The following is a 115,343-nucleotide window of genomic DNA, read 5'->3' as shown; positions in this document are numbered from 1 at the left end:
CGGAAGTACGACGGCAGGTTGCGCGCGCCGATGTGCTCGGTGAGCCCGATCGACGACACCGCGTCGAAACCCGTTTCGGTGACGTCGCGGTAGTCGAGATGCCGCACCTCGGCGCGGTCCGCGAGGCCCTTGGTCACGATGTCCTTTTGCGCCCACTGCGCCTGTTCGCGCGAAAGGGTGACACCGAGCGCTTCGACGCCGTAGTGCTCGACGGCGTGCTCCACCATGCCGCCCCAGCCGCAGCCGACGTCCAGCAGCCGCATCCCCGGTTTGAGGTCGAGTTTCCGGCACACCAGGTCGAATTTGTGCGCCTGAGCCTCTTCCAGCGAGGAGTCGGCGGACGGATACGCGGCGCAGGTGTAGGCCATCGACGGGCCCAGCACCAGTTCGTAGAACCGGTTCGAGACGTCGTAGTGGTTCGAGATCGCGTTGCTGTCGCGCGCTTTCGAGTGCCGCAGCCCGTCGAAGACGCGTTTGGCACGGCTCGGCAGTTCCTCGGCGGGCGGGGCGACGCGGCGCAGGTGCCTTGGCCCGAGTTCGCGCAGCAGCCACAACCGGTCCGCGGCGCTGAGCTGATCGACCTGTGCCACGAGGGCGCGCAGCGCCGTGTAGAGGTCACCGTCCACTTCGAGCGCGCCTGCCACGTAAGCCCGCGCGAGACCGAGGTCACCCGGGGAGGACATCAGGTAGGTCAACGCCAGCGGCGAGCGCACCTGGATCGACACAGGCGCGTCCGCGGGCCCGCTCGTGCTGCCGTCATAGGCGGTGATGGACACTTCGGTGCTCGGGCCGAGCAACCGCTCGAAGATCTTGCCGACGGTCGTCGTCTCAGCCATGGTCGTCTCTCTTCTTCGGGCCCGGGTCACCGCCGCCGCACGCATTTCGCGTACAGGTCGAGCAAGCGGCCGTCGGGGTCGTAAGCCGTCTTCAGTTTCCGGTAAGCGTCGCCGTTGTACAGCCGCCAGAACTCGTCTTCGGTATAGAAACTGTCGGAATACAGCGACTTCCGCCCGCCGAGTCGCGTCACTTCGGCCTCGATCAGCCGATTGTGCGTATCAGGTTCCTCGCCAGGGTCCAGTGGGACCGCGGACCAGAACCCGAAATTGACGTACAGCGTTTCGGGGTCCAGTTCGTACAGCGGCGAGTTCACGCCACCCGGCCGCTGTTTCAGCGGGCAGATCCACACCGGGCTGATCGGGATCTCGCGGCGGAAGAAGTCCAGGAACTCCGCGGCACGCGACAGCGGCACCTCGATGTCCTGGACGATCGTCTCTTCGGGCGGGAGCCCGCGCAGCTTGAGGAGCTTCGCGGCGATCCCGAACCGGCGGTCGAGCGCCACCGCCTTCCAGTAGACCGAAGACCGCAGCAGTCGCCTGCCCAGCAGCAGCCGGGGGAGCCGGTGCTGCACGCCGAACGCCCGTGAGCACCAGAACCAGTCCGTGTCCCAGCGCCACAGGTAGTCCCGGACGCTCAGATGGTCCGTCTCGCGGGAGCGGATCGACTTGTAGTAGATGTCGAGCCAGGTGTAGTCGCTGGTCGCGGGCGCCGTGGTGGTGAACGTGCCCAGTGTCAGGTACTGCTCGCCCGGTCCGAAGACCGTTCCGTCCACGAAGTCGGCCGACCCGTTACGGCAGGCTTCACCGAGTGCCGCGAAGTACTCCTCCGTGTCCTCGTATCGCACGTGGTCGAGCCGCACGTACGGTTTGACCGGCTCCAGTTCGATCTTCAGCCGCAGCGCGTAGCCGAGCGTCCCGTACGAGTTCGGGAAGCCGTGGAACAGTTCGCTGTGCTCGTTGTCCGCGTTCGCGACGACGATCCGCCCGTCGCCGGTGAGCAACTCCATCTCCAGCACCGACTCGTGCACGAGACCGTTGCGGAACGAGGACGACTCGATACCGAGGCCGGTGACCGCGCCGCCGAGCGTGATCGTCTTGAGCTGCGGTACGACCAGCGGCATCAACCCGTGGGGCAGGGTCGCGTCCACGAGCTGCTCGTAGGTGACCATGCCTTCGACTTCGGCCGTGCGTGCCAGCGGGTCGACGTCGAGGACATGCGTGAAGCCCGAGACGTCCAGCCCCGGCGTACTGGTCGCCGTCCGAGCCCGGAACAGGTTCGACGTCCGTTTCGCCAGCCGGATCGTTCCGTGGAGATCCGCGAGCTGTGCCCGCAGCGTTTCGGCGCGCGCGTTGTGTTCGGCGAACCGGACCAGCCGCGCCGTCGCTCGGGTACCGCTGTCGTCGCTAGTCATTCCTGATCGCCATCAGTTCATCGTGCCCCACGGAACCGCCTGGCGCAGCCCTTATTCCTACCGGAGTCCGGGCAGCGGGACGGCGTTCGCCATGGCGGTGAAGCCCTTGTCGCCGGGATGGAGGTGATCGCCGGAGTCGTACTCGGGTTTCATCCGCTGCGGGTCGGCGGGGTCGCGGATCGCCGCGTCGAAGTCGATGTAGGAGTCGAAGAGCCTGCTGGTCCGGATGAACCGGTTGACCGCCTGCCGGGTCTCCTCAAGCTGGGGCGTGTACGAACGCCAGCCCTTCCACGGCGTGATCGTCGCGCCAAGCACTCGCAGACCGCGGTCGTGCGCCCTCGTCGCGATCTGTTTCAGCGCCGAGATGATCTTGTTCGGATCAGCCTGGTGCGGGGTCTGCTGGATGTCGTTGATGCCCTCGAACACGATCGCCGTCCGCACCCCGGACTGGTTCAGGACGTCCCTGTCGAGCCTGGCCAGCGCGTTGACCCCGTAGGTGCCGCCGTCGAGCAGCAGCCGGTTCCCGCTGATCCCGGCGTTGAGCACGCCGAGCCGCGTGCTGATCTTGTCGGCGAGCTGATCGGGCCAGCGCAGGTTCGCGCCCCAGGTCGAGTTCGCCCCGTCGGTGATCGAGTCGCCGATCGCCACGACACTGCCCCGCAAGCCCGGGCCCCGGACGTCCACTCCGGACACGTAATGCCAGACCGCGGTCTTCTCCGGGAACGCGGCGGCCGACTCGTCGGCGGATTTGTCGCCGTTCCGGGTGAAGTAGGAGTTCTGCGTCGCGAGCGGGTGGTAGGTGACCGGGCCCGACGGCGTCGGGGTGTACGTGGTGACCAGGAGGTCGCCGTCCCTCGGCACGGCCAGCGCCGCGCCGTCGCTGACGATGTCGGCGCCCGGTGGCACGGTGACCTCGCGATCTCCGCCGAAGGTCAGCGTGCGCATCGTGCCGGGCACGGCCTGCGGGGTGTCCGGGCCGGCGGCGACCGCGACGGTCACCCGGCCGAACAGCACCGGAGTCCGGCCGAAGGCGTTGGACAGCCGGACGCGCACCTCGTGCCCGCCCGCGCTGGTGTGCACGATGTTGCGGATGGAGAAGTTCGGGTAACCGTTGTCGGTCCCGGCGACCCCCGCCGCGGGCGCCGCCGCCCAGGTGCCGACCCAGCCGCTGGTGGCGGTGCTCTCCACCGGTGTCGGCGGAGACGCCGCGGCGACCCCCGGAACCACGCCCAGCAACAGGATTCCCGCGACGGCGAGCTGCTTCACGCGCATATCGGTTTCGCCTCCACCCAGTCGGCTCCATCCATCGTGAGTGAATCACCGACAACCGGTCAACGACCTGGACAGGACAGGTTTCTGTCGGAGGGGGCGGTTAGCCTGAACGCCATGACACCTGCCGCTCTCCGGAAGATCTGCCTCGGCTTCCCCGGTGCCCGCGAGGAGTTCCCGTTCGACGAGGCCAACAGTGTGTTCAAGGTCGCGGGCAAGATCTTCGCGCTCGGCCCGCTCAAGGCGAAGCCGCTCCGGATCAGCCTCAAATGCGAGCCCGATCTGGCGGTCCGGCTGCGCGCCGAACATCCGGCGATCATCCCCGGCTACCACCTGAACAAGCAGCACTGGAACACCGTCGAGCTGGACGGTTCGCTGACCGACGGTTTCGTCCGGGAGCTCGTCGAGGACTCGTACGACCTCGTCGTCGCGGGCCTGCCGAAACGAGAACAGGAGAAACTGAACTGGGTCGCGCTCAGCCGGGAGTGAACGGCCCGGGTTTCATCCGGATTTCATCCGACCATGCTCGTCCGGCCTCCTACCGTGGGCGGAGACGGTTGCCGCCCGCCGCACGATGACTCGCTCATCGGGACTTCCTAGGCTGATGCCGTGCTGAGGATCTTGCGGGACCGGTTCCGGGCACGGGTGCAGGCGAGCCTCACCCGTGCCGGGCTGACCCTGCCGTGGTGGGGGGCGCTGTGCGCCAGTGCGGTGAGCTTCGTGTTCACGGCGGTCGCGCTGGTGCAGCGAGACGCGTTGCTGCCGCCCGAGCCGATCGCGCTGGTGGGCCTGATCGTGATCGCGCCGTCGGTGATCTGGACGATCACGAACTGGATCATGCCGTGGGTGCGGATGACGGCGCTGATCATCGCCGCCTCGGTGCTGCTCATCGAGCCGGTGCTCCCGGATTTCGCGCCGTTGCTGCTGCTGGTCGCGGCCACCGAAGCGGGCAGTGTCCTGCGGACGACGTGGGGGATCGCCCTTGTCACCGTCGCGAGCGAGGCGGTACTGGTCGTGGCCGGGATCTGGGGCGGGCTGATCGGCGGGCCGGTGTACATGGTCGCGATCCTGCTCGGCCTCAGCGGCGGGCTCATGGTCCGCTGGTACACCAGGGTGCTCGACGCCGAACGCGGCAACCGGGACGCCTCCCGTGACAAGGCCCTGCTCGCCGAACGCCAGCGGATCGCGCGTGAGGTGCACGACGTCGTCGGCCATTCGCTCAGCATCACGCTGCTGCATCTGACCGGGGCCCGGCACGCGTTGCAGCAGGACCGCGACGTCGACGAGGCGATCGAAGCGCTCACCGAGGCCGAGCAGGTGGGGCGTGCCGCGATGGCCGACATCCGCCGCACGGTCGGCCTGCTCGCCGACTCCCCGTCGGGCAGCGCCCCGCTGCCGGGCGTGGAGGACATCGCGACGCTGGTGGAACGCACCCGCAGTGCCGGACTCGCGGTGCGCTATACACAGGAAGGCGACCTCGGCCGAGTAGGCGCCTCGGAAGGATTGGGCCTCTACCGGATCGTGCAGGAATCACTGGTCAATGTCGTCAAACACGCCCCCGGGGCGACCGCGGAGGTCCGGCTGAACGCCGGCCGGTCCGGCGTGAAGCTCATCGTCAGCAACACCCTCCCCTCGAATGTCCGGCGCTCGGCCGAGGACGGTTCGGGACTGGCGGGGATGGCCGTCCGCGCGGCCCAGCTCGGCGCCGATCTCAGTGCCGGGCCCAGCGGCAGGCAGTGGATCGTGCAGGTCACCGTGCCGGGAGCCCAACCGTGACCGCCGCCGAGATCCACGTGCTGCTGGTCGACGACCAGGAGCTGGTCCGGTCCGGGCTGCGGCGCATCCTGCGGCGCCGCGACGGCTTCGTCATCGCGGGGGAATGCGGCGACGGTTCGGAAGTGCCAGGGGCGCTGGCCGCGCACGAGGTCGACGTCATCGTGATGGACCTGCGGATGAAGAACGTCGGCGGCGTCGAGGCGACCAGCAGGCTGCGGCGGTCCGGCGGCCATCCGCCGGTGCTCGCGCTGACCACGTTCGACGACGACAACCTCCTTGCCGACGCACTGCGGGCGGGCGCCGCCGGTTACGTCCTCAAGGATTCCCCGGCCGAAGACCTGATCCGGGCGGTGCGGGCGGTCGCCGCGGGTGACGCGTGGCTCGACCCCGGAGTCACCGGCCGGGTGCTCGCCGCGTACCGGCAGGCCGCCGGGAACGGCAGCGGTGGCCGGTCACCGGAACTGCTGACACCGAGGGAGCAGGACGTGCTCCGGGCGATCGGCCGCGGGCTGACCAACGCGGAGATCGCCGCGGCACTCGTCATCTCGGAGGTGACCGTGAAAAGCCATATCGGCCGGATCTTCACCAAACTCCAGCTGCGTGACCGGGCGGCGGCGATCGTGTACGCGTTCGACCACGGGATCGTGGTGCCGGGCTGATGCGCAACGATGGGGGGATCATGCCGGACTCGCGACTTCGCTTCGAACTACTCGGCCCGTTGCGGGCCTGGCACGGGGAGACCCGGCTGGACCTGGGGCCGGTCCGGCAGCAGGCCGTGCTGGCCGCGCTGCTGCTGCGCCCGGACGTGACCGTCAGCCACTACGAACTCACCGACGGGCTCTGGGAAAAGCCGCCGGAGTCCAATGTGCTGCCGGTGTACGTCCGGCGGCTGCGGCAATGCCTGGACACCTCCGGGCAGAAGCCGAGGGACTCGGTGATCGTGTCCGATCGCGGCGGTTACCGGTTCGCCAGCGGCGGGGTGCGCCTCGACGTGGTGCGGTTGGAGGAGATCGCCGTCGTGGCGGCCGCCGCCGAGGAGGCGGGTGACCTCGTGACCGCGGTGGACACCTTCGCCGACGCGCTCCGGCTGTTCCACGGCGAGCCGCTGACGGGGCTGCCGGGCGCGTTCGTCCAGGGCGAGCGGCGACGGCTGGAGGAACGCAGGCTTCTGCTGCTGCGCCGGAAACTGCGGGCCCAGCTGAAACTCGGGCGGTTCGACGAGGTGATCGGCGAGCTGTCGGCGCTGGTGTCGGCCGATCCGCCGAGCGAGCCGCTGGCCGCGTTGCTGATGCGGGCGCTCTACGGCGGCGGGCGGCAGGCGGAGGCACTGGAGGTGTTCACCGACGTCCGCGAGCGGCTGATCGAGCAGCTCGGCGTCGAGCCGGGTGAGGAACTGCGGCAAGTGCAGGAAGCGGTGCTGCGCGGGGACGAGACGCTGCTCGGTGTCACGCCGCGCCGCGAGCCGTCCCGCCGGATCCGCAACGAACTGCCCGCCACCAACGGCGAACTCGTCGGCAGGGACCGGGAACTCGCGCTGCTCGTCGAGGACGGCGATCCGGAGTCGGTCTCGGTCGACGCCGTCGACGGCGTTCCCGGCGCGGGGAAGACCACACTCGCGGTGCGCGCGGCACACCGGCTTCGCGAGTCCTATCCGGACGGTGCCTTGTTCGTGGATCTCCACGGCTACACCGAAGGCCGTGAGCCGGTGAAGCCGGAGCGCGCGCTGCGGCGGCTGCTGCGCGCGGTCGGTGTCGAAGACGGCGCCATGCCGGACGATCTCGACGAACTGGCCGCGTCGTGGCGGGCGGCGACCTCGCAGCTGAGGTTGCTGCTGGTGCTCGACAACGCCGAATCCGCCGGGCAGGTGCGGCCGCTGCTGCCGTCCGGTCCGGGCAGTCGCGTGCTGGTGACCAGCCGACGCCGTCTGTCCGGTTTGGACGCCGATCGACGGGTTTCCCTTGGCGCACTGGGCCTTGAAGCGGCGGAAAAGCTGCTCGGCCGGATCGTGGGGGCGCCGAGGGCCGAGGGCGAACGGTTCGCCGTGCGCGCGCTCGCCGGACTGTGCGGGCGGCTGCCGCTCGCGCTGCGGATCGCGGGCGCGCGGTTGCAGAACCGTCCGATGTGGACGTTCAAGGATCTGGTGGACCGGATGTCGGACGACGAGCGCAGGCTCGGCGAGCTGACCGCCGAGGACCGCAGCGTCGAAGTGGCACTGCGCCTGTCCTACGAGCAGCTCCGGCCTGCCGAACAGAACGCGTTCACGATGCTCGGCCTGTCACCGACTCCCGAATTCGACCGGCTTTCGGTCGCCGCCCTGCTGGGCTCCTCGCCCGCCGAAGCCGAGCGGCAGCTGGAAAGCCTGGTCGACGCGAGCCTCGTGCAGGAACCGGCGAGTGGTCGTTACCGGCTGCACGACCTGGTGGCGGTCTACGCGCGGCATCTCGCCGGCGAGATGCCCGAAGACGTTGCCGACGCGGCGCGGAAACGGGTGTACGGCCTGTACCTCAGCGCCTCTCGCCGGGCGAGCGAATGGGGTGTCGCGCGGTTCCCGCTGGAATCCGGGGGAGCGTTCACCGGGCAACGGGACGCTTCCGCCTGGCTCGACGCCGTCGGCGACCTGCCGGAGGTGGTGACCCAGGCCGCCGAAGCCGGACTCGACGGCCTCGCTTGCTCGATCGCCGAAGGGCTGGTCGACTATCTCGCGCGCCAGCAGCGGTACCACGAATGCCGGACGGCGTTGCAGATCGCGCTGCCACTGGCGCAACAGGCCGAAGACGAACGTCTCGTCTCGTCGCTGCGGTTCTGCCTCGGCTACGCCTATGCCGCGCAGGGGCAGCTGGACCGGGCGCGCGGCTGCTTCGACGACGCGCTGCGGGCGGGCCAGGCCTCGGGCGACCGCGGGGTGGAGGCTCGGGCGCTGGGCGGGCTCGCCATGGCGGATCTGATCGACGGCAGGCACGATCTCGCCATCCCCGGCACGCGGCGGGTGATGATCCTCGCCGACGAGGTGGGGGACCGCTGGCTGGCCGAACGGTCGCTGTCCGCGCTCGGCTACCTCGCGTACCTGCGAGGCGAGCACGAGGAAGCACTCGGCCACCTCGGCCGTGCCCGTGAACTGAGTGAGGAGATCGGCAGTCCGGGGATGCTGGCCAGGGTGCTGTGCCACTGCGGCACCGTCCGGCTGGAGACCGGCAGGTTCGCCGAAGCGGCGCTGGACCTCCGGCGCTCCGTCGAACTCGCCGAGGAGACCACGGACGGCCTGCTGACCGCGACCGCCCTCGCCCGCCTGGGTGCCGCGGAACTGGAACTGGGGAACCTCGACGCGGCGTTCGAACTCCAGCGGCGGGCGCTGACCGCGGTCACCGAGGAGACCATCGCCGGGATGGAGTCCGAGATCCGCAACCGGCTCGGCCGCACCCATCTCGCCGCGGGCGATCCCGTGGCGGCGAGGGAGCATTTCGAGTGGGTGCTCACCACCATCGGATCCGACGGCGATTCCCTGCAACGTTCCCTCGCGCTGGAAGGTCTGGACCTCACCAGACAGTCGGTACGCCGGCGTTGATGATCGTGAAGCGGTGCCCCGTCATGCTCGTCCGCCAGCGCGCGAAGTAGGCGTCGGCGGCGTCGGTCAGATGCACCCCGGCGCGGACCTCGTGCACCACGCAGGCCCAGTCGGCGGCGTCGCACAGCACCAGTTCCCGCGGTGCCCCGCGTTTCCGGAGCACGGACGAACAAAGGGCACCGCGCTTGCCGACGTTGCCGTCGTCGAGGCAGCGGCGGAGGTCCTCGACGGCCTGGGCGGCGGTTTCGAACAACGTCCACCGGTACTTCGGCGACGGGCGGCCGTCGGCCCACGGCATGAAGAACGCCGCCCAGCTCCAGCCGGGTCCGACGACCTCGTCCCGCTCCCCGGGACTCGGCGCGTCTTCCCGGGGCAGCACCATGTTGTACGGGGTCCGGCTCGCCGGGCTCATGCACGTCTCCTCGTGGACCACCGGCCCGCGAACGCGGATCCGTGCCCGGAACCGTAGGGCGGAGCCATGAAATCCCGATGAAACGCTTGCGGCACGGCGGTCGTGAGTGTTTTGGGTCGCCCGGGTATGTGACCAGCGTCGCTCGCCTATACCCATGGGGGGTATGTAAGGTGATGGTGAGAGCGGCGCCCGAGTCCGCTCCGCGATCGCGGGTGGCACCCGCACTAAGGACGCGCACGATGAACACGCACGACGCCCACGGCATGCACGACCACGAACCCGCCGGGCTCGCGTCGACGAAAGGCGGCTACACCCTCGCGCCCACCACGACGATGCTCGTTCCGGGAATGACCCGCCCGTTCACCTTCCGCGTCCTCGGCCCCGATGGGGCGCCGGTGACGGCCTACGACGTCGAACACGAGAAGCGCATGCACCTCATCGTCGTTCGCCGCGACACCGTGGGCTTCCAGCACATCCACCCGGAACTGGGCGAGGACGGCACGTGGACCGTGCCGCTGACCGTTGGTGAGGCGGGGGTCTACCGCGCCTTCGCCGACTTCAAGCCCAGTGGTGGAGTCGCGACGACCTTGGGTGTCGACCTCTTCGCCGCCGGGGACTTCCGTCCCGTCGAGTACACGCCCTCGCGGGTCGCGGAGGTCGACGGATACCGGGTCGAACTCGACGGCGAACTCACGCCGGGCAAGCCGTCGAAGGTGACGCTCACCGTCACCGAAAACGGCCGTGAAGTCACCGATTTGCAGCCTTACCTGGGTGCTTACGGGCATTTGGTCGCCTTGCGCGGCGGCGACCTCGCGTACCTGCACGTCCACCCGGACGGCGAACCCGGTGACGGCCACACCGCGGCCGGGCCTGCGGTCACGTTCTTCGCGGGAGTCCCGACCGGCGGCACTTACCGGCTCTTCCTCGACTTCCAGCACGGGGACAAGGTCCGCACCGCCGAGTTCACCGTCGCCGCTTGACGTCCTGGCCGGTCCTCCTCCACTATGAACACGTGTTCATGAACACGTGTTCATAACGGAGGAGGTTCTGGGATGTCCGGCATCGTCAACACCGCTCAGGCGGAAGCGTGGAACGGCTACGAGGGACGGCACTGGGCCGAGCACGACGAGCGCTACGACGCGGTGAACAGCGGGTTCAACGAGTTCCTGTTCGACGCGGCCGGGATCGGCGAGCGTGACCGGGTGCTCGACGTCGGCTGCGGCAACGGGCAGGTCACCCGGCTCGCCGCCGTCCGTGCCCCGCTCGGCGGGGCGACCGGGATCGATCTGTCCGCGCCGATGCTCGCCACGGCGCGGATCCGCGCGGAGGCCGAAGGTGTCGCGAACGTCGTGTTCGACCAGGGTGACGTCCAGGTCTTCCCGTTCGGTGAAGACGTTTTCGACGTCGCGCTCAGCCGGTTCGCGGTGATGTTCTTCGCCGATCCGGTCGCCGCCTTCACCAACGTGCGCCGCGCGCTGCGACCCGGCGGCAGGCTCGCGTTCCTGTGCATGACCGAACTCGCCGGAACCGATCTGGGTGCCGTTTTCGGCGCGCTGGCACCGTTTCTGCCGACCCCGACCGGCGAAGACGGCACCGGCCCGACGTCCTTCGCCGATCCGGCGCGGGTCCGCTCGGTGCTGAGTGACGCCGGATTCCTCGACGTCGTCTGCACGCGTGTCGAGGCCGATCAGATCTGGGGGAGCGACGTGCCCGACGCGGCCGGTTTCATGGCCGGTTGGGGACCGGTCAAGTATCACCTCGACCAGGCCGGAGCCGAAGCGGCGGCCGGTGCGCGGGAAGCTCTTTCGGCCGCGCTCAGGCCTTTCGACGGACCGGGCGGTGTCCGGCTGCGCGGCGCGGCGTGGCTGGTCACGGCTTCCGCACACGGCTGAGCTCCGATGTCACCGAGGAAAGCGGCGGCCCTGCGTCACACCGAAGACGGCCGGAGCCTGCGCGAGCATCTGATCGCCACGGCCGCGGACCTGATTTCCGCCAGCGGCACCGCGGAACTCACGGTCCGCGCCATCGCGCGTGCGGCCGGGGTCGCCGACGGCGTGCTGTACAACCATTTCTCCGACAAGGAAGAGTTGCTGGCCAACGCGTTGGCCGAACACGTGCGGAGGGTCGAAGCCGGGCTCGACGAGCTGCCCGCGCCCGGTTCGGGTACGGTCGAAGCCAATCTCCGGGCCCAGCTGTCCTACGGTTTGGCTTTGCACAAGGAGATCCTGCCCGCGTTCGCCGGGCTGCTCGCCCGCCCCGCCGTACTCGCGCGGTACGGAGAACTGGGCGAGGGCACCGAGACCTGGCGGGATCGCCTCGCGGAATACCTGTGCGCGGAAAAGGAACTCGGCAGGCTGGCCGGCGATGCCCAAGCGGCGGCGGCGATGCTGGTCGGGGTCTGCCACGAAACTGTGCTCGCCGGCCTGCTCCCGCACGGGCCGAAAGTGACCACGTCGCCGGGTACGGAAGCAGTGGTCACGACAGTGCTGGAAGGTATCGCGGCCCGATGATCCCCGTCACGGGTTGATCCCTGCCCGTTTTGGGTAACCCGATTGTGCGACTTCAGCAGGGAGGCCGCGTGCAACGGGAGGGGTGGCTCCATGATCAGCGTCGCGGAGCATCCGGTGCCGGGGACCTGGGTGCTCGACCTGCGGGCCACCACGCCTCGGGCCTTGCCCGACATGCGAGCCTGGGTCGTCAGATGCCTTCCCGATCTCGGCGAAGGGCATCGTGACGACGTCCTGCTGGCGGCGACCGAACTCGTCGCCAACGCCTACGTGCACGGAGGTGGCGCACGCCACATCCAGCTGTGGCGCGGCGTGACACCGTGCGCCGTCCGCATCGAGGTCGCGGACGTCAGCGTCGAACAACCCCGGGCGCGTTGTTCGCAGATCGAGGATCCCCGCGGGCGAGGGCTGCTCGTCGTCGACGGGGTCGCGGTGCAATGGGGCGTCCGGCGTGAGCCGGTCCGCGGCGGAAAGATCGTCTGGGCACATATCCGCTGCGACGGCGGCTGCCCGGAAGCGCTTCCACGCGTGCGCGGGAAGCGCTCCCGGAGCTGACTCAGGCCGCGCGGCGTGCGGTGAGCAGGCCGAGAGTGGAGATGGCGGCGAAGCCGAACAACAGCCACCTCGCCGACGTGAGCACCGAAGGGCCGCCGAGGTTGACCAGCAGGCCGGCGACCGCCGCGCCGAACGCGGTCGACATCGTCAGGATCGTGGCGATCCCGGCGGCGGCCTTCCCGCCTTCGCCGTCCGGTGCGGAGGTCATCGCCGCGACGGACAGATGGGGCATCGCGATGCCGATTCCCATGCCACCGAAGAAGAGTACCGGCAGCCACGCGAGAACGAGGGGCAGCGACGGCTGTTCTGTCTGCAGCAGACCCAGCACGGCGAACCCGGCGGCGAGACAGGCCGGTCCGGCGAGCACGAGCCGCCGAGTCTCACGAGCCGAAGCGCTGACGAGCTGGCTCACCGACCAGCCCAAGGACAGCGCGGCGGCGAAGAATCCCGCGGCCGCGGGCGGAAGTCCGCCCAGTCGCTGGCCGAAGAGCGGCAAGAACGTCTCCACCGAGACGCCGGACGCCAGCACCATGATGGTCAGGTAGATCCACCGCAGCCGCGAACCCGGCCGGTACACCGAACCGGGCAGCACGCTCGCCACCGCGCGCTTCTCCGTCGCCAGGAACGCGGCCACGAGAACGAGACCCAGCGCGATGAAGGCCGCCATCGCGAGTGTGCCGGAAAGGATCCCGGCCATGCTCACCGCTCCGGTCGCGCCGACGATCAAGGACAGCGACACGACCGGAACCGGCGGCGCCTGCGCCGGACGTCCACCGCGGGGGAGCGCCCGCGGCACGAAGACCGCCAGCGCGGCCGCCACCACGGCAAGTACCACGAACGCGGACCGCCACGAGCCGAACTGTGCCGAGAACCCGCCGAGCGCCGGGCCCGCGAAGTTGCCGACCCCGAACATCGCGGAGATCAGGGCGCTTCCCCTGCTCCACAGCCGGGGCGGCAGCGCCGAATGGATCAGGGCGAAACCCAGTCCGGTCAGCAGGCCGGCGCCGAGCCCCTGTATCCCGCGGCCGACGAGGAGGACCGGCATCGACGGGCTCACCGCGCACAACACCGAGCCCGCGGCGAAGACGCCGAAGCCGATCAAATAGGAACCCTTGCCGCCGAAGCGGAAAAGGGCTTGACCCACCGACATGGTCGCGACGACCTGGGCGACCAAGAACGCTGTCATGGTCCAGGCGTACAACGACCGTCCGCCGATGTCCTGGATCGCCGTCGGCAGCAGGCTCGCCGCCACATAAATGGTGATCGCGCCGACGAGCACACCACCCGCCAGTACCACCGAAGTGCTCGTGTGCCGGCCCAGTTCCCGCCAGGATCCGACGTCTTGCCCGATGCTCACGCGTTTCTCCTCGTTGTCGAAAGGATTGCGCTTCGCATCCTGTCGGCGCGGGGAGCCCCGGTAATCGGACAAATCGGACGTGAATCACGTCACATTTTCGTGCGGCCCTCGATGGCGGCACGGGCCGCCTCGACCGACTTCCGGACGACGACTTCCGTGGAATAGCCCTGTTTCGTGAAGACTCCGTCGAGGTAGAACGTGCCGTAGCCGTGTGCCTGGGTGAACAACTGCTCCATCAGTTCCAGCCCGTCCTGTGGCCGATCGGCGACGGTGAGGCAGAGCATGACGAACTGGTCGGTCAAGCGGCGGGTCTGCTCGTGCAGGTCTGCGTGCTCCGGGCCTTGCAACCCGTCGGCGTAGATGACGTTCATCCCGGCCCGGCGTTCGATCAGGTACTCCGTGTACGCGCCGGCGGCCGCGGCGAGCGCGGCGACGGGCTCGCTCTCGGCCTCGACAGCGTCGTGCACCCTGTCGGCCAGCTGGCAGGCGACGCTCGTCGCGATCGCGGCCATCAGGCTTTCCTTGGTCGGGAAATGCCGGTACGGCGCGCCGGGGCTGACCTTCGCGCGCCTGGCGACCTCGGCGACGGAGAACGCGCCCAGTCCCTGTTCGGCGATCAAGTCGAGCGAGACCCGCACGAGTTCGGCGCGGAGGTCGCCGTGATGGTACTTGCCGCCCATGTCGTGGATCACACCGTCCCGGTCGCGGAATATGTAAGAGCCCTCTTACGCTCGTTGTAAGTGACCTCTTACATGGTCTCACTGTTTCTCGGAGGGTTTCATGACGACGACCACGCACGCCATCGCCGCGCCGTCCCCGGGCGCCGCACTGTCGCCGACGACCATCGAGCGTCGCGACCTGCGTCCGGACGACGTGCTGATCGACATCGCGTACGCGGGGATCTGCCACAGCGACATCCACCAGGTGAAGGAGGACTGGGGCAGCGCGATCTTCCCGATGGTGCCCGGCCACGAGATCGCCGGCGTCGTCGCCGCGGTCGGCTCCGGCGTCACGAAGTACCAGGTCGGAGACCGCGTCGGGGTCGGCTGCATGGTCGACTCCTGTGGCGAGTGCGAGTACTGCCTCGCGGGCACCGAGCAGTTCTGCCTCAAGGGCAACATCCAAACCTACAACGGAGTCGGCTTCGACGGCGAGAACACCTACGGCGGTTACAGCCGCCAGATCGTCGTGAAGGACGGCTTCGTCTGCCGGATCCCGGAAGGCATCAGCCTCGATGTCGCCGCCCCGCTGCTGTGCGCGGGCATCACCACCTACTCCCCGCTGAACCGCTGGGGTGCCGGACCGGGCAAGAAGGTCGCCGTCGTCGGCCTCGGCGGACTCGGCCACATGGCGGTCAAGATCGCGGTCGCCATGGGCGCCGACGTCACCGTGCTCAGCCAGAGCCTGAAGAAGCAGGAAGACGGCCTGAAGCTGGGTGCGAAGGACTACTTCGCGACCGGTGACGCGTCGACGTTCCAGACGCTGCGCGGCCGCTTCGACCTGATCCTCAACACCGTTTCGGCGACGCTGCCCGTCGACTCCTACCTTGGCATGCTGCGGGTCGGCGGAGCCATGGTCAACGTCGGCGCGCCCGGCGAACCGTTGTCCTACAACGCCTTCTCGCTGCTCGGCGGCAACAAGGTGCTCGCTGGTTCGATGATCGGCGGCATCGCCGAGACCCAGGAGATGCTCGACTTCTGCGCCGAGCACGGCATCGGCGCCGAGATCGAGACGATCTCGGCCGACCAGGTGAACGTGGCCTACGACCGGGTCGAGAACAGCGACGTCCGCTACCGGTTCGTCATCGACGCGGCGACCATCGGCGCCTGACTTTTCTGTCCGTGAGTGATTTGGGTCGAGGATTCAGAACGCTCACCGGTCCGTGAGGGCCTCCTTCCCTACTCTGAAGGTACTGAAGGAGGCCCTCACTACCCACCGGCCTGATCCCTGGTGACGCTGGGGCGACCACCTTTCGTCATCTCACATCAGCAGCAGGGGCACCGTGTTCATCGCGGTGTGCGCGGCGATCGGTGCCCACAGGTTGCGGTAGCGCGACCACAGGTAGCCGGTGAACAGGCCGAAGAACCCTTGGAAGGCCACGATCGCGCCCAGCGTCAGCGGCAGTGATCCCTGCCCGTGTGTCGGCAGGTGCAGCCACGCGAACAGCAGCGACGTCAGCAGGATTCCCGGCCACCGCCCGAAAAGCGCCTCCAGTCGGGTTTGCAGCATGCCGCGGAAGAAGACCTCTTCGAGCACGTTCGCGGTGAAGAAGGTCAGCGTCGCGACCACCGCCAGGTACACCGGATCCGGGTAGTCCTCCGCGGTCGGCAGTGGCGGTGCGAACGGGCCGAGGACGTAGAGCCAGCCGAACACGAGTACCGCGGGAATCGGCGCGAGCCATTGCCACGTCTGCCGGGAGCGCCACGTGAGCCGGAACGGATCCGGTTTCCCTTGCGGGCGCAGGGTTCGCAGGAGAATCAGCGGCAGCACCAGGAACACGAGCGGCTTGGCGAGTCCCCAGACGTCGCGGACGAGCGTCTGCTGTCCCGCCATCGACACGAGGAACAACGCCAGCGGCCACACAAAGGCGATGAGCGCCAAGGCACCTGCTTGACGGCGCAAGGCGCGGCGGTCGTCCACCTTGGCGGGCGACGATGGCGCGCGGAGCGGGATCGCGCGGACCAGCAGGATTCCTGCCAGCGCGGGAATCACCGCGCCCCAAAGGGAAAGCCGCTTGTCCGAGTCCGCGGACGGCTGGATCGTGCCGTTCCCGGTCGCCAGCAACAGCGCGGGTGCCGCGAGGAAGACCACGAGTCCGCCGATGAGGGCGATTCTGGCGACTTCCGGGCGTGCACCGGTTTTTTCCATCACCGGGCAAGGATCTTCGAAGCGGGCGCGACCGCGCGTCATCACTTCGTAGGATTTCAGCCGACCGCGATGACCTTTTCCAGGCTGCGCAGGCACAAGCTGAGCGCTTCGTGCTTCGGTGTCTTCCCATCCTGCACCGCTTCCCACCCCGTGTAGAGCAGGGCCCACAGCAGTTGCAGCAGCCATTCCTTCGACATCGCCGGGTCGATCGTGCCCTCGGCGTGCCCGCGTTCGATCAGCCTCAGCAGCGACCGGTCGTCCTCGCTCTCGTCCTGCCATTCGGGGCGGGTCACCAGATCCGGCATGGTGAAGAGCAACTGGAAGACGTCGCCGAACTCGAAGTACTCCTGGCACAACCTCGCCAGCGCGGCCGGGGCCGGGCCTTCGTCGAGCCGTGCCCGCCGCGTGCCTTGGGAGACCTTGTCGAGGGCGTCGTGGCTGATGGCGTCGATGAGGTCGGAGCGTTCCGCGAAATACCGGTGCACCGTGGTGCGCCCGACGTTCGCGGCCGCCGCGATGTCGGCCAGCGTGGCGCTCGGTTGCTTCGTCAGTTTCTCGATGGCCGCGTCCAGGATCGCGCGCCGGGTCCTCGCCCGGACACCCGTCTCGGTGACCACACCCTCACTCATGGCCGGTACCGTACCTCGCTCGCCAATATGGAACTCGCTTGACGATTTTAGAACACGCGTGTTCCATTGGGAACCATGGATACTCCACGATTGAAAGTGCTGTGGTCGTTCGCGCGGCCGCACAAGGGGGCACTCGCGATCGGCCTGGTACTCGCCCTGCTCGGCTCCGCGACCGGTCTCGCGACGCCCATGGTCACGAAATGGGTGCTCGACTCGCTGGGCTCGTCGGCGTCGCTGGCCGGGCCTGTGCTGGCGCTGCTCGGCCTGATGCTGGTCGGCTCGGTGATCTGGCTGACGCAGTGGATCCTGCTCGGCACGGTCGGCGAGCGGGTGGTGCTGCAGGCCAGGGAATCGATGGTGCGGCGGTTCTTCCGCGCGACGATCCCGGCGATCACGAAACGGCCGACGGGGGAACTGGTCACCCGCGTCACCTCGGACACCGTGCTGCTGCGCGAGGCGGCGTCGTCCAGCGTGATCGGGCTGATCAACGGCGTCGTGATGCTCATCGGCACCCTGGTGCTGATGAGCGTGCTCGACCCGGTGCTGCTCGCGACGACGGTGGCCGCCGTGCTCGTGGTGATCGCGCTGTTCGCGTGGCTCATGCCCGCCATCGCGAAGGAACAGGAGAAGGCGCAGGACCGGGTGGGCCGTCTCGGCGGCGTTCTCGAGGGCGCGCTGCGGGCGATCCGCACCGTGAAGGCCAGCCGTGCCGAAGACCGGCAGTCCGAGCGGGTCCTGGTCGACGCCGAAGCCGCCACCGTGCACGGCATCCGCGCGGTGCGGCGGGAGGCCGTCGCCTGGGTGGTGGCGTGGACCGGCATCCAGGGCGCGATCCTGGTGATCCTCGGCTTCGGCGCCTGGCGCGTCGGCGCGGGTCTGCTCGAAGTGTCGAGCCTCATCGCGTTCCTGCTGTACGCCTTCGCGTTGATGGAGCCGATCACCGAACTGAGCCAGAACATGACCACGTTGCAGGCGGGCATCGCGGCGGCGGGGCGCATCCGGGAGATGGACGCGCTGGAGATCGAAGAGGACACGCCGGCCAAGGCGCCGGAGACCGCGGACGGGCAGGACGGCCCGGTACTGGAACTGCGCGGGGTGACCGTGAGCTACGGCGGCGATCCGGCACTGCGGGACGTGTCGCTGAAGATCCCGAGGCGCGGGCACACCGCGATCGTCGGGCCGTCCGGTGCAGGCAAGACCACGATGCTGTCGCTGATCATGCGGTTCGTGCGGCCGCAGTCGGGTTCAGTGCTGCTGGACGGGCGTGAGTACGCGGACCTGCCGTACGCGGACGTGCGGGCACGGCTGGCCTACGTCGAGCAGGAGACGCCGATCGTGCCGGGGACGATCAGGGAGAACGTGCTCTTCACCCATCCGGACGCGACCGAGGAGGAGGTGCGGCGGGCGCTCGGCGAAGTCCGGCTGAGCGACAAGATCGCCGCACTCGACGACGGCCTCGACACCCCGCTTTCGTCGACGTCGGTGTCCGGTGGGGAACGTCAGCGGATCGCGCTGGCCAGGGCGATCCTGCGCACGCCGGACGTGGTGCTGCTGGACGAGGCGACCGCGCAGGTCGACGGCCGGACCGAGAGTGCGATCCACGACTGCATCCGACGGCTGGCGCGCGAAGGGGCTGTGGTCACCGTGGCGCACCGGCTGTCCACGGTGATCGACGCGGACACCATCGTGGTGATGGAGGATGGCCGCGTGCGGGCGAGTGGCAGCCACGAACAGTTGCTCGCCACCGACACGCTGTATCGCGAGCTGGTGGAGGCGCTGCGGATCGCGGGGGAGGGCGCGCCGGTCCCCGGCTGATCCGCTCAGGCGGAGACGGCGCGGACTCCCGGCGGCATCTCGCGGTTGATCTCGTCGAGCCGGGTGGCGACGGTCCGGCAGGGTTCGCAGTCCGCCAGATGGGCGGCGATCAGATCCGCCCGGCGGCCCGGCACGCCGCCGCGGAGCCACGCGCCCATCCGGCGCCGCGCTTCCCGGCAGCACGGCGTGCCCGCATCGGGGACCTGCGCCTGGAGGAAGGCTTGGCGTAGTCCTTCGCGGGCTCGCAACGCCAGGACGGAGGCACCGTTGGGCGACACGCCCAGCAGCGGGGCCACGACCTTCGGCGAGTCTCCTTCGGCCTCGGTCCGCCACAGCACGGTCCGCCAGCGGCCGGGGAGCGCGCAATAGGCGCGCCACACCAGCCGGGCGTTCGAGCGGCGGATGAGCAGTTCCTCCGCGCCCACGGCCCCGGCGGCCTGTTCGACCGCCGGGGTCGTGCCGTACAACTCGACCCGTTTGTGGTGATGGCTCCACTTGGCCGCGAGATTCCGGATGGTGACCGCGAGATAGGGGCGGAGGTTCTCCCGCGGGCCGCCGCCCGCGCGAATGACGCTCAGGACACGCACGAAGGCCTCGGCGACGAGGTCGTCCCGTTCGGCGGGCTCGGCGACCCAGCCCGCCGCGATCCGGCGGAGCGGCTCGGCGTGCCGCCGGAACAACGCCTCACCGGCGGCGATGTCGCCGGCACGGAAGGCGTCGAGCAGCGTGGCGTCCACTGCGTCCTGCCCGGCGTCGTCCCTCATCACGGCCACCGTAGCCCCGGACCCGGGCTGATCGCGACGACCACGATGTCATCGATCCAGGCCCGTAGTGCCCGGGATGTGGGAGCCGGAATGAAAGGCGGCCCGCCGATGTCGGATCCGTCATGGCCATCCCTTTCGACGACCCGGCCTGGGAGTCGCTGACCGGGCCGCACGCCCACTTCGCCGAAGGCTTCGGCCAGGTCCTGCGCTACCAGGTCGACGTCGCCCCGTTCTTCGCCCTGCCACCCGAACCGGACGAGGGCGTGTGGGCCGACGTCGCCGCGTTGGCGGGTCCGGGGGAGACGGTCACCGTCCACAACGCACTGCCCGTCCCGGACGGCTGGGAAATCCTCGGCAGGATCGCCGGGGTTCGGCTGGTCGACGTCGCGCTCGAAGCCGCCGAAGACCCCGAAGCCGTCCTGCTGGGGCCGGACGACGTCCCGGAGATGCTGGACCTCGTCGAGCGGACCAAACCCGGGCCGTTCCGGAAACGGACCATCGAATTGGGGACATACCTGGGAATCCGGCGTGGCGGCGAACTGATCGCGATGGCGGGGGAGCGGCTGCACCCACCCGGCTGGACCGAGATCAGCGCCGTCTGCACCGACCCGGCGTATCGCGGCCAAGGACTGGCGACCCGGCTCGTCCGCGCGGTCGCGGCCGGGATCCGGGGCCGCGGCGAGCGCCCGATGATGCACGCGGCGGCGACGAACACCCCGGCCATCCGCCTGTACCGGTCGATCGGCTTCGAAGTCGTACCGCGGCCGGACTTCGTTTCCGTCCGGGTGCCCGGCTCCTTGTGAAGACACGCTAACGAGGGATTTCAGAAACTCGCGATGGACTGAACAGCACAGGCGGACCAGACTTCGCGCCATGAAGGCATTGGTCAAAGCCGACCGAGCACCCGGGCTGGAACTCACCGACGTGCCGGACCCCGCCGTCGGCCCCGGCGACGTCGCCGTCCGCGTGCTGCGCGCCGGGATCTGCGGTACCGATCTGCACATCGACTCCTGGGACGACTGGGCGGCGCGCACCATCGCCGCGCCGCTGGTCATCGGGCACGAGTTCGTCGGTGAGGTGGTCGAGATCGGCCGGTCGGTGACGACGGTCAAGGTGGGTGACCTGGTCAGCGGCGAGGGCCACCTGGTCTGCGGAAGCTGCCGCAACTGCAAGGCAGGCCGACGCCACCTGTGCGCCAGGACCAAGGGCCTCGGCGTGCACACCGACGGCGCCTTCGCGCAGTACGCCGTCCTGCCCGAGCAGAACGCCTGGGTGCACCGCACCAAGGTCGACCTCGACATCGCCGCGATCTTCGACCCGCTCGGCAACGCCGTGCACACCGCGCTGTCCTTCCCGGTCATCGGCGAGGACGTGCTGGTCACCGGCGCCGGCCCGATCGGCATCATGGCCGCCGCCATCGCGCGCCACGCGGGCGCGCGCAACGTCGTCGTCACCGACGTCAGCGAGCACCGCCTGGAACTGGCCCGCAAGGTCGGCGTCGACCTCGCGCTGGACGTCTCCACCTCCACCATCGCCGACGCGCAGGAGCGGCTCGGCATGGCCGAGGGCTTCGACGTCGGCATGGAGATGAGCGGGCGGCCCGAGGCGCTGCGCGACATGATCGCGAACATGTCCCACGGCGGCCGCGTCGCGCTGCTCGGCCTGCCCGCCTCCGACGTGTCGGTCGACATCGCCGCCGTCGTGCTGAAGATGATCCAGATCAAGGGGATCTACGGGCGCGAGATGTTCGAGACGTGGTACTCGATGTCCGTGCTGCTGCAGGCGGGGCTGGACATCTCGCCGGTGGTCACCCACCGGTTCGGCTACACCGAGTACGAGAAGGCGTTCGCGACGGCCAGGGAAGGCCGCTGCGGCAAGGTCATTCTGGATTGGACGGAGAACTGATGTACGGCGCGATGCGCGACGACCTCAAGGCCGGGCTCGCCGAGATCCGGGAAGCCGGGCTGTACAAGGGCGAGCGGGTGATCCAGGGGCCGCAACGGGCTTCGGTCAGTGTCGCCGGCGGCGACGTCCTCAACTTCTGCGCCAACAACTACCTCGGCCTCGCCGACCACCCCAAGCTGGTCAAGGCCGCGCAAGAGGCGCTGGACCGCTGGGGCTTCGGCATGGCGTCGGTGCGGTTCATCTGCGGGACGCAGCAGCCGCACAAGGAACTCGAGGCGAAGCTTTCGGAGTTCCTCGGCACCGAGGACACGATCCTCTACAGCTCCTGTTTCGACGCCAACGCCGGGCTCTTCGAGACGTTGCTGACCGATCAGGACGTCATCATCTCCGACGAGCTCAACCACGCGTCGATCATCGACGGCGTCCGGCTTTGCAAGGCGAAGCGGATGCGCTACCGCAACCGCGACGTCGCGGATCTGGAAGCCCGGCTGAAGGAGGCGTCCGGCGCGCGGTACCGGATGATCGCCACCGACGGCGTGTTCTCGATGGACGGCTACCTCGCGCCGCTCGACGAGATCTGCGAGCTGGCCGAGCGCTACGACGCCCTGGTGATGGTGGACGACTCGCACGCCGTCGGCTTCACCGGTCCGACCGGACGCGGCACGCCCGAGCTGTTCGGCGTCCAGGACAAGGTCGACGTGCTGACCGGCACCCTCGGCAAGGCACTCGGCGGCGCGAGCGGCGGCTACACCTCGGGTCGCGCGGAGATCGTCGAGATGCTGCGGCAGCGTTCGCGCCCGTACCTGTTCTCGAACTCGCTCGCGCCGTCGATCACCGCGGCCGCGCTCGCCACGCTGGAGCTGCTGGACGAGTCGAGTGAACTGCTGGGCAAGCTGCGCGCCAACACCGAGCTGTTCCGGCGCCGGATGACCGAGGCCGGTTTCGACCTGCTCCCCGGCGAGCACCCCATCATCCCGGTGATGATCGGCGACGCCGCCAAGGCCGGGAAGATGGCGGATCTGCTGCTCGACCAGGGCATCTACGTGATCGGGTTCTCGTACCCGGTGGTCCCGCACGGCAAAGCCCGGATCCGGACGCAGATGTCGGCGGCGCATTCGACCGAAGACGTCAACCGTGCCGTCGACGCGTTCGTGACAGCAAGGTCCATGATGGACGAATGATCGATCCGCGACGGCTGCGGGTACTGCGCGCCCTCGCCGACCACGGCACCGTGACGGCGGCGGGCCAGGCGCTGCACCTGACGCCGTCCGCGGTCTCCCAGCAGCTGGCCGCCCTCGAAGCCGAGTGCGGCCAGCAGCTGCTTCGCCGCCGAGGCCGCCGGGTTTCGCTGACGCCCGCCGGCGAACTGATGGTGGTGCACGCCAACGCCGTCGCCGCCGAACTGGAACGGGCGCGGGCCACGCTGGCCGCGCTCGATTCCGGTGTCCAGGGCATGGTGCGGCTGGCGAGTTTCGCCTCCGCGATCACGATGGTCGTCGCGCCGGCGATCGCCGCGTTGCGTGCCGGTTCGCCAGGGGTCTCCATCCAGGTGCAGGACGTCGAGGGGCACGCGAGCATCCCGCTGCTGCTCGACGGCGAGATCGACCTGGCGATCACCGAGGAGTACCGGCTCTCGCCACGAACGGATGAAAGCAGGCTCACCCGGTTCCCGTTGTACGTGGAGCCGTTCGACGCCGTGCTGGCCACCGCGCACCGGCTCGCCGAAGCGTCCGAAGTGGACATCGACGAACTCGCCGACGACGACTGGATCGCGCCGAAGCCCGGCAACCCCTGCCGCGACGTGCTGATGATCGCGTGCGCCAATCCGGAGATCCGGCACGTGTCCGACGATTTCCACGCGATCACCACCCTGGTCGCCGCGGGCGAGGGGGTGGCTTTGGTGCCGCGCAACGCTTTCACCGCTGTTCCCGGCGCGGTCGCCGTCCCGTTGCGCGGCGAGCCGCCACTGCGCCGCGTGTTCGCCGCGGTCCGGCGGGGAAGCGCGGACCACCCGCTGCTCAAGACCGCGCTCTCCGCGCTGCTGGACGCGGCGCCCGGTCATGCGAATGCGGACCGGACGAGCCGCACTTAAGATCCTCCTCACCTGCCGTCGAAGGAAAGACAGGGTGCGGATGCTCCAGATCGATGCCCTCACCTGGATCGTCACGATCGGGCTGGTGCTCGGGCTCCTGGCACTCGACCTCGTCCTCGCGGCGGTGCGGCCGCACAAGGTCGGCTTCGGTGAGGCGGTGGCCTGGTCGGTCGGCTACATCCTGGTCGCGGTGGCGTTCGGCGTCTGGCTGACACTCGCGCACGGCGGCGACTTCGGGCAGCAGTACTTCGCGGGTTACATCGTCGAGAAAAGCCTGTCGGTCGACAACCTGTTCGTCTTCGTGATCATCATGACGACCTTCGCGGTACCCGAGGAACACCAGCACAAGGTGCTCACGTTCGGCATCGTCGTCGCGCTGATCATGCGCGCGATCTTCATCGCGCTCGGCGCCACGCTGCTTTCGTTGTTCTCCTTCATGTTCCTGCTGTTCGGACTGCTGCTGATCTACACCGGCATCCAGCTCTTCCGGCATCGCGACGAGGATCCGGACGTCGAGAACAACGTGGTGGTGCGGACCGCGCGCCGCCTGCTGCCGCTGTCCAATGAATACGACGGCGGCAAGCTGTTCACCCGCGTCGAGGGGAAGCGGGTGGGCACGCCGCTCGTGGTGGTGCTGCTCGCGATCGGCGGGATCGACCTGCTGTTCGCGCTCGACTCGATCCCCGCGGTCTTCGGGGTCACCGACGAGCCGTATCTGGTCTTCGCGGCCAACGCCTTCGCCCTGCTGGGCCTGCGTGCGCTGTACTTCCTGGTCAAGGGCCTGCTCGATCGGCTGGTGTACCTGTCCGCCGGGCTCGCGATCATCCTCGGGTTCATCGGGATCAAGCTGATCCTGCACTGGGCCCATGTGGACATCGACGCGAGCGTCCCGGAGATCTCGACGCCCGTGAGCCTCGCGGTGATCATCGGCATCCTCGTCGTGGTGACGGTGGCGAGCCTGCTCAAGACCCGCAAGGATCCGTCCGCCAAGGCACATCCGGGCTCGCTGCGCGGCTCCCGCCCCGAAGAGGACTAGCGCCAGCCGTCCGTGAGGAGGTCGAAGATCCGCTCGACGTCCTTCCGTGGATCCCGCCTGCCCCGGGTGAGCGCCGGAATGTCCAGCACGAATCGCGCGAGCGCGTGGCAGGCGATGTCGTCGGAGTCCATGCCGGCGTCCTCGGCGATGGCGGCGCCGAGGGCCTTGGCGTGCCGGGTCCATATGCGCTCGCCGTACTCCTGCAGCGCGGGGGTGCCGCTCACCAGCGCGGTGAATCCGGCGTACTGGGGGTGCGCCGTGAGCGGCAGCCACGTGGCGAGCACGTACTCGCGCAGCGCCTCGACGACGCCTTGGTCTGCTGGCCGTTGCCGCACAGCGGCGATCAGGTTCGTTTCCCGGTCTTCGGACTCGTCGAAGACCAGCGCTTCCTTGCCGGGGAAGTGTTTGAACAACGTCGTGGTCGACACGTCGGCCGCCTCGGCGATGTCGCGGATGCTCACCTCGTCGTAGCCCCGCTCCAGGAACAACTTCAGCGCGGCGTCCGCCAGCGCCTGGCGGGTGGCCGCCTTCTTGCGTTCACGCCGTCCCGGTGTCTCCATGAGCGCACTGTACCGCATGAGTTGTCACAGTCACTAAGTTGACTCGTTGCACTTTTTAACTCGTTCTGCTTTTCTGGGGTCATGACGATCAGCATCATCGGAGCGGGCCCTGGCGGCCTGACCTGTGCCCGGATCCTTCAGAAACACGGCATTCCCGTGACGGTCTACGACCGAGACCCGCATCCCCAGGCCCGTAACCAGGGCGGCACCCTCGACCTGCATGCCGACGACGGCCAACTGGCCCTGCGAGAAGCCGGCCTGCTCGCCGAGTTCTTCGCACTCGCCCGTCCCGAGGGGCAGGAGATGCGCAAACTGGATCCTCTTGGGCGTCTCTTGGAGCACCATGTGCCTGCCGAAGGGGAGATGTTCAAACCGGAGATCGACCGCGGTCAGCTCCGCGGTCTGCTCCTCGACTCGCTGGAGCCGGGCACCGTCCACTGGGGACGGACGCTGGATCGGGCCGAGGCCCCCGGGCGCCTGCGGTTCACCGACGGAACGATCGTCGAGACGGACCTGGTCATCGGCGCCGACGGCGCCTGGTCGCGGGTCCGCCCGGCGGTTTCGGCCGCTGTGCCCGAGTACGCCGGGATCACCTTCCTGGAGGCCTGGTTCGACGACGTCGAGAACGCGCACCCCGAACTCGCCGAACTCGTCGGCCAGGGCAGCGCGATGGCCGCTGATGGCGACCGGTGCCTGTTCGCCCAGCGCAACAGCGGCGACCACATCCGGGTCTACATCATCCAACGCCTGCCGGCGGACTGGATCGGGTCGAGCTCGGAGATCCGCAGCAGGCTGCTCGATGCGTTTTCCGGCTGGTCGCCGTCGATGTTGCGGATGATCACCGACAACGACGGCCCGTACGTCGATCGCCCGTTGTACGTCCTGCCCGTCCCGCACACCTGGGAGCACACGCCATGGGTGACCCTGCTCGGCGATGCCGCCCACCTGATGCCGCCGCTCGGCGTCGGCGTCAACCTGGCCATGCTCGACGCGTGCGACCTCGCTCTCGCGTTGGCAGGCTCCGCCAGTATCGGCGAGGCTGTTCGGGCTTATGAGGCAACAATGGTGCCGCGATCGACGAAAATCGCGCGACAGCTGGAAAACGGTGCTGCCGGCTTGCTCGACCTCGATTGATCTCTCTGCGATCCGAAACTGTCGGTGGTCGGTTGTACGTTCTGTGTGTGGACACTTCTAACGCCATTGTGGCGCTATTGAAGGAAATGACCGAGTCGGATGTGGTGAAGGAGGTCAGCAGTTCGCTGGATGTGTTGGGGGATAAGGATGCTGTGGATGTCGCGGTGGCGGCGTCGGAGGGGATCGCGCGGTTGGAGGCGGTGCGGCTCCGCGCCGACGTCGCCCTGGACCTCCTGCTGGGTGGGCAGGGTGAGCGGGTGGAGGTGTTCCTCTACATGGACTTGGCGACCTATCTCGGTGTGAACGAGGATCCGGCGGAATTGGCCGGGTACGGGTATATTCCGGCGTCGCTGGCGCGGGGGATCGCGGCGGGGCCGGATACGGTGTTGCGGCGGATCATCACCGACCCGCTCTCAGGGCAGGTACTGGACCTGGGTCGGGACCGCTACCGGCCCACGGCAGGGGTGGGCGAGTTCGTACGGGTGCGGGATCGTGAATGCCGAAGACCCGGCTGCCACCGTCCCGCCCAAGCCTGCGACCTCGATCATGTGGTGCCGTGGCAATTCGGCGGCCACACCAACGCCGACGAGCTGATCGATTTGTGCCGCCGCGACCATAGACTCAAAGACGAACCCGGCTGGACCTACCGGCTCGCCCCAGACGACACTCTCACCGTGACCACCCCAACGGGACAGAGCTACGACAGTTCGCCTCCGCCCCTGCACGAACCTCGGGTGACCGACGAACCACCACCGTTCTGAGCTGTTGCCGGAAAACGGCAACGGCCTCCTCCGGTGCGGATCCTTGCACGACAGCCATCTTGAGCCCTGTGGCCGAGTGTCGTTGACGACTCCCCTTTACAGAATCTTTGGAACGGCCACTGTTGTTGTCGGAATTCGGCGATGGGCGGGGTCCGCCAGGAGCTCCCAGCGGGACGGCCGTTGCCGAAGAACTACCACGACTCCCTCTTATTGAGGGGAAGTCAAACGTGTCGGGGTGGGGGGCCAGCGTCGCTCTGCGTACGCGTTCTCCTGGCAGTGAGGGCCTCTTTGCCTACAGATGTGGTCCCCGGTGACAGTGGGACGGCTGTGACCTCGGTGGCCGGTCGTGAAGGAAGGCGTGACTCGCGTGCTTGAGGACGTGAGTCGCGTGTCTGGATGCCGCACTCGAGAGTGCGGAGTCTGAACACGCGAGTTACGTCTCTGAACACGTGAGTTCCGGGTCTGAGCACGCGAGTGCGGTGTCGCGTCACCCAGCCCGCCGTCTCACCCGAGATACGACACGTTTGCCTTACCCCTCAATAGAACCTCCGCGGTCGCGGAGGTCCCTGCGTGCTGCCCCCTTGCGCGTCTGGGCTGCGACGGTTGCCGAAATCCGGCCACAGCCCAGTCGCGCAGCAATGCAAACCGGCCCGAGCAACCACAGACCACCACCAAAAGAGCCTCACCCCACAACAGAATCCCTAGCGGGCTGCACCTCAACCTCCAAAGAGGACCGCCGCGAAGGTTCCCGCACCACCAAAGTCGCCACGAAGGTCAGCCCGATGCACCCCGTGACCCACCAGAAGTACACGCTCTCGTGTCCGGCCTGCTTCAAAGCCAGCGCGATCGGTTCAGAAAGCCCGCCGAACACTGCGGTCGCCAGGGCATGCGGCAGGCCGACGCCGAGGGCGCGGACGTTGGTGGGGAACATTTCCGCCTTGATGATCGCGGAAAGCGCGGTGTATCCGCTGAGGAAGACCATGGCGGTGAGCATGAGCAGGAAGGCGACCCACGGATTCCCGGTCCTGCCCACGAGGGTCATGATCGGCACGGTCAGGAGCATGCCGCCGATGGAGAAGCCGAACATGATCGGGCGGCGGCCCCAGCGGTCGGAAAGGGCGCCGGCGACGGGTTGCATGAAGATGAACAGGAACAGGGCGGCGAAACCGATGAGCGAAGCGGTCGGCTTGGGGATCCCGGCCGTGTTCACCATGTACTTCTGCAGGTAGCTCGTGAAGGTGTAGAACGCCACCGTCCCGCCGATGGCGAGGCCGAGAACGGCGAGAACCTGGCGGCGGTGCTCGCGCAGCAGGACCCGCAGGCCGCCGGGGGGAGGCGAACCGGCGGCCGACGAGCGCTGGAAGTGTTCCGATTCCCTCATGCTGCGGCGGAGGTACATCACCACGAGCCCGGCGATCGCGCCGAGCACGAACGGGATCCGCCAGCCCCACGCGTACATCTGCGCTTCGGTGAGCAGCGACTGCATCACGATCATCACCAGCAGGGCGGAGAGCTGCCCGACGGTGATCGAGACGTACTGGAAGCTCGAGTAGAACCCGCGTCGCCGCGGAGTGGCGATCTCGGACAGGTAGGTCGCGCTCGAACCGAATTCGCCGCCCACCGAGAGGCCTTGCGCGAGCCTGGCGACCACGAGGATCACCGGCGCGAGGATGCCGATCGACGCGTAGCCGGGGGTGACGGCGATGGCCAGCGAACCGAAGCTCATCAACGTCACGGACAGGGTCAGCGCCGCCCGGCGGCCGAACCGGTCCGCGTAGAGGCCCAGGAGCCAGCCGCCGAGCGGGCGCATCAGGAAGCCGACGGCGAACACGACGGCCGTGGACAGCAGCTGGGCCGTCAGATTTCCCTCGGGGAAGAAACTGGCCGCGAAATAGATGCTGAACGAGGCGTAGACGAACCAGTCGTACCACTCGACCAGGTTGCCGAGGCAGCCGCGGACCACGTTCGCCACGACGCCGGATTTCTTGTGCGGCAAGGGAAGCTCCTTCGCTCCGGGATGCCGACCATCATGAGCTGTGATCCCTGCGGTTGAGAAATAGAAATCCGCGATGGACACATACCCGGTCGGCATGGGCTATCCCAGGAAGTCGCCCACCAGGTCGCTCGATTCGGGGCGGCACTCGTCGAAGTACGCGTGCCGTGCTCCGGCGAAGAGATGCATTCGCGCGTCAGGAATGCGCTCCGTCAGCAACGGCGCGTTCGCCACCGGTGCGAGCAGGTCGTCGTCACCGTGCAGGACCAGCGTGGGTGCGGTGATCTCCGGAAGCGCGTCCCAGGCGTCGTGGGTGTTACTCGCGACGAGATGCCCGCGCACCGCGTGCGGCGGCATGCCGTGCGCGCCCAGCACCCGGTACGGGCCGGGATTCGCCGCTCGCCAGGCGGGTGTGTACATGAGATCCTCCAACGTCTCCCGTGCCTCCACAGAGGACCGCCGGGCCAGCGCCAGCCGCACGTCGTTCGACCGCTCGACACCGTGCGTGCCGCCCGGCGACGTGCAGCCGAGGATGAGCCGCCGCACCCGCTCGGGGTGCCGCGCGGCGACCCACTGTGCGACCCGGCCGCCCATCGAGGTGCCGTAGACGTCCGCCTCGGGGACTTCGAGCGCGTCGAGGACCGCGATCACGTCGTCCGCGAAACCCGGTGTGGTGTAAGCGGAATCGGGCGCGTCGCTGGCTCCGGTGCCGCGGTAGTCCATGGTGATCGTGCTCGGGAAGTCCCCGCGCGTGCGGTCCCACCACGTGTGGTCGTTCGCCTGCCCGGCCAGCAGCACGAGCGGCCTGCCCGTGCCGTGCCACTGGTAGGCCAGCCGGGTGCCGTCGGCGGCGACGGCGTGGCCGGTGCGGGGGAGCGTGCTCATCCTTCTCCTGTTCGGTCGTCCCAAAGCCGGGCCGAGGGCCACTCGCCCTCGTGCACGGTCCGGTGGATCTGCTGGACCAGCGCCCGCGCGACGGCGTCGACGGCGGGCGTGACGCGACCGGTCCTGGGCATGCCGAGGACGACGGTGCGCCAGACCTCCGGTTCGCAGACCGGGGCCGCGCTCAGGGTGCCGTCGGCGACGTCCGCCGCGATGCCGATGCCGGGCAGGATCGTCCAGCCGTGCCCGCCGAGCACGAGACGTTTCTGCAGCGTCATGGCGTTGGTCTGCACGGTGACCTCGGTGTCGGCGCCCGCTTCACGGGCCGCGCCGTCGATGAGGGTGCGCAGCGCGTGCCCCTCGGACGGCATCACCAGCGGATGCGCGGCCACCTCGGCGAACGGGACGGGCCGCGCGGCATCCAGCCCGGCCGACGGGGGAGCGACCGCCCACAGTCGCTCGCGCACCAGCGGCCGGACGTTGAGCGACGGCGTACTGGTCAGGTTGTAGAGCAGGCTCAGATCGACGTCGCCGTCGTCGATCCACCGCTGAAGATGGCCCGAGTACGCGGTGAGCAGCCGCAGTTCGATTCCCGGATGCTCGCGCAGCACGGCCGTCGTCAGCGGTGCGGCGAGCCGTTCGGCGGCGCTCTCCAGCAGGCCGACCGTGACGATCCCGGTGACCACACCGGGTTTCGGGGCCAGTTCGGCGCGGGCCCGGTCGAGTTCGGTGAGTGCCCGCCTGGCACGTTCGACGAGGGTCGCGCCCGCCTCGGTCGGGCGCATGCCGTGGCGGGTCCGCTCGAACAACGGCACCCCGAGTTCCTGTTCGAGGGTGCGGATCTGCCGGGTGACCGCGGGCTGGACCAGGTGCAGCAGCTCGGCCGCGCGAGTCACGCTGCCGACCTCGGCGACCGTCACCAACGCCTTGAGCTGCTTGAAGTCCACCGTCGTCCCTTCGCATCGCGGTGCGGTATGCGCCTATCATGATTCGGTATTTCACATACCGTCTCATCATCGCTCATGATAATCACATGACCGAGGAAGAGACCGCGATCGTCGCGCTCGTGGCCGAGTTCGTGGATCGCGAGGTCCGGCCCGTCGCGCGGGAGCTCGACCATGCGAACACCTATCCCGAGAAGCTCATCGACCAGATGAAAGCGATGGGCGTCTTCGGGCTGGCCGTGCCAGAGCCCTGGGGCGAGACCCAGGTCTCCGCCCAGTGCTACGCGTTGGTCACCGAGGAGCTCTCGCGCGGCTGGATGAGCCTGGCCGGCGCGATGGGCGGCCACACCGTCGTCGCGAAACTCCTTGCCACGTATGGCACACAGGAGCAAAAGGACACCTATCTGCCGAAGATGGCGACAGGCGAGATCCGGGCGACGATGGCGCTCACCGAACCCGGCGGCGGCTCGGATCTGCAGGCGCTGCGCACCACGGCGCGGCGCGACGGCGACGAGTACGTGGTCGACGGCAGCAAAACGTGGATCACCAACGCGCGCCGGTCCCAGCTGGTCGCGTTGCTGTGCAAGACCGATCCCGGCGCCGAACCCGCGCACAAGGGGATCTCCGTCCTGCTGGTGGAGAAGGGACCCGGCTTCCAGGTCTCGCGGGATCTGCCCAAACTCGGCTACAAGGGCGTCGAGAGCTGCGAGCTCTCCTTCGACGACTTCCGGGTCCCGGCCACGGCGTTGCTCGGCGGCGTGGAGGGCCGCGGCTTCGCCCAGATGATGCGGGGCCTGGAGATCGGCCGGATCCAGGTCGCCTGCCGGGCGGTCGGGGTCGGCCGGGCCGCGCTGGAGGATTCCCTGCGCTACGCCCAGGAACGGGAGAGTTTCGGCAAGCCGATCTGGCGGCATCAGTCGATCGGCGACCATCTGGCGAACATGGCGACCAAACTCGAGGCCGCCCGCCAGCTGGTGCACCACGCGGCGCGACGCTACGACTCGGGCGAACGCGCGGACATGGAGGCGGGGATGGCGAAACTGTTCGCCTCCGAGGCCGCGATGGAGATCGCGCTCGACGCGGTCCGCATCCACGGCGGCTACGGCTACTCGACGGAATTCGATGTCGAGCGGTACTTCCGTGACGCGCCACTGATGATCGTCGGCGAGGGCACCAACGAGATCCAGCGCGGCGTGATCGCGCGCCAGCTGATCGAACGGCACCGCATTCCGTCCTGAACCGAGGAAGGCAGTATGCGCCACCCACTCGAGGGAATCACCGTCGTCGCGCTGGAACAGGCCGTCGCCGCGCCGTTCGCCTCGCGCCAGCTCGCCGACCTCGGCGCGCGCGTGATCAAGATCGAACGTCGCGGCGTCGGCGACTTCGCCCGTGACTACGACAGGACCGTGCACGGCCAGTCGAGTTATTTCGTCTGGCTGAACCGGGGCAAGGAAAGCGTCGAACTCGACATCAAGGATCCGGCCGATCGGACGTTGCTCACCACGATGATCGGCCGGGCGGACGTGTTCGTGCAGAACCTCGCGCCCGGCGCGGTGGAACGGCTCGGCCTCGACGCCGTGACGCTGCGCGCGGAGCGTCCGCGGCTGATCCACTGTTCGATCTCGGGCTACGGTCCGGAAGGTCCATATCGGACGAAGAAGGCCTACGATCTGCTGGTGCAGTGCGAAACCGGGCTCGTGATGTCGACCGGCACCCCGGAGACCCCGGCCAAGGCTGGGATCTCGATCGCCGACATCGCCACCGGGATGTACGCCTACAGCGGCATCCTCACCGCGCTGTACGACCGCGAGCGCACCGGTGAGGGTGCGAGCCTGCACGTCGCGATGATCGACTCGCTCGGCGAATGGATGAGCCAGCCCGCCTATTTCTCCCGGTACGGACAGGAACCACCGCGCCGGACGGCGGCGGCGCACCCGTCGATCTCGCCGTACGGGCCGTACCGCACAGGTGCCGACCAGGTCTTCCTGAGCGTCCAAAGTGAACGGGAATGGGTCGTGCTCTGCCGGGACGTCCTGGGACGGGGGACACTCGTCGAAGACCCGCGCTTCCGGACCAACGACGACCGCGTCGCCAACGACGACGAACTCACCGCGATCCTGGAAGAAGCCTTCAGCGGCGGGACGGCGGACGAGGTCGGAGACCTGCTGGAGCGGGCCGGGATCGCCAACGCCCGGCTGCGGACGCCTGAGCAGTTCACCCGGCATCCGCAGCTGGCCGCGCGAAATCGGTGGCGTGCGGTGGAGACTCCGGCCGGACCGCTGGAGGCGTTGCTTCCGCCGGTCGAGGTCGCCGGCCGGGAACCGGTCATGGGGCCGGTGCCCGCGCTGGGGGCGCACAACGAGTCGATCCGCGCCGAATTCGGTGCCGTCGAGGAGGTTCGAACGTGAAGGAAGTCCTGCTGCCCGGCCCCGCGGAGGCGCTGGCCTCGTTGCTCGACGTCGAGATGCCGGATCTGGACCGCGACGGCCTGCCCTTGCTGTGGCACTGGTTCTACCTGCTGGACCGGCCGGCGCAGGCCGATCTGGGCCCGGACGGGCATCCCGTGCGCGGAACGATCCCCGCGCCGCCGGAACCCGGACGCCGCCGGATGTGGGCGGGCGGACGGGTGCGGACGCTCGGCCCGCTGCGGTGCGGGCTGTCCGCCACCCGGCATACGGAAGTGCTTTCCGTGCGGGAGAAACAGGGCCGCACCGGACGGCTGACCTTCGTCGTCACCGGCCACAAGATCGTCCAGGACGGCGAGGTCGTGGTCGAAGAGGAGCAGGACATCGTCTACCGCGACGCCGCTTCCCGGCCCGCCGAGGCGGCCACCGGGGAGCCGGAGGTGACGGCGGCCGAAGACGAATGGGCGATCGACGTCTCGCCGACGCTGCTGTTCCGCTTCTCCGCGTTGACCTACAACGCGCACCGCATCCACTACGACCGCGACTACGCCCGCGACGTCGAAGGCTATCCGGGGCTGCTGACCCACGGGCCGTTACAGGCACTCGCGATGGCCGAAGCCGCCAGGCGGCAGGGGGCTGGGGGGCCGCTGGCCTTCGACTACCGCCTCGTCTCGCCCCTGTTCGACCATCAGGGCATGATCGTGCGAGCGGACGGGACCGTCATCGCCGTACGAGATCGCCACGGACGGCGGACCGCGACCGGAACAGTGCGGAGCCTCGGCCGATGAACGATCTCCTCGCGGGTGCGAAGACCTTCCTGTTCGTCCCCGGGCATCGGCCGGACCGGTTCGCGAAGGCCGCGGCCAGCGGCGCCGACGTCGTGATCCTCGACCTGGAAGACGCCGTCGCGCCGGATCGGAAAGAAGCCGCGCGCGAACACGTCCGGACGTGGCTGGCGGAAGGCCATCAGGCGGTCGTCCGGCTCAACGCGGCCGGAACCGGTTGGTATCACGAGGATGTGGCGAGCGTCGGGCGCGCGCTCGCGGTGATGCTGCCCAAGGCCGAGGATCGCGCCGAGATCGATTCACTCGCCGGACGGCTACCCGGAGTTCCGATCCTGCCGCTGGTGGAGACGGCGGCCGGGATCGCGAACGCGCTCGCGGTCTGCGCCGCGGACGCGGTGGTGCGGCCCGCCTTCGGCAGCGTCGACCTCGCCGCACAGCTGGGTGTCGATCACCGTTCGCACGAGGCTTTGCGGTACGCGCGATCCGCGCTCGTCATCGCCGCTGCGGCCGCGGGAAGGGCGGCTCCGATCGACGGCGTCACGACGGCACTCGACGACGAGGCAACGCTCATCGCGGACCTCGATCACGCGAAGACCCTGGGGTTCACCGGGAAACTCTGCGTGCATCCCCGCCAGGTGGCCGCCGCGAATCGTGGGCTCGCCCCTTCGGAAAGCGAGCTCGAGTGGGCGCGGGACGTGGTCGCGCACGCCGGAGACGGCTCAGTGGCCGTGGCGGGCGGCCAGATGGTCGACAAGCCGGTCGAAGCACGGGCCAGGGCGATCCTCGATCGCGCGAGTGCTCCGTTCCGACCAGCCGGATGACGCCGATATGCCCCTGGTAGTGCCCGCCGGGTGGCGGTAGCGTTCCGGCCGGCGGACTTTTCGTTACGGGCGAACGGAAAGAAGGCGTGGTCCCATGCACGAACCGGTACTGACGGAGTTCGCGACCACCGATCCGGAGCAGGCGTGTGCCCTGATCGCCGAGGCGTACCGCGACAACCGGTTGCGGGTCCGGGGCAGTGTCGAAAACTACCGATTCGAGCACAACCGCTGTGATCTCGGGGACGTGCACCTCGATTTTCTGCACAACACGCTGACCACGGAGATCGCCGTCCAGCCACTCGACAGGATGGTGCTGCTGCGGGTGCTGGGCGGGCAAATCGAGATCGACGACGGCATCAACGACCGCAGGCTCGGCCCCGGGGACGTGTTCGCCGGCCCGCATCCCGATCACGGCTATCGGACGCGCATGCACGGTACGCGGCTGCAGGTCACCGGCATCGACCTGGCGTTGTTCAACGGGGCCGACCCGGCGCAGGACGGCGCCGCGATCGAGCGGTTGTGGTACGAGCCGGTGAGTCCGGAAAAGGCACGACGATGGTGTCAGACGGTCGAATACGTGGCCGGGCTGTTCTCCGAACCGGGTGTCGAGAGCGGGCCGCTGGTGCTCGGCGCGGTGGGGAGGCTGATGGCGGCCATGGCCTTGGACACCTTCACAAGGGGCGCGGGTGAAGACCGCCCGTGCGACCGGCGGGACACCGCCCCGGACACCGTGCGCCGCGGTATCGCGTTCTTGGAGACGAATCCGGATCTCGACCTCGACGTCGCCGATATCGCCCGTGCCTGCCGGGTTTCGGTGCGTGCCCTGCAGCTGGCGTTCCGGCGGCATCTGGACATCACCCCCATGGCGTACCTGCGCCGGGTCCGGCTGGACCAGGTGCGAGCGGAACTCCGCGCCGCAGGACCCGGCGACGGCACGACGGTCACCGGGGTGGCGGCGAAATGGGGATTCCTGGACGGCAGCCGGTTCAGCGCGCAGTACCGCGCCGCCTTCGGTGAATCGCCGAGCAACACTCTGCGGAGACCCTGAGGTTCGTTTTCGTCGGTGCGAGTGTGCGTTTTCGCCGCTAGCCCCGCGTGTCCGGATCCTGTTCCATGAATCCTGACAACCGGTAGGCCCGGCCCCCGCTTACCGGTGCGTCATGACCGGGCCGGCCGGCCGGTCGTCTCAGCGGGGCGCCGCCGCGATCCCGTCGTACATGACCCTGCGGACCGCGCGGCTCATCGCGGCCTGCCTTTCCGGTGACGGGTCGCGCAGCTCGGACAGGATCGACGCGAGGATCATCCCGTTGATCGCGCGGGCGGTGGAGTCGACGTCCAGGTCCTCGTGCAGATAGCCGAGGCGGACGCCGTGATGCAGGTAGCCGGCGGTCAGCTCGGCGGCGGTCTCGTAGAAGTCCAGCACCCGTTCGCGCATCTCGGCGTCGATGCCCGCCGCTTCGAGCAGGAGGAAACGGGCCATCCGCGGGTCGCCGCCGAAGATCCGGGCGAGTGCGTCCCCGATCCGCGCGCTCTGCTTGCGGTACTCGGCGAGGCTGTTGACGGCGTCCGGCGCGTTGTCCGCGGCCAGCGCGCCGACCACCTTCTCGACCAGGTCCGTGATGACGTGGTCGACGATATCCCGCTTGTTCTGGAAGTACCGGTAGAAGGTGCCGTGCCCGATGCCCAGCCGGGCGGCGATGTCGGCGATCCCGGTCGCGTGGTACCCGCGTTCGGCGAAGCAGTCGAACGCGGTCTCCACGATCTCGCGCCGTAGTTCCTGCTTCTTCCGTGCGGCCCTGCTGACCGGGGTCTCCGTCGTCATTCCGTCAGCTTATTGCCTGACGCGTTCAATTGACATACCGTTCCAGAAATGACACGTCATTCCGCAAGGGCGCTGGTGCTCGGTTGCGGCGGGACCCTGGGGTTCGCCTGGACGGCCGCCGTCCTCGACGCGCTGCACGCCGAAGCGGGCTGGGATCCCCGCGAGGCGGACATCCTGGTCGGGACCTCCGCGGGCGCCGAAGCGGCGGCGATGCTCGGAGCGGGCATCCCGGCGAAGGCGATCCTCGACGCGGTAGCCGGTGCGCCTGGTGGAGACGCCGTCGTCGCCGCGCACGTCCGGCGGGTGCCGGACCGCTTCCCGCCGCTGCCGTCTCCGCGCTGGCCCGCGGCCGGGCTGGTCCGGGCCGCGCTGCGCCGGGACGTCGACACGCTCGCCGGTCTCGCGGGTCTTCTGCCTCGTGGCAGGGGAGACGCCGGCTGGCTCCGCGAGCTCGGGGACGCGCTGGCGCCCGGCGACTGGGTCCCGCACCCCGCGACCTGGCTGGTGGCCTCGGATCCGGCCGGTGACCGGGTCGCGCTCGGCTCCCCGGACGCACCGCCCGCCCGCCTCGGCGAGGCGATCGCCGCGTCCTGGGCGATCCCCGGCTGGTTCCCACCGTCCGTTGTGGACGGACGGCCGCTGCTCGACGGCGGGACGGTCTCCCCGACGTCGGCCGACCTCCTGCTGGGGCACGACGTCGGCGAGGTCGTGCTCGTCGCGCCGATGAGCAGCGAGGGCGGGGCTCCGGCACGTGGTCCGGCCCGGCTGGAACGCCTGCTGCGGACGGCGATGACCAGGCGCGTGGACGACGAGGCGCGACGGCTGCGCACGGCCGGTGTCCGGGTGGTCCGGATCGAACCGGGACCGGCCGATCTCGCCGCCATGGGCGCCAACTTCATGGACGGACGGCGGCGGGAGCACGTGCTCACCACGGCGTTGCGGACGGCGCCCGGTCTGGTCGCCGACGCCTTCGAACGAGAGGGAGTGCGCGCATGAGCAAGTACCCGGATCTCGACCTCGACGGGGCACACGTGGCGATCACGGGCGCGGGCCAGGGCATCGGTCGCGCGACCGCGGAACGCATGGCCTCCCTCGGGGCGCGCGTGTCCATCGGCGATCTGGACCTCGAAGCCGCGAAGCGCACCGCCGCCGACATCGGCGGGACAGCGCATCACCTCGACGTCGCCGACCCGGCGTCCTTCGCCGCTTTTCTCGGCGACGCCGAACAGGCGAACGGGCCGCTCGCGGTGCTCGTCAACAACGCCGGGATCATGCCCAACGGCGGTTTCCTCGACCTCTCCGACGCCCTGAACCGGGCGACCATGGAGGTCAACGTCTTCGGCGTGGTCCACGGTATGCGGCTGGCCCTGCCCGGCATGCTGGAGCGCGGACGCGGGCATATCGTCAACGTCGCGTCGCTGGCCGGAAAGTTCCCGGTCAAAGGGCTGGCGATCTACAACGCCAGCAAATTCGCCGTCGTCGGGCTGACCGCGGCGACGCGGCTGGAGTACGCGCCGCACGGCGTGAGCGTCTCCGCCGTACTGCCGTCGGCGGTCGACACCGCTCTCGCCTCAGGGCTCGACATGCGGCCGATCCCGAAGGTGAAACCGGGCAGGATCGCCGACGCCGTCGTGGCTTCTGTCCGCACCCGGGCCGCGGAGATCGCCGTGCCCGGTTACGTCGGCGCGCTCGCCACCCTCGCGGCCGTGACACCCGAGCCGGCGCTCAACGCCTTCCGGCGGCTGATCCGGGACGACCGGGCCCTGCGCCCCGATTCACCGGAGCGGGACGGCTACCGCGCCCGCCTCCACCAGGACACCCAGCGGGAGGAAAACGCATGAACGCGCAGTACGACGCCGTCGTCGTCGGAGCCGGTTTCGGCGGGATGGGCGCGGCGATCCAGCTCAACCGGCTCGGCTACGACAACCTGCTCATCCTCGAACGCGAGTCCGACCTCGGCGGTACGTGGCATGTGAACCGCTATCCCGGGCTGGCCGTCGACATCCCGTCGGCCACCTACTCGTACTCGTTCGAGCCGAACCCGCACTGGTCGCGGCTTTTCGCGCCGGGCGCGGAACTCAAGCGGTATGCCGAGCATGTCGCGGACAAATACCGGCTGCGGCGCTACATGCGGTTCGGCTCGGTGGTCACCGGCGCGGTCTGGGACGAGGCGAAGGCGCACTGGACGGTCTCCCTCGCCGAGGGCGGGCCGGTCACCGCCAAGTACCTCCTCACCGCGACAGGATTCCTTTCGCAGCCGAAGAAACCCGACATCGCCGGGATCGACACGTTCGGCGGCAAGGTCATCCACACCACCGCCTGGGACGACGACTACGACCTCACGGGCAGGCGGGTGGCCGTGATCGGCACCGGCGCGACGGCGGTTCAGCTGATCCCCGAGATCGCGAAGATCGCGCGGGAACTGACCGTGTACCAGCGGACCCCGATCTGGGTGAGCCCGAAACTGGACTTCCCGGTGCCCAAGGCCGTCCGGCGCGCCTTCGCCGCCGTCCCGTTCACCCAGCGGGCCGCGCGGCTGACCGGGACCGCGCTGCTGGAACTGATGATGGTCTCCGGTGTCCTGCACTACAAGCAGCTGCCGATGGCGAACCGCCTCGGCAAACTGTGGTGCCAGGCGCATCTGCGCCGTCAGGTGCGGGATCCGGGGCTGCGCGCGGAACTGACGCCGCGCTATTCCTTCGGCTGCAAGCGTCCGACGTTCTCCAACGAGTACTACCCGGCCTTCACCAAGGACCACGTGCACCTGGAGACGACGTCCATCGCGAAGATCGACGAGACCGGGATCGAGACCATCGACGGCGGGCGGCGGGAGATCGACGTCCTGGTGCTGGCGACCGGATTCGACCTGTGGGAGGCGAACTTCCCGGCGATCGAGATCATCGGCCGTGACGGCCGGAATCTCGGGAAGTGGTGGCGGGAGAACCGGTTCCAGGCCTACGAGGGCGTCGCGATCCCCAAGTTCCCGAACTTCGTTTCGCTCAACAGCCCGTATTCCTACTCCGGACTGTCCTATTTCACCACCATCGAGACGCAGATGCGGCATATGGACCGGCTCTTCGGCGCGATGCGGCGGCGCGGCGCGACCGAGTTCGAAGTCACGCAGGAGGCCAACGACGCGTTCCTCGACCGGATGACCGAACGCCTCGGTGACTCGATCTTCGCCCTCGGGAACTGCGCCCCGGCGAACAGCTACTACTTCAATCCGCACGGGGAGGCGACCCTGCTCCGCCCGTCCTCCACGCTGAACGCCATCAAGGAGGCGGGGAGTTTCCCGCTCGAGGACTACACCTTCGCCTGACCGTCCCGGCCGAGCAGAGTGCGGAGGATCTCGACGGCGTGCGTCCACAGGACCGCGCCACCGACGCCGGGGACGACCCGGAGCGCGACATCGGGAAGGCGTCCGGCGAGGGTGGCGCCGTTGTCGGGGGAATGGCTCCGGTCCTGTTCGCCGTACCAGAGATCGACGTGGACCGCGATCGACGACAACGGGAACGGCCAGCGGCCCATGGCGAGTACGGTGTCGCGGGCGTACCCCGCCGGTCCCTGGCCGAACGCCTCCGCCATCGCCTGGCGGTAGGCGGACTCGAACGACGGAGCGGTGTAGACCGTGAGATCGGCTTCCGGCGCGGAGCTGGTCACCAGATGCCACATGGCGTCCTGGTCGAAGCCGGTGAAGACGGCTTCCGCGTGGACGGGATCGGAAGCGACCAGGGCGACAAGGTCCGCCAGCTCTCCGGGCAGCTTTCCGCTGAACTCCGGCCTGCCGATCTCGTCCGCGCCGGACACGATGGCGAGCGGACCCGTCGTGCCCGCCGCGGCGCAGGCGAAGGCGAACGGGGCACCCTGTGAATTGGCGATCATCGGCGGGTGCCCGAAACCTCGTTCTCCGGCGAGATGCGCGATGTCCGCGGCGAAATCGTCGAAGACACGGTTCTCGAGCGGACTGGACGAGCCGAGCCCCGGCCGGTCCACCGTGACCAGCCGGACGTCCAGCGACTCCACCACTCCCGCGGGTAGCCCCAGCCGACGACTCGTCGCCGCGCCGGGGATCATCAGGACGACTTCGCCGTCCGTGGGGCCCCATTCGGCCCAGCCGAGGACGCGTCCGTCGGGCAACTCGGTTTCGCCCAGCCGGGCCGGGGTGTCGATGCGCAAGTCCACGCCGCCATGATCACAGTCGAACCACCGGATACGCATCCGAAAAAACGCGGGGGTGCCGGGACCCCGCGCGGTCCCGGCACCCCATCGCTTTTACTGCCTGCGGAGCCGGAGCGTGACGGCCGCGCCCGCCGCGACGAGGAAGACCGCGCCGAGTGCGTACGGCCACCACGGCACCGAGGTGTCGCCCACCGGGGAGGCACCGTAACCGCCGGCGGCACCGGTGCGGTCGTAGGTCGAGCCGGGCAGCTTGTCGCCGTAGCGGCTCTGCAGGGCCTCGCGGTAGGCGGCGAGCGTCATCTTCTCGCCGGTCTTCGCGACCGAGGAGCCGTCGAGGACGGTCACGGTGTCCCCGTTGACGGCATACCAGGCGCCCGCCTGCGGTTCGCTCAGGAGGTAGCCCTTGCCGACCTGCGCCCCGAGGCGCTTTTCGACATCACCCGAGGCGACGTTGTAGACCGACCAGCCCGAGCCCTCGCGCTGCGACCACACGGTCGCCGCGTCACCGTTGCCGAGGGTGGCGGGTGTGGCGACATAGGCCAGTTCGGCGGGGACGGCGGACGTGCCGGCGATGAAGGCCGCGGTCGGCTGGTAGACCGCCACCGGTGTCCGCGGATCCGCCTTCGCGGTCTTGGCCGCGATGGCCGTGTCCGCCTTGGCGGCGCCGGGGAACACCGCCTTGGCGAGCCGTTGGGTGGTCGCGTCACTGGTGACCACAGTGGACACCGCGGCGAGGTCGGCGGCGGTGGGCGCGCCGCTGGGGGCGTCGGCGGCGGAAGCCTGGCCGCCGAGCGCCAGTGACAGTCCGAGGGCGAGGATCGTGGCGCCGAGGAAGGTTCGCTTCATGGTTTCAGTCCTTGATCCCGTAGACGGTGTGGGTCCAGGTGAACGAGTTGTTGGACCGATAGGCGTTGTAACTCATCTGGTTGTAGCGGGGGCTCGAGCCCCACGGGTCGCCGTAGTAGACCGTCGTCGCGCCGTTCGTGTTGTCGTAGCCGTAGAGCACGTGCATGTGGCCGCCGCCGTTGCGCCAGCCGATCCGGGTGCCGATCGGCTGCCGCGCGTCGACCTGGCCCTTGATGGAGGCGAAGCTCAACGTCTGGCCGGAGGAGCTGTAGGTGCCGACGTTGCTGAACCCGAGCCAGCGGAACACACGCTGCTGGTCACTGAGGTAACCCTGGTTGTTCGCGCAGTCCGTACCGGACTCGTTGTGCGCGACCTGGCAGAACTTCGTCTGTGTCAGGCTGTGCCCCCACCAGGCGGCGATGGTGTTGCCGCTGGCGTCCCAGCACCAGTTGCTCTTCTCCTGTGCCTGCATCCTGATCGGGATCGTGGTGGCGGCCGTGATGGCGGGCGCCGCGGCGGCGGGCGCCTGCAGGGCGACCATCGCGGCGACACCGGCGCAGGCCGTGGCCAGCCCGCGCCTGAATGAGGTCTTCACCGTCGGAACACTCCTAACTGGATGGTCGAACGCGAAACACGCGCGGGTGGCTACCCGACGGAACAAGTGGGGACTTCGGCTACCCGACTGGGTGGCCGACCGGCGCGAGCAGGGGACTTGCGCTGTGACGAAGTGACGGAGGGGCACTGCGAACAGACTGAGATTCACCCTCTGGTGGACCCCGTGGCAAGGTTCGCGGCAATACCTAAGGGTCCGTATTACCGCCGCGCGGCTTCGCGCCACCGCGGGTCGGCGTCGCCCGAACGAGTTAACGACGCGGGAAGCTCGTGACTCCGGTGGTGTGGACCAGGGGAAAGCGCGCGGCCCGTGGTGACTGTTCGTGTTCCCGCCTTTCGGCGGGTGTCCGATCGGTATGGTCCCGAGCATGCCGACGAGCGGTGCGGCATCGGTGTTCGTGGCCCGCGACACCGAATTGGCCGAACTGGTGCGCGTCGCCTCGCGCCCGCCGTCGGTCGCCGTCGTCGAGGGTGAACCGGGTGTGGGCCGGAGCCGTCTGCTCGAAGAACTGGTCGCCCATCCCGGGATCGCGTCGCGTGTGGTCTGGTCCACCCGGTGTCTTCCCTTCACCCGGCCGTGCCGGCTGGCACCGTTGGTCGACGCGTTGCTGGGGAGCGGCGCCGTGGCCGCCGCCCACGCGGCGGAGTTCTCCCCGGTGACCGGCGTCCTGCGGCGGCTGATCCCCGAATGGTCTTCGTGGCTGCCGCCGTTCCCCGAGAACGCCGACGACGGCACCGTCCGGCAGCAGGAGTTCCGGGCCGTTCGGGAAGTACTGACCGGCTGCGGTCCGGCGGTTCTGGTCCTCGACGACGTCCACGCCGCCGACGACGACACGTGGGAGTTCCTGCGCGGGCTCGCGACGTCCCCGGCGACGTCGCTGAGCGTGGTGGTCAGCGCGGTGTCGTGCGGACCGCGGCGGTTCCCGCCGCTGCCGGGAACCGCCGCGCAGTTGTCGCTTCGGGCGTTCAGCGCCATCCAGGTGCGGACGCTGCTGGACGCGTCCTTCGGCCGCTGTGCGCCGGATTTCGCCGAGGCGGCGCACCGGCGGACGTCCGGCATCGCCGTCGATCTGACGGCTCTGGTCCAAAGCTCCGGTGAGGCGCTCCCAGTGACCGTGCCGCCGGCCGTGCGGAGCCGGGTCGCCGGGCTGATGGCGGCGATCGGCCCGGCCGCGCGGGACGTCGTCAGCGCGGCCGCGGTGCTGGGATCGCCCGCCGGGGAACCGGAACTGGACGCTCTCGCGGCGTCACCGTCCGGGGAGATCTCCGGCGCGGTCACCGAAGCCGTGGAAACGGGACTGCTGCGTGATCTCGGCCGCGGCCGGTACGTCTCGGGAAGCCCGCTGATCGGTGAGGCCGTCTACGCCTTGCTTCCCGGGCCTCAGCGGTGCGCGATGCACGGACGCGCCGCCGCCCGGCTCGCCGCGGACGACGAACCCATCGCGTCGCTCGTCGCCCGCCACGCACGGCTGGCGGGCGATCTCGCCGAGTGGACACAGTGGACCGGCGTCGCGGTCGACAACGCCATCGAAGACGGCCGGACCGAGGAAGCGGGTCGTCTGCTCGAAGCGGCTTTGCGGGACGCGGAGCTGCCGCGGGCCGCGCGCGAGTCGTTCGCCGTCAGGCTCGGGAGGGAACTTCCGCGCAGCATCGCCCACGCGGGCACGGTCCGGCTGCTGCGGGAGATCCTGCGCGAATGGCCGCTGAGCAAGGCCGCTCGCGGCGAAATCCGGGTCAATCTCGGACAGGTGCTGATCAATCAGGTGGGCAAGGTCGACGCGGGCAGGCTCGAGATCGAACTGGGCGCGGCCGACCTCGGCAGGCGGCAGGCGCTGCTCGCCAGGGGATTGGTCACCCTGGCGCTGCCGCATATCGGGACCGTCCCGGTGGAGGAGAACCTCCGCTGGCTCGACCAGGCCGAACAGGTGAGCAAAGGGGAACACGACGCGGGAGTGTTGGCCGCGATCGCCGCCAACCGGCTTTCGGCGCGGATGCAGATCGCCGATCCGGGGGTGTGGCAGGACATCGCCGACCTGCCACCCGTGCCGGAGTCGGCCGAGGTCTGCCGCCAGGTCGCCCGCACCTACATCAACCTGGCCGACGCGGTGGCGTGGAACGGGCACTACCCCGTCGCGCGGGCGTACCTCACGACCGCGCGGCGGCTGATCCGCGACGATCACCAGCCCTATCTCGACGCGCTGGCCGACGGCACGGAACTGCGCCTGGACCTCGCGATGGGGGAGTGGGCGAGCGTCGCGGAGAAGGCGCGGGCGATGCTGACCCGGGTCGACAAGGACAGTTCACTGGCGGCCGAGCCGCTGCTCGTGCTCGGCTGGTACGAGTACGGGCAACACCGGCCGGCGGCGGCGCTGCGCAGTTTCGACGCGGCGTTCGCGCTTTCCGCGGGCAGCGTCCCGGTGCAGGCTTCTGCCTACGCTGGCCGCGTCGCGGTCCATCAGGCAGGCAAAGACCTCCATGCGGCCCTGCGCCTGGCCGAATACGGCCTGGAAACCGTGCGCCGCAAGAACAATTGGCACTGGGCGGCCGAACTGATGCCGTTCGCCGTGCGCACCATGCTCGGGCTGGGGCAGCACGTCGAGGCGCGGGAGCTGCTCGGCGAGTACCGGCAAGGCATCGACGGCAAGGACGCCCCCGTCGCGAACGCGTCGGCGCTGCTGTGCCGGGGGTTGCTCACCCAGTCACGGGGCGAGACGCTGCCCGCCGGTGATCTGCTGCTCGGTGCCGCGCAGGCGTACTACGCGCTGCCCCTGCCGTATTTCGCCGCCTACGCCGACGAACTCGCGGCCGGATGCTTCGCCGAAGCCGGAGACCTGGCACGCGCCGTCGCTTCCTTCACCACCGCGGAGACGGCGTACGCGAGCCTCGGCGCCGCCGTGGACGCGCTCCGCTGCCGCCGGTCACTGCGACGCTGTGATCCGGAGATGCCCCGGCGCGGCCGCAAGGGTTACGGCGAAACCTTGTCGCCGAGGGAACTCGAAGTCGCCAGGCTCGCCGCCCGGAACCTCACGAACCGGGAGATCGGCGAGCGGCTGTTCCTCTCGCCGCGGACGGTCGAAATCCACATCGGACGGGCGCTGCGCAAATTGGGACTGCCGTCGCGCACCGTCCTGACCGAAGAGCGGCTTGAGGGGCTGACGGTCAAGGAACCGGGACGTTAGCTGTTCGATTCCCGACACCGTCGCTCAGGCGCGCCGGCTTCGGTTCTTGCAGGTCCGTGAGGGCCTCCTTCCCTACCCTCAGGGTAGGAAAGGAGGCCTTCACGGACTCGGTGATCGCCACGATCGCCCCACAGGCACCAGTGGTCACAACAGTGGCGCGTGAAGGCCCCTTCCCTCGGCTCAGCCGAGGAAACTCGACCTTCACACCTCCCCAAGTACACGAAGGACCCCTTCCTGTACCTAGGCGCAAGGAAGGGGTCCTTCATGTACTCACCCGCCACCAGCCGACGAAACTCGATCTTCGCGCGGCGGAGAGGGCTTGACTTCAAGGTAAGTCTCGGTGAGGGCGGGATGTCCGCCAGGATGAGAGCGCAGGCGAACGCTTCACACGCCCACCGGGTGAGCCTCTCGTCCGGCGCCAGACATGTGATCGCGGAGCGGTCCGGTCACTACATCCCGAAGACCGAACCCGAGGTGATCGTCCGCGAGATCGTCAGGATGACGTCAGCGCCCGTCTGAGCTCTTCATAGGTCGGGGAGAGCTTCCGGAGTGTCTCGGCGGCACGCGCGTCGTCCTCGGTGACGAGGTCGTACTGCAACGAGCCGACCAGCCGAGACTGCGCGGCGAGGACGGCGGCGGCGTCTTCGCGGCCGATCCGGCGCAGGCACGCCGCCGCGTCGGCCTGCCTCCGGGCGCCGACGCGGATCGCGAAGTGGACGAGCAGCCCGCGCAGGTCCGGGTCGGGACCGGCTTCGATCCGGGCGGCCAGCGCGAGGGCCGCTTCGCCGTTGCCGAGACTGCCGGGCGGGAGACCGCCGTCGTTCTCGCCGCCGAGCCGCCTGATGGCCCGGGGGAGTGACGCGACGATCGCGGCTTCGTCGTCGACGACGGTGTGCCGGACGAAATTCGTGCGCATCGTATGCGGTTTGCCGTAGGCCACGGTTTCGGCGAGCCAAGCGGCGGCGAAATCCCGCCGCGGGATCAGCGCGTACGGATATCCCTGTGGGTCGTGGGCGGTGACGGACTCGCCGTCCGCGGCGAGCGCGACCAGGAAATGGTCGGCGCCGATCGGGCCGGTCATCCCCGGCTGGTGGCGCAGATGCCCCATCTCGACCGGGCCGATCAGGACTGGGCCGTCGGCGAGGCTTTCGACGAGCCGTGCGAACGCGGCTTCCGGATCCGGCTCGCTGACGGTTTCCGCGCTCCAGCCGAGTGCGTCGAGAGCCTCGCCGATGCCGAGGTCGGGATCCCAGCCGAAAGCGTCGAAGAACGGCATCGATCCGCCGACCAGTTGCAGGCCGAACGGACTGCCGGTGACGGTTTCGAGCACGTCTATTTCCGGCGAGCCGGAGCCCAGCATCATCGCGAGGGAATGGGCATAGCAATAAGGACCGGAGCCACGGTAAGGAAGATCGATCACGCGTTCGACGATGGCAGTTTTCGCGCGAAAACGCCACCCCCGTCGCTTTCGTCCGTTGTGGACGGTCACCCGGGTTTCATCACCCGTCCGGGGGTTTCGGGGCCACTCAACGGGTTTTATCCAGGCGACACCGCCGGTCCCGGTTGCCGTCGACGATCTTGCCGAACCAGGATGACCATCACTTGGGCTCGCTGTCCCCTTCGTCCTGACCTGGGCCGACGGGAGCGAGGGGTGAGGCGGAGGCGGCATGGCGGAACGTCGTGGGCGGAATCGGTGGCGCCGGGGAATCGCGGTGCTCACGGTGATCGTCGTGGCCTTGCTGATGGGTGCCCCGCTGCCCGCGAACGCCCAGACCCAGCCGCGCGGAGCGGGCACCGAACGGCCGATCGGGCCGGAACCGGTGTATTCCGGCCTGGCGCACGGCGGGATCACGATGGCCGCCAACTCCGTCGTGCAATGTGGCGTCGGCGTGGTCTGCAACGAGTCCACGAGCAACGCGAGCCCGGTGTCGTGGATCAAGACCGACCCGGCCGCGCCGGGGAACACGGCCTCCGCGGCGAGCCTGAACGTCCCGGCCGGCGCGAAGGTGCTCAACGCGCGGCTGTACTGGCAGTTCAACCCGGTCGCCAGCAACGGGACCTCAGGCGACGGGAGCCGGGGGAACCAGGTTTCGATGAAGACCCCGGGCTCGGCCTCCTACCAGCGGATCACCGCCGAAACCTACGACTGGTTCCCCGCGACCACGACGGGCGGTTTCCCGACCCTCTACGCATACGGCGGCGCGGCCGACGTCACCGACCTCGTGACCGGCGCCGGCACCGGGCAGTACACGGTCGCCGACATCCAGGCCTGTCAGGGCCAGTCGATCAGTGGGACGAACCTCGGCTGCTGGGGTGGCTGGTCACTGGTGGTCGCCTACGAACTGCCCAGTGAGCCGTTGCGCTACCTGCAGGTGTGGGACGGTTTGCAGCGTGTCGCCGGCGGTAGCACGCCGAGCTCGGCCACCATCGCGCTGAGCGGTATCAAGGCACCGACCTCGCGTCAGCCCAACGTCGAACTCGGCATCGTCGCGGGTGACGGCGACGCGCCCATCACCGGTGACTACCTCCAGGTCGGCCCGAACGCGGCCGGTCTCCAGACGATCGCCATGCCCGCGCCCGGCGGCGTGGCGACCAACAACGCCTTCAGCAGCCGTATCGACCGTGTCACGGCCACCGGTTCCGGCGCGAACGTCACGTCACGCGATCCCAATCCGGTGAACAACGTCGGCTACGACGCCCGCAGCATCGACATCACCGGCAAGGTTCCCGCGGGGACCACCGCGCTCCAGGTGAAGATCGGCACCGTCGGCGACGCGCTGTATCCGCAGACGATCTGGCTCGTCACCGACGCGCTCGAACCCGATCTGCAGATCACGAAGGCCAACGACCCGGTCGGCAACACCGACGACAACCCGCCGGGCTACGTCGCCAAGGGCGGCGAGGTCACCTACAGCTTCGACGTCGCCAACCGGCACGCCGACGGCAGTGTCAACGACCTCGACACCGCGACGAACGTGGTGCTCACCGACACCTTGCCCGACGGCGTCACGTTCGTGGCCGGGTCCAATCCGGACTGTTCGGCCGCCGGGCAACTGGTCACCTGCAACCTGCGGAACTTGAGCCCAGGGCAGTCGCAGAAGGTCGCCTTCAAGGTCAAGGTCGGCACCTCGGTGCCGGACGGCACCAAACTCGACAACACCGGCAAGGTGACCTTCCGCGGCGAGGACACCGGCCGTCCGCAGGAACGCACGTCGAACACGGTGCGGAACACGGTCGCCTCGCCCGGGTACCAGCTGACGAAGACGGTCGACCTCGCCGAGGCGATCCCGGGCGACACCCTGACCTACCAGGTGACCGTGCGGAACACCGGGGTGATCCCCGTGCCCGCGCTGACGGTGCGTGACACGTTGCCGCCGGGCACGACGTACGTGTCCTCCACTCCTTCGAAGGGCACCGCGTCCGGCTCCGGGCCGATCGATTGGGCCGTGAACGGCCTCGCCGTCGGGGAGACGGCCACGTTGACGGTGCGCGTGCAGGTCGAAGAGGCCGCCATCGGCAAGGAACTGGTGAACCGCGCGACGGTGCCGATCGGACCGCCGCCGGTCGTCCCGCCGGACAACCGCTGCCCGGACGATCCCGCCGCCGCGTGCGCGAAGACCAAGGTGCCGCCGCCGTCGTACACGGTGACGAAGACCGCGGACAAGGAATCCGCGAACCCGGGCGACGTCGTGCGCTACAAGGTCACCATCGCCAACACCGGGAAGGTGACCGCGGCGGACCTCAAGGTCGTCGACGATCTGACCGGTGTGCTGGACGACGCGGTCTACCAGAACGACGCCACCGCGTCACCCGGTTCGGTGTCCTATGTGGATCCGAAGCTGACCTGGACGGGCACACTCGCGGCGGGGAAGAGCGCGGAGTTCACTTACACGGTCAGGGTCAGGAGCCCGAACACGGGCGACAACCGGCTGAAGAACGTGGTGTCGTCGGAGACGCCGGGTGGTAACTGTCCGCCGGGTTCGACGGATCCGAAGTGTGGGACCACGACGCCGGTGTCGGGTCTGCTGATCGAGAAGTCGGTCGACAAGCAGTCGGCGAACCCGGGTGACGTGGTGAAGTACACGGTCACGGTCAAGAACACGGGCCAGACCAAGCTGACCGGGGCGACATTCACCGATGACCTGGCTCAGGTGCTGGACGACGCGGACTATCAGAACGATGGTGCCGCGACGATCGGCGGCGTTTCCTATGCCGCGCCGAAGCTGACCTGGACCGGTGACCTCGACGTGGGCGCGACGGCCACGGTGACCTACACGGTCAAGGTGAAGAACCCGAACACCGGCGACGACCAGCTCAAGAACGTCGTATCGTCGGAGACGCCGGGTGGTAACTGTCCGCCGGGTTCGACGGATCCGAAGTGTGGGACCACTACTCCGGTGTCGGGTCTGCTGATCGAGAAGTCGGTCGACAAGCAGTCGGCGAACCCTGGTGATGTCGTGAAGTACACGGTGACGGTGCGGAACACCGGTCAGACCAAGGTTTCCGGCGCGATGTTCACCGACGATCTCACGCAGGTTCTTGATGACGCGGACTATCAGAACGATGGTGCGGCGACCATCGGCGGTGTGTCTTACGCGGCGCCGAAGCTGACGTGGACCGGTGATCTGGAGATCGGCGCGACGGCGACGGTCACGTACACGGTGAAGGTGAAGAACCCGAACCCCGGTGACAAGAAACTGTCCAATGTGGTCACTTCGGAGACGCCTGGTGGGAACTGCCCGCCGGGTTCCACGGATCCGAAGTGTGGCACCACGACGCCGGTGTCGGGTCTGACGATCGAGAAGACCGTCGACAAGCAGTCGGCCAATCCGGGTGACGTGGTGAAGTACACGGTCACGGTCAAGAACACGGGGCAGACCAAGCTGACCGGGGCGACGTTCACCGACGATCTGACTCAGGTTCTTGATGACGCGGACTATCAAAATGATGGTGGGGCGACGATCGGTGGTGTGGCTTATGTCGCGCCGAAGCTGACCTGGACGGGCGATCTGGAGATCGGTGCCACCGCCACGGTCACGTACACGGTGAAGGTCAAGAACCCCACCACGGGCGACAACCTGCTCAAGAACGTGGTGTCGTCGGAGACGCCGGGTGGTAACTGTCCGCCGGGTTCGACGGATCCGAAGTGTGGGACCACGACGCCGGTGTCGGGTCTGACGATCGAGAAGACCGTCGACAAGCAGTCGGCGAACCCGGGTGACGTGGTGAAGTACACGGTCACGGTCAAGAACACGGGGCAGACCAAGCTGACCGGGGCGACGTTCACCGACGATCTGACTCAGGTTCTTGATGACGCGGACTATCAGAACGATGGTGGGGCGACGATCGGTGGTGTGGCTTATGTCGCGCCGAAGCTGACCTGGACGGGCGATCTGGAGATCGGCGCGACCGCCACGGTCACCTACACGGTCAAGGTGAAGAACCCGGCTCCCGGCGACAAGAAGCTCATCAACACGGTCACCTCGGAGACGCCGGGTGGCAACTGTCCGCCGGGATCGACGGACCCGAAGTGCGGCACCACGACGCCGGTGTCGGGGTTGAAGATCGAGAAGTCGGTCGACAAGCAGACCGCGAACCCGGGTGACGTCGTGAAGTACACGGTGACCGTCACCAACACGGGGCAGACCAAGCTGACCGGCGCCACCTTCACCGACGATCTCACGCAGGTGCTGGACGACGCGGAGTATCAAAATGATGGTGCGGCGACCATCGGTGGTATGGCTTATGCCGCGCCGAAGCTGACCTGGACCGGTGACCTCGGCGTCGGTGACACGGCCACGGTCACCTATACCGTCAAGGTCAAGAGCCCGAACACCGGCGACAACCGGCTCAAGAACGTGGTGTCGTCGGAGACGCCGGGCGGCAACTGCCCGCCGGGTTCCACGGATCCGGACTGTGGCACCGACACCCCTGTTTCGGGCCTGGAAATCAAGAAGGCGGTCGACAAGCAGTCGGCGAACCCCGGCGACGTCGTGAAGTACACGGTCACGGTCAAGAACACCGGTCAGACGAAGCTGACGGGAGCGACCTTCACCGACGACCTGACCCAAGTGCTCGACGACGCCGTTTACCGGAACGACGGCACGGCGACCATCGGCGGTGTCACGTACGCGGCACCGAAACTGACGTGGACCGGCGACCTCGGCATCGGGGAGACCGCCACGGTCACGTACACGGTCCAGGTGAAGAAGCCGGGCGACGGCGACAAGAAGCTCGTCAACGCCGTCACCTCGGACACACCGGGCGGCAACTGCCCGCCGGGTTCGACCGATCCGGACTGCGGCACGACGACGCCGATTTCCGGGCTGCTCATCAAGAAGACCGCCGACAAGAAGTCAGTCGACCCCGGCGACACGGTGAAGTACACGATCACCGTCACCAACACCGGGCAGACCGCGCAGGACGGTGCCACGTTCACCGACGACATGACCGAGGTGCTCGATGACGCCGACTACCAGAACGACGGCGCGGCGACCATCGGCGGTGTCACGTACGCGGCACCGAAACTGACGTGGACCGGTTCGCTGGGCATCGGACAGACCTCGACCGTCACCTACACGGTCAAGATCAAGAACCCGAACCCCGGTGACAAGAAACTGTCCAATGTGGTCACTTCGGAGACGCCGGGCAACAACTGCCCGCCGGATTCGACCGACCCGAACTGCGTCGCGGACGTGCCGTCCCGCGAACTGACGGTCAAGAAGACGTCGGACAAGCAGACCGCGAACCCGGGCGACGTCGTCACCTACACCGTGACCGTCAGCAACACCGGCAAGGTCGACCTGGTCGGCGAAGACGCCGCACGGGTCACGGACGACCTGTCCGAGGTGCTGGACGACGCCGACTACTCCGACGACGCCGCGTCGGCGCCGGTCGCCGGGACGTTCGCCTTCACCGCGCCGAACCTGGTGTGGACCGGCGATCTCCCGGTGGGGGCGTCGACCACGCTGAAGTACTCGGTGAAGGTGAAGAACCCGGTGACAGGTGATCACGAACTGCGGAACACCGTCAGCACCAACACCCCGGGCACCTGCCCGCCGCAGTCCGACGATCCGGCGTGCTCGACCGTCACCCCGGTGCCCGGCATCTCGCTGGAGAAGAAGGCGGACAAGGCCACGGCCAACCCCGGCGACGTCGTCAAGTACACGGTGACCGTGCGCAACACCGGCAAGACGAAGCTGACCGGCGCCACGTTCACCGACGACCTCACCGAGGTCCTCGACGACGCGGTGTTCCAGAAGGACGGTGCGGCGACGATCGGTTCGGTGACCTACGAAGAACCGAAGCTGACCTGGACCGGCGACCTGGAGATCGGGCAGACGGCGACGGTCACGTACAGCGTCAAGGTCACCAAGACCGACGGCGACGGCAAGCTGACCAACGTGATCACGTCCGAAACCCCGGGCGTGAACTGCCCGCCGGGCAGCAAGGACCCGAAGTGCGGCACGACGACACCGCTGTCCAGCCTGAAGATCAAGAAGACCGTCGACAAGACGGAGGCGAAACCGGGCGAGGTCGTCACGTTCACCGTCACGGTGGAGAACACCGGACAGGCTCCAGTGGACGACGCGACCTTCACCGACGATCTGACCCAGGTGCTGGACGACGCCACCTTCGACGGCACCGCCAAGTCCAGTACGGGAGCGGTCACCTATTCCGCGCCCAAGCTGACCTGGAAGGGTGCGCTCAAGCCGGGGGAGAAGGCCACCGTCACCTACGCCGTCACCGTGCGGAAGCCGGCGACCGGTGACCACCGCCTCCGCAACGTCGTCACGTCCGACACTCCCGGCGGTAACTGCCCGCCGGGTTCGGCGAACCCCGACTGCGGCACCGACACCCGGGTCCCGCCGACACCGCCGACACCGCAGCCGCCGGACAAGCCGAACCCGCAGCCGCCGACCACGCCGCGTCCGCCCGGTCTGGCCGTGACCGGCTCGCCGGTGAAGACGATGACGGTGCTGGCGCTGGGCATGCTGGCCATCGGCGCGCTGCTGCTCCTCGCCGGGCGGAGGCGCCGGGAGTCCTGATCGAGCCGCGGTGCCCGGCCTGAGTCTGGGTTGAAGTACATGAAGGCCCCCTTCCTGTACCTAGGCGCAAGGATGGGTTCCTTCATGTACTTGGGCTGGTGTGAAGGTGTAGTGCTGGGGCTCTCAGGGTAGGCAAGGAGGCCTTCACGGACCCGCGATCACGACCCCTCGCGCCTGACCAGGGCCACCAGCCTCACCACGAACACGACACCTTTGACCTTCTTCTCAGTGTCCGGGCACCGCGATCAGCGCTTCGACCTCGACGACGAGGTCCGGGCGCGCCAGTGCCGCCACCACGATCAGCGACTGGGCGGGCCAGTCCGCTTCCGGGTACCAGCGGGTGAAGGTCTCGCGCAGCGCCGTGCGGAAACCGCCGAGGTGTTCGGTGCCGGAAAGCATGCTGAACACCTTGACCAGATGTTCCGGTCCGGCGCCCGCGGCTTCGAGCAGTCGTTCGAGGTTGGCGAGAATGGCTCGGGTCTGCGACTCCGCGTCGGGTCCGGCGAGTTCGCCGTCGGGCAGAACGCCGATCTGGCCGGATACGACGACGAGTTCGTGATCGGCGGGAACGCGGACCAGATGGCTGTACGGGCCGATCGGCGCCGCCACGGTCTCCGGATTCCAGCGCTGGATCATCGGTCCCCATTTCCTTGTGTTCGGCGGAATTCGCCTCCCGAGTATCGGGGACCGATGATTCCGGTCCGCGGCGGGAGTCTCACCTTCGGACGACGATGACCGGAAGGACTCCCGATGACGAACTCAGGATCGAAGACGCGCGCCGCGACGGAGGTCTGGCCGCTGATCCACGCCGAGCGGGCGGCACTGGCGAACGACCTCGCGGAGGTCACCGAAGAGCGGTGGGCGACGCCGTCGCTCTGCGCCGGGCTGACGGTGCGCGAGGTGCTCGCGCATCTCACCGCGGGGGCGAGTCTCACACCGTTGCGGTGGCTGGCCGGCGTGATCCGCTGCCGGTGGGACTTCGACAAGCAGGTCGCCATGCGGCTGGCCGAACATCTGGGGGAGGACGGCGCCGAGACGCTGGAGCGGTTCCGCCGGGTCGTCGACAGCACGACGAAACCACCCCTGCCGAAGTTGGCGATGCTCGGCGAGGCGATCGTGCACGCCGAGGACATCCGCCGCCCCCTCGGCATCCGCCGCGATTATCCGATCACCGTCCTCACCGCGCTGGCCGGGTACTACCAGGGCGCGGACCTGGTGGTGATGGCGAAGGGGCGCATCGGCGGGCTGCGGTTGCGAGCCACCGATGGCCCCTTCGCCGTCGGGTCCGGGCCGCTCGTCTCGGGTCCGACCCTGGCGTTGATCATGGCCATGACCGGACGGGCGGCCTACCTCGCCGAACTCGACGGCGACGGGGTCCCGATCCTGCGGAAGCGTGTCCTTTCTCAGGACTGAGACTCGAGGGGCAGGCCGGCGTCGGCCCAGTCCTCGATGCCTTCCCGGTATTTGCGGACGTCGGTGTAGCCGAGCGCGGTGAGCCGGTCGGCTACCTGTCCGCTGTTGGGGCAGGCGGGGTTCGAGCAGTAGGTGACGATGGCGGCGCCGCGATCGGGCAGCACGGTCGCGGCGCGGGCGTCGACGTCGGCGAGGACCAGGGGGATCGCGCCGGGCAGGTGTTGCTTGGCGTAGTACTCGCCACCCAGTGCGTCGACCACCGTCACGGTCTTCGCTTCGATCGCGGCCTTCAGTTCGTCACGGGTGATGAGTGCGGTCATGTCGCTACCTCCAGTTAATCGGACTATAGTCCGCATGTGCCTCACGACCATAACGGACCGCAGTCCGTTTCTGCAATACCGTTGGAACTCCTGCGCACACCGCCGCCCAAGGAGCGCGCCGACGCCGCCCGGAACCGGGCCGCCATCCTGGACGCGGCCGCGTCGCTGTTCGCCGAACACGGCGTCGACGCCGTGTCGATGGATCAGGTGGCCGCGGCCGCGGGCGTGGGGAAGGGGACGCTCTTTCGCCGCTTCGGCGACAAGGCGGGGCTGGCCGTCGCGTTGCTGGACGAGCGGGAACGCCTGCTCCAGGAAGGAATCCTGCACGGCCCGCCGCCGCTGGGCCCCGGAGCTCCGCCGGTCGAACGGCTCGTGGCCTTCGCCGAGGCGTACGTCGACTACGTGCTCGAACACCTGCCGCTGGTGCGGATGTCGGAGACCGCGGCGCCGGGCGCGCGCTACCGCATCGGCGCCTACCGGTTCTGGCACCGGCACGTCGCGCTCCTGCTCGACGGCACGCCCGATCCCGAGCACGCCGCGCACGCCTTGCTGGCCCCGCTGGCGGCCGAGCATCTGACCGCGCTGCTGCCGGAACTGGGGGAGGACCGCGTCCGCGCCGGGATCACGCGCCTGTGGCGGCGGGCCGGACCCAAGTAGGGTGTCGGCGAGGACCCGGGAGTGTGTCGATGATGGTGGAGAGCCGGAGGTACCGGACGGCCAGGCAGGCCGTGCCGGCGCTGCTCGCCGCCGTGCTGACCGCGCTCGGCCTGTTCCTCGCGCTCCATGCGGCCGATTCCGCTTCGGCGGACGAGTCGCGCGGGGCGAACGCGACGGTCGACTCCTCGGTCTCCAAGGCCGTGGCGCCGGTGCGCGCCGCGGGGAGGCTCGCCGCCGAACCTTCGCTCCTGGGTGTGCACGGTCACGGTGACCTGCCGCTCTTCGGGACCGTCCCCCACGGGCCCGCGTCGACGACGCTGCTCCGCCTCGGCGGACTCCACGACGACGTCATTCCTCCCTCGCGCACGGCGAACCGCCTCGCGACGGGGGATCGCGCTCCTCCTTTCCCGGTAGCCGTCTGAAGCTCACGGGCGCGTCTTCCGCGTGCCCGAACCGGGAAATCATCGAGGAGAAACCTTCGTGCCGCGCGAAACCGCGCGGCGAGGCATGACCGGGCGAGCCGTCGTCTCGCTGGTCGTCCTCGCCGCGACCGTGTACCTGTTGCTGACCACCGCCCCGCGTCTTGGCCTCGATCTGCGTGGTGGGACGCAGATCGTGCTGGAGACCAAGGATTCGCCCACCGTCACCGCCAACGCCGAGACCACCGACCGGACGCTCGAGGTGCTGCGGCGCCGGGTCGACGCGCTGGGCGTCGCCGAGCCCATGCTCGCCCGCTCCGGGGACAACCGGATCATCGTCGAACTGCCCGGCGTCCGTGATCCGCGCGAAGCCGTCGAGGTGATCGGCCGCACCGCGCAACTGTCCTTCCACCCCGTGCTCGGCACCGGCACTGGCTCCGGTGACTCGCGGGTCCTTCCCGACGAGAGCGGCCAGCCGCTCACGCTGGGGCCCGCCGCGCTGACCGGCGAAGGTGTCGACGAGGCGCTCTCGTCGATCGATTCGCAGGGCGGCGGCTGGCTCGTTTCCGTTGACTTCAAAGGGGATGCCGGGCGCGCCTGGGAACGGCTGACCGGGCAGGCCGCCTGTTCGCCGCCCGGTGACCCGGCCCGCCGGGTGGCGATCGCGCTCGACGACAAGGTGATCTCGTCGCCGCAGGTCAGCCCGCAGGTCGCCTGCGGGGTCGGGATCGTCGGCGGCAGCACGCAGATCACCGGCCAGTTCTCCCCGGCCGAAGCGAAGGACCTGGCACTGCTGATCAACGCCGGCGCGTTGCCGACACCGGTCGAAATCATCGAGCAGCGCACCGTCGGACCCACGCTCGGCGCCGAGGCCATCGACGCCAGCGCGCGCGCCGCCGTGATCGGCCTGGCGCTGACCGCGCTGTTCCTCCTCGCGGTGTATCGCCTGGCCGGGCTGATCGCCGTGGGTGCGCTGGTGGCATACGCCGCCGTGTCCTACGCCGCGCTGCTCGCCGTCGGCGCGACGCTCACCTTGCCGGGGCTCGCCGGCTTCGTCCTGGCGATCGGCATGGCCGTCGACGCCACCGTGCTCGTCTTCGAAAGGGCGAGAGAGGAACACACGGTCAAACGGGGCGGGTCACTGCCGCGGTCGGTCAGCCGCGGGTTCAGCGGGGCCTTGTCGGCGATCGTCGATTCGAACGTGACGACGCTGCTCGCCGCGGGCCTGCTGTTCTGGCTGGCGTCCGGCCCGGTGCGCGGGTTCGGGGTGACGCTGTCCATCGGCGTCGTCGTCGCGTTGTTCATCTCGCTCGTGCTCACGCGTTTGCTGCTGCACCTGACGATGCGGGGCGCGGTCGCGCGCAGACCGCGGCTTTCCGGGCTGACCCACGAGGGCCGGGTCCGCCAGTGGGTGAACCGCCGCGACCCCGGGTTCCTCGGCGAACCGCGACGCTGGCTGATGGTGGCGGGAGCGGTCGTCATCGCCGCGATCGCCGGGCTGTTCGTGGCCGGGCCGAACCTCGGCGTCGAGTTCACCGGCGGCAGGGTCGTCGAATACAGCACCTCGGCACCCGCCGACGTCGAGCAGGTGCGGGACGCGGTCTCCGACGCCGGATTCCCGCGCGCCGTCGTGCAGACATCCGGTGAGAAGGGCATCTCGGTCCGCACCGAACCGATCGACGAAGACGCCACCGAACGGATCAGGACCGCCGTCGCGTCGGTCGCGGGTGACGCCACCGAGATCCGCGACGAGCAGATCGGCCCGAGCCTCGGCGCCGAACTGCGCACCAAGGCGGTGATCGCGCTCTGCCTCGCGGTGCTGGCGCAGCTGATCTACCTGGCGGTCCGGTTCGACTGGCGCCTCGGCGTCGCCACGGTGGCGGCGCTCGCCCAGGACGTCCTGATCATCCTCGGGATCTTCGCCTGGCTGGGCAAATCCATGGACGGCGTCTTCCTCGCCGCGCTGCTGACGGTGATCGGGTACTCGGTCAACGACTCGGTGGTGGTCTTCGACCGGGTCCGGGAAGTGCGCGGGCTACGCCGCAAGGAACCGTTCGCCCGCGTCGTCGGCACGGCGGTGCTCCAGACGTTGCCGAGGACGATCAACACCGGGATCGGGGTGCTGTTCGTCCTCGGGGCGCTGCTGTTCCTCGGGGACGGATCGCTGGCCGACTTCGCCCTCGCGCTCCTGCTAGGTCTCGTCGCGGGCACAGTGTCCACAGTGGCCACCGCCGGTCCCGTCGCGATCCTGCTCGACAAGCGGTGGCCCGGGGCCGGACGTCCGGTCAGGAAGGCGTCGCGGACACGGTCGCGCGAAGACAACGGCGCGGTGGTGTGATCGACGTTCCTTTGTGGACCGTCGTGTCGCGCCCGGCCCTATGCTCGTTCCCGGTGGCAGGGGAGTTCCACCGGGAACGAGGGACGGGTAGATGATCCAGAGCGTGCTCGTCGGCGCGGTCGTCGTGCTGGCCTGGACGATGACCGCGGCCCGGCTGGAACGGTGGCAGATCACCGCGCCGATGGCGATGGTCGCGGCCGGGCTGGCGATCGGGTTCAGCACCCGCAACGACCTCGGCAACGGACTCAACACCGAGATCGCCCTCAACGCGGCGGAACTGATCCTCGCGCTGCTGCTGTTCGTGGACGCCACCGCGGTCAAGGGCGGCTATCTCGGTCATGACGCCAAGACCGCGGTGCGGCTGCTGCTGATCGCCCTGCCGCTGACGATCCTGATCGTCATGGGCGTCGGCCTGCTGGTGCTGCCGGGCATCGGCTGGACGGTGGTGCTGCTGATCGCCTGCATCATCGCCCCCACCGATTTCGCGCCCGCGACCTCGGTGGTGCACGACGTCCGGGTGCCCGAACGCGTGCGGCATCTGCTGAACGTCGAAAGCGGCTACAACGACGGCGTCGTCGCCCCGGTGTTCATCTTCGCGCTCACCCTCGCGGGGAGCCACCACCAGGCGAACACGCCGGGCGAGGCGCTGCAGACCGCGATCCCGGCGGCGCTGCTGGCCGTGCTGGCGGGCTCAGTCATCGGCGCGGTGGCCGCCGTGGCGATGAACGTGACCGGCAAGCACGGCTGGTCGACGCGGCATTCCGCGCGGGTCGCCGCCGTCGCGTTGCCGCTGCTGACCTACACCGCCGCCGTCGCGATCGGCGGCAACGGCTTCGTCGCCGCGTTCATCTGCGGGATCGCCTACAAGACCGCCCGGCACCCGAGCGAAGACGAACTCGGGCTGGCCGAGGACGTCAGTTCGCTGTGCGGGCTGCTGATGTGGTTCGTCTTCGGCAGCACCGCGGTGCTGGTGCTGTCCTTCGGCCTCACCTGGGGCGTGGTGATCGTCAGCGTCGTCGCGCTGACCGTCGCCCGGCTGGTCCCGGTGCTGATCACCTTGCTGCGGACGGATTTCCGCTGGCGGGACCGGATGACCATCGGCCTGCTGGCCCCGCGCGGCGCCGCGTCGATCGTGTTCGGGCTGCTGGCCTTCAACTCGCTCGACGGGGACGCGGCGGACGTCGCGTTGAGCGTCATGGCGGTGACGGTGCTGGCGAGCGTCGCGGCACATGGTGTGGGGGCGTCGGCGTTCCTGAATCGCAAGTCGAAGAGGTCTTGACGACTAGGCGCTGTCCAGTAAGTCAGGTTCGCGTTCTTCGCGCCCAGGCGGTCCCTGACGGCACGGGCGGATGCGGCCGACGAAGGCCTACCGGGCGATGCTGTGGACTGACCCGGAGGCGATAGCGACGGCCCTGACAGCGAGTGAGGGGTGTGTGGATATAGGGACACTCAACGTCCCTATATCCACACACCTAGGTGGTTCCCTCGGCTTCCGAACGAGCTACCGGCACGCCACCTCCCCAAGGCCGGTCAGCCGCTCATCGCCTTCCTGACCGCCGCTTCGAGTTCTTTCACGTGCTTGGAGTTCAAGCCGCCGTAGGTGAAGGTGTTCATGTCGACCTTGTCGGCGTACAGGGGCACGTCCTCGACGATCGCCTTGGACGCGCCGGTCACTTCGAAGATGAGCATCCCCGGCTTGAACGCCGTCGGCGGGATGTTCTTGATACCGCTGATCTTCTCGACGCTGAACGTGTGTTTCTTGTCGTTGAGCCCTTTGACGGCGGCCTTGATGGTGATCGTCCGGCCGCGGAAGCTGATGGAACGACGTCTGGCGTGGATGTGCACGAACCCTCCCCTGGGCGCGAAAAAGGCACTCTAGAAGAGGGGAATCAGTCGGACGAGCGCTGTTCCCGAACCGTTATCGCGCCGGCCGGTCGCCCTCTGTCTCGGTGACGTCCGCCGACGGCGGCCATGGCGTGCCGTCCTCCCACAGCCGTTCCGCCTCGTCGGCGAAATGCCGGTACCAAGGCGCGTCCTTCGGTTCCACTGTGAACACCGGCGAGGCTTCACCGGACGGACGGTATTCGTAGTGCTGGACGCAGATCAGTCCGCGTTTGCTGGAGACGTCGAGACAGTTGAAGCCCGCGGACGAGATCCGCGACGACACCCGGATCTCCAGCCTGCCGCTCGTCCTGCTCTTCAAGGACGTCAGTTCGTCCAGGGTCGCGAGGATCCGCTGCCGCAGCCGCCCCTGCCCGAGGCTTTGGGAAATCCGGCGATCGGCGATGGCGACGAGCTCTTCGTCGGACGGATCGAGCACCAGGACCCGGATCCGTCCGCCCGCTTCGAGGATCGACCGGATGTCACTGCGCATGCCCTGCACGGTCCTGGTCATGGAATGGCCGATGAGCAGGATGTCGAAGGCCGTCGCACGCCGGGAGATGAGATCCGCGGGGAATTCCGGTTCGAAGAACGCCGCCGGGCCGCCGCGGTTGGCGTCGCGGACCTGTTCGGTCAGCCGCCGCGAGCGGATCTGGGAGAAGGCGAGCAGGGCGAGCAACGCCGTCACCACGGACGAAAGCGTTTTGACGTCCGAGATCCCGGTCGCGCCGAGAACGGTGAACACCAGTGCGACGGTGCCCAGTACGTACAGATCCAGATTGTCGTCGGTGATCACGCGCGCCAGCGATCGCCGGATCCGTCCATGCTCGTCCGCCACCGAACCCCCTCGTCGTCGTTCCCTGATGACGATATCGGCCGGTGGCCCGCCATGTCCGGGATTCCTGACATCGATGGCATCCCGCGAACCACCCGATACGAAGCCATTTGGCCCACTTGTTTGTCTGGTCCAGTCCAGTTATGTCTACTAACGTAGAGGGATGGAGCTGGAACTGCGCCACCTGCGCATCATGTGCGCGATCGCCGAACTCGGGAGTATCACCAAGGCGGCGAACACGCTCGGAATGGCGCAGCCTGCACTGACAGCACAACTGAAGCGCATCGAACGGACCCTCGGCGGGAAGCTCTTCCTGCGCGATCACACGGGGACCAGGCCGACCGCGCTCGGTCTGCTCGTCCTCGAGCGGGCCAAGATGGTGCTCCCCGCCGTGTCGTCCCTGCACGACGAGGCGGCGCGCCTCGCCCAGCACGCCGGGACCGGTGAGCCGGTGACGCTGAGGCTCGGCTCGGCGACGGGGCCGATGCTGGGGGCGCTCCTGCAGCGCCTCGGCACCACTCATCCCGACATCCACGTCGCCACGCATACGTCGTGGTCGTCCAACAAACTCGCGGACATGACCGCCGAGGGCGCGCTGGACTTCGCCTTCGTCGGCGTCTGCGGTGACGCCGCGCCGCCGCCGGAGCCCGGTCTCCGCTGGCGGACGCTCGCGCATCATCCGGTGTTCGTGCTGATGTCGGCGCGGGACGAGCGCGCGCAGCAGAGCGAGGTGGAACTCGGTGAGCTCGCGGACGAGCGGTGGTGTGCGACGCCGGGCGACGGATGCTTCGGCGACTGTTTCGCTTCCGCGTGCGCGCGATCGGGGTTCACACCGCGTTCGCTGTACGAGACCGATGTGCTGACCTGTATCGAGATGGTCGAATCGGGACACGCGGTGGTGTTGTGTCAGCCGCTGTTCCACGAGATCCCGGGGATCGTCGCGGTCCCGATCGCGGGGAACCCGCTGAGCTGGCGGAATCTCGTCGGCTGGTCGGATCGAGGGGAGATGGGCCCCTTCGCCGCGGAGATGATCGCCCTGTCCCGCGCGGTGTACGGCGAGCTGATCGACCGGCGGCCGACCTACTCGAAGTACCTGGAGTTGAACCCGGGTTATGGCGTCGACTACACGGACGCAGGGGTGCGCTGACCTGCGCGGAAGTCGTTGAAAGGTCCAGTCCACTGACGTGGATATGACCTAAATGGTATGTACCTTTTGCGGCAGGTGCCTCGTACGGTCTGGGACGAGATCTTCTTCCGGAACGTCGGTGAGGAAACGCCTGAAATGAACCGAAAGATCGTAGCGGCCGCCGCGGCGGCCCTTACCGGCGCGGGCCTGGTCACGGCCGTCGCGCTGACACCGAGCGCCAGCGCCGGCCAGACCGCCCCCGCGGCCGACCAGGTCCAGTCGGAGATCGTCGCCGCCCTGTCGCGCGACCTGAAGATCAGCCCGGACCAGGCGAGGACCCGTCTCGCCGTCGAGCAGAAGGCGGCCCGCGCCGACAGCGACCTCAAGACCCGGCTCGGCTCGTCCTACGCCGGATCGTGGCTGGACGCGACCGGGACCACGCTGACCGTCGCGGTCACCGACGCGGCGCTGGAGGGCACCGTGCGTGCCGCGGGCGCGACCCCGAAGACCGTCGCGCGGAGTGCCGCTCAGCTCGACGCGGCGAAGCTGTCGTTGGACGCCAAGGGAACCAGCGCGCCGAAGACCGTGCCCGGCTGGTACGTCGACGCCGTCACCAACTCGATCGTCGTCCTGGCCACCACGGGCACCGAAGCCGCCGCGAAGTCGTGGGCGACCGCGTCCGGCGTGCGTGCCGACGCGGTGCGGGTCGAGACCAGCACCGAGAGCCCTGTTCCGCTGATCGACGTCATCGGCGGCAACGCCTACACCTTCGGTTCGGGCCGCTGCTCGATCGGTTTCTCGGTCGAGGGCGGCTTCGTGACCGCCGGGCACTGCGGCACCACCGGCACGCGGACCTCGAACCCGAGCGGGAGCGTCGCGGGTTCCAGCTTCCCCGGCAACGACTACGGATGGGTCCGCGTGGACGCGGGCAACACCCCGCGTCCGCTGGTGAACCGCTACCCGGGCACCGTGCCGGTGGCGGGCTCGCAGGAGGCCGCGGTCGGCGCGTCGGTCTGCCGTTCCGGTTCAACGACGGGCTGGCACTGCGGCACCATCCAGCAGAAGAACGCCTCGGTGAACTACCCGCAGGGCACCGTTTCCGGCCTCACCCGGACCAACGCCTGCGCCGAACCGGGCGACTCCGGCGGCTCGTGGCTCGCGGGTGACCAGGCGCAGGGTGTCACCTCCGGCGGTTCCGGCAACTGCAGCTCGGGTGGCACGTTCTACTTCCAGCCGATCTCGGAGATCCTGAGCGTCTACAACCTGCGCCTGGTGACCTCGGGATCGAACCCGCCGTCCAGCACGACGCCGACCACCACGACGTCGAACAACCCGCCCGGCGGAACCTGGGCGGCGGGCACCACCTACGCCGTCGGCGCGACGGTGACTTACGGCGGTGCGTCGTACCGGGCCCTCCAGGGCCACACCGCACAGGCAGGTTGGGAGCCGCCGAACGTCCCAGCGCTTTGGGCGCGCGCCTGACCGCCTAGCCGTCCGGGCCACACGCAGGGGTGCGCCCGGACCCGACCGCCCCCGACGTCGTCCGTGCGTCGGGGGCGGTCCCTTTTCGTGAGTGGCGATTCGGGTTCTGGCGAGCCTTCTCTTAGGTATCTACTGCGTGCCCTGTGGCGATTCTTGCGTGGTGCCTGGTTTGGAGTACATGAAGGACCCCTTCCTGTACCTGGGCGCAGGGATGGGGTCCTTCATGTACTCGGGGAAGGCGTGAAGGTCGCTTCATGCAGGGCTGAGCTCAGCCCTGCATGTAGTGAGGGGCTCCTTTCCTACCCTCAGAGTAGGGAAGGAGGCCTTCACGGACCTGGCCTGGGGATCGACCGCAGCCGGAACCCATGTAGGTACTAAGACACCCTGGGCTCTAACCCGAATCGCCACTCACGACCCCTCGCGCCAGACCAGGGCCAGGGCCGAAGGCTCCCTTCGCCGCATCAGACGCGGCGAAGGGAGCCTTCTCGGAAAGTGTCCCGTATGGACAGTCGAGGAGGTGTCGGGTCTCTGTGGTGGGTTCGTTCGCGCCGCAGACACCGGGCGTGCTCGCAACTGTCCACTTCACGGAACGGCGATCCGGCGCCGCCCCACTCGCGACCGGCTCAGTGCAGGACTTTCAGGCCAACCACACAGGCCACGATCCCCACGATCAGCAGAATTCGGGCCACCGAAACGGTTTCCGCGCCCGACCACATGCCGTAGGCGACGGTGAGCGAAGCTCCGATCCCGACCCAGACCGCGTAGGCGGTGCCGACGGGGAGATCCTTCATCGCGTAGGCGAGCCCCACCATGCTCGCCACCAGCGTGACGCCGAAGATCACCGACGGTACCGGCCGGGACAACCCTTCGGATTTGCCGAGGGCGGTGGCCCATACGGCTTCCAGTACACCCGAAACGATCAGGACAAGCCACGACATGACGCGCTCCAAGAGCGCCGTCTTGTCGCTGGCCGGGTACGGCACCCACTCGTCCGGGGACCTCGATCACGAGGTTCCACGTCCAGGATGGCACACCGTCGGCGAGGGCGCCCGCGGGTTTGACGAGGGTCACCACCACGGCCGGTCAGCCGGTCAGCAGGGTCCGGGTCGTCTTGGCCACCAGGTCGACGGTGCGCGGGGGCGGCGCCTCGCCCCGGTCGAGGTGTCGCCGTACCGCGGCGTACGGGAGGTCCACGAGGGCCAGCATCAGTTCGTCCGTGCTCCGGCCGGTCAGCGGCCGCAGCCGTCGCACGACCTTCGTGATCGCCGTTTCGAGGCGGCGGTCGGCGTCTCCGACGCGGGCGCGGTCCTCGGTGCTCCAGTCGTCGACGCCGAGCGCGCCGCGGCCCCCGTAGAGCAGTTTTCCCTCGGCGGGATGGGCGCGGCACCAGCGGACGACCTCTGCCGCGGCTTCGACGGCCGCTTCGGTGACCGGTTCCTGTTCGAGCGCTTCGAGATAGCCCTGCTGGAAGCGGGTCACCGTGCGAAGCCAGACGGCGGCGAGCAGCGCCGGACGCCCGGGAAAGCGATGGTAGATCGACCCGCTCGGCGCGCCGACCTCGCGGGCGACGGCAGACATGGTCACCCCGGCGATCCCTTCGGCGGCGAAGATCCGTACGGCGGCGTCGAGGAAGTCGTCGGCGGTGTGCCGCGGTGGCCGTCCCATTTTCAGAGACTATCCTCTACTATGGTTTTAGGGGAAGGTCTCTAGAACTGGGAGGCGCGATGCGCGTGTGGAACAGGCATCACCGGATCGTCGACGTGCCGCGGGAGCGCGTCGGCGCGCTGATCGACACTCTTTCCGCCGACGGCGACAAGCTCTGGCCCGTCGACGCATGGCCGCCGTTGCGGTTCGACCGGCCACTCGGGGTGGGAGCCGACGGCGGGCACGGGCCGGTGCGGTACCACGTGGAGTCCTACGAACAAGGGAGATCCGTGCGGTTCAGGTTCACCGCGCCCCGCGGCTTCGACGGGTTCCACGAATTCACCTTGCGTGCGACGGAAAAAGGCGAGACCGAACTCGCGCACCTCATGGTGTTGCGGCTGCGGCATCCGGCGTGGTTCACCTATCCGCTGCTGTGGCGGCCGATGCACGACGCGCTGCTGGAAGACTGCCTCGACCGTGCCGAGCGTGAACTCACCGGCACGGTCAAGACGCCCGCGCGATGGAGCTTCTACGTCCGGCTCTTGCGGAACCTGATCTCCGGCAAGAGGCCCTTCCGGTTGAGCACGAACAAAGTGCCGCCGATGAGCACGACGGCGATCAAGTAACCCAGTGCCAGCGACACGGCGCCACCGTTCGCGGGCGGGAGCAGCACGCCGAACACCGCGCTGACACCCGCGAGGATCCAGCGTCCGCGGTCGGTCGTGAGGCTGACGGCCAGCAGCGCGACCGTCCACAGGAGATACCACGGCTGCACGACCGGGCCGAGCACCAGCATCGCGGCGAAAGTCAGGCCCGCGCCGTAGAGCGGGTGCAGCTTTTCCCGGTACGTGAGCCACAAGAGCCTGGCGCCGACGGCGAGACCGAGGATCGCGCCCACGAGCGAGAACACCTTGATCGCGCCGTCGGTGAGGTCCGCCCCGAAGATCTTGCCCACCCCGCCGACGAGGAAGCCGAGTTCGTTGGTGGGCGCCATCCAGCTGTGGACCTGGCCGGAAACCCCGGAAAGCACCCGGACCCAGCCGAAACCGAGCCCGCTGCCGAGTGAGATCGCCACCGTGACGGCGGCGAATCCGGCGGGCAGCCCGAGCGCCACCGCCGCCCGGCCCGCGGGTGTCGCCCGGCGGAACAGGTCGATGCCGACGAACAGCAGACCCGCGACGGCCACGATCTTGATGTTCGCGGCGGCGCTCACCGCGATCACGCCGGCCGCGATCAGCGCCGACCGGGCCGCGCCGGTCTTCGCCGCGCCCATGAGGACGAGTTCCAGCCCGGCGACCATCAGCCCGACCATGAGCCCGTCGTTGTGCACGCCCGTCACGACGTGCCACAGGACCAGCGGGTTGAGCAGGGCGAGCCACAGCGCGATCGACGGCGAAACCCCGGCGCGCCGGGCGAGCCGGGGGAGCGCCCAGGCCATCAGCACGATGCCGATCAGCCCCAGTAGCCGGTGCAGCAGCACTGTCGGCACGAAGGCGTCCCCGGCGACGTGGGCGATCGCGCGGGCCAGCGCGACGAACGCGGGACCGTACGGCGCGGGCGTGTCCCGCCAGTAGTGGCTGACCGCGAGTGTCACCGGCGAATCGGCGCCGAGCGCCTCGGCCGGTCCCACGAGATAGGTGTCGAACCCCTTGGCCGCGATCAGGCCCTGCGCCAGGTAGCTGTTGATGTCGCCGCTGAACAGCGGGCGCGCGACCAGCAGCGGCGCGCACCAGGAGACCGCGATCCAGTACAGCCGCCGCTCGGGCAACCCGGCGGCGAGCCGTCCGATGCCGAGCCAGGACAGCACCAGGGTGGCCATCCCGGCGACACCCAGCGCGACTACCAGCACCGAGGGCAGGCCGATCCCGGACGTGACCAGCACCAGTACGGCGATTCCGAGGAAACCCGCCCAGTGCAACGCCGAGATGTTCAGCCCGGTCTTCTCCGGCGCGGGCAAGACGTTCTGCATGCGGCCAAGCTACTCCAAGTGCGGAATCCGGTTCCGCCGAACGTACGGGAAACCGGTTGCGACGCTTCGCGACCGCGTCCGCCGGGTACCCCACGCGCTGGAGAGGCGGTGGTGGGCGTGAAGAAACGCTGGATGCGTCTCGGGGTGTTCGGCCTGGTCGGGCTCCTGATCGTCGCCGCGGCACTGCAGATCACCGGGGTGCTGCCGAAGCTCGACCCGTTCGGAACGTCCACTGTGGACCGCTCGCAGCCCGCGGTGCTCCAGGCAGTCCGTGACCTGAGCCAGTATCACGCGGCGGTCGGCGACTATCAGGTCGTCGTCGACATCGAGAAGGACGTCAAGTGGGTGCCCGCGAGCATCGCCGGGGAGCGCACCCTGTTCGTCGCGGCGGGCTCTGTCGACGCGTACGTCGATTTCGGGCCTCTGGTGGAGAATTCGCTGACCGTGTCCGAAGACCGGCGATCGGTCGCGGTGCGGCTGCCCGAGCCGAAACTGGCGAAACCCAATCTGGACCACGAACGCAGCTACGTCTTCGGCCAGGAGCGCGGCCTGATCGACCGGCTCGGCGGACTCGTTTCCGTGCAGGACCAGCGGCCGTTCCACCTCGCGGCGGAGAAACGCATCGGTGAGGCCGCGCAACACTCCGGCCTGCTCGAACGCGCCAAGGCCAACACGAAGGCGATGCTCACGCAGCTGCTGCGGGGGCTGGGCTTCCAAGTCACCTTCCCGGCTGAACCGGCCACCTGACCTCGGGTTCCGCGTCCGTGCTGAGCTGGCCGCGCCGGTCTTGACCAGGGGCCCTCGTACTGGTGGGCTGACGAAATCGACCGGGAGGCACGATGGAGACGAAGCCGAAGGACAGCCTGACCTACAGCGAACCGATCGCGACCGGCGAGGTCACGATCGACGTCGCCCCCGAGAAGGTGTACCGGCTCGTCAGCGACCCCGTCGCGATGGCCGAATGCGCCGAGGAACTGCACAAGGCACGCTGGATCCACGGCGCGACCGAGGCGCGGGTCGGGAACTGGTTCGCCGGCAGCAACCGTAATGGACTACGGCGCTGGGTGACCCACGCCGAGATCACCGAGGCCGAGCCGGGGCGCCGGTTCGCCTACCGGGTGCGCACGCCGTTCTTCGTGCCGATTTCCCGCTGGGAGTACGACATCGTCGCCGTCGGCGAAGGCAGCCGCATCACCGTGACGAACTGGCTGCGGGTGCCGCCGTGGTTCGTCCCGTTCGCCATCCTCATCACCGGTGAGCCCGACCGCGCCGGGACGAACCGGGCCAACATCGCCACCACCTTGCAGCGGGTCAAGGCCCGGCTCGAGGGCCGGGAGTGGCGCCACTAGCGGGACTGCGAGTTACGTTTCTGAACACGCGAGTTACGTCTTCACGCACGCGAGTCACGCCTTCGCTCCGCCCGCCATTCCCCGGCCCTCCAGTTTGCGCATCACCGGGCCGGACAGCAGGCCGTGCACGAGGACCGACACCGCGATCGTGAGCGCCGTGACCCGCCAGAGCGAGTCGGCCATCGGGAAATCGCCGTGCCCGAGCGCGTAGGACAGGTAGTAGAGGCTGCCGATCCCGCGGATGCCGAAGAACGCGATCGCCGTCGCCGCCGGACGTGTGGTGGAGCCACCGAGCAAGGCCAGCCCGCCGAACAGCGGGCGCACGATCATCACCGCCGCGACGGCCACCAGGACTTCGACGAGTTTCACCTCGGAAAGGAGTCCGTCGCCCAGCGCCACCCCGAGCCCGAGCAACGCCAGCGCGACGAAGAGCCGTTCCAGCTGATCGCCGAATTCGTGCAGCACCCCGTGGTACTCGTGCGACCGTTCGCTGGCGCGGATGGTCGCGGCGGCGGTGAACACCGCGACGAAGCCGATGCCGCCCAGCCATTCGCACAGCGCGAACGGAAGGAACGCGATGGCCAGCACCACCAGCCCGTCGGAGTATTCGCCGAGGCGCAGCCGCTCGTGTTGGACCCGGAACATCAGCCAGGACATCAGCCGGCCACAAACCAGCCCGACCAGTACGGCGACCGCGAGCGGCACGAGGACCTCGGTCAGCAACCACGGCACGGGTGACGTGCTCGCCGTTCCGGCCAGTACGAGGGCCAGCAACACGAACGGCATCGCCAGCCCGTCGTTGAGCCCGGCCTCCGAGGTCAGCGTGAACCTGATCTCGTTGTCCGAACCCCGGCCGTCCTCGGTATGCGGCGCGGGCACCTGGACATCGCTCGCCAGCACGGGATCGGTCGGTGACAGCACGGCCCCCAGCAGCAGCGCGGCGGCGGGGGACAGGGCGAGCGCCCACCAGCCGAGCAGGGCGACCGCGCAGACCGACAGCGGCAGCGTGATCGCCAGCAGCCGCCACGTCGAATTCCAGGACCGCCAGCCGATCAACCGGTCGGATTTCAGTCCCGCGCCGACGAGCGACACGAGCACGCCGAGTTCGGTGATCACCTCGACGGCGCCCACATGCGACCTCGGATCCAGTACTCCCTGGCCATAGGGGTACCCGAAGGGGAGCAGTCCGAAAAGCAGCCCGCCCACCAGCAGGACCAGCGGCATCGACAGTGGGCGTTCGTGCAGCAGGTTCGGCAGCACCGCGGCGCACAGCGCCAGAACGCCTGCCCCGGCGAGGAGTATCTCCATTCGCGCGGAGTACCCGGCTTGATCCTCCCGCAACCGGGGACGGCTCAGCCTACTTCGAGTCCTTTGTGGATTGTCAGGCCGACGCCGGCGGCCAGCCGGTACGGCCGGGTGTCCACAATGGCGCCGAGCAGCCGTCGCAACCGGGAGACCTCGGCGCGGACGGTGACGAGGTGTTCGGCGTCGCCGTAGAGCGCCCGGCTGAGCGCCTCGGCCGACAGCCCGGACGGGCCTGCCGTGTGCAGGTGCACGAGGATCTCCGCGTGCCGCGGCGTCACGGTGCGGACCCAGCCGACGTCACCCGAGGCCATCCGCAGCATCGGCGCGTGGCCGAGTTCGAGGTCCAGCCGGACCCGGCGCGCGGTGTCGGCCGGGCGCACGAGCCAGCCTTCCGACAGCCGTTCCGGCAGGCAGGCGCCCAGGCCGGGAACGGCGAGGATCCGCCCTTCCGCGGGCGCGGCGATCCGCGCGCCGGAGGAGACCCCGGCGGAGTGGGCCACCCAGCCGTCGTCGTCCACCAGCAGTACCGGGCCGCCCACGCCGGTAACCACCGGTTCGGCGGTCCGGCGCAACCGGTCGAGCCCCTGCTGATGGTGGCGCCAGAGTTGGGATTCGACCAGCCGCCGCCCGGTCTCCACCAGGGCGCCGATCGCCGGGTGCAGGGTCAGCGCGGGACCGCTGACGTCGATCACGCCGAGCAGTTCGCCGGTGCGCGGATCGTGCACCGGCGAGGCGGTGCAGTACCAAGGATGCTGGCCCTGTTCGAAGTGTTCACCCGCGAGCAGTTCCACTGGCGCGGCCTCGGCGAGCGCGGTGCCGATGGCGTTGGTGCCGACCCTGGCCTCGGTCCAGTCGGCGCCTTCGGTGAAGCCCAGCGTGTCGGCCCGGCGCCGCACCGCGGGCGAGCCGACACGCCAGAGGATGATGCCCTCGGCGTCGGTCACCACCAGCAGCATGTTCGCGGTGTCGGCCGTCGCGCCGACCACCTGCCCGAGGTCCTCGATCACCCACCGCAGCGGGGAGGCGCGGCGACGGCGGGCGACCTCGTCGAGCGGCACCGAATCCCGGGTGTTCACCCCGTCGGCGGCGAGCCCCAGGCTCAGCATCCGTGACCACGACCGCGAAACCAGCGGCCGCGGCCGGACCCGAGGACGGCCACCGCCGATCACGGCTTCGTGCATGCGGATCAGGTCCCGGGCGTGCATCGGCAGGTCGACGCCGGGCGGGACCGAACTGTGCACGCCCACAGGCCACCTCCGCACCATCGCGTCGACTGACCAGCATAGGTCCGCCGGTCGAGGCGCGCCAAGGAGCCGGGCTGCAACACGCTGCAACCCTTGCCGCCGTAGCCGCCCGCGGCGTGTGATCGGGGTAACAGCCGAACGCCGACGTTCAGGAGTGGCCATGACACAGACGGTGGACCGGATCGAGGCGACGGGCTCGCCGCAGGCTCGGGTCGATGCCTGGCTGAGCCGGTTCGAATCGGCCCTCGCCGCCCGCGACGCCGAAGCCGCCGCTGCGCTCTTCGCCGTCGACAGTTACTGGCGCGACCTGGTCGCCTTCACCTGGACGATCAAGACGGTCGAAGGTCGCGACGAGGTGGCCGGCCTGCTCGGCGCCTGTCTCGACCGGATCGAGCCGTCCGGGTTCCGCACCACCGAGACGCCGACCGAAGCCGACGGTGTCACCGAAGCGTGGCTGGAGTTCGAAACCGCGACCGGGCGCGCGAAAGGCCACTTGAGGCTGAAAGACGAAGGCGCCTGGACGCTGTTGACGAGCCTGCGGGAGCTCAAGGGTTTCGAGGAACGTCGCAACGATCAGCGGCCGAAGGGTGTCGAGCACGGCGTCGTGCGCGGCCGGAAGTCCTGGGCCGAGAAACGCGAAGAGGAGCGGACTCGGCTCGGCTACGAGCAGCAGCCGTACGTCGTCGTGATCGGCGGCGGGCAGGGCGGGATCGCGCTCGGCGCCAGGCTGCGGCAGCTCGACGTGCCGACGCTCGTCCTGGAACGCAACGAGCGGCCCGGCGATTCGTGGCGCAAGCGGTACAAGAACCTCTGCCTGCACGACCCGGTCTGGTACGACCACCTGCCCTACCTGCCGTTCCCGGACAACTGGCCGGTGTTCGCGCCCAAGGACAAGATCGCCGACTGGCTCGAGATGTACACGCGGCTCATGGAGGTGCCGTACTGGACCAGCACCGAGGTGACGTCGGCCTCCTGGGACGAGGAACAGAAGCAGTGGCTGGTGACCGTCGTCCGTGAGGGCGAGGAACTGGTGCTCACGCCGCGGCACGTCGTGTTCGCGACCGGGATGTCCGGGAAACCGAACATCCCGTCGTTCCCCGGAATGGACGTCTTCGAAGGCGACCAGCACCACTCGTCCCAGCACCCGGGCCCGGACTTCTACGCCGGCAAGAAGGCGGTTGTGGTCGGCTCCAACAACTCCGCGCACGACATCTGCGCGGCACTGTGGGAACACGGCGCCGACGTCACCATGGTGCAGCGGTCCTCGACGCATGTGGTGAAGTCGGATTCGCTGATGGAGCTGGGACTCGGCGACCTGTACTCGGAACGCGCGATGCGGTCGGGGATCACCACCGACAAGGCGGACATGATCTTCGCGTCGATCCCGTACCGGATCATGCCGCAGTTCCAGATCCCGGTGTACGACGCGATCCGTGAGCGGGACAAGGACTTCTACGCGCGGCTGGAGGCGGCCGGATTCCAGCACGACTGGGGCGACGACGGATCCGGACTTTTCCTGAAGTACCTGCGCCGCGGCTCCGGCTACTACATCGACGTCGGCGCGTCGGAACTGGTCGCCGACGGGAAGATCAAGCTGGCCCACGGCCAGGTCGACCGGCTGACCCGTGACGCGGTGATGCTGTCCGACGGCACGGAACTGAAAGCGGACCTCGTCGTCTACGCCACCGGCTACGGCTCGATGAACGGCTGGGTCGCCGACCTGGTCGGCCAGGAGACCGCGGACCTCGTCGGCAAATGCTGGGGTCTTGGTTCCGCGACGACGAAGGACCCCGGTCCGTGGGAGGGCGAGCAGCGCAACATGTGGAAGCCCACCCAGAAGGAAGGCCTGTGGTTCCACGGCGGGAACCTGCACCAGTCGCGGCACTACTCGCTCTATCTCGCACTGCAACTGAAAGCGCGCTACGAGGGCATCCCGACGCCGGTGTTCGGCCTGCAGGAGGTGCACCACAAGGCGTGAGGAACACCGAGGCTTCAGTGCCGGGACCCTGGCGGTCCCGGCGCCGGAGGGCACCGCCTCCGGACCCCGGGCGGTCGACGACGTCGGGCACCGTTCCCCAGACCCCGGGCGGTTCCCGGCGTCGTATCCGTGGTCAGCCGGCCGCCTTCGCGTAACGGCGGGCCAGGACGGCGAAAGCCTCCCGCAGTTCGGGAGGCCCGACGACTTCGACGTCGGCGTCGAACCGGCCGATACTCGCCGCGAGCCCGGCCCACGACCACGATCCCAGCGTCAGGCGGCACCGATCCGGTCCGAGTTCTTCCACCACGCCGTCGCGGACGTAGTGGGAGACGGTGGCCGCGGGAAGGTCGAGGATGACTTCGCCGCGGCACGGCCACTCGCCGGATTCCGAAGAGCCCCGGAACCGGCTCGCGACGAAGGTGGCGACGTCGGGGACAGGCAGCTCACGCGGCGTGAACCGCGGGCCGGTCGGGGTGCGCGGGGAGATCCGGTCGGCGCGGAAGGTGCGCCAGTCCGCGCGATCGAGGTCCCACGCGACGAGATACCAGCGGCCGTGCCAGGTGACGAGATGATGCGGTTCCACCCGGCGCGGCGCGTCCGCGTAGCCGAACCGGAGGATCTCGCGGGCGTGCACCGCCGCGCCGAGCGCGAGCAGGACTTGGCCGTCCACGCGGGGTTCCGCCCGGCTCGCGGGTGATTCGACGGCGGTGACCCGCAGCGTGTCGATCCGGCGCCGCAACCGCGAGGGCATCACCTGCCGGACGGTGTGCAGCGCGCGCATCGCCGCCTCCTCGATCCCCGCGCCGCTGGTGGTGGCGATCTGCAGCGCGACGGCCAGCGCGACCGCCTGGTCGTCGTCGAACAGCAGCGGCGGCAGTTCGGACCCGGCGTCGAGCCGGTACCCGCCGTCGGGACCCTTGATCGTCGCGATGGGGTAGCCGAGCTCGCGGAGTCTGTCGACGTCGCGCCGCACGGTGCGCGGGCTGATGTCCAGCCGCTCGGCCAGCAACGCTCCTGGCCAGTCGCGGCGGGCCTGCAGCAACGAGAGCATCGACAGCAGACGCGCGGAGGTCTTCGGCATGTTTTCCATGATGCCTCCAGTAGAGGCCACAACCTGTCCTCTACCCCTGCGAGAGTCGTCGCGTGCCAGAGAACGACAACCCGGAGGGCCCGATGACCACCACCATCCTCGACGCCGAACGCGCCGACCTGCTCGAAGCCCTCGACACGATCCGCGCCGTGCTGACCGCCACCGTCCAGGGCCTCACGGACGAGCAACTCGACGCGCATCCGACGGTCAGCGAACTGAGCCTCGGCGGCCTGATCAAGCACGTCGCCTCGATCGAGGCGATGTGGCTGCGCTTCGTGGTCGACGGCCCGTCCGCGATCAGTTACGACCTGCCGGAAGGCGTCACCTGGGCCGACATCGGCGCCGGGACCGCCCGTGAGTTCCCGCAGTGGGCGATCGACCACCAGAACAACTTCAGGATGCTGCCCGGCGACACCTTGACGGGAATCCTCGCGCGCTACGAGCAGGTGGCCGCGCGGACGACGGAGATCGTCTCGACGATCCCCGACCTGTCCGCCACGCATCCCCTGCCGGAGGCGCCCTGGAACCCGCCGGGCGCGGTGCGGAGCGTGCGCCGGGTGCTGACGCACGTCATCGCCGAGACCGCGCAGCACGCCGGCCACGCCGACATCCTGCGCGAGAGCATCGACGGCCAGAAGTCGACCTGACCCCGCGCGGCTTCTCCGATCACGTGTGTCCAGGCAACGAACACACGTGATCGGAGCCGTAACACACGTGCTTGAAGGCGGAACACACGTGATTGGAGCCGTAACACGCCAGGCCGGGGTCCGGCCGTGTGTTACGGCTCCAAACACGCGAGTTCCGGGCGGCGGACCTGCCCGAGGTCGTCCGATCATCCGAACTTAAGCTCGCTCACAGCTTCCTGCCGTAGGGTCCCCGCCCGTCGGCGGCCGGTGATCTTGGTGGTGGTTGTGTGCGGGAGACGGAGCGGCGGTTCCGCCCGGAAATCCAGGGGTTGCGGGCGCTCGCGTGTGTGCTGGTGGTCGTCTACCACGTGTGGCTCGGCCGGATCTCCGGCGGCGTCGACGCGTTCTTCCTGATCTCCGGTTTCCTTGTCACCGGCCAGCTTTATCGCGCCGCGGCGCGCGGGAAGATCGAGTACCGGCCGATGTGGGGCCGGATGATCAAGCGGCTGTTCCCGGCCGCGCTCACCGTATTGCTGCTGGTCGTCGCGGCGAGTGTGGTGCTGCTGCCGCAGAACCGCTGGTTCCAGACGATCAAGGAGGTCGTCGCCTCCGCCCTGTACGTGGAGAACTGGCGGCTGGCGGCGGATTCCACGGACTACTTCGCGCAGCACAACTCGGCCAGTGTCGTCCAGCATTTCTGGTCGCTGTCGATCCAGGGGCAGTTCTACGTGGTCTGGCCGTTGCTGGTCGGGCTGGTGCTGCTGGTCGTCCGGCGGACTCGCGGCGACGTCCGGCCGATGCTGCTCGGCGTTCTCGGCGCGGTTTTCGCGGCTTCGCTGGCGTATTCGGTGTGGCTGACCGCGGTCGATCAGCCGCTGGCGTACTTCGATTCGCTGACGCGGGTTTGGGAGTTCGCGCTCGGTGGTCTGCTCGCGCTGGCCGTCGACAAGGTTTCGGTGCCGAGGCCGGCGCGGGTCGTGTTCGGCTGGGCCGGGGTCGCCGGGCTCGTCTCCTGCGGGCTGGTGCTCCAGGTCGGGACGGTCTTCCCCGGCTATCTCGCGCTCTGGCCCACACTTTCGGCCGCGCTGGTGATCCTCGCCGGGCACACCGCGTCCAAGGGCGGAGCCGACCGATTCCTCAGCAGCCGCCCGCTGAAGTACCTGGGAGACCTCAGTTACGCGCTCTACCTCTGGCACTGGCCGATCCTGGTGTTCTACCTCGTCGTCCGCGACCGGGAAGAGGTCGGCCTGCGCGGCGGTGCGGTGATCATCACGTTGTCGTTCGCTCTCGCCATCTTGACCCACCACCTGGTCGAGAAGCCGGTCCGCGTGTCCGCGATCGGGGCCGGGAACCGTTGGGGCGCCTACCGGTTCGGCGTCCTGGCGATGGCCGTGGTCCTCGCCGCGTCGGGCGCCTGGCAGTGGGCCGGTGTCCGGCAGGCGGAGAACTACGCGATCGCGGTCGACGATCCCGACCATCCCGGCGCACTCGCGCATACCGAAGGATTCACCTACTGGGGTGCCACCGACGCCGCGCTCGTCCCGTCGTTCGTCGCGGTGTCCGAAGACTGGGCGGGGATCGATCCCGCACGCTGCGGCTCGTCACCGCGCAACGCCGACCTCGAGGTCTGCACGTCGCAGACGTCGGGGCATCCCCACCGCCGGATCGTGGTCACCGGTGATTCGCACGCCGGGCAGTTCCTCGGCGCCTTGCTCCCGGTCGCCGAGAAGAAGAACTGGGAAGTCACGTCGATCCTCCGCGGCGGCTGCCCCTTCTCCACCGACTCGGACACGGTGCCGGGCGACCAGTCCTGCATCGACTGGAACACCGCCGTGGTGGACGAGATCGTCACGGCCCGCCCCGACGCCGTGCTGACGATCGGCACACGGGACGTCAAGCCGGGTGTCGAGGAACGGGTCCCCGGCGGCTACATCGCGCAGTGGCGCAAGGTCGACGAGGCGGGTATCCCGGTGCTGGCGGTGCGAGACAACCCGCGCTTCGGCCAGTCGCCGTCGGCGTGTGCCGAGAGCCGCGGCGCGGAGGCACCGGAGTGCGCCACGCCGCGCTATGACCTCTACGCGGCGGAGCCGCCGTACGAGACGTTGCCGGATCTGCCGCCGAACGTGCGGTTCCTCGATTTCAGCGACTATTTCTGCACGGCCGAGGTCTGCCCGCCGGTGATCGGCAACGTGCTCGTCTACCTCGACGACAACCACGTCAGCGGTACCTACATGTCGACGATGTCGACCGTCGCGGAGAAGGCGATCACCGAGGCACTCGGCTGGGCCGACGATCACGCCGAGGAAGCCTCGCCAGGAGGGTGATCCAGACAACATATCGCCGCTGAATTGCATTTCGCTGCATCGATTCGACGGTCTGCCAATACTCTGTGCAACAGATCGCCCTTATCGACGCATCGGAACGGCGGATATCGTCGCCGGTATGAAGGTCGCCGTCCATCAGGGCTCGTACGCCGAGCTGCCGTCCGTCGTCGCGGCGTCGGGTGCCGACCTCGTGATCGCCGCCGAGATGATCACCACCGGCTACCACATCGGCGCCCGCTCCCATGCACTCGCCGAACCGGCCGACGGTCCGACAGCGGCCCGGATGTCCGCGCTGGCCAAGGAAACCGGCGTCGCGCTGGCCTACGGATACCCCGAGTCGGACGGCGACCACGTCCACAACAGCGTCCAGCTGATCGGCCCCGGCGGACAGCGGCTGGCGAACTACCGCAAGACCCATCTGTTCGGCGACATCGACCGCGACCGGTTCGAGCCGGGCACCGAGGCGGTCGTGCAGGCCGAGCTCGACGGTCTCCGGATCGGCCTGCTGATCTGCTACGACGTCGAGTTCCCCGAACTGGTGCGGGCGCACGCGCTGGCGGGGACCGAGCTGCTCGTGGTGCCGACCGCGCTGATGAGTCCGTACGAACTGGTCGCCGACACGCTGGTGCCCACCCGCGCCTACGAAAGCCAGCTGTTCGTCGCCTACGCGAACCGCTGCGACACCGAACAGGAACTGACCTACTGCGGCCGATCCTGCGTCGTCGCCCCGACCGGTGAGGTGCTCGCCCGCGCGGGCGACGGCCCGGAGCTGATCAGCGCCGATGTCACCCGTGACGCGCTCGTCGCGTCGCGCCTGGAGAACACCCACCTGGCCGATCGACGGCCCGATCTGTACCGAGGACTTTCCGCATGACCTCCGCTCTCCCGACCGCGATTCACCACGACGAATCCACGGGTCGCCCGATCACCATGTTCGGCCCCGATTTCCCGTTCGCCTACGACGACTTCCTCGCCCACCCCGCCGGGCTCGGCTCGCTCCCCGCCGAGCGCCACGGCACCGAGGTGGCGGTGATCGGCGGCGGCCTCTCGGGCATCGTCACCGCGTACGAGCTGATGAAACTCGGCCTGCGCCCGGTCGTGTACGAGATCGCCGAGATCGGCGGCCGCCTCCGCACGGTGAACTTCCCCGGCTGCCCGGACGACGTCGTCGCGGAGATGGGCGCGATGCGGTTCCCGCCGGCGTCCACCGCGCTCTTCCACTACATCGACAAGGTCGGCCTGGAGACGACGCCGTTCCCGAACCCGCTCGCGCCGGGAACGCCGAGCACCGTCGTCGACCTCAAGGGGGAGAGCCACTACGCGCGGACGGCGGACGAACTGCCCGCCGTCTTCGGCAAGGTCGCCGCCGCCTGGGACAGCACGCTGTCCGAGCAGGCCGCGTTCACCGAGATGCAGAAGGCGATCCGCGAGCGCGACGCGAAGACGATCAAGCGGCTGTGGAACGAACTCGTGCCGCGGCTGGACGACCAGACCTTCTACGGCTTCCTCTGTGCTTCACCCGCGTTCGCCTCGTTCCGCGACCGCGAGATCTTCGGGCAGGTCGGCTTCGGCACGGGCGGCTGGGACACCGACTTCCCGAACTCGATCCTGGAGATCCTGCGGGTGGTCTACACCGGCGCCGACGACGAGCACCGCAGTATCGTCGGCGGGAGCAGGCAGCTTCCGTTGCGGCTGTGGGAACACGCGCCCGAGGACCTCGCGTTCTGGCCCGCGGGAACGAGTTTGAGCTCACTGCACGGCGGAAGCCCGAACCCCGGCGTCGCCCGGCTTCACCGCACGGCGCCGAACAACATCACCGTGACCGACACCGAAGGCCGCATCCGCACCTACCCGGCGGCGGTGTTCACCGCGCAGAGCTGGATGCTGCTGTCGAAGATCGCCTGCGACGAGGTGCTGTTCCCGATCGACCACTGGACGGCGATCGAGCGCACGCACTACATGGAGTCCTCGAAGGTCTTCGTCCCGGTGGACCGGCCCTTCTGGCTGGACAAGGATCCGGCGACCGGCCGCGACACGATGAGCATGACGCTGACCGACCGCATGCCGCGCGGCACGTACCTGCTCGGTGACGACCCGGACGCGCCCGCGGTGATCTGCCTGTCCTACACGTGGGCCGACGATTCGCTGAAGTGGCTGCCGCTTTCGGTCTCCGAGCGGGTCGAGGTGATGTTGCAGTCGCTGAAGGAGATCTACCCGGGCGTCGACGTCCGGCGGCACATCATCGGCGACCCGGTGACCGTGTCCTGGGAGGCCGAACCGCATTTCATGGGCGCGTTCAAGGCCAACCTGCCCGGCCACTACCGCTACCAGCACCGGCTGTTCACCCACTTCAAACAGGACAGGCTCGAAGAACGCCACCGCGGTCTCTTCCTGGCGGGCGACGACGTCTCGTGGACGGCGGGCTGGGCCGAAGGTGCCGTCCAGACGGCGCTCAACGCGGTGTGGGGCGTGCTGAACCACTTCGGCGGCGAGACGGATCCGGCGAACCCGGGTCCGGGCGACGTCTACGACGAGATCGCGCCCATCGAGCTGACGGACTGAGCGCGGCGCCTCACCAGCCACGCCGTGCCGAGCGCCAGGGCCACGCCGAGTACCGCGCCGACGGTGTTCATCAGCCAGTCGTTGGTGTCGCAGGCGCGGCCGATGGCGGGGACGAACGCCTGAAGCGCCTCGATCACCGCGGACAGCGCCGAGCCCGCCGCGAGCATCGTCAGCGGCCGCTTCGCCGCCAGCGTGGCGAAGTACACCGCTGGCAGGAACAGGGCGACGTTGGCCAGGAGTTCGACCGCGCCGAGCGTGGGCAGCGAGAACTGGACGGTGCACAGGATCCCGTCGATCGTGTGCGCGGTGGGCACCAGCGTCAGCGCGAAGACCGGCACCAGGGACGCGCCGGTGAGGGCCAACAGGACCCGCCGCTTGCCCGCGAACAGGTGGCCGAGGACGGCGCAGACGAGCGCGACCAGTGCGATCGCCACCGGCACGAGCGCGGAGTGGTCGAGCAGGAAGTTCGTGATCATGGCGAGCCGATCGTACGAGCAGGCTCGCTCAGCCGGTGAACTCGACCTCCGCCGCGGGCACCACGCGCAGCCTGCCGCCCGGGTGGATCGCGGTGCTCAGCAGCAGATTGTGCCGGGCGATGACCTGTTCGGCGGTCAGGCCCGCGGTGGGATCGCCGTCGGAGGACGGCGCGTGGCCGTCGCCGACCAGCACGACGTCGAGACCGTGGCTCTGCGCGGATCTGGCGGTCGCGTCGACGCAGTAGTCGGTGGCCAGCCCGGTCAGCACCACGGTGTCGACGCCCCGGTCGGCGAGCAGCCCCGCCAGCCCCGTGCGGTAGAACGAGTCCGTCGCCGTCTTGTCGACCACCACGTCGATCGGTTCGAGACCGAGCAGCGGGCTGACCCGGGTGCCCGGTGACGCGGGATCGAAGTCGGTGCCGGGCGCGCCGATCTGCCGCAGGGCGATCACCGGAATGTTGTCCGCCCGGGCCCGGCGCGCCAGCGCGGCGAGCCGGGCCGCCAGCTCCTCGCCGCGCCACACCAGGGGGACGAGCATGTCCTGCAGGTCGACGATCAGCAGCGCGGCCTTCATATCCGGCAGCCTAGTGTCCTGCATCGGAAGTTCGCGCCTGGTCCGGAACCTCGCCATGAAGCCATCCTGGCTACTAGGGCAGTGCGGCGGGCGATTCGGCCTCCGGGATGAGCAGGCGCGGAGTCCCCGAGCCGTCGGCGGACACGGCCCAGACGTCGGAATGTCCTTGGGTGCGGGGGAGGGCGTAGGCGATGGTGCGGTCGTCGAGCCAGGCGGGCTGGTCGTCGACGTTCCGCGTCTCGGCCAGCGGTGTCACGGTGCCGCTCGCCAGGTCGAGGACCGAGATCCGCCAGCCCTTGACGGGATCGCCGTCGATGGCGGCCTTGTAGGCGACGCGGGTCTCGTCGGGGGAGAGCGACGGGCATTCGACGTTGTCCCGCAGCGTTCTCACCGTCCTGGCCTGGGAATCGCCTTCGACGAGGTACCGGTGGGAGCCGGTGGACATGGTGGCGTAGAACCGGTTCGGCTGCCTGGCGAAAGTGACGCCCCAGAAGTTGACGTCGGCCGCTTTGTACGGCTTGCCGTCTACGGTGACTGCGAAGTCCTCGAGCGTGCCTTCGACGTTGTCGGTCGTGAGGTCGAGGGTGCCGGCGCGGGTGGAGAACCGTCCGCCGTTGTAGGAGTCGCCGGTGACGAACACCGTCCACGCGAGACGCCGCCCGTCGGCCGAGACGCGCGCCCGGTTGGGCAACCCGACCAGGGGGATCTCCTGTTCGACCGCGAGAGCGCTGTCGAGTACGGCCAGCTGGTAAGTGGTCAGCCCGGTTTCCGGGCGCAGGCAGATCCCGGTGCCGCCCGCCGCGTACACCCGGCTGCACGAGACGGTGGACACCGCCCGGGCTCCGCCGGGATCGGCCGCGCTGACGCTGGACACGTGCCCGCGGTCGGCGTCGGCGGTGCTGCGGAACAGCAACCGCCCGCCTTCGAGGGTGACGGCGTCGGGGGTGCCCGCCGACGCGGTGCCCTGGTTGCGTGCGCCCGCCACCCCGACGTAGAGCACGGCGGCCGCGGCCAGTGTGAGTACTCCGGTGACGGCGATCAGGACGCGGGTGCGGGTGTTCACGGTCGTGCCTTCCTGCGGGGAGCCAAGAGAACAAAGTCCTTTCCCGCCCGCGGGCGCGTCCACAGTGGACACGCCCGCGGGGTTCAACCGGTTACTGCCACACGCTCGTGATCGGCGGCTTGTTCGCCGCGTTGGCGATGCCCGGCAGGCCGAACGCCGCCTCCATGGTGCGGAGGATCGAGTAGTGGTTGATGGATTCGCTGTAACTGCCCGGCTTCACGTGGGCACCGACGAACGTGGTGAAGATCTGGTTCACCGACGTCCCGCTGTCCTCGTCGAAATTGACGATCAGCAGGCTGTTGTGCGTCTTGGCCCACTGCGCGTACGCGTCGAGGTTGTTCTTCAGCCATTTGTCGCCGGTGTCGACCGGGCAGTCGTGCATGTCGCTGCACAGGTCCGGGGTCACGAAAGCGACGTGCGGCAGCTTGGTGAAGTCGCTCGGGAACGACGAGAACCTTTTGTTCGCCGACGCGGGGACATTGCTGAAGCTGACCCAGCTGTTGTGCTTGCGGGCATATTTGCCCTTCGTGCAGCCCGTGTAGCCGTCGGAGGGCATGCTTTCCGCGTAGCCGACGAACTTCTTGCCGATCCCCGCCAGCTGGGAAGCGATGTTCTCCTTGTTCCCGAGATCCTGGCATTTGTTGCTGTCGACGCCGTGCGTCGAACCCGCGAACTGGGCGATGTAGTTCGGCTGGCTGGGATGTGTCGTCCCGTACGCCTTGGTGAACTTGGCGCCCTGCGAGGCGAGTTTGTTGAGATACGGAGCCTTGGAGCTGCCGCTGATCTCCTTGTAGTCCTTGTTCTCGAACATCACGAGGACGATGTGGCCGAAGGCGGGGACCGTCGCCGCGGCGGGCTCTGTCGCGGCGGCCGGAGTGTCCTGTTGGGACACCACCAGCCCCGTGGCCAAGCCGGTCGCGGCCACGGCCGCGACCGCGATCCGTTTCCAGAACATGCAGAAACCTCCTGGGAAAAGGTTGAAACTTTGACGACCGGCCATCGGGTTCAGCGGCGCTCCGGAGGCGTCGACAGAGTCGAGACATCAGATGTCTCAGCTGCATTTAAACGGCAGGAAAGTCTCAGGCCCATCAAGATCGCCTGACTGGAGCAATCCGCAGGGGTAGAACGCCCCAAAACCGACATTACTTGGCACGAAACCATGTAAACCACCTCTTCGCCTTGTGCGCGGGGCGGCGAACCGATGAACTTATGGCAACTCGCTGATTCAGCCGGCTGGCGGCGGCATCACCATTACGTCGGCTTCGTGGTGTACTGATCCGACCATTGGTTAAGCTGTTCGGCGTGAAGCCCCTTTCGCCGAGACCGGCCGGATACACGATCGAAGAACTCTCGACGATCGTCGGCATGTCGGCGCGTAATATCAGGGCACATCAGACGAGGGGCCTGCTCGCCCCGCCGGTCCGGCACGGCAGGTCCGCCTACTACGGCCCGGCCCATCTGCGGCGGCTGCGGCGCATCACGATGCTGCAGAAGCAGGGCTTCAACCTGGTGTCCATCGCCGCGATACTCGGAACGACCACAGTGGACGGCGCCGAACGGCTGGAGGCGGCGATCGCCGACCTCGCTCGCGACCAGCCCGCCGTCGCCCGGTGCCTGGAACGGCACGGCGTGCTCGGCAAGGACGACGAGGGGGCGCCTGCCGTCGTGCGCCCGTCCGTTTCCCGCGCGGTGGCGGAGCTCGCCGGTGCCGGGATCCCGCCCGTCATGGCCCTGCGGTTCCTCGGCCAGTTCATGGACCGGGTGGCGCCGCTGGCCGGCGAGCAACTGGCCGCCCTGAAAGTCCAGACCGGGGGTGCCGCGGCGGCTCCATGGCCCTGTTTCGCCGAGCTGCTGGTAAGCGCTTTCAGAACGACCGTGGAAAACGCGGCCGAAGTCACTTTCGTAGACGGGGAACCAGGGACGCCGCCACCGAGGTAGCCGCCGTCGCCACGTCGAGGCTCGTGCCTTCGGCGAAACCGGACAAGATGACGACGACGTAGCGGTCGCCTTCGCCGACGAGCCCGGTTGTGGAACGCCGAAGGGATGCCGAAGTGCTGGTCGAACTCGTCGATCACCTGCTTGCCCGACGTGCGGTCGAAGACCACCGGGATCGTCACCGGAAGCTGTTTCTGTCATGACTCTGTAACGGGAGGAAGGCGGGTCAGGAACGCTGCACGATGATCTGATCGACCAGGGTGCCGTCGGCGCTGATCGCGCGAACGTCCATTTTGGGCGGTGTGGTGCCCGTGCCCGCGATGACGTCGACCGCGACCAGGCTGTAGCCGCGGAACCGGACGCGGGACCAGGTGACCTTCTTGGTGCGGTCCTGGCCGTCCCGTTCCGAGTACTTCATCGGGACGGGGGAGTCGTTGCTGGTCTCATGGCCGAGGTAGGTGTCGGAAGCGGGGAATTCGGAGACGCTGCCGCCACCGCCACCCGCCGTGATGTAGGTCGTCCCGTCCTTGACCGGGTCGGTGGTCCCTCGCGACGGCACCTTCTTGATGGCCTTGCCCGCCCGGATGGGGTCGGTGCGTTCGTAGATGTGGTTGTGCCCGTTGAGCACCAGGTCGACCTGGTACTTGTCGAACAGTGGCGCCCAGTCCTTCTGCGCGCCGAGTTCGGCGCCGTTGGAATGGCAGGTGGAGTACGTGCACTGGTGGCAGTAGACGACGATGAAGTCGATCGTGGGATCGGCGCGGAAGGCGGCGAGCGTCTTGCCGAGCCACTTGAGCTGCTTGCCCTTGGTGTAATCCAGATTGGACGGACTGTTGTAGCAGACGTCGTTGCCGTCCAGGCTGATCAGGCCGACGTTCTGGTAGCGCCAGGAGTAGATGCAGGTGGAACCGTCCCAGGCGTTGTCCGGCATGGTGAACCGCGCCCGCACGCCACCGTAACCGTCCGCGGAGTACCAGCCCTCCATTTCGTGATTGCCGAGCGCCATCATCCACGGGATCCCCGCGGTGACCGGCTCGTTCTGCACGAAGAAGGAGTCCCACAGCCGCGCGTCGTACTGGTCCTCCTCCGGATGCCCGCCCTCGCCTTCGAGGGCGTAGCTCAGGTCGCCCATGGCGAGGTGGAAGGCCGGGTCGAGGCCCGCGATCAGACTGCTCGTCGCGACGGCGTTGTAGCCGACACCCTGGTCGCCGAACGCGGTGAAGGAGAACGTGCCGTCGCCGCCCGGGGCGGGCGCGGTGCGGAAACTCGCCATCTCGCCGAGCCTCGCGGCGGGGTCGTAACCCTCGTGGCCGACGACGTAGTAATACGTGGTGTTGGGCAGGAGACGGTCGATCCGGGCGTGGAGGTAGTACTGGGTGATCGTCTTCGGACTGTTCGGCGGCACTTCTTCGACCGGATGCTGCCACGACATCTGGCTGGTCAGCGCCCGGACCTCGGCCGGGATGGGCGGGCTGAAGTCGCCGGGTACCGTGCCGATCCGGACGAACGGGGCGGTCACCGCCGCGGGCACCTGCCAGGAGACCACGACCTGCTGGGACGGGTCGGCCCCGTAGGCGATGTGCCGTCCGAACGGCCGCAGCGCCGACCCCGCGACCTTGTCGGTGTTGAGCAGCACGGTCGGTCCGGGGGAGGCCGCGGCCGAGCCCGGGAGCAGAACGCCGCCGGCGGCGAGTGCCGCGCCGCTCACCGCGCCCACCCGGAACAGGGTCCGCCGCGAGTACTGATTGACGAACTTGTCGTGTTTCTCGGCCAAGCTGAGCCGACGATAGGCTTGAGACCTGCTGTTCCGTGGGGTTTCGGCCATGAACTTGAAGTTAAGAAGGCTTCCTAACTAAGTCAAGACGTGGGTGGTTGTTCCCTGACCGGCTGCATGGAACCGTGCAAGTGACTTCGGGCATAGAGGACTTTGTGCCGATCTCGCGTGAGATCGCCCTGGCCGGCCCCGGCGGTTCGTGTCGCGGGACACCGCCGCCCGAGCGGCCTCCGCGGGCGGTCAGACCAGTTCGGAGGAGACGACCGAGGCCAGCCCGCGCAGCCGGTCCAGCAGGGGCTCGACCTCGTCGGCGTCGATCAGGACTGCGCAGGTCATGGTGCTTTCGCGGACCCCGTCGCGCACGTCGACCGACAGGTCGTGGACGAGGCAGCCGAGCGCGTCGACCAGGCCGGGGATCTGCTCGACGCCGCCGACGAAGTAGGTCGCGATCCGGCGGCGGACCAGCATGGACGAGCGCGGGGCGGGGATCTGAAACGAAACAGCGGACATCGTGGGCTCCAAGGGCGGGAAACGTACAGGCCATGGAGGGCCAGGTCCCGGGAAATGCCCCGTGTCGAGGGGTCGCCGGAATGCGCGCCGGCGACCTGGTTCAGCCGGCGCGCTTGACTACGAGTCGAGTCCAGCGGCGCACGGCGACAGGCTAACACGACCTACCGGCGAGTCACGAGAGCCGTAGCCGGGAGCCCTGCTCGCGGATGTGCGCGGCGGAGCCGCAGTCGAGGTCGAGCTGCCGCTGTCGTTCGGCCACGAACGCGCGGCCGAGGCCGGTGCGGTCCGAAGTGGACAGTGTGCGCCGGAGTTCGTTCAACAGCCCGCGTTCCTCCGCGCGGATATGCGCGTCCACCGAATTCTCCAGTGCCGCCAACGCTTTCTCGGAGTCGCTGGACTCCAGTACGGCCAGCAGTTCGGCGGCGAGCCCGCTCTCTGTCGCATCGGGACGGACGATCCGTTCCGTCGCGGTGGCATGGGCGACCAGCGACGCCGAGAGTTCCGCGATCAGTGCGGGACGGTCGGCCTCGTCGTTGCGGAGGTCGCGGAACAACTGCTCGATCCGGCGGTGGTCGGCCAGGACGACCTCGACCAGGTCGGAGCCGGGGGGAGCGGCCGTCGGGCCCGGGCGCATCCAGCCGAAGGTCAGCTCCACGGCTTGCCGCCAGTGCCCGTATTCGCTGTCGCGGCGGGCGGGGTCCATCGTCGGCAGCCACTGTCCGGCACGGTGCCAGTTCCGGCGCAGGCCCTCCAGATCCGGCCAGTATCCGACCGACAATCCGGCCGCGTACGCCGCGCCCAGCGACACCGTCTCGGCGACCATCGGGCGGACCACCGGCACGTCGAGGACGTCGGCGACGAACTGCATCAGCAGGTTGTCGGCGGTCATCCCACCGTCCACTTTGAGCGTCGAGAGCGCGAGCCCGGAATCGGCGTTCATCGCGTCGACGACCTCGCGGGTCTGCCAGCCCGTCGCCTCCAGGACGGCCCTGGCGAGATGCCCCTTGGTGATGTACGACGTCAGCCCGGCGATCACGCCGCGTGCCTCGCTGTGCCAGTGCGGCGCGAACAGGCCGGAGAAGGCGGGCACGATGTAGCAGCCGCCGTTGTCCTCGACCGTCCTCGCCAGCGTCTCGATCTCGGGTGCGCTGCCGATCAGTTCGAGCCCGTCCCGGAACCACTGCACCAGCGATCCGGTGACCGCGATCGACCCTTCCAGCGCGTACACGGCGGGCTCGTCGCCGATCTTGAACCCGACTGTGGTCAGCATGCCGTGCGTCGAGAGCACCGGTGTCGGTCCGGTGTTGAGCAGCAGGAAGCTGCCCGTGCCGTACGTGCACTTCGCCTCGCCGGGCGCGAAGCAGGTCTGGCCGAACAACGCCGCCTGCTGATCGCCGAGCGCCGCCGCGATCCGGATCCCCGGGACCACCCGCGACGTCGTCCCGTACACCTCGGCCGACGAACGGATATCGGGCAGCATCGCGCGCGGGACGTCGAAGAACTCCAGCAGTTCGTCGTCCCAGGACAGTGTCCGCAGGTTCATCAGCATGGTGCGCGAGGCGTTGGTGACGTCGGTGATGTGGACGCCGCCCTCGGGACCGCCGGTCAGGTTCCAGATCAGCCAGCTCTCGACCGTCCCGAACAGCACGTCGCCGCGCTCGGCGCGTTCCCGCAGGCCGGGGGTCCTTTCCAGCATCCACCGGATACGCGGTGCGGAGAAGTACGTGGCCAGCGGCAGCCCGCACAGCCGCCGGACGCGGTCGGCGCCCGGCTCGCGGGCGAGGTGTTCGAGCATCGCGTCGGTGCGGGTGTCCTGCCAGACGATCGCGCGCCCGACCGGATTGCCGGTGTGCCGATCCCACAGCACCGTCGTTTCGCGCTGGTTCGCGATGCCGAGGCCGACCACCTGTGCCGGTTCGACGCCGGCGTCGGCCAGCGCCTGCGGGACGATCCGGCCGACGTTGCGCCAGATCTCGGTCGCGTCGTGCTCGACCCAGCCGGGCCGGGGGAAGTGCTGCTGGTGTTCGCGCTGCGCGACCGAGACCAGCCTGCCGCGCGCGTCGAACAGGATGCACCGCGTCGAGGTGGTGCCCTGGTCGATCGACATCACGTAGCGCTGGACCACGCGAGCACCTCCATCACCATCGGGACGCGCCGAGATCGCGGGAGACCGCCCGTGCCGCGTCGCGTACGTGGCCGAGCAGCCGCGGGATCGGGCTGCCGTCGGCTTCACAGATCCGTTCCGTCGCGCCGGACACCCCGATCGCGCCGACCACGATGCCGCCGTGGCCGCGGATCGGCGCCGCTATCCCGGCCTCGCCGGTGATCATCTCGCCGTTCTCGCTCGCCCAGCCCGCCTCGCGCACCTTGCCGCAGGCACGTTTGATCGCCGTCTGGGTGACCAGGGTCCGGCGGGTGTAGGCCTCCGGTCCGCCGCTGCGCAACGATGCCACGAGACCGGTGTCGTAGGCCAGAAGTACTTTTCCGAGCGCCGTCGCGTGCAACGGCAGAAGCGTGCCGACGTCGAGGGTCTGCAGGCTGTCGTCGGGCCGGAACACGTGGTGCACCACCAGGACCCGGCCTTCCAGCGGTGCGCCGATCCGGACGGCTTCACCGCTGCGCGCGGCCAGAGCGTCGGCCCAGTTGATCGCGCGTGAGCGGAGCTCGTTGACGTCGAGGTAGCTCGTGCCGAGGTGCAGTAGCGCCGCGCCAAGTTGGTATTTCCCGGTGTCGCGGTCCTGTTCGACAAAGCCGACCCCTTGCAGGGTGCGGAGGATCCCATGTGCGGTTCCCTTGGCGAGTTCGAGGGAATCGGCGATCTCGCCGACCCCGAGACGCCCCGAACCGCGCGCCAGCAACCGCAGGATCGCGGCGGCGCGCTCGATGGACTGGATCGGACCGGGCACGGCCCAACCGTAGCCCGACCGGCCCTGATTCGACAATGTCGAACATCGTCTTCGCACGTTCGACAATGCCGACCGGTGTCCGTTGACCCCGCGTTTCCGCGAACTTAACTTCGGCCTCAACAGGGCAACGGTGTCCTTTGTGGAGGAAGCAATGGTGCGAAACCTCAAAGCTCGCGGACTGGCGGGCGAACTGGCGGCGGAGTTCGTCGGGACGATGATCCTCATCCTGTTCGGCTGCGGGGTGGTGGCTCAAGTCGTCGCCGGGGGCATCGGGGACCACGACAGCATCGCGTGGGCCTGGGGAATCGGTGTCACGCTCGGTATCTACGTGGCTTCACGGATCAGCGGCGCGCATCTGAACCCCGCCATCACGGTGGCGCTCGCGGTGTTCAAGGGCTTTTCGTGGCGCAAGGTCGCCCCGTACGCCTTGGCGCAGACCGCCGGAGCGTTCGTCGCCGCGCTGCTGGTGCGGTGGAACTACACCGAGGTACTCAACGCCGCAGACCCCGGCCTGACGATCAAGACCCAGGGTGTCTTCTCCACCCTTCCGGGTAACGGAACCCTTCCGGTGGGTGACTGGGGCGCCTTCCGCGACCAGATCATCGGGACCGCGATCCTCGCGCTGGTGATCTTCGCCATCACCGATCTCCGCAACACCGCGCCCGCCGCGAACCTCGCCCCGGTCGTCGTCGGCTTCCTGGTGGTCGCGATCGGCATGGCCTGGGGTACCAACGCCGGCTACGCGATCAACCCCGCCCGTGACTTCGGCCCGCGGCTGATGTCCTGGCTCACCGGTTACGACACCGCGTTCACCGATCAATACGGCTATCCGTACTGGTGGATCCCCATCGTGGCGCCGATCATCGGCGCGGTCATCGGCGGCGCGATCTACAAGTTCTTCATCGAGCGCTACCTGCCCGCCGACCCGGCACCGGAAGCCTTGCCCGCCAAGGACATCGAGCGCGTTTCCTAGGGAGAGAAACCATGTCTGACTACATCGGCGCCGTCGACCAGGGCACCACCAGCACGCGCTTCATGATCTTCGACCACGGCGGCAACGAGATCGCCCGCCACCAGCTCGAGCACGAGCAGATCCTGCCGAAGCCGGGCTGGGTCGAGCACGACGCCACCGAGATCTGGGAGCGGACCCGTTCGGTCATCGCCACCGCGCTCAACAAGGCGAAGCTCACCGCCGCCGACCTCGCCTCGCTCGGCATCACCAACCAGCGCGAGACCACCGTCGTGTGGAACCGCCGCACCGGGCGCCCGTACTGCAACGCCATTGTGTGGCAGGACACCCGCACCGACCGGATCGCCTCGGCGCTGGAGCGCGAGGGCAAGGGCGACGTCATCCGCCGCAAGGCCGGGCTGCCGCCCGCGACCTACTTCTCCGGCGGCAAGCTGCAGTGGATCCTGGAGAACGTCGACGGCGTCCGGGAAGACGCCGAAAAAGGCGACGCGCTGTTCGGCACCACCGATTCCTGGCTCATCTGGAACCTCACCGGCGGCCCCGACGGCGGCGTGCACGTGACCGACCCGACCAACGCGTCGCGCACGATGCTCATGGACCTCGAAACCCTGGAGTGGGACGACGAACTGCTGTCGTTCTTCGACGTCCCGAAGCAGATGCTGCCGTCGATCGCGCCGTCGTCGAACAACGGCCGTTTCGGCGTCACCCGCGCGGACGGCCCGCTCGGCGGCGAGGTCGCCATCACCGGGGTGCTCGGCGACCAGCAGGCGGCGACCGTCGGACAGGTGTGCTTCCGCCCCGGCGAGGCCAAGAACACCTACGGCACCGGCAACTTCCTGCTGCTCAACACCGGACACGAGGTCGTGCGCTCGAAGCACGGCCTGCTCACGACGCTGGCCTACCAGTTCGGCGACGAGAAGCCGGTGTACGCGCTGGAAGGCTCCATCGCCGTCACCGGTTCGGCCGTGCAGTGGCTGCGTGACCAGCTGGGCATCATCAGCGGGGCGTCCCAGAGCGAGAGCCTCGCGCGCCAGGTCGAGGACAACGGCGGCGTCTACTTCGTCCCCGCGTTCTCGGGCCTGTTCGCGCCGTACTGGCGTTCGGACGCGCGCGGCGCGATCGTCGGGCTCACCAGGGCGACCACCAACGCGCATCTGGCGCGGGCGACGCTCGAAGCGATCTGCTACCAGACCCGCGACGTCGTCGAGGCCATGCAGAACGACTCCGGTGTCCCGCTCGACGTGTTGCGTGTGGACGGTGGCGTGACCGCGAACGAGCTGTGCATGCAGTTGCAGGCGGACATCCTCGGCGTGCCGGTGTCGAAGCCGGTCGTCGCCGAGACCACCGCGCTCGGTGCCGCCTACGCGGCAGGCCTCGCGGTCGGGTTCTGGAAGTCCACCGACGAGCTGGAACAGAACTGGAACGAGGACAAGCGCTGGGAGCCGTCGTGGACGGACGAACAGCGCGCCGAGGGCTACGCGGGCTGGCAGAAGGCCGTCGGCCGCACGCTCGACTGGGTAGAGGTCGAGTGAGCCCGATGAACAGGAGGAACAGAGTGACACCCGTACCGCTTTCCCCGGTCTACCGTGCCGAGACACTGCGCAAGCTCGCTCGCGAAGAGGTCGAAGTTCTCGTCGTCGGCGGGGGAGTGACCGGTGCCGGCGTCGCGCTCGACGCGGCTTCGCGCGGGCTCTCCGTCGCGCTCGTCGAGGCACGCGACTTCGCCGCGGGCACCTCGAGCCGGTCCAGCAAGCTGATCCACGGCGGGCTGCGCTACCTGGAGAACCTCGACTTCAAGCTGGTCCGTGAGGCGCTGAAGGAACGGAGTCTGCTGCTGCAGACGCTGGCGCCGCATCTGGTCCGGCCGGTGAAGTTCCTGGTGCCGCTGAAGCACCGTGTCTGGGAACGCGGCTACATCGGCGCGGGTGTCACGCTCTACGACACCCTCGGCGGAGCGCGCGCCTTGCCGCGGCACCGGCATCTGTCCAAACGCGGCGCGGGCAAGGTCGCCCCCGGCCTCGCGGACGACGCCCTGATCGGCGCCATCCAGTACTACGACGCCCAAGTCGACGACGCGCGCCACACCATGACGATCGCGCGGACCGCGGCGGAGCAAGGCGCCTCCGTCCTCACCCGCGCTCGCGTGACGTCGCTGATCCGTGACGGCGAACGCGTCGTCGGCGCCAAGGTCGTCGACCGCGAGAGCGGCGCGGAGATCGAGGTCCGGGCGAAGACGGTCGTCGCGGCCACCGGCGTGTGGAGCGACGACATGGCCGAGGCGGCGGGCATCCCCGCGCCGTTCACCGTGCGCGCGTCGAAGGGCATCCACCTGGTGGTGCCGCGCGAGAAGATCGACCTGGACACCGGGCTGATCCTGCGCACCGAGAAGAGCGTCCTGTTCGTCATCCCGTGGGGACGGCACTGGATCGTCGGCACCACCGACACCGAATGGGACCTCGACCGCGAACATCCGGCGGCCAGCCAGGCCGACGTCGACTACGTGCTCGATCACCTCAACGCGGTCCTGCGCACGCCGCTCACCGCCGACGACATCGAAGGCGTGTACGCCGGGCTTCGGCCGCTGCTGGCGGCGAAGGCGACTTCGACGACGAAGCTGTCGCGCGAGCACGCCGTCGCGCATCCGGTGCCCGGTCTGGTGATCGTGGCAGGCGGCAAGTACACGACGTACCGCGTGATGGCCGCCGACGCGGTCGACGTCGCGGTGGACGACCTCGGCCGCCCGGCGCCGTCGTCGTGGACCGAGCGGCTGCCGATCGTCGGCGCGACGGGCTACCACGAGATGTGGGGCGCGCGGCACTCGCTCGTGCAGCGCACGAGGCTGCCGATCGGCCGGATCGAGCACCTCCTCCAGCGCTACGGCACCGCGATCGAGGACATCCTGGAGTCGATCTCGGAGCGTCCCGAACTGGGCGAGCCGATCCCGGGAACGGCGGAGTACCTCAAGGCGGAGGTCGTTTACGCCGTCTCGCACGAGGGCGCGCTGCATCTGGAGGACGTCCTGACACGGCGCACGCGGATCTCCATCGAGGAGCGTGACCGCGGTGTGACAGCGGCGCCGGTGGTGGCGGAGTTGATGGCGCCGCTGCTGGGCTGGGACTCGCACAAGCGGGAGCGCGAGGTCACCAACTACCTCGCGCGGGTCGAAGCGGAACGCTCCGCCCAGGCCCAGCCGGACGACGAAGCGGCGAACGCCAGCCGTCTCGCGGCTCCGGCGCTGCTGCCGAGCTGACCTCCCGGGTCGTGAGTGGCGATTCGGGTTCTGGCGAGCCTTCTCTTAGGTATCTACTGCGTGCCCTGTGGCGCTTCTTGCGTGATGCCTGGTTTGGAGTACATGAAGGACCCCTTCCTGTACCTAGGCGCAAGGATGGGGTCCTTCATGTACTCGGTGAAGGCGTGAAGGTCGCTTCATGCAGGGCTGAGCTCAGCCCTGCATGTAGTGAGGGGCTCCTTCCCTACCCTCAGAGTAGGGAAGGAGTCCCTCACCGACCCGCGATCCCGACCACTCACGAGACGTGAGGATGAGCGCGCGGCTGCTTCAGCGCTTCCGATGGGCCCGGCGTCGAGCCCTTCACGACATCCCCGCGACCGCGCTGGAGTCCTTCAGGTGCTCGGGGAGGCCTTCACGGACCGGGCCTGGGGATCAACCGCAGCCGGAACCCACGTAGGTACTAAGACACCCTGGGCTCTAACCCGAATCGCCACTCACGAGGCGGATCGTTACTTGAGCCAGTCGAGGTAGCGGGTCTCGGCGATGCGGGCGCCGTCCTTTGTGGTGAGGACGTCGCCCTTGACGTCGGCGAACATGCCCGCGGTCTCGTCGACGGTCACCGAACGTGTGTCTCCCTTGGCGGACAAGGTGATCCGGCCCAGTTCGTCCAACGGGTAGACGTCCGGGCCGCCCACGTCGAGGGTCCCGTTCAGCGGCTTCCCGGCCGAAACCTCGGTGACGGCGGCGGCGACGTCCGCCGCGGCGATCGGCTGGATCGGCGTGCTGGGCAGGCGGACCGTGGTCTCGTCGGCGGTCCAGGACAGGACGGCGTCGACGAATTCCATGAACTGGGTGGCGCGGACGATCGAGTAGGGGATGCCGCTGTTCTTGAGGATGTCCTCTTGAAGCGTCTTCGCGCGGTAGTAGTCGAGTTCGGGCACCTGGTCGACGCCGACGATCGACAGGATCACGAAGTGCCCGGTGCCCGCCTTCTTCGTGGCCGCGACGAGGTTGTCCATCGACGTCCGGAAGAACGCGGGGGAAGCGTCGTCGAAGGTCGGCGAGTTCGTGAGGTTGACGACCACGTCGGCGCCGTCGAGCGCGGCGTCCAGCCCGTGGCCGGTGAGGAGGTCGACCCCGGTGGACGGCGAGTGCGGCACCGCCTGGTGCCCGGCCTCGTTCAGGTTCCGCACGACCTGCGAACCGATCAGTCCGGTCCCGCCGATGATCGCGAATTTCATGACCCAGTGTCCTTCCTCGGTGGGCGTCCGTTAACTCGGATACCTCATGTCCGGGATAATACTCGGACATATTGTGTCCGAGTCAAGGGGCGAGTTAGAGTCATCCGGGTGAAGATGTCCGGCGGGGTCGAGTGGGCCCTGCACTGCTGCGTCGTCCTGACCTCGGTCGACGAACCCGCGCCGGCCGCGCGCCTGGCGCAGCTGCACGACGTCTCGCCGAGCTACCTCGCGAAGCAACTCCAGGCCCTTTCGCGAGCCGATCTCATCCGGTCGGTGCAGGGAAAGGCCGGGGGCTACGTCCTCACCCGGCCGCCGTCGGAGATCACGGTGCTCGACGTCGTCGAGGCCATCGACGGGCCCGGCCCCGCCTTCATCTGCACCGAGATCCGGCAGCGCGGCCCGATGGCGACCCCTCCCGAGGCGTGCACGGCGCCGTGCGCGATCAGCCGCGCGATGGCGAACGCCGAAGCGCAGTGGCGGGCGGCGTTGCGCGCGGTCTCCATCGCGGATCTGGCCGACGACGTCAGGGGCGACTACGGTCCGGGCGCCCTCGCCGGAATCGGCGCGTGGTTCAAGGCCGCCGAGGGCTGAGCCGCATCAGCGCCGTGGCCGCCATGGTCGCGACCACCAGTACCGCCGCGAGCGAGAACGCCTGCGCCGAAGAGCGGCCGTGCAGGAAGACGGTGCCGAACATCGCGATGCCCAATGTCGCACCCACTTGCTGCACCGCGTTCAGCAGTCCGGCCGCCGAACCTGTCTCATGTGGACGGACGACGGACAGTGCCGCGGTGAAGAACGGCACCGTGAACAGCCCCAGGCCGAGTCCGCCGATCCCGAGCGCGAGCGGCAGCGGACCCGCGATCGCCAGCAGGATTCCCGCGAGCAGCAGCGTCAACCCGGCGAAGGCCACCCGGGATCCGAACCGTGGCACGAGCACCTTGCCCGCCACCCATGAGGAAATCGCCAGCCCGCCCGACCACGGCAGCAACGTCGATCCGGACGCCAGTACGCCGAGGCCCTCGTCGAGTTGCTGGTGCAGGACCACCACGAGCATCACCCCGTTCATCACCGCGAAGAACAACGTCGACGCCGCCAGCGCCGCGGGGAAACCGCGGTGTCCGAACAAACTCGGTTCGATCAGGGGATGCCGTCGCTTCCGCTGATGGAACCCGAACAGCACCAGCACCACGGCACCGGCGCCGAAGAGGCCCCAGTCCCACTGGCCGATCAGCGGGTACACCAGCAGTCCGACGCCGAGCGAGGCGAGCACGGTGCCTTGCATGTCGAGCCGGACCGGACGCTCGGCGCGGTCTTCCGGCAGCAGCCGTCCGGCCGTGAGCACCGCCATCGAGATCGGCACGTTCACCAGGAACGCCGCCCGCCAGGACGCCAGATCCGTCAGCAGGGCACCGAGCAGCGGCCCGCTCACGGCGGACAGGCCGACCACCGGACCGTTCCAGCCGAGCGCCGCCGCCAGCGCCGGGCCGGTGAACATGACCTTGATCAACCCGATCGTCTGCGGGATCACCAGTGCCGCCGCCATGCCCTGCACCGCTCGCGCGCCGATCAGCGCGCCGGTGCTCGGCGCGAGCGTGCAGCACAGCGACGCGAGGGCGAACAGCGCGACACCGGTCAGGAACACACGTCGGCGGCCAAGCAGGTCACCGAGTCGGCCGCCGGTGATCAGGAGTACCGCGAACGGCAGCGTGTACGCCGCGCCGAACCACTGGATGGCGGAAGGGGCGCCGCCGAGGTCCGCGTGGATCGCCGGGCCGGCGACCTGTGTGATCGTCGAGTCCAGCAGGTTCATCGCCTCGGCCGCGAGCAGCGTCGCGAGCGGGACCGACCCGGTCTTCGTCAGTTGCATGATCGAGAGCGTGCGGTGAAGATGTCTTCTGTTCCATGAAACCCGCCTCGGTTGGACGAAATATTCCATGCTCGACGACATCGACCGCGCTTTGATCCATGCGCTGCAGATCGACGCCCGTGCGGCGTTCAGCCGTGTCGGCGCGGTGCTCGGCGTCTCCACCCAGACCGTCGCCCGGCGCTACCAGCGGCTTCGCGCCGAAGCGGGACTGCGGGTGGTGGGCCTGCCCGATCCCGACCGGACGGGGCTGACGCAGTGGCTCGTGCGGCTCAGCGCACAGCCCGCCACCGCGCGGACGCTCGCCCGGTCGCTGGCCAGGCGGCCGGACACGTCGTGGGTCAAGCTCACCTCGGGCGGCACGGAGATCGTGACGATCGCGCACACACCGAGGCACGCGCAGAGCGCCATGCTGCTGCACGACATCCCGCGCACCGCCAGCGTCACGGCGGTGTCCGCGCATTTCATCCTGCACACCTACCTCGGCGGCCCGACGGCCTGGCGCGGACGCGTCACCGCGCTGACCGAAGAGCAACAGGAAGCGTTGCGGCCGCCGGAATCCCACGCCGGGGAAGCTCAGCTGACCGCAGCGGACCACGCGCTGATCGCCGCACTCCGGCACGACGGCCGCGCGAGCATCGGGGAGCTCGCCGCGGCGGCGGGCCTGGCGCCGGCGACCGCGGCCCGCCGCCTGGCGGATCTGCGCGCACGAGGCGCGCTCTTCTTCGACGTCGAGATCAGCGCCGCCCTGTACGGCATGACCACGCAGGCGTTCCTGTGGATGGCTGTCGCACCGGCGGACCTCGACGAGGTGGCGACGACGCTGGCCACCCACGAGGAGCTCGCCGTCGTCGTCGCCACGACCGGGCCCACCAACCTGGCCGCGCAGGCGCTGTGCCCGGATCCCGCCGCGCTACACCACTACCTCACGCGACGGCTCGGCGCGCTGCGCGCGATCCACACGGTGCACACCGCGCCGGTGCTGGAGATCGTGAAGGCGGTCGGACCGCTCACGGCTTGAACCGGTCGGCGTGTTCGGCGACCCACTGCGCGAAGGTGCGGGCAGGGCGCCCGGTCACCATCTCGATCGTGTCGACGACGGTGCGCGCCTCCACGGGCGGATCGCTGTGCCAGCCGACGACGTATTCGGCGTCCGCCACCGAGACGCCTTCGGCCAGCAGCCGGTCGATCGCCTGCTGCCGCGTGATCCGCTCCAGCGTGATGTCGTGGCCGAGTGCGTTGCCGAGGATCGCGATCCGTTCGCTCGTGGTCAGCGCTTCCGGTCCGGTGAGGTTGTAGACCTTGCCCGAGTGCCCGTCCTCCACGAGCGCGGTGGCGGCGACGGCGCCGATGTCGCCCTCGTGCACCACGGCGCTCGGGAGGTCGAACGGCTCGCGCACCACTTTCCCGGTGCGGATGGAATCGGTCCAGGTCAGCGCGTTGGACATGAACTCCTGGGGTTCCAGCCGCGTCCATTCCACCCCGGACTCGGTCATGGCCTGCTCCGTCGGTCCGACGTAGCCGCCCCAGACGATGGTCATCCGCCGCACCCCGGCGGCCACGGCGCGTTTGACCAGGTCTGCGCCGACGTCGGCGAGCCCCGCCGTGACGGTGATGTGGAGCCGGGTGACGCCGTCGAGGGCGTCGGTCAGCGTTTCCGGCGCGGTGTGCGTGCCTTCCACCAGTTCCACGCCCGCCGGAAGCCGTGCCGCGGAGGGGTTCCTGGTGAGTGCCCGGACGTGTTCCCCACGGCGGACGAGTTCGGCCACCACGTGGCGGCCGGTGTTCCCGGTGGCGCCGGTTACCAAGACGGTCATGAGTGATTCCCTTCGTTTCCAGCGAAGGTAAAAGCTCAAGTAATGTGGAGGTCAAGGGGCCGGCCGGGAATCGATGTTCGGTGGTGACGTTCCGGGTCTTAGTTTATGGCAAAAATTAACAGCTCCCGTACTGGTCCGAAACTCTTGACGCCGCCGCCGGGTCCGGTGAGGATCGGCCGGTCCCCGCCTCCCGCAGAATGGACCAGACCATGGCAAGACGTGCGCATGCGCGCCGAAGTCCGCTGATCGCCTTGATGAGTCTCGCGCTGCTCGGCGGGGCCGTGGTGGCCACCCCTGCCGCCGTCGCGGCCGAACAGCCTGTGATCGGCAAGCCCGCGCTGGGCCGGGACGGCTGTGCCCGGATCGAGAAGAGCCTGCCGACGCTCGCGGACTGGCCGAAGGTCGAGAGCCGGTTCAAGGGCAAGGCGGGTGACGAGCAGCGGATCGCCCAGATCCTCGCGGGGATGACCCTGGAGGAGAAGGTCGGGCAGATGACGCAGCCCGAGATCGCCGCGATCACGCCCGACGAGGTCCGGCAGTACTCGATCGGCTCGGTCCTCAACGGCGGTGGTTCGTGGCCGAACAAGGACAAGCACGCCTCCCAGCAGGACTGGCTGAAGCTCGCCGACTCCTACTGGGAAGCCGCGAAGGGCAGCCGGACGAAGATCCCGGTGATCTGGGGCATCGACGCGGTGCACGGCAACAACAACGTGTACGGGGCGACCGTCTTCCCGCACAACATCGGGCTCGGCGCCGCGCACGATCCGTGCCTGGTACGCGACATCTCCGCGGCGACGGCCCGGCAGATCCGCGCCACCGGCCAGGACTGGGCGTTCGCGCCGACGCTGGCCGTCGTCAAGGACGACCGCTGGGGCCGCACCTACGAAGGATTCTCCGAGGATCCGCGGATCACCAGGGCCTACGGCTACGAGGCGATCAACGGGCTCCAGGACGGCTCGACCAAACGCATCGGCTACAACGGCGTGATCGGCACCGCCAAGCACTTCATCGGTGACGGCGGCACCCTCAAGGGGCAGGACCAGGGCGTCAACCCCGCCTCCGAAGCCGAGATGATCAACGTCCACGGACAGGGCTACTACGGCGCGCTCGCGGCCGGTTCCCAGACCGTGATGGTGTCGTTCAACAGCTGGACCAACGCCGAACTCGGCATCGACGAGGGCAAGCTGCACGGCAGCGACAAGGCGCTGAACCAGATCCTCAAGGGCAAGATGGGCTTCGACGGCCTCGTCGTGTCCGATTGGAACGGCATCGGCCAGGTTCCCGGCTGCACCAACGCTTCGTGCCCGCAGGCGATCAACGCCGGCATCGACATCGTGATGGTGCCGAACGACTGGAAGGCGTTCATCGCCAACACCGTCGCCCAGGTCGGCGACGGCCGGATCCCGGTCGCGCGGATCGACGACGCGGTGACCCGAATCCTGCGCGTCAAGCTGCGGTCGGGGCTGTACGAGTCGCAGAAGCCGTCGGACCGGTCGTACTCCAACTCGGACGAGGCGCTGAAGGAGACCTGGCTGGCGCGCGACGCCGCCCGTTCGTCGCAGACGTTGCTGAAGAACAACGGCAACGTGCTGCCGCTGAAGCCGAAGTCGAAGGTCCTCGTCGTCGGCAAGAGCGCGGACAGCATCCAGAACCAGACCGGCGGCTGGACGCTGAGCTGGCAGGGGACCGGCAACACCAACGCCGACTTCCCGAACGCCACGTCGATCCTCGCCGGGCTCAAGCAGCAGCTGGGCGACGTCAACGTCACCTTCGACGAGAAGGGCGACACCGACCCGAAGGGTTACGACGCGGTCATCGCCGTCATCGGTGAGACCCCGTACGCGGAAGGCGTCGGCGACCTGACCCGGAAGACGCTGGAGGCGTCAAAGCTCTACCCCGAGGATCTGGCCGTGCTGGACAAGGTCCGCGGCAAGGGCGCTCCGGTCGTCACCGTCTACGTCGGCGGCCGCCCGCTGTACATGAACAAGGAGATCAACCGCTCCGACGCGTTCGTCGCGGCCTGGCTGCCGGGCACCGAAGGCGGCGGCGTCGCCGACGTCCTGGTCAAGGGCGGCTTCAAGGGAACGCTGCCGTACTCGTGGCCGAAGAGCGCGTGCCAGACGCCGCTGAACGCGGGTTCGGCGGAGTACGACCCGCTGTTCAAACTCGGCTACGGCCTCAAGACCGGCCAGCGCGTCACCGTCGGGCAGCTGGACGAGACGGCAGGCCCGGTGACCTGTGGCTCGACCGGTGGTGGCGGCACCGCGACCGAGGATCTCGAGGTCTTCAACCGTACCGATGTCGCGCCGTACAAGGGTTTCATCGGCTCGGCGGAGAACTGGGGCGGCACCGAGATCGGCCCGGACGGCGCCGCTTCACACGCTGAGATCGGTGTCGTCCAGTCCGACGTGAACGTCCAGCAGGACGGGCTCAAGGCGACCTGGACCGGCACCGGCCCTGCCCAGCTCTACTTCCAGAACCCTGCCGGTACCAACGATCTGCGGGGCTACCTGAACGCCGACGCGGCGCTGGAGTTCGACACCGTCGTGCACGAGGCGCCTGCCAACCGGACGGTGATCAGCATGCACTGCGTGTACCCGTGCTTCTCCGAGGTGAACGCGACCAAGCTGTTCACCGATCTGGCGGGGGCGCCGAAGTCGACGGTCAAGATCCCGGTGTCCTGTTTCGCCACCGGGCTGGACCTGGAGAACGTCAACACGCCGTTCCTGGTGTACACCGACGGCCGGTTCTCCGCGTCGATCGCGAACGTGCGGTGGGTGCCCAAGGGAGCGCAGGACCCCGATGCGAGGCCTTGCTCGAGTCTGAGCTGATCCTCGTCCCGAGGGGTTCCAGCGCGGCATGATGCGAAAGCCACTTTCGCAACCTTCAAGGTTGCGAAAGTGGCTTTCGCAACGTCGGTGGACGTGGCCTGGGTGACGCGGCACCGCACTCGCGTGGTCAGACCCGGATCTCGCGTGTTTGTAGACGCGACTCGCGTGTTCGGACTCCGCACTCGCGAGTGCGGTATCCAGGCACGTGAGTTACGTCCCCAGGCACGCGAGTTACGCCTTCACGTACTTCCCGACCGGCCGCCGAGGTCACTACCGTCCCATTGTCACCAGGAATCACATCTGACGGTAGCGAAAGCCTCCTTCACTACCGTCAGGGTAGGCAAGGAGGCCCTCGCTACCAGGAGAACGCGTACGCAGGAGCGACACCGGCCCGGCGCCACGACACGTTCGACTTACCCCTCAATAACCCGAATCGCCGCTCACGACCCTCGTGGCGAGGTCCGGGCCGGCACGAACGGCCGGGTTCGGCTCGTTGAGGCGGATTCCGATCAGGCCTTCCTGATGAGGCCGGACGGCTACGTCGCCTGGGCCGCGCCGCAGGGCGAGACGACCGGACTGACCGAAGCACTCGCACTCGTTGCGGGAACGGACGGCGGGCATGTATAAAGTGAAACGAGTGTTCAAAATGTAACGAGTGTTCAAGTTATGGAGGCGTCTTGCCAGGCCAATATCGAGAGCTGTTCTTCGCGAAAGGCTCTCTCGCCTTCTCCGCCGCCGGGCTGGTCGCCAGGATCCCGGTCCCCATGATGGGGATCGGGATCATCACGATGCTGGCGCAGACGCGGGGCGACTACGGGCTCGCCGGACTGGTCTCGGCGGCGTTCACGCTGTCCATGGCGCTGCTCGGGCCGCAGGTCGCGAGGCTGGTGGATCGCCGGGGGCAGAGCCGGATCCTGTTGCCCGTCACCGGGATCAGCGTCATGGCGCTCGGCGCGCTCCTGCTCTGCGCGCGATTCGGGGCACCGGTTTGGACGCTGTACGTGTCCGCGATCCTCGCCGGATTCATGCCCAGCATGGCGGCGATGGTCCGGGCCCGGTGGTCGCGGCTGTACCACGGCTCGCCCCGGCTGCACACCGCGTTCGCGCTGGAATCGGTGGTCGACGAGCTGACCTTCGTCATCGGGCCCGCGTTGTCGGTCGCGTTGTGCACCATCGTCTTCCCCGAAGCCGGGCCGCTGGTCGCCGTGGCGTTCCTCGTCGTCGGAGTGCTGCTGTTCGTCGCGCAACGCGAGACGGAGCCGCCCGTGCTGCCGCCGAGCGGAGATTCCGGGAGTTCGGCGATCCGGCTGGGCGCGGTGCGGGTGCTGGTGCTGACGCTGGTGGCGGGCGGCGTCATCGTCGGCACGGTCGACGTCGTCAGTGTGGCCTTCGCCCGGCACGCCGGGTCGCCGTCGGCCGCGGGCATCGTCGTTTCGGTCTACGCGGTGGGTTCCGCGATCTCGGGGCTGGTCTTCGGGACGCTCAAGCTCGCCATGACCCCGCCTCGGCTGCTCCTGATCGGCACCGCGGGCACGGCCGCGAGCGTGGTGCCGTTGCTGGTCGTGGACGGCGTCGTGAGCCTGAGCGCGGTGGTGTTCGTCGCCGGATTGTTCTTCTCTCCCACGATGATCGTCGTGATGGGGATGATCGAGAAGATCGTCCCGGCGGAGAAGCTGACCGAGGGGATGACGTGGGCGATCACCGGCCTCAGCATCGGGGTCGCGCTCGGCGCCGCGGTGTCCGGTGAGGCCGTCGACCGCTTCGGGCCGGACGGCGGGTTCGCCGTCGCGGTGGTCGCCGGTGCCTTGATCATCCTGATCGCCCTGCTCTCGTATCCTCTGCTGAGCAGGAAGACCACGATCAGCGAGGAGGCGGCACGCTGAACGAGCCGAGCACCGACGGCCGTCTCGCCAAGGGCGAGCAACGCAAACGGGAACTGATCGAGGCCACCCTGCGCATCGTCGCGAGGGACGGCGTGTCGGGGGTCAGTCACCGCACCGTCGCCCGTGAGGCGGGGCTGCCCGCGACGGCGGCCGCGTACCACTTCCGGGGGATCGAAGACCTGCTGACCGCCGCGCTCACCCAGTGCATGGACGAAGACGCCGAGCGGATGCGCGTCCTCGCCGCCGAGGCCGACGGCGGTGTGGACGCGCTGCGGAGATTCGCCACCTTGATGGCCGACGTCGTCGCCAAGCCCGGGCATCTGCTGGCGGAGTACGAGCTGTACCTCTTGGCGGCGCGGGAGCCGAGGCTCCGCGAGTCGACCAATCGCTGGATGGCGGCCTTGGCGGACTTCGCCCGCCGCTACACCGAAGATCCGGTGCGGGTCGAGATGCTGGTCGGGCTGGTGGACGGGTTGCTGCTGCAGGGATTGCTGCGCGACGAACCGCCGACGGCGGAACGGTTCGAGGCCATCCTGCGGACCGCTCTGGCGTCGTGAGTGGCGATTCGGGTCAGAACCCGAATCGTCACTCACGACCGCGGCTCACGTGATCGCGGGTGGTGACCAGGTCAGCCGCGGATCCGTCTGCACGAAGCTGCCCAGCAGCTGGTCGATCCGCGTCAGCGTGTCGAGGTCCAGCACCACCCCGGCCGCCTTCGCGTTCTCGGTCAGCTGGGCGGCGCTGCTCGCGCCGGTCACCACCGAGGCGACGGTGTTGTGCTGCAACGTCCAGGCGAGTGCCAGCTGGGCCATGGTCAGCCCGGCCTCGTCGGCGACGCCGCGCAGCATGCCGACGCGTTCGAGGAGGTCCGGCAGGAGCAGCGGCCGTGCCTCGGCCGACTTGGCCGCCCGGGAGTCCGGTGGGATCTCGCCCGGCCGGTATTTGCCGGTCAGGACGCCCTGCGCGAGGGGGACCGAGGCGAACTGGCCGATCCCGGCGCGTTCGCAGACCGGCATCACCTGTGCTTCGGCGACCCGCCAGAGCATCGAGTAGTGCGGCTGGTTGGCGATGAGCGGGACGCCGTGCCGTTCGGCGATCGGCCGCGCCTCCAGTAGCTGTTCCGCCGTCCATTCCGCGGTGCCCGTGTAGAGGATCTTCCCCTGCCGCACCAGATCCGACAGCGCGAGGAACGTCTCCTCCAGCGGTGTGCGGTAGTCGAACCGCAGCAACTGGTAGACGTCGACGTAGTCGGTGCGCAGCCGCCGCAGCGATCCGTGCAGCGACGTGGTCAGGTGTTTGCGGCTGAGGCCGGCGTCGTTGACACCCGGGCCTTCCGGCCAGAAGACGCCGGTGCAGAGGACGAGATCGTCGCGGCGCGCGGGGGCCAGTGCCGCGGCGAGGTTCTCCTCGGCCGCGCCGCCGTCCCAGGCCGCGGCCGTGTGGAAGGTCGTGATGCCCGCGTCGAGCGCGGCCTGGACGCATTCCGCGCCGTCGCGGTGCGTGAGCCAGTTGCCGTACGAGATCTCGCTGACGGAAAGCCCGCTCGCGCCGAGCCTGCGGTACTCCATGGTCACCTCTTCCGCGCGCCGGTTTCGAGGATGGTGCGGTCGATCCATTCGTCGAGACCGGCCGCCTTGCGGGCGTAGGTCTCCCGCACCGATTCGTGCGGCAGGATCAGGAACTCCTCCGACGCCAGGCCGTGCACCACGGACTCCGCGACCTCCTCCGGTTCCAGCAGCGGCGCGGCGGCGGCGATCGCGAGCGCGGCGGGATGTCCGGCGGCGATGCCCGGTTCCAGCAGCGCGGTCCGCACGCCGAGCGGGCACAGCGCGCTGACCCGCACCCCGCGCGGCCGGTAGGTGATGGCCAGCCATTCGGCGAGGCCGACGGCCGCGTGCTTCGTCACCGAGTACGGCGCGTCGCCGGGGGTGCCCAGCAGACCCGCCCCCGAGGCCGTGATCAGCAGATATCCGTTGCCCCGGCTCAACATCGCGGGGAGCGCGACCTGGGCGGCGTGCACATGCTGCATGACGTTGATCGCCCACGAGCGTGTCCACTGTTCGTCCGCGGCGTGCACGCCCGTCCCGAACGCGGCACCGGCGTTGGAACAGAAGAGGTCCACCGGCCCGAACTCCGTGCGGGCCTCGGTCACCAGCATCTTCAGGTCCTCTTTGGACGACGCGTCGGCGTGCAACGCGATCGCGGCGCCACCCGAGGCCGTGATCCCGGCGACGACCTGCTCCGCGGCCTCCAGATCGAGATCCGAGACCACCACCCCGGCGGCGCCCTCGGCGGCGAACCGCCGGGCCATGGCGGCGCCGATACCGTGTGCCGCGCCGGTCAGCACGACGACTCGTCCTGTCACTTCCACATGCGCTCCATGGTTATCGATTCTGCTTTTGATGACAATTCTTCTGTTTTGTTATGCCGGTGAGCAACGCCTTGTGCAGAACTGCGACGAAGGTGATAAAAGTGCAGGTCAAGGGCTTGTTCTTAGGGTGTCGAAATATTTGTTTCCGGCGCCGGACTTTAGCATGTGATCCCTTGTTTTCCGAGTTATCGTGCGGGAGTATTGCGCTCTCTGCGGCAAGTAGGTTATTTCTTGGGAATCCCGCTGAAAGATCGCCGAACCCGGCGAGGTTCGACCAGCCCCAGCCGAACAGGAGGTCCGCCGGTGAGTCATGCGACGGCGCGCACGCGGGTACTCGGCGTCAACCCGCTCGGACGTCCGGATCCGGGGCTGGCGGCCGCCGTCGCCAGGGGTGGCGGCCTCGGGATCGTGGACATCGGATCCACAGTGTCCATATCGGACGTCAGGTTCCCGTTCGGCCTCCGCGTCCCGGCCGGCCGCCACCGGCGAGACGAAGAGGTGCGGGAGACCGGTGCGGGGCTCGTCCTGCTGGCCGAGGGGGCGGTTTGGCGGGGCAGGGCCGATCTTCCCGTGCTGGCCGAGGTGACCGGTGTCGAGCAGGCCGTCCGGATGCTCGACACCGGCGCCACCGGTCTGGTGGCGAAGGGTGCCGAAGCGGGCGGCTCGGACCTCACCACGTTCGTTCTGCTTCAGTGCTTGCTGGAGCGGTTCGGCGAGGACGTCCCGGTGTGGGCGTACGGGGGCATCGGGCCGCGGACGGCGGTGGCCGCCATCGCCGGAGGCGCGGCGGGTGTGGTGCTCGACGGGCTCGGCCTGTTCCCGGAGGCCGACGTGCCCGCGACCGCGCGGGCCGAATTGGCCAGGGCCGATGACGGGCTCACCGCGTTGTTCGCGAACCGCTTCGAGGACGCGGAAAGCGCCGTCCGATCGGTCGTGTGGTCTCTTGCCGCGCCGTCGTCGGCGAGCCCCTCGGACCAAGGCGTACGGCTGTGCCGCACGTTGGGGACCCGCCTGCCGGTCGTGCAGGGACCGATGACGCGGGTGAGCGACCAGCCCGGTTTCGCCGCCGCCGTCGCCGCGCACGACGGCTTCCCGTTCGTCGCCGTGGCCACCGCGAACGGCGCCAAGACCACCGAACTGCTCGGCCGCACCGCCGAAGCGCTCGGCGAACGGCCTTGGGGCGCGGGCATCCTCGGCTTCGTGCCGGAGGCGCTGCGTACCGAACAACTCGCGGCGGTCCGGGCGGCGCGTCCGCGCTGCGTGCTGATCGCCGGCGGGAAACCCGCGCAGGCCAAGGCGCTGGAGGCCGACGGGATCGCGACCTTCCTCCACGTGCCGTCGCCGATCCTCCTGCGGCAGTTCCTCGACGCCGGGATCCGCCGGTTCGTCTTCGAGGGCGCCGAATGCGGCGGGCATATCGGCCCGCGGTCCAGTTTCGTGCTGTGGGAGCAGCAGCTGGACGTCCTGCGCGAACACGGCGCCGAGGACGTCGAGGTGCTGTTCGCGGGCGGGATCCACGACGCCCGGTCCGCGGCCATGGTCTCGGCGATGGCGGGGCCGCTGACGGGGATCGGTGTCCTGATGGGCACCGCGTACCTGTTCACCGAGGAGGCCGTGACCCACGGCGCCATCACCGAGGTCTTCCAGGACCGGGTGCTCGACGCCGGCTCCACGGTCACCCTGGAGACCGCGCCCGGGCACCTGACCCGCTGCCTGCCCAGCCCGTACACCGACGAGTTCGCCGCGCTGAAGGCCGGGCTCCGCGCGGACGGCGTCCCGCCGCAGGAAAGCTGGCAACGGCTGGAGGAGCTGAACACCGGACGGCTGCGGATCGCGAGCAAGGGCATCCGGCGGGAAGGCGACGCCCTCGTCGAGGTCGACGCGCTCGGCCAGCTCGCCGAGGGCATGTACATGGCGGGTCAGGTGACGGTGCTGCGCGAGCGGCGCACCGACATCGCCGCCCTGCACCGGGAAGTCACCGATGGCGCGGCGGAACTGCTCGCCGGTCGCACCCCGCCCGAGGAGTCCGTTGTGGACGGTGACATCGCCATCGTCGGCATGGCGTGCGTGTTCCCAGGGGCACCCGACCTCCCGGCCTTCTGGTCCAACGTCCTGCGCGGCGCGGACGCCGTCACCGAGGTGCCGGATCAGCGCTGGGACACCGACGTCTACGCGGACCAGTCGACGTCCGAATGGGGCGGTTTCCTGCCTGCCGTGGACTTCGACCCGCTCGCGTACGGCATCCCGCCCAACTCGATGGGCAGCATCGACCCCGCCCAGCTGGTGTCCCTGCAGACGGCTCGGCGTGCCCTCGAAGACGCTGGCTACGGCGACGGCGGTTTCGACCGCGAGCGCACCAGCGTCATCTTCGGCGCCGAGGCCGGGGGAGACCTGGCGAACGCCGGTGTGCTGCGCGCGCTGCTGCCCAGCTATCTCGAAGACGTCCCGGAAGAGCTCCTCGCGCAATTGCCGGAGCTGACCGAAGACTCGTTCCCCGGCACGCTCGCCAACGTCATCTCCGGCCGCATCGCCAACCGGCTCGACCTCGGCGGCACCAACTACACCGTGGACGCCGCGTGCGGCTCCTCGCTGGCGGCGCTGGACCTCGCGGTGAAGGAACTGCGGGCCGGCACGAGCTCGATGGTCCTGTGCGGCGCCGTCGACCTGCACAACGGCGTCAACGACTACCTCATGTTCACCTCCGCGGGCGCGCTGTCGCCGACCGGCCGGTGCCGCCCGTTCGACGCGTCGGCGGACGGGATCGCGCTCGGCGAGGGCGTCGCGTGTCTCGTGCTCAAGCGGCGGGCCGACGCCGAACGCGATGGCGATCGCGTCTACGCGGTGGTCAAGGGCGTCGGCGCCGCCAGTGACGGCAAGGCGCTCGGCCTCACCGCGCCGCGCCCCGAGGGGCAACGGCGGGCCCTCGCCCGGGCGTATCGCGACGCAGGGGTGTCGCCCGCGGACGTCTCGCTGGTGGAAGCGCACGGCACCGGGACGGTCGTCGGCGATGCCACCGAGCTGACCACGCTCACGGAGTTCTTCCTCGACGCGGGCGCCGAGCCGGGCCAGTGCGCGCTGGGTTCGGTGAAGAGCCAGATCGGGCACACGAAATGCGCCGCGGGGCTGGCGGGCCTGATGAAGGCGGCGTTGGCGCTTTGGCACGAGGTCGTACCGCCCACCCTGCACCTGCGCACACCGAACCCCGCCTGGGACGCCGAGCGCAGTCCCTTCACCTTCTCCACCGGAGCCCGGCCGACACCGGTTCGCCGCGGCCGCGAGTTCGCCGGAGTGAGCGCGTTCGGGTTCGGTGGGACCAACTTCCACGCGGTGCTCGCCGCCCCGGGGGTCCCGCCGGGACGGCGGCACGGCCCGCGTGACTGGGACGCCGAGCTGGTCCTGCTCCGCGGGGCCGATGTGGACCGTGCCCGGAAGGCACTGCGTGACCTGCTCGCGGCGAACGAAGGCCGTCCGCTGCGGGAGATCGCCGCGCTCGCCGCCGAACGGGACGCATCCGAGCCGGTGCGGCTCGCGGTCGTCGCGAGTGACCTCGCGGAGCTGCGTGAGGCCGCCGAGAACGGCGGAGGGCTCACCGCGGAGCACACGGAGGCCGGCGCGGTCGCGTTCCTGTTCCCAGGCCAAGGCAGCCAGCGCACGGGGATGCTGGCGGAGCTGTTCGTGCACTTCCCCGAGCTGGCCGACGTGCTGAGGCTCGCCCCCGACGTCGCCGCGACCACCTTCCCGCCGCGCGCGTTCACCGAAGACGCACGTGCCGCCCAGGACGAGGCGCTCAAGGACACGCGGGTCGCGCAGCCCGCGCTCGGGCTCGTCGAGTCGGCCGTGTGCCGGTTGCTGGCCGACCTCGGTGTCCGGCCGGACCTGCTGGCGGGGCACAGCTACGGCGAACTGACCGCGCTGTCGGTCGCGGGCGCGTTCGACACCCCGACCTTGGTGGCGCTCAGCCGGGCGAGGGCCCGCTCGATCGCCGAAGTCGCGGGCGCCGATCCGGGCGCGATGGCCGCGGTGAAGGCGTCCCGCGAGGAACTGGCCGCCGCCCTCGACCACCCGGACGTCGTGCTCGCCAACCACAACGCGCCGGGTCAGACCGTCCTTTCCGGACCGACGGCCGCCGTGGAGGAGGCCGTCCGCGTACTGCGGGGCCAGGGGATCGCGGCCAAGCGGATCCCCGTCGCGTGCGCCTTCCACAGTCCGCTGGTGGCCGGGGCGAGTGACGTGTTCGCCGTCGATCTCGACAACGCCGAGATCGGTGAGCCGGACGCGCCGGTGTGGTCGAACCGCACCGCTCGGCCGTACGCCGGAGCCGTCCGGGCGGAGCTCGCCGCGCAGATCGGGTCGCCGGTGCGCTTCGTCGAGCTGATCGAAGACATGTACGCGGCAGGCGCGCGCACGTTCGTCGAGGCCGGACCGGGACAGGTGCTTTCCCGGCTGGCCAAGGAAATCCTCGGTGACCGGCCGCATACCGTGATCGCCTGCGACCCCGGTGGGCCGGGGCTGCGAGGGTTCCTCACCGCGCTCGCGCGCCTGGCGCTCACGGGTGTCGACGTGCGCACCGAACGGCTCTTCCACGGCCGCGTCCGCGTCGGCCCGCTTCCCGCGCCCGCCTGGACCGTGGACGGCCAGACCGTCCGCGCGCCCGGCGGCGAGGTCCCCGCCCATGGGCTCGTGCCCGCCCGACGAATCCCGAGGACGACCATGAACCAGCCCGTGCCCGGTCGCGACCAAGCCGTCGTCGAATTCCTCCGCACCAGCCGTGAAATGCTGGCGGCGCAACGGGACGTGATGCTGGGCTACCTCGGCACCGCGCCGCTCGCCCCGGCCCCGGTGCAGGTCCCGGTCGTGCCGTCGGTGCTGCCGCCCGTCGAAGCGCCGGTCGTCGAGCCGGAACCGGTCGCCGCGGTGCCGTCGCGAGAAGCCCCGAGCACCGACGTCCTGGCCACCGTGATCGGCGCGATCAGCGAACGCACCGGCTATCCGGCCGAGATGATCGACGCCGATCTCGACCTGGAAGCGGATCTTTCCATCGACTCGATCAAACGCACCGAGATCGCGGGCACGCTGCTCGCGAAGCTCGGCCTCACCGGACGGGTGCACGACGACGCCCAGGATCAGCTCAGCCGCGACCGGACGGCGAGCGCGCTGGCCGCACGGCTGCGGAAGTGGCTCGAACCGGCCGCCCCGGCCGCCGTGGCACCGGCCCCCGCGGGCACCTCGCCCGGCCGGTACCTGCTCAGCCGCGTGTCCGCGCCGCTCCCGACACCCGATCTCGCCAGGGTGAACGGCAAGACGGTATCGGTGAGCTTCGAACCCGGCCAGGAGGAACTGGCCGAGTCGGTCCGCGCGGTGTTCATCGACGCGGGCGCCGTGCCGGGGGAGCGCGCCGAGGCCGACTTCGTCCTCGTGCTGAACCCGTTGTCGGACGCCGAAGAACCAGTCGCGGCCCAGGTCTTCGGCCTGCTCAAAGAAGCCAAGGGCGCGGTGGTCGTGGTGGCGAGGCCGGGCGCCGGGCACACCGCCGGACTGCGCGGTCTCGTCCGTGCCGCGGCGCGGGAGCGGACCGAGCCGACCAGACTGGTCGAGCTGGAGTCCACAGTGGACCTGGCGCGGATAGTGCTGGAAGAGGCGATCGCCGACGGGCCGGTGGCCGTCCGTTACGACACAGCGGGGCGGGCGGCGTTCGAGCCGTCCGCGGGCTCTCTCGGCTCGATCGCGTACGCGGGCGCCGGCCCCGGCGGCGGCGAGGTCAAGGCGCTCGGCCTCGACCAGGATTCGGTGCTGCTGCTGATCGGCGGGGCCCGTGGGATCACCGCGCGGGCGGCGGTCGCGCTGGCGGCGAGCGGATGCCGGATCGAACTGGCCGGGCGCACCCCGTGGCCCGCCGAACCCGGCGACGACGACCTGCCCGCCGACGCGCCGGGGATGCGCTCGGCCTTGGCCGCGCGGGGAGGTTCGCTGGCGGACATCGAACGCCGGGTGCGCACCGTGCTGGCCCAGCGTGAGATAGCGAGAACACTCGACCAGATCGGCGCGGCGGGCGGTGTCGCGGCCTACCGGTCGCTCGACGTGCGCGACGGCGCCGCCGTCCGGCAAGTGGTCAAGGATCTGCACACCCGCTACGGCCGCATCGACGGCGTCGTCCACGCGGCCGGGGTGATTGACGACAAACTGATGGCCGACAAGGACGAGCAGTCGTTCCGCACGGTCTACGGGACCAAAGTGGACGGTGCGCGCGCGTTGCTCGACGCCTTGGAGCACTTCGGGGTGCGGCCTGGATTCGTGACGTTCTTCGGCAGCATCGCCGCGGTGCTGGGCAACCGTGGCCAGACCGACTACGCGGCGGCGAACGACGCGCTGGAAACCCTCGGCGAACAGTGGGCGGAACGCACCGGCTGCCGGGCGCTGACCGTCCACTGGGGACCGTGGGCGCCCTCGGACGACCATGCGGGCATGGTGTCGCCGGAACTGGCGCGCGAGTACGAACGTCGCGAGGTGGCGCTGATCGACCCGGACGAAGGCACGGCCGCGCTCCTGCGTGAGCTCGCCTTCGGCCCGGCCGACGTCCGCTCCGTGCTGTACACGGCGTCACTGTGGTGAATCAGGCCGTGGTGAACCAGGAGCCGGTCGCGATCGTCGGGATGGGTGTCTTCCTGCCCGGTTCGTCCACTGTGGACGAGTACTGGCAGAACATCGTTTCCGGAACCGACGCGATCACCGAGATCCCGCCGCACCGCTGGGATCCGAGCTTCCACGACGGTGACGGCCGCACTCCCGACCGCACCTACGGGCGTCGCGGCGGGTTCGTCGCCGACAGCCTGGACTTCGACGCGACGGCACTCGGCATCGCCCCGAGTTCCGTCGCCGGGATGGAACCCGACCAGCTGGTCGCGCTGGCCGTGGCCGCTTCCGCCGTCGACGACGCCGGTGGCTTGCGGCGGCTGGGCGACCTCGAACGCGTCGGCGTGATCCTCGGCAGGGGCGGCTACCTCTCGCCCGGGCTCCAGCGGTTCGACCAGCGCGTCCGGTCGGTCCGTCAAATCACCGGCGCCGTCCGGGATCTCCTCCCGTCGGCGCGTCCGGAGATGCTCGACAGGCTCCGCGACGCGCTGCTGGAACCGCTCGGCGAGTTCCGGCCGGACAGCGCGATCGGGCTGGTGCCGAACCTCGCGGCGTCGCGGGTCGCCAACCGGCTCGACCTCGGCGGCCCCGCGTACACGGTCGACGCCGCCTGCGCGTCCTCGCTTCTCGCCGTGGACCAGGCGATCGGCGAACTCGCCCGTCGCCGCTGCGACGTCGTGTTGGCCGGCGGCGTGCACCACTGCCACGACGACACACTCTGGTCGATGTTCACCCAGCTCGGCGCCCTGTCGCCGAGCCAGCGGATCAGCCCGTTCTCCCGCGACGCGGACGGTCTGCTGATCGGCGAGGGCACCGCGATCCTGGTGCTGAAACGGTTCTACGACGCACGCCGCGACGGCGACCGGGTCTACGCGGTGCTGCGCGGCTCCGGGACGTCGAGCGACGGCAAGGGTGCGAGCCTGCTCAGCCCGGCCGTGGCGGGCCAGACCCTGGCGCTGCGCCGCGCGTGGGCGTCGGCGGGCCTCGATCCCACCGCGCCCGGCGCGCTCGGCCTGCTGGAGGCACATGGGACCGCGACACCGACGGGGGACGCGGCCGAACTGACCACCCTCGCCGAGGTGTTCGGCCCGCCGGACGGACCGCGCGCCGCGATCGGCGCGGTCAAGGCGATGATCGGGCACACCATGCCGACCGCCGGGGCCGCCGGGTTGATCAAGGCGGCGCTCGCGTTGCACCACGCCGTCCTGCCGCCCACCCTGAACTGTGCCGATCCCAGCCCGCTGCTGGACAAGACCCGGTTCCGCACGCTGGCCGCCGCCGAGCGGTGGCAGGCGGGCGACGTCCCGCGGCGGGCGGCGGTCAACGCCTTCGGTTTCGGCGGCGTCAACGCGCACGTGGTGCTGGAGGAGGCCGACCCGGCACCCTCGCGGCCACAACGGGCCAAGGTGATCGCGGAGCCCGAACGGGTCCTGCGGCTCGCGGCGTCCACACCGGACGAACTGCGCGCGCTGCTCGACCGCCAGGAGCCGGAATCCGGCGGACACGGCCCGTGCCGGATCGGGATCGTCGGCCCGACCGGGAAACGGCTGGAAGTCGCGCGGAGGGTGCTCGCGAAGGTCACGGCCGAGGGCAAGTCCTGGCGCGGACCCAACGACATCTGGTGCGGCACGGAACCTCTGTTGCAACAGAACGGGGCGAAGACCGCGTTCGTCTACCCGGGCTTGGAGGCCGACGCGGAACCGCGCTGCGCGGACGTCGCCCGGCACTTCGGCCTGGAGCGGCCCGAGTGGTCGACGGCGAGCGTGCTCGCGCGCGCTTCCAGCGTGTCCCAGGTCGGGTTGCTGCTCGACACCGCGCTGCGACGGCTCGCCATCACCCCGGATCTGCTCGCCGGGCACAGCGTCGGCGAATGGACCGCGATGCAGGCGGCGGGGATGTACCCGGGACAGTCCACAGAGGACATGTTGGCCCAGTACTGGCCACAGGGATTCACCTTGCCCGACGCCGAATTCCTCGTTCTCGGCTGTTCCGCGGAGCGGGCGGAGGCGCTGTTGGCCGCCGAACCGGAGCTGATGGTCTCCCACGAGAACGCGCCGCGGCAGACGATCGTATGCGGGGATCCGGCGGCCGCGGCCCGGCTCGCCAAGCTGTGCACCCAGCACGGCGTCGTCGCCAGGACACTGCCGTTCCGGTCCGGCTTCCACACCCCGCTGATGCGCTCCCGGCTCGGCCCGTTCACCCGGCTCGCCGCCGAACTGGACCTGAAGCCGCCGCGGATCCCGGTCTGGTCGGCGACCACGGCGCGGCCGTATCCCGCGGATCCGGTGGAGGTCCGCGAGCTGTACCTGGCCCATCTGGTGCGCAAGGTCCGGTTCCGGGAGCTCGTCGAGGCGCTCTACGCCGACGGCGCCCGGGTCTTCGTGCAGGCGGGAGCCGGTCAGCTCGGTTCGTTCGTGACGGACACACTCGGTTCGCGGCCGCATCTGGTCATCCCGGCGTCCTCCGGCACGCGGCCCGGTCTCGCGCAGTTGCGCCGGGTGGCCACCGCGGTCTGGGTGGAAGGCGGACGGCCCGCGTTCGACGCGCTGGAACCACGCCGGACCCGGATCGACACGGCGAGCACGCTGCTCTCGGTCGACGGCGACGTCAAAGGCATGTTCGACGGCGCGGTTCCCGAGCTGGCCGACGGCGTGCCGGACGCGATCGTCGCGGAGTTCACCGCGCTGCTCTCCGAGACCCGCCAGGCGGCGGCGAGTGTCGTCAACGCGGCGGCACGGCGGACCTTCGAGTCCACTGTGGATGTTTCCCTCGCGACGATGCCGTACCTGGTGGATCACCGGTTCTTCCGCCAGCGCGAGGACTGGCCCGAGGAAGCGGACTTCCGCCCCACCGTCCCGGCGACGACGCTGGTCGACCTGGCGTGCCGGGCGGCGGAACGGGCTTGGCCGGGTTCGGTCGCGACCGGCGTGAGCAACGCCGC

The 115,343-nt window shown here is 69.2% G+C and carries 94 protein-coding genes, 1 pseudogene and 1 riboswitch (2 of these 96 only partly in view); of the genes and pseudogenes, 54 read left to right on the top strand and 41 right to left on the bottom strand.

Annotation, left to right across the window (positions count from 1 at the left end; genetic code table 11):
• The 3 genes in view from ACLJO0_RS30670 to ACLJO0_RS30660 are tightly spaced (at most 57 nt apart) and all read right to left on the bottom strand, a layout consistent with a single transcriptional unit that may run on beyond the window.
• Window positions 1-836 carry the 5' portion of a class I SAM-dependent methyltransferase gene (locus ACLJO0_RS30670; RefSeq protein WP_410582224.1) on the bottom strand. 427 nt of this gene lie to the left of the window's left edge, so 836 of the gene's 1,263 nt are visible here — the first part of the coding sequence; it begins with the start codon at window positions 834-836; the stop codon falls past the left edge of the window.
• A 26-nt stretch (window positions 837-862) separates the two neighbouring features.
• Complete coding sequence (locus tag ACLJO0_RS30665; RefSeq protein ID WP_410582222.1) at window positions 863-2,248, bottom strand: FAD-binding oxidoreductase; 1,386 nt, start codon at window positions 2,246-2,248, stop codon at window positions 863-865.
• A gap of 57 nt (window positions 2,249-2,305) precedes the next feature.
• A complete protein-coding gene (locus ACLJO0_RS30660; protein ID WP_410582220.1) occupies window positions 2,306-3,520 on the bottom strand; it encodes an SGNH/GDSL hydrolase family protein in 1,215 nt (404 codons plus the stop codon).
• Between the two features lie 114 nt (window positions 3,521-3,634).
• Here ACLJO0_RS30660 and ACLJO0_RS30655 point away from each other — a divergent pair, with 114 nt between their 5' ends.
• The 4 genes from ACLJO0_RS30655 (at window position 3,635) to ACLJO0_RS30640 (ending at window position 8,855) form a co-directional block, all read left to right on the top strand.
• Window positions 3,635-4,006: an MmcQ/YjbR family DNA-binding protein gene (locus ACLJO0_RS30655; protein WP_410582218.1), complete on the top strand. Its 372-nt coding sequence runs from the start codon at window positions 3,635-3,637 to the stop codon at window positions 4,004-4,006.
• A gap of 120 nt (window positions 4,007-4,126) precedes the next feature.
• Complete coding sequence (locus tag ACLJO0_RS30650) at window positions 4,127-5,293, top strand: sensor histidine kinase (protein WP_410582216.1); 1,167 nt, start codon at window positions 4,127-4,129, stop codon at window positions 5,291-5,293.
• Window positions 5,290-5,952 carry a response regulator transcription factor gene (locus tag ACLJO0_RS30645; RefSeq protein ID WP_410582214.1) on the top strand — a complete coding sequence of 221 codons (663 nt, stop codon included), beginning with the start codon at window positions 5,290-5,292 and terminating at the stop codon, window positions 5,950-5,952. Before ACLJO0_RS30650 ends, ACLJO0_RS30645 begins: the two co-directional genes overlap by 4 nt.
• Window positions 5,952-8,855, top strand: coding sequence for an AfsR/SARP family transcriptional regulator (locus ACLJO0_RS30640; protein WP_410582212.1), 2,904 nt, complete (start codon window positions 5,952-5,954; stop codon window positions 8,853-8,855). Before ACLJO0_RS30645 ends, ACLJO0_RS30640 begins: the two co-directional genes overlap by 1 nt.
• On the opposite strand, the gene ACLJO0_RS30635 is transcribed toward ACLJO0_RS30640, so the two are convergent.
• Window positions 8,827-9,267 (bottom strand): hypothetical protein, encoded by a 441-nt coding sequence (locus ACLJO0_RS30635; RefSeq protein WP_125797302.1) that lies wholly within the window; start codon window positions 9,265-9,267, stop codon window positions 8,827-8,829. The genes ACLJO0_RS30640 and ACLJO0_RS30635 overlap by 29 nt on opposite strands.
• 239 nt (window positions 9,268-9,506) lie before the next feature.
• Here ACLJO0_RS30635 and ACLJO0_RS30630 point away from each other — a divergent pair, with 239 nt between their 5' ends.
• The 4 genes from ACLJO0_RS30630 to ACLJO0_RS30615 all read left to right on the top strand — a co-directional run bounded on the left by ACLJO0_RS30630 (window position 9,507) and on the right by ACLJO0_RS30615 (window position 12,329).
• The gene (locus tag ACLJO0_RS30630; protein ID WP_410582211.1) at window positions 9,507-10,247 is read left to right on the top strand and encodes a hypothetical protein; all 741 of its coding nucleotides are present in this window, start codon (window positions 9,507-9,509) and stop codon (window positions 10,245-10,247) included.
• A 72-nt stretch (window positions 10,248-10,319) separates the two neighbouring features.
• Window positions 10,320-11,159 carry a class I SAM-dependent methyltransferase gene (locus tag ACLJO0_RS30625; RefSeq protein ID WP_410582209.1) on the top strand — a complete coding sequence of 280 codons (840 nt, stop codon included), beginning with the start codon at window positions 10,320-10,322 and terminating at the stop codon, window positions 11,157-11,159.
• A 6-nt stretch (window positions 11,160-11,165) separates the two neighbouring features.
• Entirely contained in the window at window positions 11,166-11,777 is a 612-nt protein-coding gene (locus tag ACLJO0_RS30620) for a TetR/AcrR family transcriptional regulator (protein ID WP_410582208.1), read from the top strand.
• Window positions 11,778-11,867: 90 nt separating this feature from the next.
• Window positions 11,868-12,329 (top strand): ATP-binding protein, encoded by a 462-nt coding sequence (locus tag ACLJO0_RS30615; RefSeq protein ID WP_125797307.1) that lies wholly within the window; start codon window positions 11,868-11,870, stop codon window positions 12,327-12,329.
• 1 nt (window position 12,330) lies between these two features.
• Here the strand turns inward: ACLJO0_RS30615 and ACLJO0_RS30610 are convergent, their stop codons facing one another.
• Both ACLJO0_RS30610 and ACLJO0_RS30605 read right to left on the bottom strand, forming a co-directional pair.
• The gene (locus ACLJO0_RS30610; protein ID WP_410582207.1) at window positions 12,331-13,686 is read right to left on the bottom strand and encodes an MFS transporter; all 1,356 of its coding nucleotides are present in this window, start codon (window positions 13,684-13,686) and stop codon (window positions 12,331-12,333) included.
• Between the two features lie 89 nt (window positions 13,687-13,775).
• Window positions 13,776-14,378 carry a TetR/AcrR family transcriptional regulator gene (locus ACLJO0_RS30605; RefSeq protein WP_410582205.1) on the bottom strand — a complete coding sequence of 201 codons (603 nt, stop codon included), beginning with the start codon at window positions 14,376-14,378 and terminating at the stop codon, window positions 13,776-13,778.
• Window positions 14,379-14,466: 88 nt separating this feature from the next.
• On the opposite strand from ACLJO0_RS30605, the gene ACLJO0_RS30600 reads away from it, so the two are divergent.
• Window positions 14,467-15,516 carry an NAD(P)-dependent alcohol dehydrogenase gene (locus ACLJO0_RS30600; RefSeq protein WP_125797310.1) on the top strand — a complete coding sequence of 350 codons (1,050 nt, stop codon included), beginning with the start codon at window positions 14,467-14,469 and terminating at the stop codon, window positions 15,514-15,516.
• A 150-nt stretch (window positions 15,517-15,666) separates the two neighbouring features.
• Here ACLJO0_RS30600 and ACLJO0_RS30595 read toward each other — a convergent pair whose 3' ends face one another.
• Window positions 15,667-16,554: a CPBP family intramembrane glutamic endopeptidase gene (locus ACLJO0_RS30595; RefSeq protein WP_410582247.1), complete on the bottom strand. Its 888-nt coding sequence runs from the start codon at window positions 16,552-16,554 to the stop codon at window positions 15,667-15,669.
• Between the two features lie 56 nt (window positions 16,555-16,610).
• Window positions 16,611-17,183: a TetR/AcrR family transcriptional regulator gene (locus tag ACLJO0_RS30590; RefSeq protein WP_396565142.1), complete on the bottom strand. Its 573-nt coding sequence runs from the start codon at window positions 17,181-17,183 to the stop codon at window positions 16,611-16,613.
• A 75-nt stretch (window positions 17,184-17,258) separates the two neighbouring features.
• On the opposite strand from ACLJO0_RS30590, the gene ACLJO0_RS30585 reads away from it, so the two are divergent.
• A complete protein-coding gene (locus tag ACLJO0_RS30585; protein WP_410582203.1) occupies window positions 17,259-18,998 on the top strand; it encodes an ABC transporter ATP-binding protein in 1,740 nt (579 codons plus the stop codon).
• Window positions 18,999-19,003: 5 nt separating this feature from the next.
• Here the strand turns inward: ACLJO0_RS30585 and ACLJO0_RS30580 are convergent, their stop codons facing one another.
• Entirely contained in the window at window positions 19,004-19,762 is a 759-nt protein-coding gene (locus tag ACLJO0_RS30580; RefSeq protein WP_410582201.1) for a sigma-70 family RNA polymerase sigma factor, read from the bottom strand.
• A gap of 122 nt (window positions 19,763-19,884) precedes the next feature.
• Between ACLJO0_RS30580 and ACLJO0_RS30575 the strand changes: the two genes are divergently transcribed.
• The 5 genes from ACLJO0_RS30575 to ACLJO0_RS30555 all read left to right on the top strand — a co-directional run bounded on the left by ACLJO0_RS30575 (window position 19,885) and on the right by ACLJO0_RS30555 (window position 24,795).
• Window positions 19,885-20,565: a GNAT family N-acetyltransferase gene (locus tag ACLJO0_RS30575; protein WP_410582199.1), complete on the top strand. Its 681-nt coding sequence runs from the start codon at window positions 19,885-19,887 to the stop codon at window positions 20,563-20,565.
• 70 nt (window positions 20,566-20,635) lie between these two features.
• Entirely contained in the window at window positions 20,636-21,667 is a 1,032-nt protein-coding gene (gene tdh / locus ACLJO0_RS30570; RefSeq protein WP_410582198.1) for an L-threonine 3-dehydrogenase, read from the top strand.
• Window positions 21,667-22,848, top strand: a complete 1,182-nt coding sequence (locus ACLJO0_RS30565) for a glycine C-acetyltransferase (RefSeq protein ID WP_410582245.1) — start codon at window positions 21,667-21,669, stop codon at window positions 22,846-22,848. The genes tdh and ACLJO0_RS30565 overlap by 1 nt, the downstream gene beginning before the upstream one ends.
• Window positions 22,845-23,759 carry a LysR family transcriptional regulator gene (locus tag ACLJO0_RS30560; RefSeq protein WP_410582196.1) on the top strand — a complete coding sequence of 305 codons (915 nt, stop codon included), beginning with the start codon at window positions 22,845-22,847 and terminating at the stop codon, window positions 23,757-23,759. The genes ACLJO0_RS30565 and ACLJO0_RS30560 overlap by 4 nt, the downstream gene beginning before the upstream one ends.
• Window positions 23,760-23,799: 40 nt before the next feature.
• A complete protein-coding gene (locus ACLJO0_RS30555) occupies window positions 23,800-24,795 on the top strand; it encodes a TerC/Alx family metal homeostasis membrane protein (protein WP_410582194.1) in 996 nt (331 codons plus the stop codon).
• On the opposite strand, the gene ACLJO0_RS30550 is transcribed toward ACLJO0_RS30555, so the two are convergent.
• Window positions 24,792-25,355, bottom strand: a complete 564-nt coding sequence (locus tag ACLJO0_RS30550; RefSeq protein ID WP_410582193.1) for a TetR/AcrR family transcriptional regulator — start codon at window positions 25,353-25,355, stop codon at window positions 24,792-24,794. The genes ACLJO0_RS30555 and ACLJO0_RS30550 overlap by 4 nt on opposite strands.
• An 81-nt stretch (window positions 25,356-25,436) precedes the next feature.
• On the opposite strand from ACLJO0_RS30550, the gene ACLJO0_RS30545 reads away from it, so the two are divergent.
• Together ACLJO0_RS30545 and ACLJO0_RS30540 are read left to right on the top strand one after the other, a co-directional pair.
• Complete coding sequence (locus tag ACLJO0_RS30545) at window positions 25,437-26,489, top strand: FAD-dependent oxidoreductase (RefSeq protein WP_410582191.1); 1,053 nt, start codon at window positions 25,437-25,439, stop codon at window positions 26,487-26,489.
• Between the two features lie 203 nt (window positions 26,490-26,692).
• A pseudogene (locus ACLJO0_RS30540) lies at window positions 26,693-27,250 on the top strand (HNH endonuclease signature motif containing protein); the annotation flags it as partial.
• Between the two features lie 682 nt (window positions 27,251-27,932).
• On the opposite strand, the gene ACLJO0_RS30535 reads toward ACLJO0_RS30540, so the two are convergent.
• The 3 genes from ACLJO0_RS30535 to ACLJO0_RS30525 form a co-directional block, all read right to left on the bottom strand.
• Entirely contained in the window at window positions 27,933-29,246 is a 1,314-nt protein-coding gene (locus ACLJO0_RS30535) for an MFS transporter (RefSeq protein WP_410582190.1), read from the bottom strand.
• A 99-nt stretch (window positions 29,247-29,345) separates the two neighbouring features.
• Window positions 29,346-30,128, bottom strand: coding sequence for an alpha/beta fold hydrolase (locus ACLJO0_RS30530; protein WP_410582188.1), 783 nt, complete (start codon window positions 30,126-30,128; stop codon window positions 29,346-29,348).
• The gene (locus tag ACLJO0_RS30525; RefSeq protein WP_410582187.1) at window positions 30,125-31,072 is read right to left on the bottom strand and encodes a LysR substrate-binding domain-containing protein; all 948 of its coding nucleotides are present in this window, start codon (window positions 31,070-31,072) and stop codon (window positions 30,125-30,127) included. Before ACLJO0_RS30525 ends, ACLJO0_RS30530 begins: the two co-directional genes overlap by 4 nt.
• An 86-nt stretch (window positions 31,073-31,158) precedes the next feature.
• On the opposite strand from ACLJO0_RS30525, the gene ACLJO0_RS30520 reads away from it, so the two are divergent.
• From ACLJO0_RS30520 to ACLJO0_RS30500, 5 genes are all read left to right on the top strand, one after another.
• Window positions 31,159-32,307, top strand: coding sequence for an acyl-CoA dehydrogenase family protein (locus ACLJO0_RS30520; RefSeq protein ID WP_410582186.1), 1,149 nt, complete (start codon window positions 31,159-31,161; stop codon window positions 32,305-32,307).
• A gap of 15 nt (window positions 32,308-32,322) precedes the next feature.
• Window positions 32,323-33,477: a CaiB/BaiF CoA transferase family protein gene (locus ACLJO0_RS30515; protein ID WP_410582185.1), complete on the top strand. Its 1,155-nt coding sequence runs from the start codon at window positions 32,323-32,325 to the stop codon at window positions 33,475-33,477.
• Window positions 33,474-34,262 (top strand): MaoC family dehydratase N-terminal domain-containing protein, encoded by a 789-nt coding sequence (locus ACLJO0_RS30510; RefSeq protein ID WP_410582183.1) that lies wholly within the window; start codon window positions 33,474-33,476, stop codon window positions 34,260-34,262. Before ACLJO0_RS30515 ends, ACLJO0_RS30510 begins: the two co-directional genes overlap by 4 nt.
• Entirely contained in the window at window positions 34,259-35,080 is an 822-nt protein-coding gene (locus tag ACLJO0_RS30505) for an HpcH/HpaI aldolase/citrate lyase family protein (RefSeq protein WP_410582182.1), read from the top strand. Before ACLJO0_RS30510 ends, ACLJO0_RS30505 begins: the two co-directional genes overlap by 4 nt.
• 94 nt (window positions 35,081-35,174) lie before the next feature.
• Window positions 35,175-36,128: a helix-turn-helix transcriptional regulator gene (locus ACLJO0_RS30500; protein ID WP_410582180.1), complete on the top strand. Its 954-nt coding sequence runs from the start codon at window positions 35,175-35,177 to the stop codon at window positions 36,126-36,128.
• Window positions 36,129-36,266: 138 nt separating this feature from the next.
• On the opposite strand, the gene ACLJO0_RS30495 is transcribed toward ACLJO0_RS30500, so the two are convergent.
• Complete coding sequence (locus ACLJO0_RS30495) at window positions 36,267-36,902, bottom strand: TetR/AcrR family transcriptional regulator (protein ID WP_410582178.1); 636 nt, start codon at window positions 36,900-36,902, stop codon at window positions 36,267-36,269.
• A 48-nt stretch (window positions 36,903-36,950) separates the two neighbouring features.
• On the opposite strand from ACLJO0_RS30495, the gene ACLJO0_RS30490 reads away from it, so the two are divergent.
• From ACLJO0_RS30490 to ACLJO0_RS30480, 3 genes are read left to right on the top strand one after another with little or no spacing between them, the layout of a single operon-like run.
• Window positions 36,951-37,898, top strand: coding sequence for a patatin-like phospholipase family protein (locus tag ACLJO0_RS30490; RefSeq protein WP_410582176.1), 948 nt, complete (start codon window positions 36,951-36,953; stop codon window positions 37,896-37,898).
• Window positions 37,895-38,743, top strand: coding sequence for an SDR family oxidoreductase (locus ACLJO0_RS30485; RefSeq protein WP_410582175.1), 849 nt, complete (start codon window positions 37,895-37,897; stop codon window positions 38,741-38,743). The genes ACLJO0_RS30490 and ACLJO0_RS30485 overlap by 4 nt, the downstream gene beginning before the upstream one ends.
• A complete protein-coding gene (locus ACLJO0_RS30480) occupies window positions 38,740-40,221 on the top strand; it encodes a flavin-containing monooxygenase (protein ID WP_410582173.1) in 1,482 nt (493 codons plus the stop codon). Before ACLJO0_RS30485 ends, ACLJO0_RS30480 begins: the two co-directional genes overlap by 4 nt.
• Here the strand turns inward: ACLJO0_RS30480 and ACLJO0_RS30475 are convergent.
• The 3 genes from ACLJO0_RS30475 to ACLJO0_RS30465 form a co-directional block, all read right to left on the bottom strand.
• Complete coding sequence (locus tag ACLJO0_RS30475; RefSeq protein ID WP_410582171.1) at window positions 40,206-41,084, bottom strand: alpha/beta fold hydrolase; 879 nt, start codon at window positions 41,082-41,084, stop codon at window positions 40,206-40,208. The genes ACLJO0_RS30480 and ACLJO0_RS30475 overlap by 16 nt on opposite strands.
• 90 nt (window positions 41,085-41,174) lie before the next feature.
• Complete coding sequence (locus ACLJO0_RS30470) at window positions 41,175-41,927, bottom strand: hypothetical protein (protein WP_410582170.1); 753 nt, start codon at window positions 41,925-41,927, stop codon at window positions 41,175-41,177.
• A 4-nt stretch (window positions 41,928-41,931) separates the two neighbouring features.
• Window positions 41,932-42,522: a papain-like cysteine protease family protein gene (locus ACLJO0_RS30465; protein ID WP_410582168.1), complete on the bottom strand. Its 591-nt coding sequence runs from the start codon at window positions 42,520-42,522 to the stop codon at window positions 41,932-41,934.
• A gap of 385 nt (window positions 42,523-42,907) precedes the next feature.
• On the opposite strand from ACLJO0_RS30465, the gene ACLJO0_RS30460 reads away from it, so the two are divergent.
• Window positions 42,908-45,718 carry an ATP-binding protein gene (locus tag ACLJO0_RS30460; RefSeq protein WP_410582166.1) on the top strand — a complete coding sequence of 937 codons (2,811 nt, stop codon included), beginning with the start codon at window positions 42,908-42,910 and terminating at the stop codon, window positions 45,716-45,718.
• Between the two features lie 493 nt (window positions 45,719-46,211).
• On the opposite strand, the gene ACLJO0_RS30455 is transcribed toward ACLJO0_RS30460, so the two are convergent.
• Entirely contained in the window at window positions 46,212-47,138 is a 927-nt protein-coding gene (locus ACLJO0_RS30455) for a hypothetical protein (RefSeq protein WP_410582165.1), read from the bottom strand.
• A 247-nt stretch (window positions 47,139-47,385) separates the two neighbouring features.
• On the opposite strand from ACLJO0_RS30455, the gene ACLJO0_RS30450 reads away from it, so the two are divergent.
• On the top strand, window positions 47,386-53,766 hold the full coding sequence (locus ACLJO0_RS30450; RefSeq protein WP_410582164.1) for a hypothetical protein: 6,381 nt from the start codon (window positions 47,386-47,388) through the stop codon (window positions 53,764-53,766).
• Window positions 53,767-53,991: 225 nt separating this feature from the next.
• Here the strand turns inward: ACLJO0_RS30450 and ACLJO0_RS30445 are convergent, their stop codons facing one another.
• Window positions 53,992-54,402: a RidA family protein gene (locus ACLJO0_RS30445; protein ID WP_410582162.1), complete on the bottom strand. Its 411-nt coding sequence runs from the start codon at window positions 54,400-54,402 to the stop codon at window positions 53,992-53,994.
• Window positions 54,403-54,516: 114 nt separating this feature from the next.
• On the opposite strand from ACLJO0_RS30445, the gene ACLJO0_RS30440 reads away from it, so the two are divergent.
• The gene (locus ACLJO0_RS30440; RefSeq protein ID WP_125797023.1) at window positions 54,517-55,179 is read left to right on the top strand and encodes a maleylpyruvate isomerase family mycothiol-dependent enzyme; all 663 of its coding nucleotides are present in this window, start codon (window positions 54,517-54,519) and stop codon (window positions 55,177-55,179) included.
• Here the strand turns inward: ACLJO0_RS30440 and ACLJO0_RS30435 are convergent.
• Complete coding sequence (locus ACLJO0_RS30435) at window positions 55,170-55,499, bottom strand: rhodanese-like domain-containing protein (RefSeq protein WP_410582159.1); 330 nt, start codon at window positions 55,497-55,499, stop codon at window positions 55,170-55,172. The genes ACLJO0_RS30440 and ACLJO0_RS30435 overlap by 10 nt on opposite strands.
• Before the next feature lie 81 nt (window positions 55,500-55,580).
• On the opposite strand from ACLJO0_RS30435, the gene ACLJO0_RS30430 reads away from it, so the two are divergent.
• From ACLJO0_RS30430 to ACLJO0_RS30415, 4 genes are all read left to right on the top strand, one after another.
• Window positions 55,581-56,156, top strand: a complete 576-nt coding sequence (locus ACLJO0_RS30430; protein WP_410582244.1) for a TetR/AcrR family transcriptional regulator — start codon at window positions 55,581-55,583, stop codon at window positions 56,154-56,156.
• 29 nt (window positions 56,157-56,185) lie between these two features.
• The gene (locus ACLJO0_RS30425; protein ID WP_410582157.1) at window positions 56,186-56,578 is read left to right on the top strand and encodes a hypothetical protein; all 393 of its coding nucleotides are present in this window, start codon (window positions 56,186-56,188) and stop codon (window positions 56,576-56,578) included.
• A 58-nt stretch (window positions 56,579-56,636) separates the two neighbouring features.
• A complete protein-coding gene (secD, locus tag ACLJO0_RS30420; RefSeq protein WP_410582155.1) occupies window positions 56,637-58,913 on the top strand; it encodes a protein translocase subunit SecD in 2,277 nt (758 codons plus the stop codon).
• A 91-nt stretch (window positions 58,914-59,004) separates the two neighbouring features.
• A complete protein-coding gene (locus ACLJO0_RS30415; RefSeq protein ID WP_410582154.1) occupies window positions 59,005-60,192 on the top strand; it encodes a cation:proton antiporter in 1,188 nt (395 codons plus the stop codon).
• Window positions 60,193-60,443: 251 nt separating this feature from the next.
• On the opposite strand, the gene ACLJO0_RS30410 is transcribed toward ACLJO0_RS30415, so the two are convergent.
• Together ACLJO0_RS30410 and ACLJO0_RS30405 are read right to left on the bottom strand one after the other, a co-directional pair.
• Window positions 60,444-60,758, bottom strand: a complete 315-nt coding sequence (locus tag ACLJO0_RS30410) for a hypothetical protein (protein WP_410582152.1) — start codon at window positions 60,756-60,758, stop codon at window positions 60,444-60,446.
• A gap of 73 nt (window positions 60,759-60,831) precedes the next feature.
• A complete protein-coding gene (locus ACLJO0_RS30405; protein ID WP_410582150.1) occupies window positions 60,832-61,632 on the bottom strand; it encodes a hypothetical protein in 801 nt (266 codons plus the stop codon).
• A gap of 160 nt (window positions 61,633-61,792) precedes the next feature.
• Between ACLJO0_RS30405 and ACLJO0_RS30400 the strand changes: the two genes are divergently transcribed.
• Window positions 61,793-62,776, top strand: a complete 984-nt coding sequence (locus ACLJO0_RS30400) for a LysR family transcriptional regulator (protein WP_125787002.1) — start codon at window positions 61,793-61,795, stop codon at window positions 62,774-62,776.
• Window positions 62,777-62,911: 135 nt separating this feature from the next.
• Window positions 62,912-64,237, top strand: a complete 1,326-nt coding sequence (locus tag ACLJO0_RS30395) for an alpha-lytic protease prodomain-containing protein (RefSeq protein ID WP_125797018.1) — start codon at window positions 62,912-62,914, stop codon at window positions 64,235-64,237.
• Window positions 64,238-64,860: 623 nt separating this feature from the next.
• On the opposite strand, the gene ACLJO0_RS30390 is transcribed toward ACLJO0_RS30395, so the two are convergent.
• Complete coding sequence (locus ACLJO0_RS30390; protein WP_063277207.1) at window positions 64,861-65,175, bottom strand: DMT family transporter; 315 nt, start codon at window positions 65,173-65,175, stop codon at window positions 64,861-64,863.
• Window positions 65,176-65,186: 11 nt separating this feature from the next.
• Window positions 65,187-65,255, bottom strand: a riboswitch (guanidine-III (ykkC-III) riboswitch).
• Between the two features lie 65 nt (window positions 65,256-65,320).
• Complete coding sequence (locus ACLJO0_RS30385) at window positions 65,321-65,902, bottom strand: TetR/AcrR family transcriptional regulator (protein WP_410582147.1); 582 nt, start codon at window positions 65,900-65,902, stop codon at window positions 65,321-65,323.
• A gap of 59 nt (window positions 65,903-65,961) precedes the next feature.
• Between ACLJO0_RS30385 and ACLJO0_RS30380 the strand changes: the two genes are divergently transcribed.
• Window positions 65,962-66,507 (top strand): SRPBCC family protein, encoded by a 546-nt coding sequence (locus ACLJO0_RS30380; protein WP_410582145.1) that lies wholly within the window; start codon window positions 65,962-65,964, stop codon window positions 66,505-66,507.
• On the opposite strand, the gene mptB is transcribed toward ACLJO0_RS30380, so the two are convergent.
• The gene (mptB, locus tag ACLJO0_RS30375) at window positions 66,411-67,850 is read right to left on the bottom strand and encodes a polyprenol phosphomannose-dependent alpha 1,6 mannosyltransferase MptB (protein ID WP_410582143.1); all 1,440 of its coding nucleotides are present in this window, start codon (window positions 67,848-67,850) and stop codon (window positions 66,411-66,413) included. The two genes, ACLJO0_RS30380 and mptB, sit on opposite strands and share 97 nt — an antisense overlap.
• 111 nt (window positions 67,851-67,961) lie before the next feature.
• On the opposite strand from mptB, the gene ACLJO0_RS30370 reads away from it, so the two are divergent.
• Both ACLJO0_RS30370 and ACLJO0_RS30365 read left to right on the top strand, forming a co-directional pair.
• Window positions 67,962-68,597, top strand: a complete 636-nt coding sequence (locus tag ACLJO0_RS30370) for a DUF4230 domain-containing protein (protein WP_410582243.1) — start codon at window positions 67,962-67,964, stop codon at window positions 68,595-68,597.
• Window positions 68,598-68,689: 92 nt separating this feature from the next.
• Entirely contained in the window at window positions 68,690-69,199 is a 510-nt protein-coding gene (locus ACLJO0_RS30365) for an SRPBCC family protein (protein ID WP_410582141.1), read from the top strand.
• A 54-nt stretch (window positions 69,200-69,253) separates the two neighbouring features.
• On the opposite strand, the gene ACLJO0_RS30360 is transcribed toward ACLJO0_RS30365, so the two are convergent.
• Together ACLJO0_RS30360 and ACLJO0_RS30355 are read right to left on the bottom strand one after the other, a co-directional pair.
• Window positions 69,254-70,507, bottom strand: coding sequence for a cation:proton antiporter (locus tag ACLJO0_RS30360; RefSeq protein WP_410582140.1), 1,254 nt, complete (start codon window positions 70,505-70,507; stop codon window positions 69,254-69,256).
• A gap of 44 nt (window positions 70,508-70,551) precedes the next feature.
• Window positions 70,552-71,751: a transcriptional regulator gene (locus ACLJO0_RS30355; protein WP_410582139.1), complete on the bottom strand. Its 1,200-nt coding sequence runs from the start codon at window positions 71,749-71,751 to the stop codon at window positions 70,552-70,554.
• Window positions 71,752-71,908: 157 nt separating this feature from the next.
• Between ACLJO0_RS30355 and ACLJO0_RS30350 the strand changes: the two genes are divergently transcribed.
• Entirely contained in the window at window positions 71,909-73,726 is a 1,818-nt protein-coding gene (locus ACLJO0_RS30350; RefSeq protein ID WP_410582137.1) for a flavin-containing monooxygenase, read from the top strand.
• Window positions 73,727-73,859: 133 nt separating this feature from the next.
• On the opposite strand, the gene ACLJO0_RS30345 is transcribed toward ACLJO0_RS30350, so the two are convergent.
• Window positions 73,860-74,807 carry a helix-turn-helix transcriptional regulator gene (locus ACLJO0_RS30345; protein ID WP_410582135.1) on the bottom strand — a complete coding sequence of 316 codons (948 nt, stop codon included), beginning with the start codon at window positions 74,805-74,807 and terminating at the stop codon, window positions 73,860-73,862.
• Between the two features lie 92 nt (window positions 74,808-74,899).
• Between ACLJO0_RS30345 and ACLJO0_RS30340 the strand changes: the two genes are divergently transcribed.
• The 4 genes from ACLJO0_RS30340 (at window position 74,900) to ACLJO0_RS30325 (ending at window position 80,328) form a co-directional block, all read left to right on the top strand.
• Window positions 74,900-75,463, top strand: a complete 564-nt coding sequence (locus ACLJO0_RS30340; RefSeq protein ID WP_410582242.1) for a DinB family protein — start codon at window positions 74,900-74,902, stop codon at window positions 75,461-75,463.
• Window positions 75,464-75,729: 266 nt separating this feature from the next.
• Window positions 75,730-77,766: an acyltransferase family protein gene (locus tag ACLJO0_RS30335; RefSeq protein ID WP_410582134.1), complete on the top strand. Its 2,037-nt coding sequence runs from the start codon at window positions 75,730-75,732 to the stop codon at window positions 77,764-77,766.
• A 118-nt stretch (window positions 77,767-77,884) separates the two neighbouring features.
• Window positions 77,885-78,640, top strand: coding sequence for a carbon-nitrogen hydrolase family protein (locus ACLJO0_RS30330; protein WP_410582133.1), 756 nt, complete (start codon window positions 77,885-77,887; stop codon window positions 78,638-78,640).
• On the top strand, window positions 78,637-80,328 hold the full coding sequence (locus ACLJO0_RS30325; protein WP_410582131.1) for a flavin monoamine oxidase family protein: 1,692 nt from the start codon (window positions 78,637-78,639) through the stop codon (window positions 80,326-80,328). The genes ACLJO0_RS30330 and ACLJO0_RS30325 overlap by 4 nt, the downstream gene beginning before the upstream one ends.
• Here ACLJO0_RS30325 and ACLJO0_RS30320 read toward each other — a convergent pair.
• The 4 genes from ACLJO0_RS30320 to ACLJO0_RS30305 all read right to left on the bottom strand — a co-directional run bounded on the left by ACLJO0_RS30320 (window position 80,292) and on the right by ACLJO0_RS30305 (window position 83,396).
• A complete protein-coding gene (locus ACLJO0_RS30320) occupies window positions 80,292-80,804 on the bottom strand; it encodes a VanZ family protein (protein WP_410582130.1) in 513 nt (170 codons plus the stop codon). The two genes, ACLJO0_RS30325 and ACLJO0_RS30320, sit on opposite strands and share 37 nt — an antisense overlap.
• Before the next feature lie 28 nt (window positions 80,805-80,832).
• Window positions 80,833-81,378: an isochorismatase family cysteine hydrolase gene (locus ACLJO0_RS30315; protein WP_410582128.1), complete on the bottom strand. Its 546-nt coding sequence runs from the start codon at window positions 81,376-81,378 to the stop codon at window positions 80,833-80,835.
• Between the two features lie 73 nt (window positions 81,379-81,451).
• Window positions 81,452-82,441, bottom strand: a complete 990-nt coding sequence (locus tag ACLJO0_RS30310) for a TolB family protein (RefSeq protein WP_410582240.1) — start codon at window positions 82,439-82,441, stop codon at window positions 81,452-81,454.
• Window positions 82,442-82,532: 91 nt separating this feature from the next.
• Window positions 82,533-83,396: an alkaline phosphatase family protein gene (locus tag ACLJO0_RS30305; protein ID WP_410582126.1), complete on the bottom strand. Its 864-nt coding sequence runs from the start codon at window positions 83,394-83,396 to the stop codon at window positions 82,533-82,535.
• Window positions 83,397-83,743: 347 nt separating this feature from the next.
• Between ACLJO0_RS30305 and ACLJO0_RS30300 the strand changes: the two genes are divergently transcribed.
• Window positions 83,744-84,379 (top strand): MerR family transcriptional regulator, encoded by a 636-nt coding sequence (locus ACLJO0_RS30300; RefSeq protein WP_410582125.1) that lies wholly within the window; start codon window positions 83,744-83,746, stop codon window positions 84,377-84,379.
• 223 nt (window positions 84,380-84,602) lie between these two features.
• On the opposite strand, the gene ACLJO0_RS30295 is transcribed toward ACLJO0_RS30300, so the two are convergent.
• The 4 genes from ACLJO0_RS30295 to ACLJO0_RS30280 form a co-directional block, all read right to left on the bottom strand.
• Window positions 84,603-86,150 carry a purple acid phosphatase family protein gene (locus ACLJO0_RS30295; protein WP_410582124.1) on the bottom strand — a complete coding sequence of 516 codons (1,548 nt, stop codon included), beginning with the start codon at window positions 86,148-86,150 and terminating at the stop codon, window positions 84,603-84,605.
• A gap of 240 nt (window positions 86,151-86,390) precedes the next feature.
• On the bottom strand, window positions 86,391-86,660 hold the full coding sequence (locus ACLJO0_RS30290; RefSeq protein WP_410582122.1) for a hypothetical protein: 270 nt from the start codon (window positions 86,658-86,660) through the stop codon (window positions 86,391-86,393).
• Window positions 86,661-86,832: 172 nt separating this feature from the next.
• Window positions 86,833-88,785, bottom strand: a complete 1,953-nt coding sequence (gene glpK, locus ACLJO0_RS30285) for a glycerol kinase GlpK (RefSeq protein WP_410582121.1) — start codon at window positions 88,783-88,785, stop codon at window positions 86,833-86,835.
• A gap of 13 nt (window positions 88,786-88,798) precedes the next feature.
• On the bottom strand, window positions 88,799-89,566 hold the full coding sequence (locus tag ACLJO0_RS30280) for an IclR family transcriptional regulator (protein WP_125796999.1): 768 nt from the start codon (window positions 89,564-89,566) through the stop codon (window positions 88,799-88,801).
• A gap of 151 nt (window positions 89,567-89,717) precedes the next feature.
• On the opposite strand from ACLJO0_RS30280, the gene ACLJO0_RS30275 reads away from it, so the two are divergent.
• The 3 genes from ACLJO0_RS30275 to glpD are packed head-to-tail and all read left to right on the top strand — an operon-like array spanning window position 89,718 to window position 93,786.
• Window positions 89,718-90,539, top strand: coding sequence for an MIP/aquaporin family protein (locus ACLJO0_RS30275; RefSeq protein WP_410582119.1), 822 nt, complete (start codon window positions 89,718-89,720; stop codon window positions 90,537-90,539).
• Window positions 90,540-90,550: 11 nt separating this feature from the next.
• Window positions 90,551-92,068 (top strand): glycerol kinase GlpK, encoded by a 1,518-nt coding sequence (gene glpK / locus ACLJO0_RS30270; protein ID WP_410582117.1) that lies wholly within the window; start codon window positions 90,551-90,553, stop codon window positions 92,066-92,068.
• Window positions 92,069-92,073: 5 nt separating this feature from the next.
• Complete coding sequence (gene glpD, locus ACLJO0_RS30265; protein WP_410582115.1) at window positions 92,074-93,786, top strand: glycerol-3-phosphate dehydrogenase; 1,713 nt, start codon at window positions 92,074-92,076, stop codon at window positions 93,784-93,786.
• 488 nt (window positions 93,787-94,274) lie between these two features.
• On the opposite strand, the gene ACLJO0_RS30260 is transcribed toward glpD, so the two are convergent.
• Window positions 94,275-95,006 carry an SDR family oxidoreductase gene (locus ACLJO0_RS30260; protein ID WP_410582113.1) on the bottom strand — a complete coding sequence of 244 codons (732 nt, stop codon included), beginning with the start codon at window positions 95,004-95,006 and terminating at the stop codon, window positions 94,275-94,277.
• 114 nt (window positions 95,007-95,120) lie between these two features.
• On the opposite strand from ACLJO0_RS30260, the gene ACLJO0_RS30255 reads away from it, so the two are divergent.
• Window positions 95,121-95,597, top strand: coding sequence for an RrF2 family transcriptional regulator (locus tag ACLJO0_RS30255; protein ID WP_410582238.1), 477 nt, complete (start codon window positions 95,121-95,123; stop codon window positions 95,595-95,597).
• On the opposite strand, the gene ACLJO0_RS30250 is transcribed toward ACLJO0_RS30255, so the two are convergent.
• Window positions 95,578-96,873, bottom strand: coding sequence for an MFS transporter (locus tag ACLJO0_RS30250; RefSeq protein WP_410582112.1), 1,296 nt, complete (start codon window positions 96,871-96,873; stop codon window positions 95,578-95,580). The genes ACLJO0_RS30255 and ACLJO0_RS30250 overlap by 20 nt on opposite strands.
• Window positions 96,874-96,940: 67 nt before the next feature.
• On the opposite strand from ACLJO0_RS30250, the gene ACLJO0_RS30245 reads away from it, so the two are divergent.
• Window positions 96,941-97,891 (top strand): Lrp/AsnC family transcriptional regulator, encoded by a 951-nt coding sequence (locus ACLJO0_RS30245; protein ID WP_410582111.1) that lies wholly within the window; start codon window positions 96,941-96,943, stop codon window positions 97,889-97,891.
• Here ACLJO0_RS30245 and ACLJO0_RS30240 read toward each other — a convergent pair.
• Entirely contained in the window at window positions 97,881-98,687 is an 807-nt protein-coding gene (locus ACLJO0_RS30240) for an NmrA family NAD(P)-binding protein (protein ID WP_410582109.1), read from the bottom strand. The genes ACLJO0_RS30245 and ACLJO0_RS30240 overlap by 11 nt on opposite strands.
• Window positions 98,688-98,941: 254 nt before the next feature.
• On the opposite strand from ACLJO0_RS30240, the gene ACLJO0_RS30235 reads away from it, so the two are divergent.
• The 4 genes from ACLJO0_RS30235 (at window position 98,942) to ACLJO0_RS30220 (ending at window position 103,958) form a co-directional block, all read left to right on the top strand.
• On the top strand, window positions 98,942-101,518 hold the full coding sequence (locus ACLJO0_RS30235) for a glycoside hydrolase family 3 protein (protein WP_410582237.1): 2,577 nt from the start codon (window positions 98,942-98,944) through the stop codon (window positions 101,516-101,518).
• A gap of 69 nt (window positions 101,519-101,587) precedes the next feature.
• On the top strand, window positions 101,588-102,145 hold the full coding sequence (locus ACLJO0_RS30230) for a hypothetical protein (RefSeq protein WP_410582108.1): 558 nt from the start codon (window positions 101,588-101,590) through the stop codon (window positions 102,143-102,145).
• 50 nt (window positions 102,146-102,195) lie between these two features.
• A complete protein-coding gene (locus tag ACLJO0_RS30225; RefSeq protein WP_410582107.1) occupies window positions 102,196-103,401 on the top strand; it encodes an MFS transporter in 1,206 nt (401 codons plus the stop codon).
• Window positions 103,398-103,958 (top strand): TetR/AcrR family transcriptional regulator, encoded by a 561-nt coding sequence (locus ACLJO0_RS30220; protein ID WP_410582236.1) that lies wholly within the window; start codon window positions 103,398-103,400, stop codon window positions 103,956-103,958. The genes ACLJO0_RS30225 and ACLJO0_RS30220 overlap by 4 nt, the downstream gene beginning before the upstream one ends.
• A gap of 45 nt (window positions 103,959-104,003) precedes the next feature.
• Here the strand turns inward: ACLJO0_RS30220 and ACLJO0_RS30215 are convergent, their stop codons facing one another.
• Both ACLJO0_RS30215 and ACLJO0_RS30210 read right to left on the bottom strand, forming a co-directional pair.
• Entirely contained in the window at window positions 104,004-104,969 is a 966-nt protein-coding gene (locus ACLJO0_RS30215) for an aldo/keto reductase (RefSeq protein ID WP_410582106.1), read from the bottom strand.
• Between the two features lie 2 nt (window positions 104,970-104,971).
• Window positions 104,972-105,772 (bottom strand): SDR family oxidoreductase, encoded by an 801-nt coding sequence (locus ACLJO0_RS30210; RefSeq protein WP_410582104.1) that lies wholly within the window; start codon window positions 105,770-105,772, stop codon window positions 104,972-104,974.
• A gap of 303 nt (window positions 105,773-106,075) precedes the next feature.
• Here ACLJO0_RS30210 and ACLJO0_RS30205 point away from each other — a divergent pair, with 303 nt between their 5' ends.
• Complete coding sequence (locus ACLJO0_RS30205) at window positions 106,076-112,381, top strand: SDR family NAD(P)-dependent oxidoreductase (RefSeq protein WP_410582102.1); 6,306 nt, start codon at window positions 106,076-106,078, stop codon at window positions 112,379-112,381.
• Between the two features lie 8 nt (window positions 112,382-112,389).
• Window positions 112,390-115,343: the 5' portion of a beta-ketoacyl synthase N-terminal-like domain-containing protein gene (locus ACLJO0_RS30200; protein WP_410582100.1), read on the top strand. 1,069 nt of this gene lie beyond the right edge of the window; the window shows 2,954 of its 4,023 coding nt (coding positions 1-2,954); it begins with the start codon at window positions 112,390-112,392; its stop codon lies beyond the right edge, outside the window.

It is taken from the genome of Amycolatopsis sp. lyj-108 (genome assembly GCF_046549005.1).
Lineage (GTDB): Bacteria > Actinomycetota > Actinomycetes > Mycobacteriales > Pseudonocardiaceae > Amycolatopsis.
This window is presented reverse-complemented; position numbering and strand designations above follow the sequence as displayed.

Bases quoted from the DNA above. Each gene is read 5' to 3' on its own strand.
- ACLJO0_RS30665 (WP_410582222.1), bottom strand. From the start codon at position 2,248: ATGACTAGCGACGACAGCGGTACCCGAGCGACGGCGCGGCTGGTCCGG.
- ACLJO0_RS30660 (WP_410582220.1), bottom strand. From the start codon at position 3,520: ATGCGCGTGAAGCAGCTCGCCGTCGCGGGAATCCTGTTGCTGGGCGTG.
- ACLJO0_RS30655 (WP_410582218.1), top strand. From the start codon at position 3,635: ATGACACCTGCCGCTCTCCGGAAGATCTGCCTCGGCTTCCCCGGTGCC.
- ACLJO0_RS30640 (WP_410582212.1), top strand. From the start codon at position 5,952: ATGCGCAACGATGGGGGGATCATGCCGGACTCGCGACTTCGCTTCGAA.
- ACLJO0_RS30635 (WP_125797302.1), bottom strand. From the start codon at position 9,267: ATGAGCCCGGCGAGCCGGACCCCGTACAACATGGTGCTGCCCCGGGAA.
- ACLJO0_RS30630 (WP_410582211.1), top strand. From the start codon at position 9,507: ATGAACACGCACGACGCCCACGGCATGCACGACCACGAACCCGCCGGG.
- ACLJO0_RS30625 (WP_410582209.1), top strand. From the start codon at position 10,320: ATGTCCGGCATCGTCAACACCGCTCAGGCGGAAGCGTGGAACGGCTAC.
- ACLJO0_RS30620 (WP_410582208.1), top strand. From the start codon at position 11,166: ATGTCACCGAGGAAAGCGGCGGCCCTGCGTCACACCGAAGACGGCCGG.
- ACLJO0_RS30615 (WP_125797307.1), top strand. From the start codon at position 11,868: ATGATCAGCGTCGCGGAGCATCCGGTGCCGGGGACCTGGGTGCTCGAC.
- ACLJO0_RS30600 (WP_125797310.1), top strand. From the start codon at position 14,467: ATGACGACGACCACGCACGCCATCGCCGCGCCGTCCCCGGGCGCCGCA.
- ACLJO0_RS30595 (WP_410582247.1), bottom strand. From the start codon at position 16,554: ATGGAAAAAACCGGTGCACGCCCGGAAGTCGCCAGAATCGCCCTCATC.
- ACLJO0_RS30590 (WP_396565142.1), bottom strand. From the start codon at position 17,183: ATGAGTGAGGGTGTGGTCACCGAGACGGGTGTCCGGGCGAGGACCCGG.
- ACLJO0_RS30585 (WP_410582203.1), top strand. From the start codon at position 17,259: ATGGATACTCCACGATTGAAAGTGCTGTGGTCGTTCGCGCGGCCGCAC.
- ACLJO0_RS30580 (WP_410582201.1), bottom strand. From the start codon at position 19,762: ATGAGGGACGACGCCGGGCAGGACGCAGTGGACGCCACGCTGCTCGAC.
- ACLJO0_RS30575 (WP_410582199.1), top strand. From the start codon at position 19,885: ATGGCCATCCCTTTCGACGACCCGGCCTGGGAGTCGCTGACCGGGCCG.
- tdh (WP_410582198.1), top strand. From the start codon at position 20,636: ATGAAGGCATTGGTCAAAGCCGACCGAGCACCCGGGCTGGAACTCACC.
- ACLJO0_RS30565 (WP_410582245.1), top strand. From the start codon at position 21,667: ATGTACGGCGCGATGCGCGACGACCTCAAGGCCGGGCTCGCCGAGATC.
- ACLJO0_RS30560 (WP_410582196.1), top strand. From the start codon at position 22,845: ATGATCGATCCGCGACGGCTGCGGGTACTGCGCGCCCTCGCCGACCAC.
- ACLJO0_RS30555 (WP_410582194.1), top strand. From the start codon at position 23,800: ATGCTCCAGATCGATGCCCTCACCTGGATCGTCACGATCGGGCTGGTG.
- ACLJO0_RS30550 (WP_410582193.1), bottom strand. From the start codon at position 25,355: ATGGAGACACCGGGACGGCGTGAACGCAAGAAGGCGGCCACCCGCCAG.
- ACLJO0_RS30545 (WP_410582191.1), top strand. From the start codon at position 25,437: ATGACGATCAGCATCATCGGAGCGGGCCCTGGCGGCCTGACCTGTGCC.
- ACLJO0_RS30530 (WP_410582188.1), bottom strand. From the start codon at position 30,128: ATGAGCACGCTCCCCCGCACCGGCCACGCCGTCGCCGCCGACGGCACC.
- ACLJO0_RS30520 (WP_410582186.1), top strand. From the start codon at position 31,159: ATGACCGAGGAAGAGACCGCGATCGTCGCGCTCGTGGCCGAGTTCGTG.
- ACLJO0_RS30515 (WP_410582185.1), top strand. From the start codon at position 32,323: ATGCGCCACCCACTCGAGGGAATCACCGTCGTCGCGCTGGAACAGGCC.
- ACLJO0_RS30505 (WP_410582182.1), top strand. From the start codon at position 34,259: ATGAACGATCTCCTCGCGGGTGCGAAGACCTTCCTGTTCGTCCCCGGG.
- ACLJO0_RS30500 (WP_410582180.1), top strand. From the start codon at position 35,175: ATGCACGAACCGGTACTGACGGAGTTCGCGACCACCGATCCGGAGCAG.
- ACLJO0_RS30495 (WP_410582178.1), bottom strand. From the start codon at position 36,902: ATGACGACGGAGACCCCGGTCAGCAGGGCCGCACGGAAGAAGCAGGAA.
- ACLJO0_RS30490 (WP_410582176.1), top strand. From the start codon at position 36,951: ATGACACGTCATTCCGCAAGGGCGCTGGTGCTCGGTTGCGGCGGGACC.
- ACLJO0_RS30485 (WP_410582175.1), top strand. From the start codon at position 37,895: ATGAGCAAGTACCCGGATCTCGACCTCGACGGGGCACACGTGGCGATC.
- ACLJO0_RS30480 (WP_410582173.1), top strand. From the start codon at position 38,740: ATGAACGCGCAGTACGACGCCGTCGTCGTCGGAGCCGGTTTCGGCGGG.
- ACLJO0_RS30470 (WP_410582170.1), bottom strand. From the start codon at position 41,927: ATGAAGCGAACCTTCCTCGGCGCCACGATCCTCGCCCTCGGACTGTCA.
- ACLJO0_RS30460 (WP_410582166.1), top strand. From the start codon at position 42,908: ATGCCGACGAGCGGTGCGGCATCGGTGTTCGTGGCCCGCGACACCGAA.
- ACLJO0_RS30450 (WP_410582164.1), top strand. From the start codon at position 47,386: ATGGCGGAACGTCGTGGGCGGAATCGGTGGCGCCGGGGAATCGCGGTG.
- ACLJO0_RS30445 (WP_410582162.1), bottom strand. From the start codon at position 54,402: ATGATCCAGCGCTGGAATCCGGAGACCGTGGCGGCGCCGATCGGCCCG.
- ACLJO0_RS30440 (WP_125797023.1), top strand. From the start codon at position 54,517: ATGACGAACTCAGGATCGAAGACGCGCGCCGCGACGGAGGTCTGGCCG.
- ACLJO0_RS30435 (WP_410582159.1), bottom strand. From the start codon at position 55,499: ATGACCGCACTCATCACCCGTGACGAACTGAAGGCCGCGATCGAAGCG.
- ACLJO0_RS30425 (WP_410582157.1), top strand. From the start codon at position 56,186: ATGATGGTGGAGAGCCGGAGGTACCGGACGGCCAGGCAGGCCGTGCCG.
- ACLJO0_RS30415 (WP_410582154.1), top strand. From the start codon at position 59,005: ATGATCCAGAGCGTGCTCGTCGGCGCGGTCGTCGTGCTGGCCTGGACG.
- ACLJO0_RS30400 (WP_125787002.1), top strand. From the start codon at position 61,793: ATGGAGCTGGAACTGCGCCACCTGCGCATCATGTGCGCGATCGCCGAA.
- ACLJO0_RS30395 (WP_125797018.1), top strand. From the start codon at position 62,912: ATGAACCGAAAGATCGTAGCGGCCGCCGCGGCGGCCCTTACCGGCGCG.
- ACLJO0_RS30390 (WP_063277207.1), bottom strand. From the start codon at position 65,175: ATGTCGTGGCTTGTCCTGATCGTTTCGGGTGTACTGGAAGCCGTATGG.
- ACLJO0_RS30385 (WP_410582147.1), bottom strand. From the start codon at position 65,902: ATGGGACGGCCACCGCGGCACACCGCCGACGACTTCCTCGACGCCGCC.
- ACLJO0_RS30380 (WP_410582145.1), top strand. From the start codon at position 65,962: ATGCGCGTGTGGAACAGGCATCACCGGATCGTCGACGTGCCGCGGGAG.
- mptB (WP_410582143.1), bottom strand. From the start codon at position 67,850: ATGCAGAACGTCTTGCCCGCGCCGGAGAAGACCGGGCTGAACATCTCG.
- ACLJO0_RS30365 (WP_410582141.1), top strand. From the start codon at position 68,690: ATGGAGACGAAGCCGAAGGACAGCCTGACCTACAGCGAACCGATCGCG.
- ACLJO0_RS30360 (WP_410582140.1), bottom strand. From the start codon at position 70,507: ATGGAGATACTCCTCGCCGGGGCAGGCGTTCTGGCGCTGTGCGCCGCG.
- ACLJO0_RS30350 (WP_410582137.1), top strand. From the start codon at position 71,909: ATGACACAGACGGTGGACCGGATCGAGGCGACGGGCTCGCCGCAGGCT.
- ACLJO0_RS30345 (WP_410582135.1), bottom strand. From the start codon at position 74,807: ATGCCGAAGACCTCCGCGCGTCTGCTGTCGATGCTCTCGTTGCTGCAG.
- ACLJO0_RS30340 (WP_410582242.1), top strand. From the start codon at position 74,900: ATGACCACCACCATCCTCGACGCCGAACGCGCCGACCTGCTCGAAGCC.
- ACLJO0_RS30330 (WP_410582133.1), top strand. From the start codon at position 77,885: ATGAAGGTCGCCGTCCATCAGGGCTCGTACGCCGAGCTGCCGTCCGTC.
- ACLJO0_RS30325 (WP_410582131.1), top strand. From the start codon at position 78,637: ATGACCTCCGCTCTCCCGACCGCGATTCACCACGACGAATCCACGGGT.
- ACLJO0_RS30320 (WP_410582130.1), bottom strand. From the start codon at position 80,804: ATGATCACGAACTTCCTGCTCGACCACTCCGCGCTCGTGCCGGTGGCG.
- ACLJO0_RS30315 (WP_410582128.1), bottom strand. From the start codon at position 81,378: ATGAAGGCCGCGCTGCTGATCGTCGACCTGCAGGACATGCTCGTCCCC.
- ACLJO0_RS30305 (WP_410582126.1), bottom strand. From the start codon at position 83,396: ATGTTCTGGAAACGGATCGCGGTCGCGGCCGTGGCCGCGACCGGCTTG.
- ACLJO0_RS30290 (WP_410582122.1), bottom strand. From the start codon at position 86,660: ATGTCCGCTGTTTCGTTTCAGATCCCCGCCCCGCGCTCGTCCATGCTG.
- ACLJO0_RS30275 (WP_410582119.1), top strand. From the start codon at position 89,718: ATGGTGCGAAACCTCAAAGCTCGCGGACTGGCGGGCGAACTGGCGGCG.
- glpK (WP_410582117.1), top strand. From the start codon at position 90,551: ATGTCTGACTACATCGGCGCCGTCGACCAGGGCACCACCAGCACGCGC.
- glpD (WP_410582115.1), top strand. From the start codon at position 92,074: ATGAACAGGAGGAACAGAGTGACACCCGTACCGCTTTCCCCGGTCTAC.
- ACLJO0_RS30260 (WP_410582113.1), bottom strand. From the start codon at position 95,006: ATGAAATTCGCGATCATCGGCGGGACCGGACTGATCGGTTCGCAGGTC.
- ACLJO0_RS30255 (WP_410582238.1), top strand. From the start codon at position 95,121: ATGTCCGGCGGGGTCGAGTGGGCCCTGCACTGCTGCGTCGTCCTGACC.
- ACLJO0_RS30250 (WP_410582112.1), bottom strand. From the start codon at position 96,873: ATGCAACTGACGAAGACCGGGTCGGTCCCGCTCGCGACGCTGCTCGCG.
- ACLJO0_RS30245 (WP_410582111.1), top strand. From the start codon at position 96,941: ATGCTCGACGACATCGACCGCGCTTTGATCCATGCGCTGCAGATCGAC.
- ACLJO0_RS30240 (WP_410582109.1), bottom strand. From the start codon at position 98,687: ATGACCGTCTTGGTAACCGGCGCCACCGGGAACACCGGCCGCCACGTG.
- ACLJO0_RS30235 (WP_410582237.1), top strand. From the start codon at position 98,942: ATGAGTCTCGCGCTGCTCGGCGGGGCCGTGGTGGCCACCCCTGCCGCC.
- ACLJO0_RS30215 (WP_410582106.1), bottom strand. From the start codon at position 104,969: ATGGAGTACCGCAGGCTCGGCGCGAGCGGGCTTTCCGTCAGCGAGATC.